This window comes from Streptomyces aculeolatus (assembly GCF_020400605.1).
Taxonomy (GTDB): domain Bacteria; phylum Actinomycetota; class Actinomycetes; order Streptomycetales; family Streptomycetaceae; genus Streptomyces; species Streptomyces aculeolatus.
This window is the reverse complement of the sequence record NZ_JAINRD010000016.1, coordinates 1-115,343: the sequence shown is the minus strand read 5'-3', so window position 1 is coordinate 115,343 and position 115,343 is coordinate 1. Positions and strand designations below refer to the sequence as shown.

The following is a 115,343-nucleotide window of genomic DNA, read 5'->3' as shown; positions in this document are numbered from 1 at the left end:
GAACTCGTACGCGCAGGCGCGCAGATGCGCCACCCGCAGGATCACCAGCTCGGTCTCCCGGCGCGGCAGCGTGCCGCGGGGCATCAGCCGGCCGGCGAACCGCAGCCAGCCGTGGAAGAGCCGGCGGTGCCGGCCGAGGACGAGGAAGAGCGCCGGCGGCCGGGTGCCGCCGACGCGGCCCGCCGCGCGGCTGAGCAGCCAGGTGGCCGGGCCCACGTCGCGGCGCCCGCCGGGGGCGATGCGCGGCGCGCTCACCGCACGTCCCCCTTCCCCTGCCGCGCCGGCTCGCCGCCCGGACCGCCCGGACCTGCCGGGCCGGCCGGCGCGGGCGGCTCGTTCCGCGCGCTCGGGGCCGGCGGGGTGAGGACCGCGCGGCGCAGCAGCCGGTGGGTGGCGGAGTTCATCGCCCGCATCGCCAGCGCGTACAGCGGCGGTGCGGCGCGCTGCAGCCCGTGCGCGGCCCGTACCCGCCCGGAGGTGTGCACCAGGTAGCGGTTGCGCTCCACGCCCTTGAGGATCATCTCGGCGACCTCCTCCGGCGACTCCGCCTGTCTGCGGAAGCCCGCCTGGAGCCGCTTGAACGCCTTGCTCTGCTTGTCGACGCCGACGATGTCCACGGTCTCGGTCAGCGGCGTGTCCACCGCGCCCGGGCAGACCAGGCTCACGCCGATGCCGTGCCGGCGCAGGTCGAAGCGGAGCACCTCGGAGACGCCGCGCAGCCCGAACTTGCCCGCGCTGTACGCCGCGTGCCACGGCAGCCCCAGTAGTCCGGCCGCCGAGGAGACGTTGACGAGGTGCCCGCCGCGGCCGGCCGCGATCATCGGCGGCACGAAGGTCTCGATGACGTGCACCGGCCCCATCAGGTTGACCTCGACCATGGCGCGCCAGTGCCGGTGCTCCAGGTGCTCCACCGTGCCCCACGCGGAGATCCCGGCGATGTTCATGACGATGTCCATCGGCCCGCCGGCCGCGGCGTGCGCGCCGTCGGCCACGGCCCGTACGGCATCCAGGTCGGCGATGTCGGCGGCGCCGGTGTAGCGCACGGTCCCGCCGCCGGCCCGGATCCGCGCGGCGGTGGTGCCGAGGCCGTCCTCGTCCAGATCGGTGAGGTACAGCTCCGCACCGCGGGCCGCGGCCAGCGCGGCGGTGGCGCGGCCGATGCCGCCCGCGGCACCGGTGACGAAGATCCGCCGTCCCGTCAGGTCCTTCAACGCCGGTCGCTTCATCTACCGAACGGTAACGTTCCGCGCCCGCCACCGGAACAGGGCGTGCGCACGAGAGTGCCCGCGGGCCGCGCGATGCGGCGGCCCGCGGGCTGACCCGTGCGGGTCCTGTGGGTCCTGCGGGCGGTGCGGTCGTCAGCCGGCCGCGTCCAGCCGCTGGATCGGGCCGCCGATGTCGAGCACGTACAGCTCGTTGTCGCCGCCCTGGACGAAGGAGATCACCTCGCCGCCGCTGACGCCGAGGTCGTTCTCACCGACGACCTCGCCGTTCTCGACCTCCAGCGCGCGCACCGTGCCGTCGCAGTAGTCGCTGAACAGGTACTGGCCGGCCAGGTCCGGGATCGCCTCGCCGCGGTAGACGAAGCCGCCGGTGACGGAGCAGCCGAGCCCGTCGCGCCCGTACTCGTGGACCGGCGGCACGTGGTTCGCCGGCTCCTCGCCGTCGAAGACCTGCGAGCCCTCCATCCGGCCCCAGCCGTAGTTCTCGCCGCCGGGGCTGCCAGCCGGGGCGTGGTCGATCTCCTCGACCTTGTTCTGCCCGACGTCGCCGATCCACAGGTCGCCGGTCTGGGCGTCGAAGGAGAAGCGCCACGGGTTGCGCAGCCCGTACGCCCAGATCTCGCCCTTCGCCTCCGCGTCGTCGACGAAGGGGTTGTCCTCGGGGATCGCGTACGGGTCGCCGCCGGCCGGGTCGATCCGCAGCATCTTGCCGAGCAGCGTGCCGAGGTTCTGGCCGTAGTCGTGCGGGTCGCCGCCGGCGCCGCCGTCGCCGAGGGCGATGTACAGCATCCCGTCGGGGCCGAAGGAGATCTGGCCGCCGTTGTGGTTGGAGTACGGCTGCTCCTGGGTGAGGACGGTGCGCCGGGAGTCCGGGTCGAGCGCGCCGTCGGCGACGGCGAACTCGTCGATGGTGCTGGTGCCCTCCCGGTCGGTGAAGGATATGTAGAAGTGCTCGAAGCCCGGGTCGAAGGCGACGCCGAGCAGCCCGCGCTCGCCGTCCGTCGTAGTCTCGTCCGAGATGTCGAGCACGGGCTCGCCGAGGCCGGAGTCGGTGAGGACCCGGACCGTGCCCGCGCGTTCGGCGATCCAGACGGAGTCGCCGGGGCCCGCGGTGCCCGCGCTCGGGTTCTGCGCCTCGGCCACGGTCGTCAGCTCGACCGCCGCCTGGGCGGAGTCGGCGGGCGGGTCCGCGCTGGCCGCGGACAGCGCGACGCCGGAGACGGCGAGGCAGAACCCGGCGGCGATCGCCGAGATGGTACGCACTCTCATGGTGACCCTCCTGGGGTGGGGTTGAGGGTGTGGGGGAACGGTGCGTGCGCTCGCACGGTCGGGGCGGAGCCCCTGGTGCGCAGGAGGATAACCCGCGCGGCCGTGCCCGCTGAATACCGCAACCCCGCCCCGGGGGAGGGGAGTTCCGTCCGCCGTCCGCCATGTCGGGCATGTGCCGGCTGGCCGGACGGCGGTGCCGTACGCCGGTGAAGCGCTGCGCGCCGCGGCGCACTCCGTGCCGCGGGAGGGGCAGGACGAGTCCCGCGGCGGGCCGCGGCGCGCAGCGCCGCTCTCAGAGGTTCCCGGCGCCGGCGCCCTGCGTCACGGTGCTCTTGACGCCCTGGGCGGGCTGTACGTCGTAGTCGTACGGGATGCCGTCGACGGAGCCGCCGGCCTCTCCGGTGCCGGAGTTCTCGAAGTGGTTGTCACGGGCCTCGATCGTGCCGGGTCCCGAGCTGGCCTCGCCGAGGTGGAAGGGGTCCTCGGTGTTCTCGAAGTAGTTGCCCTCGACCAGCACGCCGGCGTCCTCGGTGGAGGCGACGCCGTAGGAGCCGATGTCGTCGTAGTAGTTGTTGAGGACGTGCACCGGGTTGCCGAAGCGGACCCGGGGGTTGCGCTGGTTGGTGCCGTCGAACCAGTTGAACGCGTACGTGACGTGCAGGGCGTCGGCGTCCTCGCCCGCGTTGTCGTCGCTGTGGCCGAGCAGCGCGTTCTTGTCCTGGCCGTGGAAGTGGTTCCACGAGACCGTGATGTCGTCCGAGGCGCGCTTGATGTCCAGGTTGCCGTCGCTCGCGTCCGTCAGCGTGTTGTGGTCCAGCCAGATGTCCGTGGCGTACTGGACGTTGACGTTGTCGTCGTCGCTGCCGGAGATGGTCAGGTTCTGCACGATGACGTTGCTGACCTCGCTGATGTTCAGCCCGCCGCCGCCGCTGATGCGGCCGTTGCCGCCCACGCCGACGACGGTCTTGTCGGACGCGACCTTGGTCATGTCGTCGAGCTGGATGGTGCCGTCGACCTCGACGATCCGCGGGCCGTCGCTCTGCACCGCCTCGGTGAACGCGGCCGCGTCCGAGACCCTCTCCGTCGGGCCGCCGGCCCCGCCGGTGGTGCCGGCGCCGAACCCGATCGGCGCGGCCGCGGCCGCGGCCGGGGCGGCGTCGTCGGCCATCGCGCCCGGGACCAGCAGGGCGGCGGTGGCGGCGGCGGTGACCGTCGCGGTGGCGACGACGAGCGTGGTACGGGGCTTCCTCCTGTGCGTGCGCATGTGCTGCTCTCCGTCCGGTACGTGTGCGGGTGGGGGGATGCGCACCGCCCTGCGGCGGCACGCTCCGGCCCTGGGTTGCCGCCGGACGGCGGGAGGTTGCCGGTCGGAGTCGCGCGGCGGGTGTGCGGGGCCCCGGACGGCGTACGGCATGTCGGCGGACCCCCGCGGCGGAGCGCCGGACCCTACTCCCCGGCCGCGGGCTCCGCGGGCGCCGCCGTGCTCTGCCGGACCACCAGCCGGGTGGCCAGCTCCATGCGCAGCGCCCCCTTGCCGGGCTCCCGCGGGCGCAGCAGCATCTGCGCCGCCTCCTCCGCCATCTGCCGCAGCGGCTGGTGGACCGTGGTGAGCGCCGGGCTGGACCACTGGGCCAGCGGCACGTCGTCGTAGCCGACGACCGACAGCTCGTCCGGCACGCTCAGCCCCTTCAGCCGGGCCGCCTCCAGCACCCCGAGCGCCTGGAGGTCGCTGCCGGCGAACACGGCGGTCGGCCGGCCGGGGCCGTCGAGCAGCTGCATCGCGTGGTCGAAGCCGCCCTGGACGTGGAAGTCGCCGAAGCGGACGTGGGCCGGGTCGACGTCCAGGCCCGCCATGGCCATCGCCGAGCGGAAGCCGTCGAGCCGGGCGAGGGAGCACATCATGTCCTCGGGGCCGGTGATGATGGCGATCCGCCGGTGGCCGCGCTCGATGAGGTGGCGGGTGGCGGCCATGCCGCCGGACCAGTTGGCGGAGCCGACGGAGGGCACGTCGGGCTCGGGGTCGCCGGCCGGGTCGACGATGACGAAGGGGATGGCGCGCGAGCGCAGTTGCTTCTTCACCCGGTCGGGCAGGGTGGAGAAGACCAGCACCACGCCCAGCGGGCGGCGCCGCAGGACGCCCTCGATCCAGTCGGGGTCCGGCGCGTGCCGCGTACCGCTCTCGGTGAGCACGACGCTCGCGTGGTTCTGCTTGGCGACGTTCTCCACGCCGCGGATCAGCTCCATCGCCCAGATGCTCTCCAGCTCGTGGAAGACCAGCTCGATGAGCGGCGCCTGTGGGGCCGCCTGGGCCCGGCGGCGGTAGCCGTGGGTCTCCAGCAACTGCTCGACTTTCGTGCGCGTGGGCCGGGAGACGTCCGATCGCCCGTTGAGAACTTTCGAAACCGTCGAGAGGGACACCCCGGCCTGAGTCGCTACCTCGGCCAGGGTCACACGGCCGTCCACGTCGTCGTCTTCACGCATGGTTCGAAGGATAAGGCACGGTCAGCGGTAACGGTTTGGTCGCGTGCCCGCAGGCCCGTTGACCGTGTGCGACGCCTCGCCTACTGTCCAGCCCTACATGGACTTTCGATGTTCGGGACGAAATTTTCGAGAGGCGTACGTATGAAGACACGTAGGCGGATGCCCCGCATACTCGCCGGCGGTGTGGCGCTGGGGCTCACGCTGACCCTGGCGGCCTGCGGCGACGACGGCGATTCGGGGGCCGGCGAGAACGAGTTCACGGTTCTCGTCTACGGCGACGCCACCAACAAGGTGGAGAAGAAGCTCGTCGAGGAGTTCAACAAGACGTCCGAGGTCAAGGCCCGTCTGGACACCATCCCGGGCGCCGACTACCAGCAGAAGCTGCAGACGATCATCAGCACCCCGCAGGCCCCCGACGTCTTCTTCCACTGGGGCGGCGGCAGCATCAAGCCGTTCGTCGACGCCGACCTGCTCCTGCCGCTCGACGACTTCATCAAGAAGGACCCGGGCCTGAAGGACAACTTCCTGCCCTCGGTCTTCGACGCCTCGGTCGTGGACGGCAAGTCGTACGGCGTGCCCATGCGCGGCACGCAGCCCGTGATGCTCTTCCACAACAAGAAGGTGCTGGACGAGGCCGGCGTGCAGCCGCCCGAGACCTGGGACGACCTGCTGGACGCGGTGGAGGCGCTCAAGGACGCCGGCGTCACCCCGATCGCGCTCGGCGGCGGCGACATGTGGCCCACCCAGATGTGGTTCCAGTACCTCTACGACCGCATCGCCGGGCCCGAGCTGTTCCAGCAGGCGCTGGACGGCGACACGGAGGCGTGGGAGAGCGAGGACAGCCGCAAGGCGCTCGGCATGATCCGCGAACTCGTCGACGCGGGCGCGTTCGGGGACACGTACGACTCGGTGAAGTTCACCAACAACGGATCGGCCCAGCTCGTCGCGTCCGGCAAGGCCGGCTTCGAGCTGATGGGCTCCTGGTACTACTCCACCCAGCAGAGCCTGAACGAGGAGTTCGCCGCCGAGGACCTCGGCTACAGCGCCTTCCCCGCCGTCGACGGCGGCAAGGGCGACGCCGCGAACCTCGCCGGCAACACCAACAACTACTACGCGGTGATGAAGAAGGCCGAACACCCCGAGGCCATCGCGGAGTTCCTCAAGCTCATGTACTCCGACACGTTCGTGAAGGACCAGTTGTCCATCGGCAACCTGCCGACCACGACCAACACCCCGGACTTCCTCGACCAGGCGGCCAGCCCCGAGTACTCGAAGTACCAGTACGACCTGGTCGAGAAGGCACCGCACTTCCAGCTCTCCTGGGACCAGGCGTACCCGCAGTCCGCCGCCACCGACATGCACAAGGCCGTCCAGCAGTTCTTCAACGGAGGGCTCGACGAGGACGGCTTCATCTCGGCCATGCAGGCCCTGCCGACCTCCTGACGGACCATGACGACACAGATGACGCGCGTCCGCCCCGCCGCCCCGCCCGAGAGGCGGCGGCGCCGGGCCCGGACGCGGACCGCGAACGTGGCCGACGTGGGCCGCCCGGGATTCCTCTGGGCGGCCCCCGCCACGCTGTTCTTCGCCGCCTTCGCCCTCGTACCGCTGATCATGGTCGTGGTGCTGTCCTTCATGAGCTGGGACGGCATCGGCGACCCGGAGTTCGCCGGGCTCGACAACTGGCGGCGGGTCCTCGACGACCCCGTGATGATCAAGAGCATCTGGCTGAGCCTCCTGCTCACCGGACTCGGCGTGGCGATCCAGACCCCGCTGAGCATCCTGCTGGGCGTCTGGGCGGCCGGCAACCAGAAGAACCGCGCGGTGCTCTCGGCGATCTACTTCCTTCCGCTGCTGCTCTCCGCCACCGCCGTGGCCGTCGTCTGGGGCGCCCTGCTCGACCCGAACTTCGGGGTGCCGGCGGAGGCCGCCTGGCTCTTCGGCGACGGCAACCTCTACGGCGAGCAGGCGACGGCGATCGGCGTCCTCGCCTTCGTCAGCACCTGGCAGTTCACCCCGTTCCACACGCTGATCTACCAGGGCGCGGCGCGGGCGATCCCGCCCGTGCTGTACCAGGCGGCGGAGGTCGACGGCGCCGGGCGCTACCGGCAGTTCTTCCACATCACGCTGCCGCAGCTGCGCAACGCGATGATCACCTCGATGATCCTCATGGTCGTCGGCGGGCTCACCACCTTCGAAACCGTCCTGATCCTCACCCAGGGCGGCCCGGGGACCGACACCACCATCAGCGCCTACTACATGTACGAACGGGCCTTCCGGAGCTTCGACTACGGCGCCGGCGCGGCCATCGCGCTCGTGCTGGTGCTGGCGGCGACGCTCATCTCGCTGATCATGGTGCGGCTCTCCGGCTACGACAAGATGCGCAGCACCACGGAGGGCCTGTGATGAGACGGCGTCCCAACTACCTCGCCGGCGCCGGCTCGCTGGTCTGGCTCTTCCTCATCGGGCTGCCGCTGTACGTGATGCTCTCGGCGACCCTGAAGAGCCAGTCGGAGTTCGCCCAGGACGGCCCGCTGGCCCTCCCCGACGGCTTCACCCTCGACAACTTCACCGGCGCCTTCGACACCGGCTTCGGCCGGTACTTCCTCAACACGCTGCTCGTCACCGTCTGCGTCGTGGGCATCGTGCTGCTGCTGGTGCCGCCGCTGTCGTACGCCATCGTGCGCAGCCGCGGCCCGGTCACCACCGGCGTCTTCCGGCTCTTCCTGCTCGGCCTGGCCATCCCGCTCCAGGCCGTGATCGTCCCGATGTTCTACCTCATCAGCGAGGCCGGGCTCTACGACAACCTCGTCGGCGTCATCCTGCCCACGGCCGCCTTCTGCCTGCCGGTCTCCGCACTGATCCTCAGCGGCACCATGCGGGACATCTCCAGGGAGCTGTTCGAGGCCATGGCCATGGACGGCGCCAGCCCCCGGCGGGTGTTCTTCCAACTCGTCCTGCCGCTCTCCCGGGGAGGCCTGTCCACCATCGTGGTCTTCTCCGCCCTCCAGGCGTGGAACGGCTTCCTCTTCCCCCTGGTCCTGACCCAGTCCGACAGCACCAAGGTCGTCACGCTCGGCCTCTACAACTTCAAGACCGAGCGCGGGATCGACGCGCCCGGGCTGCTGGCCGCCGTGGTCCTGTCGATGATCCCCGTCCTGCTCGTCTACCTGTTCGCCCGGCGGGCCCTGGTCCAGGGCCTCATGGGCGTCGGAGGAAAGTGACCGCGAACGTGGCAGTAGAGACACCCCGGGCGGACGCCCCGGACACGGCCACCCCCGTGTGGAACGACCCCGCACACGACACCGGCACCCGCGTGTCGGCGCTGATCGCCGCCATGACCGTCGAGGAGAAGGTCGCCCAGCTCTTCGGGGTCTGGGTCGGCGCCTCCGCGGAGGGCGGCGAAGTGGCGCCGTACCAGCACGAGATGGAGGAGGCGGTCGACCTCGGCGAGCTGCTGCCCGCCGGGCTCGGGCAGCTCACCCGGCCCTTCGGCACCGCGCCCGTCGACCCCGCGCTCGGCGCGCTGTCGCTCATGCGCACCCAGGCCCGGGTGGTGGCCGCCGGCCGCTTCGGCATCCCGGCCCTCGCCCACGAGGAGTGCCTCGCCGGCTTCGCGACCTGGGGCGCGACCGCGTACCCGGTGCCGCTGTCGTGGGGCGCGACGTTCGACCCCGCGCTCGTGCGGCGGATGGCCGCGGCCATCGGCCGGGACATGCGCGCCGTGGGCGTGCACCAGGGGCTCGCGCCGGTGCTCGACGTCGTCCGCGACGTGCGCTGGGGCCGGGTGGAGGAGACCATCGGCGAGGACCCGTACCTCGTCGGCACGGTGGCCACCGCGTACGTCCAGGGCCTGCAGTCCGCCGGCGTCCTCGCCACCCTCAAGCACTTCGTCGGCTACTCCGCCTCCCGCGCCGGACGCAACCTCGCCCCGGTCGCCGTGGGCGAGCGCGAGCGCGCCGACGTGCTGCTGCCGCCCTTCGAGATGGCGCTGCGGGAGAGCGGCGTGGAGTCGGTGATGAGCTCGTACACCGACACCGACGGCGTGCCCGCGGCGGCCGACGAGGCGCTGCTGACCGGGCTGCTGCGGGACACCTGGGGCTTCGAGGGCACCGTCGTGGCCGACTACTTCGGCATCTCCTTCCTGCGCACGCTGCACGGCGTGGCCGGCGACTGGGCGGGGGCGGCCGGCGCCGCCCTGGCCGCCGGGGTGGACGTGGAGCTGCCGACCGTCAAGACCTTCGGGCCCCCGCTGCTCGCGGCGATCGCCGACGGGCGGGTCGACGAGAGCCTGGTCGACCGCGCCCTCGCCCGGGTGCTGGCCCAGAAGGCCCGGCTGGGCCTGCTGGACGCCGGCTGGTCGCCGGTGCCGCCGGCGCTGGCCGGGGCCGGCGGCGAGGCGGCCGACCCGGACGAGGTGCGCGGCACCGTCGACCTGGACTCCGCCGCCAACCGGGAGCTGGCCCGCGAGGTCGCCGAGCGGGCCGTGGTGCTGCTCGCCAACGACGGCACGCTGCCGCTGCACCGCACGCGCCGTATCGCCCTCGTCGGCCCCAACGCCGAGGACCCGCACGCCGTCCTCGGCTGCTACTCGTTCCCCGTCCACGTCGGCGTCAAGCACCCCGGCACCCCCGTCGGGATCGGGCTGCCCACGCTCCACGAGGCGCTGCGCGGGGAGTTCCCCGACGCCACCGTGACCGTCGCCGCCGGCTGCTCCGTCGACGGCCCCGGGACCGACGGCATCGCCGAGGCGGTACGGGCCGCCCGCGCGGCCGACGTCGTGATCGCGGCGCTCGGCGACCGCGCCGGGCTCTTCGGCCGCGGCACCAGCGGCGAGGGCTGCGACGCGGAGTCGCTCGCACTGCCGGGCGTCCAGCAGGAGCTGCTCGACGCGCTGCTGGACAGCGGCACGCCCGTGGTGCCCGTGCTGCTGGCCGGGCGGCCGTACGCCCTGGGGCGTGCGGCGGACGAGGCGGCGGCGATCGTGCAGTCGTTCTTCCCGGGCGTGGAGGGCACGACGGCGGTGGCCGGCGTGCTCGCCGGGCGCACCAACCCGTCGGGCCGGCTGCCCGTGAGCGTGCCGCGCGGCCCCGGGGCGCAGCCGACGACGTACCTCGCGCCGCGGCTGGGCCAGGCGAACGAGGTCTCCAACGTCGATCCGACCGCGGCGTTCGCGTTCGGCCACGGGCTGTCGTACACGGCGTTCGCCTGGTCCGGCCTGGAGGTGGAGGCCTACGAGTGCGCCACCGACGGCGAGTTCGCGCTGTCGTTCACCCTCCGCAACACCGGCGAGCGGGACGGCACGGAGGTCGTCCAGCTCTATCTGCACGACCCGGTCGCCTCCGTCGTGCAGCCGGTGCAGCGCCTCGTCGGCTACGCCAGGGTGGCGCTGCGCGCCGGGGAGGAGCGCCGGGTGCGGGCGGTCGTGCCGGCCGACGTGGCGTCGTTCACCGGCCGCGACGGGCGCCGGGTCGTCGAGCCGGGCGCGCTGGAGCTGCGGCTGTCGGCGTCGAGTGCGGCGCCGCGGCTGACCGCGGAGGTGGCGCTGACCGGACCGCCGCGGTACGTGGACCACACCCGCCGGCTGCACGCCGAGTTCGACCCCGGCCGCGACCCGGGCGCGCGCGCCGCGGCGCCGCGGGACGGGGCGGACGGCAGGTGACGGCCCGCTGACCGCCCCCTGACGGCCCGGCCGCCGGCCGGGCGGGCGCGCCGCACCGGACTCCTCCCGGTCCGGTGCGGTGCGCCGACCTCCCGTCCTACGCGAGCGCGCCGAGCGCCTCCGGCAGCGCACCGGCGTACACGACGCCGAGGCGCTGCGTCGCCCGGGTCAGGGCCACGTACAGGTCGCTGCCCCCGAAGAGCGCCGGCTCCGCCACGATCACCGTGTCGAACTCCAGCCCCTTCGCCTGCCGCGGCCCGAGGAGCACGACCGGCCGCGTCAGGTCCGGCGCCGTGCCCGAGGCCGCGTCGGGCAGCGCCGCCGCCAGCGCGGGCAGCAGTTCCCCCGGCGCGATCACCGCGAGCCGCCCCGCGCCGCCCGACTCCCGGGCCACGGCCGCCGCGACCGCCGCCGGCACGGCGCCGGCCGACTCCCCGGCGCGCTCCGCCCAGGGCCGTACGCCCGTGGCGCGCACCGAGCGCGGCGGCACGTACCCCGGGTACTCCGCCCGCGCCACGCCCGCCGCGACCTCCATGATCTCCGCCGGCGTACGGTAGTTGACGCCCAGCGTGATGTGCTCGAAGCGCTTGTCCACGTACGGCCCGAGGATCGCCTCCCACGTCCCGCACGCCCCCGGCTCCGCCGTCTGCGCCGGGTCGCCGACCAGCGTCATCGACCGGGTCGGGCAGCGCCGCATCAGCAGCCGCCACGCCATCGGCGACAACTCTTGCGCCTCGTCGACGATGATGTGCCCGAAGGCCCAGGTCCGGTCCGCCGCCGCCCGCTCCGCCGCCGTGCGGTGGTCCGCCTCCTCCTGGCGCTCCGCCAGCCGCTCGGCGTCGATGAGGTCGTGCGCCGCCAGCACCTCCGCCTCGTCGTCGTCGCGGTCCTCGAACTCCTGCGTGCGCGAGCCGTACGACATCTCCAGCACGCCCTGCGCGTACGCGATCCGCTCCTGCCGCTCCGCCTCCGCGCGCGCCCGCGCCGCCGCCTGCGCGGGACCGTCGTCCCCGAGCAGCTCCGCCGCCTCGTCGAGCAGCGGTACGTCGGCCGGCGTCCAGGGTCCGCCGGTGCGGCGGATCACGTCCCCGTCCGCCTCCGGCAGATGCACCGGCTCGGCGAGGAAGTCCGCGACCAGCTCCTGCGGCGTCAGCAGCGGCCACAGCTCCGCGATGGCCGCGTGCACGTCCTCGTTGGCGGCGACCGCCTTGCCGAGCTGTGCGATGTCGTCCGGGCCGAGGAGGTTCTCGTCGCCGAACGGGTCGTCGCCGATGCGGTCGGCGAGCTGCCGGGTCAGACCGTCGATGACGTTGAACGCGAAGTGGGGCTGGGCCGCGTTGTGCGGCAGCTCGGTGGCGCGGGCGCGCTTGCGGGCGGCGTTGGCCAGCCAGTAGTCGAGGTGCAGCTCGCCGTCCTCATGCGGGATGACGACGGCCGACTCCGGCAGCCGCTGCCGGTCCCGGAGGTACGCGGCGAGCGCGTCCGCCATCGCCGTGCCGCCCTTGACCGCCGCGGCGGCGGGGGTGTCGGTGCCGGTGGCGGTGACACCGGGGAACAGCTCGCCGGGGGTGGCCAGCAGCACGCCGGTCTCGCCGAGCGCGGGCAGCACCTCGGAGATGTAGCCGAGGAAGGCGGGGCCGGGGCCGACGATGAGCACGGCCCGGCGGGCGAGCTGCTCGCGGTGGGCGTAGAGGAGGTAGGCGGCGCGGTGCAGGGCCACCGCGGTCTTGCCGGTGCCGGGCCCGCCCTCGACGACGAGGACGCCCGAGCGCGGGGCGCGGATGATGCGGTCCTGGTCGGCCTGGATGGTCTGGACGATGTCGTGCATCCGGCCGGTGCGGGCGGCGTCGAGGGCGGCGAGGAGCACCGCGTCGGCGTCGGCGCCCTCCAGGCCGGTGCGTTCGGTGTCGGCGAGGTCGAGGATCTCGTCGTGCAGACCCGTGACCCGCGGGCCGCCGGCGCCGCCCCCGGTGGAGATGTGCCGGCGCCGGCGCAGGCCCATGGGGGTGTGGCCGGTGGCGAGATAGAAGGGGCGGGCCACGTCGGCGCGCCAGTCGACGACCAGCGGCGTGCGCTCCGCGTCGGCCGCGCGCATGCCGATGCGGCCGATGTGGTGGTCGCGGCCGTCGCGGAAGCTCAGCCGGCCGAAGCACAGGCCGTGCTCGCCGGCGTCGAACGCGGCCAGCAGCCCGGACTGTTCGGCCACGAGCACGTCGCGCTCCAGCCTGGCCTGCAGGGTGCTGCCCCCGTCCCGGGCGAGGGCCGTCCGCACCCCCGCCGCCGCGTCCTCGCGCAGCTCGGAGAGGCGCTCCCGGAGCAGGTCAAGGAATTCCTGCTCGCGTCGCATTTCCTCGTTCTGCACCTCGTTTGACAATTCAACTCCCGCACGGTTAGACTGCCCGCATCGCTCTTTACTCCAGCGCCAGTTCACGAATAATGAATGTGCGCAGAGAATTCCCCAGCATAGCATTCCGAGGCTCCGACCGAATTGTGGCGGAGCCTTTGTCGTGCGCCCCGCGGGTTACGCTCGGGGCATGAGCACTGCAGACACCCCCGAAGACGTGGCGCACCTTCTGGTGCGCTGCCTGGAGGCGGAGGGCGTGACGCACGTCTTCGGCGTGCCGGGCGAGGAGAACATCCGCTTCGTCGACGCCGTCAACGCCTCACCGTCCATCGACTACGTCCTGGTGCGCCACGAGCAGGGCGCGTCGTTCATGGCGGAGATGTACGGCCGTATCACCGGCCGCGCGGGGGTGTGCTCCGCGACCCTCGGCCCCGGGGCCATCAACCTGCTGCTCGGCGTCGCCGACGCGCACACCAACAGCACCCCGGTGGTCGCGCTCGCCGCCCAGGGCGGTCTCGACCGGGTGCACAAGGAGTCGCACCAGGTCATCGACCTGCCCGCGATGTTCGCCCCGGTCACCGACTGGTCCAAGCAGGTCCAGGACGCCGCCGCCGTACCGGAGATGGTGCGCCAGGCGTTCAAGACCGCGCAGAGCGAGCGGCCCGGCGCCGTCTTCCTCGCGCTGCCCGAGGACATAGAGAGCATCGTCCCCGACCCGCCGCTGAACCCGCTGCCGATCAACCGCCCGCGCCCCGAGGCCCCGTCCCCCGGGCAACTGGAGCGGGCCGCCGAGGTGCTGGCGGGCGCCGCGCGCCCCATCCTGCTGGCCGGCCACGGCGCCACCCGCGCCGGTGCCAAGGACGCCCTCGTCCGCTTCTCCGAGCGGCTCGACATCCCGGTCGCGACGACCTTCAACGGCAAGGGCGTCTTCCCCGACGACCACCCCAACGCCCTGGGCGCCGTCGGCTTCATGCGCCACGACTACACCAACTTCGGCTTCGACAACGCCGACGTCCTCATCTGCGTCGGGTACGAGCTGCAGGAGTTCGACCCGGTCAAGATCAACCCGCAGGGCGACAAGAAGATCCTGCACCTGCACCAGTTCCCGGCCGAGGTCGACTCCCACTACCCGGTCGCGGTCGGCGTGCTCGGCGACCCCTCCGCCTCGCTCGACGGGCTCGCGGAGGCCGTCGGCCGCACCTTCCACGGCGACGGCCGGCTCATCCGCGGCCTGCTCGCCGAGGAACTGGCCCACGGCAGGCGCAACGCGGCCTTCCCGCTCGCGCCGCAGCGCGTCGTCGCCGACGTCCGCGAGGCGCTGGGCCGCGAGGACGTGGTGCTGGTCGACACCGGCGCCGGCAAGATGTGGATGGCGCGGCTCTACCCCACGTACGAGCCCAACACCTGCCTGATCTCCAACGGCCTGTCGACCATGGGCTTCGCGGTGCCCGGCGCCATCGGCGCCAAGCTCGCCCGGCCCGACGCGCAGGTGCTGGCGATGACCGGCGACGGCGCGTTCCTGATGAACTCCCAGGAACTGGAGACCGCCGTCCGCGAGGGCATCCCGATGACCGTGCTCGTCCTCGTCGACGACGAGTACGGCCTGATCACCTGGAAGATGGAGCTGGAGATGGGGCGCCACTCCCACACCCGCTTCGCCAACCCGGACCTGGTGGCGTACGCGGAGAGCTTCGGCGCCCGCGGGCACGCGGTGAAGTCCGCCGACGAGCTGCTGCCCACGCTGCGCGACGCCCTCGCCCACGACGGCGTGGACGTCATCTCCTGCCCCGTCGACTACACCGAGAACCTGCGCCTGACCGACCGGCTCGGCGCCCTCCAGGGCCCGTTCTGATCCGTCCGCGGACCGAAGGCCGGCCGCCGGTGGCCCTCAGCCCGCCGGGCTGAGGATCACCGAGCGGGTCAGGTGGCGCGGCTCGTCCGGGTCCAGGCCGCGGGCGTCCGCCAGCGCGACCGCCAGCCGCTGCGCCCGGACCAGCTCGGCCAGCGGGTCGAGCCCGCCGGTGACCCACAGCGCACCGGTGGCGTGCACCTCGTCCTCCAGGCCCGCGGGCGCGTCGCCGATCATCCAGGTCGCGGTGCCCGCGGTGGTGATGCTGATGGGGCCGTGCCGGTACTCCATCGCCGGGTACGACTCCGTCCAGGCCAGCGCCGCCTCGCGCATCTTCAGCGCCGCTTCGTTGGCCAGGCCCACGGTCCAGCCGGCACCGAGGAAGGTGAACTGCCGGGCCGCCAGCAGCCCTTGCGGCAGCGGCTCGACGAGCGCCAGCTCCGCGTCCTCCACCGCCGTGGCCGGCTGCGCCCCGAGGTGCGCGCGGAGCAGGGTCAGCGCGGTGGTCGCGAAGCGCGTCTGCACCACGGAGCGCTCGTCGGCGAAGTCCAGCACCACGGTGTCGTCCGCGGCCTCGGCCACCGGCGTGCCGCCGTCGGCGACGATCGCGGTGGTACGCACCGAGCCGCCCAGCTCGCCGAGGAGCCGCAGCACCTCCGTGGTGGTGCCGGAGCGGGTCAGCGCCAGCACCCGGTCGTAGCGCCTCCCCACCGGGAAGCCCGAGGCGGGGAACGCGTCCGTCTCGCCCTGGCCGGCCTCCTCGCGCAGCGCGGCGTACGCCTGCGCCATGAAGTAGGAGGTGCCGCAGCCGACGGCGGCGACCCGCTCGCCGCGCTGCGGCAGCAGCGGCCCGTGCACCCCCGCCAGCTCCGTCGCCCGGCGCCAGCATGCGGGCTGGTCGGCCAGCTCAGCGGCTACGTAGGTCATGTCAATCGCCCGCCCTGTGTGAGAACCATTGTTCAATCGTGCATGCTAAGGCAGAATTCCAAGCATCTTCAAGCATTCTAGCTGGGAGGATACGGGTTGAACCAGCACGAACGGCACGGTGCGCTGCTGCGGCTGCTGGCCGAGCGCGGCCGGCTCGACGTGGAGGCCGTGGCGGTCGAGGTGGCCGTGTCCGCGGCGACCATCAGGCGCGATCTGGACCAGTTGGCCGAGCAGCAGCTGCTGGTCCGCACCCGTGGCGGCGCCGTGCCGAACGACGTGGCGTACGACCTGCCGCTGCGCCACCGCGCGGGGCGGGACGCCGCCGAGAAGGAGCGCATCGGCCGGGCCGCGGCGGCGATGGTCGGGCGCGGCATGGTCGTCGGCCTCAACGGCGGCACCACCACCGCCGCGGTGGCCCGCGCGCTCGCCGCCCGCGCCGACTGGGGCGACGGCGAGGGCGGGCCGCCGGATGCCGCCCGCGGCGACGGGCAGCCCGCCGTCACCGTCGTCACCAACGCGCTCAACATCGCCGCCGAGCTGGCCGTGCGGCGCAGCGTGAAGGTCGTCGTGTCCGGCGGCGTCGCCATGCCGTCCTCGTACGAGCTGGTCGGCCCGCTCGCCGGCCACATCCTGCGCGAGATCCGCCTCGACATCGCGTTCGTCGGCGCCGACGCCGTGGACGCCGAGCACGGCGCCAGCGCCCGCGACGAGCACGAGGCGAGCATCAACGCGCTGCTCGCCGCCCAGGCCGCCAAGCTCGTCGTGGTCGCCGACTCCACCAAGCTCGGCGTGCGCACCTTCGCCCGGATCTGCCCGCCGGCGGACATCGACGTGCTCGTCACGGACGACCGGGCGGCGGACAAGGCGCGCGCGTTCGAGGACAAGGGGATGTCCGTGGTGCGGGCATGAGCGGGCGCGGGAGCATCGTGACGGACCTGCGGCTGGGCATCGTCGGCCTCGGGCTGCGCGGCAACCTCGCCGACGCCGCCCACCGGCCGGGCGTGGGCTCCGTCGTGGCCGCCGTCGCCGACACCGACCCGGTGGTGCGCGCGGGCGTCGCCGAGCGCTTCCCCGGCGCCGTCGCGTACGCCGACCACCGCCGGCTCCTCGACGCCGCGGACGCCGACGGCGTGGACGCGGTCATCGTCGCCACCCCCGACGACACCCACGCGGCCGTCGCCCGCGCCGCGCTCGAAGCCGGCAAGCCGGTCTTCGTCGAGAAGCCCCTCGGCATCACCGTCGAGCAGTGCGACGCGATCCTGCGCACCGCGTACGAGACGGGCTCGCCGCTGTACGTGGGGGACACCATGCGGCACGCGGGCGTCGTCCGGCTGATGCGCGACATCATCGCGCGCGGCGACATCGGCGCGCCGCGCACCGTGTGGGTGCGGCACTTCGTCGCGTACGGCGGCGACTACTACTTCAAGGACTGGCACGCGGAACGCCGCCGCACCACCGGGCTGCTGGTGCAGAAGGCCGCCCACGACATCGATGTCGTGCACTGGCTCGCCGGCGGCTACACCAGCCGCGTGCACGCCCTCGGCGCCCTGATGCTCTACGGCGACCTGCCACGCCGCCCGCCCGGCACCCCGCGCCCCGCGGGCCGGCTCCGGGACGACACCTGGCCGCCCGCCGCGCGCCGCGACCTGAACCCGGTGGTCGACGTGGAGGACGTCTCCGTGATGAACATGCGCCTGGACAACGGCGTCATCGCGGCCTACCAGCAGTGCCACTTCAGCCCCGACTACTGGCGCAGCTACACCGTCATCGGCACCGAGGGCCGGCTGGAGAACTTCGGCGACCGCCCCGGCGACGAGGTCCGCGTCTGGCACACCGGGCCCTCCGGCTACCGCCCAGGCGCGGACGCCATCCACCGCGTGCCCGCCGCCGAGGGCGCGCACGGCCGGGCCGACGACCGCGTCATCGCCGAGTTCTGCCGCTTCGTCCGCCTCGGCGACGCCACGGACACCTCGCCGCTGGCCGCCCGGATGAGCGTCGCCGCGGGCGTGCTCGCGACCCGGTCGCTGCGCTCGGGCGGCACGGCGTACGACGTGCCGCCCCCCGACCCCGAACTCGCGGAGTACTTCGCGGCCGGCCAGCGCCGGCCCGCGCACCAGCACTGAGGCCCGATCACCGACCTCCCCGGAGGAAAACCGATGAGCGTGAACCGCAGGCACTTCCTGGCAGGGACGTCGATCGCCGGCGGCGCGGTGCTGCTGCCGGCCCTGGGCCTCGCCGCCCCGGCGGCAGCGCGCGGCGCGGACGGCGCGTACGCCGCGGCGGCCGGCGACGGCAGCGGCGGCGACGGCACCGCGGGCGCCCGCCGGGCCCTCGCCCGGCTGCTGCCCGGCCACCACCGGCAGTTCGAGCTGACCCTCCTCCCCGCCGGCGGCCCCGACCGCTACCGCGTCACCGGCACCCGCGGCCGCATCGCCGTGGCCGCCACCGGCACCGGCGCGCTGCTCACCGGTGCCGGCGCGTACCTCAAGCGCACCGCCCGCGCGCACATCTCCTGGAACGGCGACCAACTCGACCTGCCCGCACTGCTGCCCGCCCCCGCCGCCCCGCTGTCCGGCGAGGCGCACGTGCCGCACCGCTTCGCCTACAACGACACCAACGAGGGCTACACCGGCGCCTACCGCGACTTCGCCGCCTGGGAACGCGCCCTCGACGTGCTCGCGCTGCACGGTGTCAACGAGGTGCTGGTCTGCGTCGGCACCGACGCCGTCTACTACGAGACCTTCCGCGCCTTCGGCTACTCCGACGAGGAGATGCGCGCCTGGATCCCCGCCCCCGCGCACCAGCCCTGGTGGCTGCTGCAGAACATGGCCTACTTCGGCGGCCCCGTCTCCGCCCGGCTGCTGCGGCTGCGCGCCGAACTGGGCGCCCGCATCACCGCGCGCATCCGCGAGCTGGGCATGACCCCCGTGCTCCCCGGCTACTTCGGCACCGTCCCCGACGGCTTCGCCGAGAAGAACCCCGGCGCCCACGTCGTCCCGCAGGGCGGCTGGGTCGGCTTCGAGCGCCCCGGCTGGCTCGACCCCCGCGACCCGCGCTTCGCCGAGGTCGCCGCCGCGTTCTACGGCCACCAGCGCGACCTGCTCGGCCCCGCGGGCCTGTACAAGATGGACCTGCTGCACGAGGGCGGCGACCCCGGCGACGTGCCCGTGGGCGACGCCGCCCGCGCCGTCGAGGCCGCGCTGCGGCGCGCCCACCCCGACGCCCTCTGGGCGATACTCGGCTGGCAGACCAACCCGCGCCGGGAGATGCTCGACGCCATCGACCGCGACCGCATGCTCATCCTCGACGGCCTCTCCGACCGCTTCCCGACCGTCACCGACCGCGAGGCGGACTGGCTCGGCACCCCCTACGCCTTCGGCGCCATCTGGAACTTCGGCGGCCACACCCCCCTCGGCGCCAACGCCCCCGACTGGGCCGAGCTGTACCCCGCCTGGCGCGACAAGCCGGGCAGCGCGCTCGCCGGCATCGCCATGATGCCCGAGGGCGCCGACAACAACCCCGCCGCGATGTCGCTGCTCACCGAACTCGCCTGGACCCCGGGCCGGATCGACCTCGACGACTGGTTCCGCGAGTACGCCACCGCACGCTACGGCGCCGAGGACGAGCACGCGGCCGCCGCCTGGCAGGTGCTGCGCGAGACCGCGTACGGCACCACGCGCGCCGACTCCTGGAGCGAGGGCGCCGACAGCCTCTTCTGCGCCCGCCCCGGCCTCGACGTCCGCAGCGCCGCCGCCTGGAGCCCGCAGCAGGACCGCTACGACATCGCCGCCTTCGACGGCGCGCTCACCGGACTCCTCGCCGTCGCCCCCGGGCTGCGCGGCTCCGCCGCGTACCGCTACGACCTCATGGACGTCACCAGGCAGGCCCTCGCCAACCGCAGCCGCCCGCTGCTGGCGCGGATCAAGGAGGCGTACGAGGCCGGCGACCGCGGCGCGCTGCGCGAGCTGACCTCCGCCTGGCTGGAGCTGATCCGGCTGCTGGACCGCGTGGTGGGCACCGACCCGCAGCACCTGCTCGGCCGGTATCTCGCCGAGGCCCGCGCCTGGGGCGCCGACCGCGCCGAACGGGACCGGCTGGAGTACGACGCGCGCTCGCTGATCACCACCTGGGGCCCGCGCGCCGGCAGCGAGGCCGGGCTGCACGACTACGCGAACCGCGAATGGCAGGGCCTGCTCGGCGACTTCTACCACAGCCGCTGGAAGACCTACTTCGCCACGCTCGACACGGCGCTGGAGACCGGAGCGGAGCCGGAGGCCGTCGACTGGTTCGCCTACGAGGACGCCTGGGCGCGCCGCCGCGACAGCTACCCGGAGAAGCCGCGCGGCGACATCCGCCGGCTGGCCGGGGAAGCGGTGCGCGTCCTGTCCCGCGACCCGCTCGCCGCCCTCACACGCTGAGCGGCGCCCCCGCGGGGCACGAAGCCGCGGTACGGGTACGGGAGGCCACCACCCCGCACCCGTACCGCCACTCAGCGATCGTTCGGCACCCGGCGGCCCCGGCCCGGCACCTGCTTTGCCGCGTCACCGAGGGCGTGCGAAAGCAGCCTCGGGCCACCGGATCAGCCCGTGGGGCGTGGGCGGGGACGGAGCCTCCGCGCCCGGTCCCACGATCGTGGTGCCCAGGCAGAGGGTGGACGAGTACGTCTGGTTACCGTCACGCCCGGAGTTCCCGTGGCAGTGCCACCCAGCGGCGCGGAGTGCCGTGGTCGGCTGCCTGCCGACCGTCGCTGATCTTCAGACCGGCCGCGGCGCAGCCGTAGGCGAGCGTGTTGGCGCCGTACGGAAAGGTGCGCCCGCGCTGCCAGAAGCGGAAGTGCCAGTGGGAGGGCGGGTCCTGCTCGGCCGGCGGCAGCCCGATCTCCTCGCTGTCCGCGATCTCACCGTCGCGGGCCAGGGTGCCGAAAGTGCCGCCCTTCGGGTTGTAGTAGATGCCGTACGCGGAGGTCCCCCGGGATATCGCCCGCAGCACGGCGTTGTCGCTGGGCACGTACCCCTGCTGCGTGAGCACGCAGCCTCCCGGTCTGCCCGGCACGCTCGTGACGCCCACGAAGCGCAGGGACTCCTCGTGGTCCGTGGGGTCGAACGGGGCCTCCTCCGGGGCTGCCCGCGGGCACTGCGCGGGGTCGGCGCCCAACCGCCGGATCAGCTCGTCCTCGTTCAGGCCCCGTACGAAAGCGATACCGAGTCCTTCCACCCAGAGCTCTCGCTCGCCGAAGGCCGCGATGAGCACGTCCGCCGCCTGGAAGGCGCCGGCTTCCTCCACGGAGGGCAACACCGAGTCCGGCAGGTCCGCCACGAGCTGCGCGAGCGGAGTCGTGAGCAGCAGCCTGCCCGGCGACCAGGGCCCGAGCTGCGGCGTCCACACATCGGCACCTGCGTCGAGCAGCGCGCGGATGCTGCCTTCGTCCACACTGCACGCGGCGAACCACAACGGGGTGCGCCCGTCGTCGTCGCGTACGTCGACCTGCGTGACCTGGGGGAGGAGCGCGGCCACCGCTTCCCCCGACCCGTGCTCGGCCGCGAGGTGCAGCGGGGTGGCGCCGTGCCAGCCTACGGCGGTGTCGGCCGGGGCACCTCCGTCCAGCCTGGCTCGTATCACCGCGGCGTCCGACCAATCCTGCCAGCGCATCTCCTGCCAGTCGGCCCGCGGCACATAGCGGCGGCGCTCCTCTTCCTGGCGGCGGAGCGTCTGACGCTGGTGGCGGGTCAGGGGCGGGGCGAGGAACCGGGGCGGGCCGCTGAACTCCACGGACGCGAGTGCGCCCGGCGGCCCGGACAGGTCCACGGGCTCGAGCCCCGGCCAGACCTCCAGCGCCGTCCCTGCCGCAGCATGCAAGGCCGCCGCGTCGACGGCGATGCGGGTCTCGGCCACGGCCTCGTCCGGCCACTCGACCACCAACTGCGTCCCGCCCGGCGGCGGGAGTTCCGGTAGATAGAGGTCGACGTCCGTCTTGAACACAGACCGGCGGGTCTGCTGCAGCCCGGTGTCCAGCGGGATCAGACCGGTCGCCTGCTCCGTGGCCGCGTCGACCGGTAGGCCTTGAGGCGTCATGTACCGCACCCTCCGCTGCACCGTGCCGTCCAGCGAAGTGACACGGCGGCCATCGGAGAAGAGCATGCCCACACGCAGGCCGGACTGCCGCCCTGGATCCGCGTTCCGCCGGCACGCCCTGCGGAACACGGCCAGATGCAGCGTGGCTGCTCCAGGCCAGACGGACCACCCTGTCATCACCACCCTGGCCTGCGGGCCCGCCCCGACCGCGGCAAGCTGCGGCACCAGCGCCGGGGCGTACCAATCGACCGGCGGCGCATACCTCCCCGCCTCCTCATCCGGCGGGCCGAGCCGGACCAACACGGCCCGTTCCCCAGCCGGTTCCTCCGGGAAGACCAGATCGTCGAAGAACCCCATGCAGCGATACTGGCAGGGGAGTCTGACAACGGCAGTGCAGTCACAGGCCGGGTGGCATCCCACATTCAGGCGTTCAGCACGTGGTAACCGGTCGGCATCCCCGGTCTGAGTAGTGGCCAAGACCTACGGACCGAGATTATTCAGAGGGTCATTGTCATGAACGTACTGTTGGGGTCGGGTCGGTAGTCCGCGAACGGTCCGCACTCGATGAACCCGAACTTCCCGTAGAGCTTCCGGGCGGGCAGAAAGAACTCGGCCGCGCCGGTCTCCAGGCTCAGCCGGGTGAACCCCATGGCCCTGGTCTCGGTGATGATGTGCTCCAGCAGCCGGGACGCGATCCCGCTTCGCTTACGCATCGGCGTGGTGCGCATCGACTTCAGCTCCGCGTGCCCCGCGTCCAGCTTCTTGACCGCACCGCAGCCCACCAGGGTGTCACCGTCCACGACCGACCAGAACGTGACACCGGGTCTGCGGAGCTCATCGAGATCGAGCGCGTGCTTGCTCTCCAGAGGCGTGATGGACCGCATCTGCCGGACGTGTTCGTCGAGGAACCCGGCGATCTCCGGGCCGGACAGGTCGTCCACCACGATCTTCACTCTGCTCGCCCTTCTCCGGTCGGATGTCCGACGGGTCTGCCATCCCCCAGCGGTCTGCCCGCACTCAATAGTCGCAGGCCGGTCGGGCCTTCAGGCCGCGTGTGCTCCGGTCTTCCCCGCAGCCGGAAGGCGGCGACGTCGAACACGTCCTCACACCCTCCGCTGGACGTGCAGCAGGTACTCCTTGCGGTCCAGCGGGTTGTGGTCGGTGCGCGGCCGGACCGGGGCCGGTCCGCGCACGGCCCGGTAGCGGCCGAAGGAGGTCTCCAGCACGCCCTCGCCCCGGGTCAGCCCCGGCAGCCGCCGCTCCAGCCCGTGCACCCGCGCCGCCGGCACCTCGCCCTCCAGCACCGCGACCCCGCCGCGCACCTCCTGCCCGTCGACCACCGCCGCCAGCGCCGCGAACACCGGCCACAGCGCGGGCACCGCGTCCTCGGGCGCCTCCAGCCGGAACCGCTGCACCGGCTCGCACACCCGCGTGCCCGCCCGCTTCAGCGCGTCCGCCAGCACCAGCGGCGTGATGCCGCGGAAGTCGGCGCCGGTGCTCGACATGGCCTTGCTGAAGCCCTGGTGGGCGTGGCTCTGCCGGGGCCAGTAGCCGGAGTGGGTCATGGTCACCCGCACGTCCGGGATCTCCCAGCCGTACAGGCCCTGGTGCAGGGTCGCGCGGACCGTGTCGTCGACGGCCTTGAAGAACGCGTACGGCATCGAGCCCAGCTCCACCGCGAGGTCGAAGCGGACGCCCGTGCCCGGCGGCGCCGGCGTCACGCGCAGCCCGACCGTGGCCAGGAACGGGTTGGTGCCGGTGTCGCCCTTCTCGTACGCCGCGCCCGCGCCGGCCAGCCGCTCGACGTGGATGACGGACGACTCGCGGAAGGAGACCGGCAGCCCGTACTCGTCGGCGAGCGTGGCCCCGATGACCTCCTTCTGCACCTCGCCGTAGAGCGAGACGTACAACTCCTGCCGGACGTCGTCCTGGCGCAGCGCGATCAGCGGGTCCTGCTCGGCGAGCTGGAAGAGCGCCGCGTGCAGCGCGCCCCGGTCGGCGGTCCTGTCCGGTACCACCACCGTCTCCAGCGTCGGCGGCGCGAAGTGGTGCCGCCGCGCGTCCGCCGCCCGGCCCACGACTGAGCCGGCCGCTGCGCCTACCGCGTCGCCGATGCGCACCCCCTCCAGGCCCCGGACCAGGGCGATGCGGCCCGCGCCGGCCCCGGCCGCGGGGACCGCGGCGCCCTGCTCGAAGACCTTGACGCCGGTGACCTTCTCCGTCACGGGCGCGCGGTCGCCGTCGCCGTACGCCAGCTCCTGGCGGGTGCGTACCGTACCTGCGAGCATCCGCACGTACGCGACCTTCTCGCCGTTGGGCCCGCGCTCCACCTTGAAGACCGTGCCCGCGGCCGGCCCGTCGGGGTCCCCGGCGGGCGCGGGCAGCAGTTCCTCGATACCCGCGGTCAGTTCGGCGACGCCCGCGCCGGTGGCGGCGGAGCCGAAGTACACCGGGTGCACCAGCGCGCCGGCGGTCTGCTCGGCGAGGCTCTTGCGCAGCCGGCGGTACGTCACCGCCGCCTCGTCGGCGACGTAGTCCGCGAGCAGCGCGTCGTCGTGGCCGGCGAGGACGTCGGCCAGCCGGGCGGTGAACCCCGGGTCGTCCGGCCCGTACGGGGTGAACCCGGCGGCGCGGGTGCCGAGCCCGCCGACGGTGCCCATGGCGACGGCGCCGGGCGTGAGCTTCGCGGCGATGTCGCGCACCAGCGCGTCGTCGCGGGCGCCGCGCCGGTCGGTCTTGTTGACGAAGACGAGCGTGGGGATGCCCAGCCGCCGCAGCGTGCGCATCAGCACCCGCGTCTGCGCCTGCACGCCCTCCACGGCGGAGACCACGAGCACCGCGCCGTCGAGCACGTGCAGCACGCGCTCCACCTCGGCGATGAAGTCCGGGTGGCCGGGCGTGTCGATGAGGTTGACGGTGATGCCGTCGAGCGCGAAGGAGACGACGGCGGACTTGATGGTGATGCCGCGCCGGCGCTCCAGCGCGAGCGAGTCGGTGCGGGTGCTGCCGTCGTCGACGCTCCCGACCTCCTCGACGACTCCGGCGGCGTGCAGCAGCCGCTCGGTCAGGCTGGTCTTACCGGCGTCGACATGGGCCAGGATTCCCAGGTTCAGCGTGTGCACGAAGCGACATGTCCCTTGCGTAGGTGGCGATGGCCTGCTGGGTGGACATGAACGCTGCGCGCATGCGCGTTTCCTCTCGGTCCTGGGACATGGGTCTGCCGTGCCCGGCAAGTGGAGCAGCGGCCGGCCGGGCGCGGCAACCGAATTAACGCCCCCCAGCGGCGGCCCGGCCGCTCGATCGGCCCGGACCGGTACGCCGCGGTGCCCTCCCTCCCGAGCCGTGCGGGTCGCCGGACAGCCTGATCCCGCCGCGGCCCCCTTCCTGCGGGCGGTCCGACAGGGGGCCGGACCGCCCGCGGCGGTTCACCGGGCGCGTACGGCGTCCAGCTCCGCCACCGAGGCGAACGTGTCCGACGGGCCGTGCTCGCTGAGCACCTTCAGCGCGATGTGCCTCGCCTTCACCTCCGGGAAGGGCACCGTGAACTCCGTGCGGTCCTCGGGGAAGCTGCCCGCGGCGACCTTCCGCCACGTCTTCCCGTCGTCGGAGACCAGCACCTCGTAGTCCTCGACCCGGCCGTTGATGCCGCCGTCCTGCCGCGGCATGTAGCGCACCCCGGCCAGCGGCCGCCGGTCGCCCGTGTCGACGGACAGCTGCTGCGGCAGCGCGGCGCCGTAGTCGCTGTGCCAGTGGGTGTACGGGTCGTTGTCGACGGCACGCGCGGCGCCGCCCGGCTCGCCGGCGCTCTCCTCGCTGGTGGCCGCGGCCGTCCAGCCCTCCTGCCCGTACATGCCGGAGTTGGCGCCGATCTGGGACTCGGGGTCGGCCGGGTCGGACGTCCGCACCGGCAGTGCGTCGCCGACGCGGTCGTAGGCGTCGAGGAACGGCTGGACGGGGGAGCCGGCGGGCTTCGCCCAGGTGCGGTCGGCGACGACGGCGAGCGGCCGGCGGGCGAAGTAGTCGACCCAGCCGACGGAGTAGTCGTAGGTGCGGTCGGACCACCGGGCCATCCGGTAGCCGAGGATGTTGGGTGCGGACTCGAACGGGTAGTCGCGGTACACGTCGCGCACGTCGAAGAAGGCGTAGTCGCCGGGCGTGGCGCCGAAGCCGGCGCTCATGTAGAGCTTGCTCTCCTCCATGCCGACGGTCGGGTAGCCCTGGGCGGCCCGGCCGCCGGGGGGCGAGAGCCACTCGGTGACCCCGGTGCGCTTGTCCGGGTCGATGCTCGTGGGCTGCTGGAAGTCCCACCACTGCCAGACCTGCGCCGTCTTGCCCTCGGCGCGCACGGCACCGGACAGGTCGTCGATGAACTCCACCAGCACGTCGCCGGGGTACGGGTAGCCCTGTTTCTCCTGGTACGCGACGAGTTCGGGGCACGCCTCCTGCGCCGGGCGCAGCGGGATCTCGTCGGTGCCGATGTGCAGGTACGGGCTGTCGAAGATGTCGGCGACCTCGGCGACCAGTTCGCGGGCGAAGCGCCGCGTCTCCGGCTTGGTGTAGTCCAGCGTCCAGTGGCCGCGGTCCGAGCCCTCCCAGCCGTTGCTCGGCCGGGACATCGACTCGCACGCGAACGCCAGGTCGGGGCGGGCGTCGCCGATGGACACCGCGTGCCCGGGCAGGTCGATCTCGGGTACGAGCGTCACCCCGTAGCGCGCGGCGTAGTCCTCCAGGTCGCGCAACTGGCGCTTGGTGTAGTGCTGTTCCGCGACGATCTCCGGGAACTTGTCGCTCTCGATGCGGTAGCCGTTCCAGTCCGTCAGGTGCAGGTGGAAGGTGTTGAGCTTGTACCAGGCGAGCTGGCGGATCTGCTGCCTGAGGTAGTCCAGGGAGTAGTACCTGCGGCCCGCGTCGAGCATCACGCCGCGCTCGCCGTGGGTGGGGTGGTCGCGGGCGGTGCCGCGGGGGACGGTGTGCTCCCCGTCGCCGGTGCGCAGCGCCTGGAGCAGGGTGCGGGTGCCGTAGAGCACGCCGGTGCGGTCGGGTGCGGTGATCCGGGCGGAGTCGGCGAGGACCAGTTCGTAGCCCTCGGGGGAGGGGGCGCTGCCGCCGAGGGACAGGCCGATGTCGCCGGGGCCGGGGCGCCCGGTGTCGATCCGCGGGCGCAGCCCCTCCTGGAGGTCCAGCTCGCGGGCAAGTATCGCCGCGGTGGGCGCCAGCTTCCCGGCGTCGCCGCGGTCCAGCACGATCCGGCTCTGCCGGGTCAGCTCCCACGTGCCCTGGCCGCCTTCCCACGAGCGCACCGAAGGGATGGTGACGGGCGCGGGGTTGGGCTCGGCGGCCTGGCTCGCGGGCACGCCGGGGGCGAGGGAGAGCAGCATCCCGGCGGCCGCGGCGAGCCACAGGGCGCGGGTGCGGGGGCGCCGGGTGCGGCGGCGGTCGTACGCCCCCGGGTGCGGCGTCCCGGGTGCGGACGGTCTGTGCGATGTTGGCGCTGGGGTCTCCTGCTGCATGGCGGCTCCCTCGGACGACGGCAACTTCCCAGGCGTACCAGCCCGTCGGCGGCCGCGGCCATGGACGGACGCGCCGCGCGGCGTGGACTTACGCGCTCGCGCCTGATGTCCGGTCGGCCCATTGCCATATCGTGTGAGAATCGGTCAAGCTGTTTGTGAATTAATCGCCCGGTCGAGGGAATCTTGACCGGCTCGTTTGCGCCAACCTTGCCCCTGTCCCGACATGCCGCACTACGGTTGGCCATCCACCCAGGACCCCGGTGACTATGACCTCGGCTGCCTGCCCCCGGCTGGGCAGAACGGGCCCCGTGGGGGGAGCACGTGGTGTACACAGACGACGTGACCGGAGCTTCGTGGCGTACCGGCGGCGACGACCATGCCGACCGGGTGGAGTCGCGCTTCGCGCGGAGCTACCGGCTGCACGGATTCACGGTGCTCGAGCTGCACGGCGAGATCGACCTCGCCGCCCAGCTCGATGTCGAGCCGTACCTGGACGTGATCACCGGCGTGCCCGCGCCGCGCGTGGTCATCGACCTGTGCGGGACGGAGTTCCTCGACTGCTCGGGGCTGCGGCTGCTGGTACGCGCCCGCAGGCGCACCGCCGACCGCGGCGGCGAACTGCGGCTGGTCTGCCCCGAGAGCGTCGCCGCGCACCGGGTCATGCGGTGCGGCGGTCTCCTCGACGCGCTCGGCCCGGTGGCGACGCTGGCCGATGCCCTGCCCGGGGAGAACCCGGGAGCGTTTCGCTAGTCAAATTTGATTAGAATCTCGCTCATGTGTTCAGCGCAAGCAGCAGAGAACCATCCCCCGGGTCCCGCCGCCGGTGCGTCGAGCCCCGCCGACACCCACGACGTGATCAAGGTGCGCGGCGCCCGGGCGAACAACCTGGCCGGCATCTCGCTCGACATACCCAAGCGGCGGCTCTCGGTCTTCACCGGCGTCTCCGGGTCCGGCAAGTCCTCGCTCGTCTTCGGCACCATCGCCGCGGAGTCGCAGCGGCTGATCAACGAGACGTACAGCGCCTTCGTCCAGTCCTTCATGCCGAACCTGCCCCGGCCCGACGCCGACGGGCTGCACAACCTCTCCGCCGCCATCGTCATCGACCAGGAGCGGATGGGCGCCAACTCCCGCTCCACGGTGGGCACGGCCACCGACGCGTACGCGATGCTGCGCATCCTGTTCAGCCGGCTCGGCGAGCCGCACGTGGGCACCTCCGGCGCGTTCAGCTTCAACCTCCCCGAGGGCATGTGCCCGCGCTGCGAGGGCCTGGGGGAGGTCTCGGAGATCGACGTCGACCAGCTCGTCGACCGCCGGCTCTCGCTCAACGAGGGCGCGGTGACCATCCCGAACTTCGCCGTCGGCAACTGGTACTGGGAGGTGCTGGCCTCCTCCGGCTTCTACGACCCGGACAAGAAGCTCGCGGACTTCACCGACCAGGAGTGGCACGACCTCCTCCGCAAGGAGACGGTGAAGGTCAGGGTCGGCAACCACAACATCACGTACGAGGGGATCGTCCCCAAGATCACGCGGATGTGGCTGGTGAAGGAGCGCGAGGCGCTGCAGGGCCCCATCCGCACGTTCGTGGACCGGGCCGTCGTCTTCGCCGACTGCCCGGACTGCGGCGGCACCCGGCTCTCCGCCGCCGCGCTCTCCTCGAAGATCGACGGCCGGAACATCGCCGAGTGCGCCGCCCTGCAGATCACCGACCTGGCCAAGTTCGTCCGGGCGATCGCGGACGACTCGGTCGGCCCGCTGCTGGACAACCTGCGCGGGGTGCTGGACTCCCTGGTCGAGATCGGCCTCGGCTACCTCAGCCTGGACCGCCCCTCGGCCACCCTCTCCGGCGGCGAGGCGCAGCGCGTGAAGATGGTCCGCCACCTCGGCTCCAGCCTCACCGACGTCACGTACATCTTCGACGAGCCCACCATCGGGCTGCACCCGCACGACATCCGGCGGATGAACGACCTCCTGCTGCGGCTGCGCGACAAGGGCAACACCGTGCTCGTCGTCGAGCACAAGCCGGAGGTCGTCGCGATCGCCGACCACGTCGTGGACCTCGGCCCGGGCGCCGGCAGCGACGGCGGGCACGTCACCTTCAGCGGCGACGTCCCGGGGCTGCGCGCCTCCGGCACGCTGACGGGCCGGTATCTGGAGCACCGGGTACGGCTGCGCGAGCGGCCGCGGCAGCCGCGCGGGCACATCGCCGTCGAGGGCGCCGGCCTGCACAACCTCCGCGACGTGAGCGTCGAGGTGCCGCTCGGGGTGCTCACGGTGGTCACCGGGGTCGCCGGCTCCGGCAAGTCCTCCCTCGTGCACGGCTACCTCGCCGGCCGGGAGGGCGTCGTGGTCGCCGACCAGTCGCCGATCCGCGGCTCGCGGCGGTCCAACCCCGCGACGTACACCGGGCTGCTCGGCCCGATGCGCACCGCCTTCGCCAAGGCCAACGGCGTCAAGGCCGCGCTGTTCTCCGCCAACTCCGCGGGCGCCTGTCCCAAGTGCAAGGGCATCGGGCTGATCTACACCGACCTGGCGATGATGGCCGGCGTCGCGTCCGTGTGCGAGGAGTGCGAGGGCAAGCGCTACACGCCCGAGGTGCTCACGTACACGCTGCGCGGCAAGAACATCAGCGAGGTGCTGGGGATGTCCGTCGCCGAGGCGCACGGCTTCTTCACCGGCGGCCAGGCGCACGCCATCCTCGGCCGGCTCGCCGATGTCGGCCTGGGCTACCTGCGCCTCGGCCAGCCGCTCAACACCCTCTCAGGCGGCGAGCGGCAGCGGCTGAAGCTGGCCATCCACATGGCCGAGAAGGCGGCCACGTACATCCTCGACGAGCCGACCACCGGGCTGCACATGGCCGACGTCGACAAACTCCTCGCACTGCTCGACCGGCTCGTCGACGACGGCAACTCGGTGGTGGTCATCGAGCACCACCAGGCGGTCATGGCGCACGCCGACTGGCTGATCGACCTCGGCCCCGGCGGCGGCCACGACGGCGGCCGGGTGGTGTTCACCGGCACCCCGGCCGCCCTGGTCGCGGAGGCGGACACGCTCACGGCACAGCACCTGCGCGAATACGTCGACCGGGACTGACCGCCCGTCCCGGGGAGCGCCGGGGCCCGTGCCCTACGCCGCCGCCACCCGCGGCATCCACATCGGCTCCTTGCCGAGCTCCGCCCAGATGTACCTGAGCAGCAGCTCGGACCTGAGCCCGGCGCTCCCCGGGTCGTCCCACAGGTTGCGCGTCTCGCCCGGGTCGGCGCGCAGGTCGAACAGCTCGCCGTACGTCCGCCCCTGATAGACCGTCAGCTTGTAGCGGTCGTCGACGTACGTGCGCAGGCTGACCGCCGTCGGCTCGTGCCGGAACTCGCAGATGACGTGGTCCCGCGCGCTCGGCGCGGCGCCGGTGAGGACCTCCGCCTGGCTGACGCCGGTCATCTCCCGCGGCACCGGCAGCCCGGCCAGCTCCAGGAACGTCGGCGCCAGGTCGACGGTCGAGAGCAGCGCGGAGGAGGCGCGCCCCGCGGGCACCCGGCCGGGCAGGCGGGCGAGGAACGGCACCCGCAGCAGGTCCTCGTAGTGGAACGCGCCCTTGGCCTGGAGCCCGTGCTGGCCGAAGAAGTGGCCGTGGTCGGTGGTGAACACGACGATCGTGTCGTCGGCCAGCCCCAGGGCGTCCAGCCGGTCCAGGATCCGGCCGACGTACGCGTCGAGCATGGAGACCATCCCGTAGTACGTCGCCACCAGCTGCCGCCGCTCGGCGGCCGGCAGCCGGTGGGAGTGGAACCCGTGGACGTACTGCCCGGACTCCCGCCACGGCGAGAAGTCCGGCCGGTCCTGCTGGGTGAGGCCGAAGTGCGGGGGGTTGCCGTCGTGTTCGCCCGCGGCGGCCTCCGGCACGGTCAGCGCGTCCGGGTCGTACATCCGGTCCCAGGGCTCGGGCACCAGGTACGGCGGGTGCGGGTCGAAGAAGCTGGCCCAGCAGAAGAACGGCTCGCCCCGCTCGGCGTACCCCTCCAGCAGCGCGCCGGTGCGCTCGGCTATCCAGGCGTTGTAGTGCAGCTCCTCGGGGATCGGCCAGGTGTGCCGCACGCCGGGGTCCAGGGTGCCGGTCGGCGGCCGGAAGTACCGCCGCCAGTCCGCGCACCCCTGCTGCTCCAGCCAGAGCGCGTAGTGCTGCCCGGCGTGCGCCTCCGCGGTGTGGTTGCGGGCCAGCTCCACGTGGTCGAAGCCGTAGTACGGGCCGTGGAAGTCCCGCCAGAACTCCAGGTCCTGCAGCAGCGGGTACGACTCGATCGAGGGGTGCTCCGGCGTGCTCGCCAGCGGCTGGAAGTGCGCCTTGCCGACCAGCGACGTGGCGTAGCCCGCTGCGCCCAGATGCTGCCCGAGGGTCGGCTGGTCCTCGGGCAGCTTGGTGCCGAGCGTCCACGCGCCGTGCTGGCTGGGGTACTTGCCGGTGATCATCGAGGCGCGGGTCGGGGTGCACGTCGGGTTGGGGCAGTACGCGCGCTCGAAGGCGGTGCCCTGGGCGGCGAGCCGGTCGAGATGCGGGGTGCGGATCTCGGGGTTGCCGCGGCCGAGGGTGTTCCAGTGCTGCTGGTCGCTGGTGACGAGCAGGATGTTGGGGCGGCGGGCGGGCTGCGTCATACGGTGCGCTTCCTGACGGGGGCGGGCGGGTCCCCCGGTCGGGGGCTCGGTCGTCCGGGGAGGGTCGCCCGGAACGGGCCCGGAGTTCAAGACCCCCGCACGGGGCCGGGCGCGGCTGCGGCGCGGAGCGCGAAGATCAGCGGAACCGCGGGCCGGGTCGCCGGGAGCCGCCACCAGCCGCTCGCCGGGTCCCGCTCCATCGCCGCGAACCGCGGCCACGGCAGCAGGTCCGTCTCGCGCAGCAGGTCGACGGCGAGACCGGCGCCGGCCAGCGCCGTGACCACGTCGCCGAGGCCGTGGCGCCACTCGTACCCGGTGGTGGCGCCGGCGAGGGGCGGGCCGTCGGTGTACGTGTGCGGGGAGTCCTTGCGTACGGGGCCGCGGCCGGCGAGGTAGTCGTGGCGCAGCAGCAGCTCCGGCACCCCGTCGGGGCTGCCCGCGGGGCCCAGCGAGTCGAGCAGGGGGTGGAACTCGACCAGGTACAGCACGCCGCCGGGCCGCAGCAGGGTCCGTACCACCTCGGCCCACGCCGCGAGATCCGGCAGGTAGCACAGCGCGCCCTTGCCGGTGTAGACGACGTCGAAGCGCCTCCCGTCCAGCGCTTCGGGCGCCCGGTGCACGTCGGCCCGTACGAACTCCACCTCCCGGCCCGCCTCCGCCGCGATCCGCCGCGCCCCGGCGAGGGACGCGGCGGAGAAGTCGAGGCCGACGGTGCGGGCCGCGCCCCGCTCGGCGAAGGCGAGCGTCTCGGTGCCCAGATGGCACATCAGGTGGAGCACGTCCCGGCCGTGCAGGTCGCCGAGGTCCTCCCATTCGAACGGCGCGAACCAGTCGCCCGGCGCCCGGGAGCCGTCGAGGCCGTAGAAGTCGCTGCGCACGTGTACCGGGGCGCGGGCGTCCCAGTTGGCCTCGTTGGCACGGAGCATCTCGGCGACGGTGGGCGCCGGTCGGTCGTCAGCGGTCATGGCACCTTTCTACCCGCGCCGCCGGCTGCCGCAGAGCCGTTTCCGGGTACGGCCCGACCGCGTCCGGGGCCGGGCGCCCGCGCGTGACGATGCGGCCGCCGGCCGCGCCGACAGTGCGCATCTGCAGCGAGCCGCACTGGCACCGGGTCCAGATCGTCATCCCGTCACCCGTGCGGTGACGCGAGACCGTGTGGAACGGCGTGCTGTCCGCCCAACCGCAGTGGGGGCAGTGACCCTCGAACAACGTGGATGTCCTCTCCCCGCCGTACGCTCCGGCGGTTCTCGTCCGGCGGCGGCCCGTCGGCCCGGGTCCGCCCTGCCTTCCTCGTCCAGCATGGAAGTTTCCTTCGTGCAGGTCTAGGTTGGATTTATGGACAGCACCGTGAAGGAGTACCTACATGATTGACCTGCGCCGGCTGCGGGTGCTCCGCGCGGTCGCGTACTACGGCACCGTGACCGCCGCGGCCGAGTCGCTCCACCTGACCCCCTCCGCCGCCTCCCAGCAGATCCGGCAGCTGGCCCGGGAGCTGGACGTCCGGCTGCTGGAGCCGCAGGGGCGCCGGGTGCGGCTCACGTCCGCGGCGCGCGGACTGCTCGCGCACGCCGACATCATCGAGGCGCAGTGGGAGCTGGCGGCGGCCGACCTGCACGCGCTCGACGAGGAGCCGGTGGGGGAGCTGCGCATGTCCGGGTTCCCGAGCGCGATGTGCCGGCTGCTGGCACCGGTGGCCGGCACGCTGCGCACCGCGCACCCCAGGCTGGACGTACGGCTGCGGGAGGCGGAGCCGGCGGACTGCTACGACCTGCTGTTCGACTGCGAGACGGACCTCGCCGTCGTGGAGGCGTCCGCCGAGGCCCCCGCCCGCGGCGACCGGCGCTTCGAACAGCACACGCTCATCGAGGACCCCTTCGACCTGGTCGTACCCGACGGCCACCCGCTGGCCGAGCGCACCGGCATCGAACTCGCCGAGGCCGCGGAGGAGCGGTGGATCATAGGTCCGCCGGGCGTCTGGTCGCGGCAGCACGTGCTCGCGGCCTGCAGCGCGGCGGGGTTCGGGCCCAACGTGACCCACGAGGCGTGCGACTGGACCGTGACGGCGGTGATGGTCTCGAACGGCCTCGGCGTCGCGCTCGTCCCCCGGCTCGCGCAGCTCTCCGGCGTGCCCTCGATCCGCCGGGTGCGGATAACCGGGTCGCCGATCCCGTCCCGCACGTTCCTCACGGTCACCCGGCGCGGCGCGACGGGCAGCCCCGCGGTGCGTGCCGCGCTCGACGCGCTGGACGTACGGGCGAAGGAGACGGTCGGCTAGGGCCTGGCGTCCGGCGCCCCGTCGTTCGGGGCTTCGCCGGGCTCGCGACGCTCCCTGATCCGGCAGGACCCCGACGACGGGCCCCGGTCGGAGATGCCCGCGGGCCCGCGGGTTTCACGGACCCCGCGGGCCCGCGGGAGGGGGGGGTGGGGGCGGGGCGGAGGAGGGTGCCCCGCCCCCGGGGAGGGGGGTGGGTGACGACCGGACGGCAGGCGCTCGGGCACCGCCGGCCGGTCGCCGCTCGGATGCCGGCGGCGAACCGGCGGGACCGGGCGGGCCGTCGGTACGACGGCCCGCGCCGGCCTGGCGGCGGCGCCTAGTGGGCGCCGGCGCCGGTGAGGGAGCGGACCTCCAGCTCGGCGTACTTCTTGCCGGTGGCGTCCTCGTCCTTCGACAGCATCGAGCCCAGCCAGCCGAGGAGGAAGCCGGCCGGGATGGAGATCAGGCCCGGGTTCTCCAGCGGGAACCACTGGAAGTCCACGCCCGGCCACATGCTGGTCTCCTTGCCGGAGACCACCGGGGAGAACAGCACCAGGAACACCGAGGTGAACAGGCCGCCGTAGATCGACCACAGCGCGCCCTGGGTGGTGAACCGCTTCCAGAACAGGCTGTAGAGGATCGTCGGCAGGTTCGCCGACGCCGCCACCGCGAAGGCCAGCGCCACCAGCCCCGCGACGTTGAGGCTGCCCGCGAAGACACCCAGCACGATGGCGACCGCGCCGATCGCGACCGCGGCGATCCGCGCCGCCGCAATCTCCTCCTTCTCGGTGGCCTTGCCCTTGCGGATGACGTTGGCGTACAGGTCGTGCGCGAACGACGACGAGGACGCCAGGGTGAGTCCGGCGACGACCGCGAGGATCGTGGCGAACGCGACTGCCGAGATCATCGCCAGCAGGATCGCGCCACCGGTGGATCCTGCTCCGCCGCCGATCTCCTCCGCGAGTAGTGGTGCCGCGGTATTGCCCGCCGGATTGGACTCGATGATCGTCTCTTGTTTGATCAGCGCGGCGGCGCCGAAGCCCAGCGCGATGGTCATCAGGTAGAAGCCGCCGATGATGCCGATCGCCCAGAGCACCGACTTACGCGCGGTCTGCGCGGTCGGCACCGTGTAGAAGCGGATCAGGATGTGCGGCAGACCCGCGGTGCCCAGCACCAGCGCGATGCCCAGCGAGATGAAGTCGATCGTCGACGTGCTGGTCACCCCGTACTTCAGCCCCGGCTCCAGGAACGCCGAGCCCTTGCCGGAGTTGTCCGCGGCGGCGCCCAGCAGCTGGGAGATGTTGAAGTCGAACTTCGCCAGCACGAGGATCGTGATCAGCAGGGTGCCCAGGATCAGCAGCACGGCCTTGATGATCTGCACCCACGTGGTGCCCTTCATGCCGCCGATGGTGACGTAGAGGATCATCACCAGGCCGACGAGGACCACGATGAGGTTCTTGCCGGCCTCACCGGTGATCCCCAGCAGCAGCGCGACCAGCGCGCCCGCGCCGACCATCTGCGCCAGCAGGTAGAAGATCGACACCACGATGGTCGACACCCCGGCCGCGGTGCGCACGGGACGCTGGCGCATCCGGTACGCGAGCACGTCGCCCATGGTGAACCGGCCCGAGTTGCGCAGCGGTTCGGCGACCAGCAGCAGCGCGACCAGCCAGGCGACCAGGAAGCCGATGGAGTACAGGAACCCGTCGTAGCCCGCCAGCGCGATGGCCCCGGCGATGCCGAGGAAGGAGGCCGCGGACATGTAGTCCCCGGAGATCGCCAGCCCGTTCTGGAAGCCCGTGAAGGAACGGCCGCCTGCGTAGTAGTCGGTGGCGTCCTTCGTCTTGCGTCCCGCCCACACCGTCACCGCGAGCGTGAACGCCACGAACACGGAGAAAAGCGTGACGATCAGCGTGCGGTGCTCACCCGGTTCCGACTGGGCGAACATCTGCAGCGCGTTCGTCGTGGTGGCGCCCGTCATTTCCCGACCTCCGTGCCGTTGCCGGCCACCCGGCTCTCGACCGCGGCCTTGAGCTGCTCGGACCTGGGATCGAGCTTCGCGGCGGCGTGCCGCGCGTACCACCAGGCGATGGCGAACGTGGTGACGAACTGCAGGATGCCCAGCACGAACGCCATGTTGATGTTGCCGACGACCTCGGTGCCCATGAAGCCGTCCGCGTAGCTCGACAGCAGCACGTACAGCAGGTACCAGGTGATGAATCCGACAGTCAGCGGAAACGCGAACGAACGGTGCGCGCGTCGCAGCTCCCCGAACTCCTCGCTCTGCTGTACTTCCTCGTACACGTCCGGCGGTCTGCCGGTCGGGGGTGTGCTGCTCATCGCGGCCTCCATGGGCGCCTTCGGGGACGGGGGTGTCCGGACGGGCCGGGCGCGGCCACCGTAGAAGCGCGTGGGCCGCCGCGCGAGCCGCCGCGCGCCGGTGGTGCCGTGAACGGCGGCGCGGATGCGCCGAGCGGTAGCGACGGCACGACGAGCGGTCGGCCGGCCCGCCGGAGGCCCTCGGTCCGGATGGTGCACGTGGCCGGCCGCGGTGCCGTACGGGTTGCCCTGCCGCCTGCCGTACGGGAGGGTCAGCCGGCCGAACGCCCCGGGCGGCGCGGCAGGTTCAGCGACTCTGGCGCGTGCAGCCGCAGCAGCGCGTGCGCCGTACCGCTGGGCACGCTGCGCCTCGTCGCCCACGAGACGCCCACCATCACCGCGAACGCCAAGGGCACCGTCCACGCCGCCGGCCGTGCCAGCAGCGCCCCCGGCCAACCGCCGAGCTGCACGCCGAACATCGTCGCCGCCACCGTCGCCAGCGCCGCCCCGCCGCCGGTCAGCAGCCCGGCGGCGGCACCCTGCGGCGTCAGGCCGCGCCACCAGATGCCGAGCAGCAGCAGCGGGCAGAACGACGACGCCGCCACCGCGAACGCCAGCCCCACCACGTCCGCCACGGGCCGCTCGACGACCACCAGCGACGCCACGCACGGCACCGCCGCGGCCGCCACCCCGGCGAGCCGCAGCCGCAGCACGGTCGCCCGCACCTCGGCGCGGGCGTCGGCCGCCTTGCCCGGCGGTGCCGTCACCCGCCGGGCCCGTCTGCGCTCCAACTCCTGCCCCAGCACGCCCGCCACGGACATCGTCAGGCCCGAGGCGGTGGACAGGAACGCCGCGAACGCGCCCGCGGTGAGCAGCGTGCCCAGCACCGCCGCGCCCGGGCCGCCGCCGAGCAGCCGGTCGGGCAGGAGCAGGAGCGTGGCGTCCGTGCGGCCGGTCATGAGGAGTTCGGGGGTGTAGAGGCGGCCGAGGGCACCGTAGAGCGGCGGCAGCAGGTAGAAGGCGGCCAGCAGCCACAGCACGGTCCACGTGGTGCGGCGGGCGGCCGGGCCGTCGGGGTTGGTGTAGAAGCGCACGATGACGTGCGGCAGCCCCATGGTGCCCAGCAGGGTGGCGATGAGCAGTGAGTACGTGCCGTAGCCGGGGTGCTCCGTACCGGACAGCGGGCGCGTCCAGTTGAGGCCGTCGACCGGCTCCTCGTCCACCGGGTGCGGCACGTCGGCGCCGGCGGGGAACCGCACCCGGGTCTCCGCGCCGATCGCGTGCACGCCGGGGCCGATGCGCACCCGCTCGCCGTCCAGCCGCTCGCCGTCGAGCCGGCCGTGCACCGTGACCCGTACCGGATCCTCGACGCGCACGTCGACCGCCTGGTGCACGGTCACCGTCGTCGTGTCGCGGAACCTCGGCGGCGCGTCGGCGTCCGGCCACGGCGCGCCGTCCGCGCGCCAGGCCAGCAGCAGGAAGATCACCGGCACCGCGAGCGCCGTCAGCTTCAGCCAGTACTGGAACGCCTGCACCGCCGTGACGCTGCGCATGCCGCCGGAGGCGACGGTCGTCATCACCACCGCCGCGACCGCCACCGGGCCGACCCACAGCGGCGCACCGGTGACGGTGCGCAGCGTCAGCCCCGCGCCCTGGAGCTGCGGCAGCAGGTACAGCCAGCCGATGAGGACGACGAGCACCGAGGCGAGCTGCCGCACGCGCCTCGACTGCAGCCGGGCCTCGGCGAAGTCGGGAACGGTGTACGCGCCGGAGCGGCGCATCGGCGCGGCCACGAAGGCGAGGAGGACCAGATAGCCGGCGGTGTAGCCGACGCCGTACCAGAGCATGTCGGCGCCGTACGCGAGCACGAGGCCGGCGATGCCGAGGAAGGACGCGGCCGACAGGTACTCGCCGCCGATGGCGGAGGCGTTCTGCAGCGGCGTCACCGCGCGGGAGGCGACGTAGAAGTCGGAGGTCGCGCGGCCGGGGCGCAGCCCGTACACCCCGAACAGGGCCGTGGCGACGCAGACAACGGCCACGGCGACGGCGGGTTGGACGGTGTTCACGTACTGTGCCCTGTCACGACCGCGGTCACGACCGCTCGACGAGGTCGGCGAACTCGGCCTCGTTCTTGCGCGCCTGGCGCTGGTACACCCACGCCAGCGCGAGTATCACGGGGTGCACCGCGACGCCGATCACCAGCCAGGGCACGGGCACGCCGGCCAGCGTGGAGTCGCGCACGCTCGGCACCGTCGCCAGCAGCACCGGCAGGACGCCGAGGACCGCGCCCAGGGCGCCGACGACGAGGGCGGCCAGCCGGAGTTGGGTGCGCATCAGGGAGCGGAGGTAGACGTCGCCCAGCGGGGTCTGCCGGCCCAGGTCGTCGGCGACGAGGGCGCGGCTGCCGGGCAGGGGCTGGGAGCTGCGGGCAGCGAGGGTCCGGGGGTGCGCGACGGTCACGCGGGGCGGCGGCTCCGGGGGCTCGGGCGGGGCGGTGGTCTGCGGGGCGCGGCCGTGCGGCACGCGGGAACCGGACTGCGCGGTGCGCTGCGAGCCGTCCCGGCCGCCGTTCCGGGCGCTTTCCCGGCTGTCGTTCCGGCCGTCTTCCTGGGCGCCGTCCCCGGGCGTGCCGCCTTTGCGGGCGCCGTTCTTGCGGCTGCCCGCCCTCGCTGCGCGGCCGCTTGCCGCGCCGCCCTTCCGCGTGCCGCTCCGCGGCGCGGAGATCCCCCGATCGCCCGCCACGTCACACCGCCGCCGTCGGCGGATGTCGGACCAGCATCTCGCGGACCTGGCGGGTGTGCCGCCGGCTGACCGCCAGCACGTGCCCGCCGAGCACGACGTACGTACGGCCCGCCTCCATGCGCAGCTCGTGCACGTGGTGCAGGGCGACGAGGTGGCTGCGGTGGATGCGTACGAACCCGGCCGCCCCCCACCGCTCCTCCAGCGTCGCGAGGGGGATGCGCACCAGGTGGCTGCCGCCGCCGGTGTGCAGCCGCGCGTAGTCGCCCTGGGCCTCGGCGTAGAGCACCTCGCTGCGCTGCACGAACCGCGTGACACCGGCGAGTTCGACGCTGATGACCTCGTCCGGCGCCGCAGCCCGCTCCGGCGCCGCACCGCCCTGCTCCGGCTGCTCCTCGGGCACCGGCTCCGCGGCCGACTCGGCGCAGCGGCGCACCGCCTCGGCGAGCCGCTCGGGCGCCACGGGCTTGAGCACGTAGTCGGCGGCGTGCAGCGCGAACGCCTCCACCGCGTGGTCCTCGTGCGCGGTGACGAACACGACGCGCGGAGGCTGGGCGAACCGGGATATCAGCCGGGCCAGCGCCAGCCCGTCCAGGCCCGGCATGCCGATGTCCAGGAACACCGCGTCCACCGAGCGGCCCGAGGCCAGCGCCCGGTCGAGGGCCAGCAGCGCCTGCTGCCCGTCGCCGGCCGTCTGCACCTCGGCCACCCGCGGGTCGCGGCGCAGCAGATATGCCAGCTCCGCCAGGGCGGGCTCCTCGTCGTCGACGGCGAGAGTGTGCAGCATGCGGGAACCCTATGCGGGGCGCGGCGGCAGCGAAACCCGTCTATCGCTCACATCCCGGCCGGCCCGCTCTGCACCGCGTCCGGATGGAACTTCGGCACCCGGACGTGCACCTTCGTCCCGGCCCCCGGAGCGGTCTCGATGACGAGCCCGTAGGCGTCCCCGTAGACCTGCCGCAGCCGCTCGTCGACGTTGCGCAGCCCTATGCCCGGCGCCCGCGGCGCGTCCCCCGCCAGCTCGGCCAGCTCCGCCAGATCCCCGGCGAGGGTGCGGGCCAGGGTCTCCGCCGCCATACCGGCGCCGTCGTCCTCGACGCTGATCAGCGCCTCGCTGCCGCCGTCCGCCGCGGTGATCGTGAGCCGGCCGGGACCCGGCTTCTTCTCCAGCCCGTGCCGCACGGCGTTCTCCACCAGCGGCTGCAGGCACAGGAACGGCACCACGACGCTCAGCACCTCCGGCGCCACCCGCAGCGAGACCTCCAGCCGGCCGCCGAAGCGGGCGCGCTCCAGCAGCAGGTAGCGGTCGATGCAGCGCAGCTCCTCGGAGAGGGACGTGAAGTCGCCGTGGCGGCGGAAGGAGTAGCGGGTGAACTCGGCGAATTCCACGATCAGCTCGCGGGCGCGCTCCGGGTCGGTGCGCACGAAGGAGGCGACGGTGGACAGCGAGTTGTAGATGAAGTGCGGCGAGATCTGCGCCCGCAGCGCGCGCAGCTCCGCCTCGCTGGCGGCCGCCCGGGAGCTGTCCAGCTCGGCCAGCTCCAGCTGCGCGGAGACCCAGCGGGCCACCTCGGAGACGGCGCGCACCAGGCCCGCGGACGTCTGGGAGGTGAAGACGGCGAGCACGCCGTCGACGCGGCCCGCGACCGCCAGCGGCACCGCCACGGCGTGCCGCAGCGGGCAGTCCGGCCAGGCGCAGGCCACCTCGCGGGGGCCGATGACCTGCGTACGGCCGCTCTCCGTCACCTGCGCCGCGGCGCCCGGGACGGCTTCGGAGTGGTCGTGGCCCGGCTTGCCCTCGGGGCCGTCCCAGGCCAGCAGCTCGCCCGTGCCGTCGGCGAGCGCGAGCGCGGGGGCGCCGAGCAGGTCGCGCAGGTGGGGGGCGGCGCGGCTGGCGCTGTCGGCGGTGAGGCCGGCGCGCAGCGGCGGCGCGGCGAGGGACGCCGTGTGCAGCGTCTCGTACGCGGCGCGCTCCTGCGGCGTGCCGTACTGCCGGTTCCGTGCGACGTAGACGCCGATGAGCGCCGCGGCGGCGCAGAGCACCACGACGGCGCCGAGCAGCAGCGCGGCGGTGGCGGCCGACATCCCGGGCATGGACGGACGCTACCGCGCCGGGGCCGGCGGCGGGAGCGGGCGTCGTCGACCCGCGCTCCCGGCGGGCAGCGGCGTCAGCCCGCGGTGCCCGCCACGGAGCCCGGCAGCACCTTGTCGACGTAGTCGGCGACCGCGGCGTCGAGCCCCACGTCCTGCTGCGCCTGCTCGGCCAGCAGCCAGCGGTGCTCCAGCACCTCGTGGTAGACCTGCGCCGGGTCGAGCTGGCGCCGCAGATCCAGCGGCACCGCGCCCACGGTCGGCCGGAACACCTCCCGCACCCAGCGGTGCGCCAGCACCTCCGGCCGGGCACCGAGCGGGTCCCCGGGCGCGTAGTCGTCCTGGGTCGCCATCCAGCTCTCCAGGTCGTTCAGCAGCCGGCGGGCCTGGTTCTCCTCGGTGTCCATGCCGGTCAGCCGCAGCAGCTGGCGCTGGTGGTGGCCGGCGTCGACGACCTTCGGCACGAACGAGACGGTGTCGCCGCCCGGCGAGTGCGTGATCTGCATCTCGGCGACGTCGAAGCCGAGGTCGTGCAGACGGCGTATGCGGCGCTCGATGTAGTGCCGCTTGTCGGCCGGGTAGACCGACTGCCGGGTCAGCTCGTGCCACAGGTCGCCGTACCGCTCGGCGATGGCCGCGCCGAAAGGGATCGGGTCGATCGACGGGTGCAGCGCCCCGGAGGCCTCCAGGTCCATCAGCTCGCCCGAGATGTTCATACGGGCCAGCTCGATGTCGTACTCCCGCTGGCCGTGGCTCAGCCGCGGCTGGATCTGCCCGGTCTCGGCGTCCACCAGGTAGGCGGCGTACGCGCCGGCGTCGCGCCGGAAGAGGGTGTTGGACAGCGAGCAGTCCCCCCAGGCGAAGCCCGACAGATGCAGCCGGACGAGCAGCACGGCCAGCGCGTCCATCAGCCGGTTCACGGTGCTCGGGCGCAGCGTGGTCTCGAACATCGCCCGGTACGGGCGCGAGCCCACCAGGTGCCGGGTGACGAGCGCCGGCTCCAGCGGCTCGCCGTCCGCGCCGGTGCGGCCGGTGACGACCGCGAGCGCGTCCACGGCGGGGATGCCGAGCCGGTCGAGGTCGCGCAGCAGCTCGTACTCCCGGCGGGCGGCGCGCTCCGGCACCTCCTTGATCGCCACGACCTCCTCGCCGGCCTCGGCGAAGCGCACCACGTGCCGGGAGATGCCACGCGGCAGGTCGACCAGGCAGCTCTCCGGCCAGGTGTCGAGCGGCAGCTCCCAGGGCAGGTCGAGCAGCGCGGCGGGATGCTCCGGGTTGGTGGCGCTGATCTGCAGCTCCGGGCGCACGGCGGTCCTCCTCGGTCGTTCGCCTTCCATCATGCGGTGCCGGCCGCGGCGGCGAGGAACTGGGTGGTCGCCAGCTCCGCGTAGAGCCGGTCGCCGGCCACCAGCTCGGCGTGCGTGCCCACCGCCCGCACCCGGCCCGCGTCCATCACCACGATCCGGTCGGCGCTCGTGACCGTCGACAGCCGGTGGGCGACGACGAGCACGGTGGTGCGGCGCGACACCTCCGCGACGGTGTCGCGCAGGGCCGCCTCGTTGACCGCGTCCAGTTGCGACGTGGCCTCGTCGAGCAGCAGCAGCCGGGGCCGGCGCAGCAGCGCCCGGGCGATGGCGACGCGCTGCCGCTCGCCGCCCGACAGCTTGGTGCCGCGGTGGCCCACGAGGGTGTCCAGACCCTGCGGCAGCCGCGCCACCAGGCCGTCGAGCCGGGTGGTCCGCAGCACCGCCCGCACGTCGTCCTCACCGGCCGCCGCGTTGCCGAGCAGCAGGTTGTCGCCGAGCGAGCCCGAGAGCACCGGGGCGTCCTGCTCCACGTACCCGATGGCGGCCTGCAGGGCGGGTATCTCCCAGTCGGTGACGTCGCGGCCGTCGAGGAGTATGCGCCCGTCGGTCGGCTCGTAGAACCGCTCGATCAGGGAGAAGACGGTCGTCTTGCCCGCCCCCGACGGACCGACGAACGCCGTCATGCCGCGCGGCGGTATCCCGAAGCTGACGCCGTGGTGCACGTACGGCAGGTCGTCCGCATACCGGAAGCGGACGTCCTCGAACGCCAGCGCCGCCGGCTCCGCTCCCGGCTCCGGCAGCGGCGCGGGCGCCGCGACGGGCTCGGCGGGCAGCTGCTGGGCCTCGCGGATGCGCTCCAGCGCGGCGGCCCCCGTCTGGTACTGCGCGACCGCGGCCACCACCTGCTGGATCGGCGACATCAGATAGAAGACGTAGAGCAGGAAGGCGACCAGCGTGCCCACGTCGATCGACCCGGTCGCCACCCGCGCGCCGCCCACCGCCAGCACGGTGATGAACGCGACCTGCATGGACAGCCCCGCCGTGTTCCCGGCCAGCGCCGACCACTTGGCGGCCCGCACGCTCTGCCGCCACGACTCCTGCGCCGCGGCGTGCACCGCCTGCTCCTCACGGTGCTCCGCGCCGGACGCCTTGACCGTGCGCAGCGCGCCGAGCACCCGCTCCAGCGCGGCCCCCATCAGGCCCACGGACTCGGCCGCCCGCTTCGCCGCCCGGTTGATGCGCGGCACGATGAAGCCGATGACCGTGCCGGCCGCGACGATCACCCCGGCGGTCACCCCGAGCAGCACCGGGTCGACGACGCCCATCAGCACCAGCGTCGCCACGGCGGTCAGACCGCCGGTGCCGAGGCCGACGAGGGTGTCGGTGGTGACCTCGCGCAGCAGCGTGGAGTCCGACGTCACCCGGGCCATCAGGTCCCCGGGCTCCGTGCGGTCCAGGGCCGAGATGCGCAGCCGCAGCAGGTACGAGCTGACCCGGCGCCGCGCCGTCAGCACCACCGACTCGGCGGTGCGCCGCAGCACGTACGAACCCAGCGCCCCGACCCCGGCGTTGGCGACGACCAGCACCGACATCAGCACCAGCGCCCCCGCGATGGACCGGTCCTCGGACAGGTCGTCGATCAGCGACCGCGCCACCAGCGGCAGCGCCAGCCCGGTGGCCCCCGTCGCCAGCGACAGCAGCGCGCCGGCGAGCAGCGCCCAGCGGTGCGGGCGCGCGTAGGCGAGCAGCATCCGCCACGGCGGCGTGCCTGCTTCGGGGGTCTCGTCCACGGCCACTCCCCACCTCCGGCGATCTCACCGAGATCCTACGGCGGCGGGACGACAGGGCCGGAAGTTGTCCACAGGCCGCGCGACCCCCCGGCCGGCCCCGGTCCGTGCGCCCGACGCCGGGCCCGGGCCCGGCCGTTGGCGCCTCAGCCCGCGGCGTAGATGTCCCGGTAGTGGCGCAGCGCCCGGCGGCGCAGCTCCCCGGCGGGCTCGCCCGCGAAGCGGTCCGGCGCCAGCGCCGCGAACCCGGCACCCGCGTCGCCGCCGTCCATCGCCTCCGCGAGCGCGGCCGCCGCGCCCGCGGCGTGCGTGACCCAGACCGCCGTCGCCGACCACAGCCCGGGCAGCCCGTCGAACGGGCCGAGCAGCGGCAGGTTGTCCGGGGTCACCGAGAACACCCCGTTGAGGCGGACGGCGGGGGTGAAGCGGTGTCCGGGTGGCAGCAGCGCGAGCGCGGCCGCCACCGCCCCGTCGAACGGCTCGCCCGGCCAGGGCTCCTCGGCCTGCACCCCCAGCTCCGCGGCCGCCACCGGCAGCGGGACGTGGTCGTACGTGCCGATCCCGTCCCGGTCGCCGTGGTCGCGGGCGTAGGCGTGGTGCTCGGGCCAGCGCACGAACGGCCCGCGCGGGTGCCGCGCCTGGTGCGGCCCGCCGTAGACGTACGGGTGCGACACCGGCGTCAGCGGCAGTTCCACGCCCGCCCGGGCGGCGAGCAGCGGGCCCCAGATCCCGGAGGCGAGCACCGTGTCGTCGGCCGGCAGGAGCGTGCCGTCGGCGAGCCACACGCCGTGCACCCGCCCGGCGCGTATCTCCAGGCCCGCCGCCTCCGCCCCGTCGGCGAACCGCGCGCCCCGGGCCTCGGCCCGGCGCCGCTGCGCCGCGGTCAGCAGCCCGGCGCGGGCGGTGCCGTCGCCGGGGAAGTACAGCCCGGCCACCGCCGTCTCCGGGTCGACCAGCCGCGGCGCCAGCGCCGCGGCCTCCGCGGGCCCCACCAGCCGTGCGGCCAGACCCTCCTCCTCGGCCGCGGCGGCGCGCCTGGCCAGCGTCTCGTACGCCGCGGGCGTGGTGGCGACCTCCAGGCAGCCGGTCTCCTCGAAGCCCGCACCGCCCGTCAGGTCGTGTTCGTCGGTGATCTCCCGGTAGCTGCGCACCGTGGCGCGGGCCAGCCCGGTGAGGACCGGGGCCTCGCCGAGCACGCCGACGTAGCCGGGCGCGTGGCCCGTGGACCCGTACAGCCGCCCGGCGGGGGAGCGGTCGAGGACGGTGACCTGGCAGCCGTCCCGCCCGGCCAGCTCCCGGGCCAGCGACGAGCCGACGATGCCGGCCCCGACGATCACGATGCGGCGAGTCATGCGGCGATCGGAACACGGCCCCCGCGCACCCGGCAACAACGTCTCACGACCCGAACACCGCGGACCGGTGCTGTCACATCGGCCGCCGCTCGCTGGTCACGGTGATGACACGGTGGAACGAAGGAAGGACCCGATGGACGAGCACGAGTTCCTGGCCCTGCGCTTCGACGAGCACCGCCGACAGCTGCGCGCGGTCGCCCACAGGGTCCTGGGCTCGGCCGAGCTGGCCGAGGAAGCCGTGCGGGAGGCGTGGTTGCAGGTGAGCCGCACGGGACCGGACGGGGTGGAGAGCCTCGGCGGCTGGCTGCGTACGGCCGTGGCCGAGGCGTCCTTGGACATCCTGCGGGCCCGGACGGTGCCGGGTGAGGGCTCGCGGTGCCCGTATCAGGAAGTGGATCGACTATCGAACGTGACGAGTGGGGCGATTGACGATCGCGAGGCGGAGGGGGCGGACGGGGCCGGTCCGCGCCGGACGGGCTTCCGCGGCGACTCCGTCGGGATCGCCCTGCTCGCCGTGCTCGACTCGATGGCGCCCGCGGAGCGGCTCGCGTTCGTGATGCACGACATGTTCGCGATTCCGTACGACGAGATCGCGCCGATCGTACGGCGCTCGCCGGCCGCCACCCGGCAACTGGCACTCAGGGCCCGGCGGCGCGTGCAGGGCTCCGCGGCGGGCCGCGCGGACGACGACCGCGGCGCCGAGGACGCGCTGGGCGTACCCTCCGCCGACCCGTACGCCTCAGCCGCCGCCACGGCCACGGATGCCCCGGCGGACTGGGGGGTCACCGCGCGCTGGAGTGCGCTCGCCGGCGCGTTCCTCACCGCTTCGCGCGGGAAGGACTTCCACGCGCTCCTCGCGCTCTTCGACCCCGACGTGGTGTTCCGCGCCGATGCCGCCGCGGTGGCCGCGGGCGCGGCGGAGGAGGTCCGTGGCGCGGTGGCGGTCGCCGACGTCTTCACCGGGCGGCTCAGGTGCGCCCGCCTCGCGCTCGTGGACGGTGCGCCGGGTCTGGTGTGGATGCACCAGGGGCGGCCGAGGATCGCGTTCGCCCTCGCCGTCACCGGCGACACCATCGTCGGCATCGAGGCGATCGCAGACCCGGAGCACCTCGGCAGGCTGGGGCTGCGGCCGCTCGACGGCTGAGCCCGGCTTGCCGCCGGGACCGGTCCGCTGCTCAGCCGCGGTCCGCCGCGAACACCCTCGTACGCGGCTCCTCCACGGCCTGCCCGGGCCCGTCCCCGACCGGGACCACCACGTTCACCACCGTGAGCTGCTGGCCGCAGTTGGGGCACGCGTGCGCGGTGCCGAGGCCCGGCGGCTCCCCGCCCCGCGGGGCGGGCTCCGCCGCGTCAGGCGCGGCGCCGCCCACCCCGGAGACGGCCGGCCGGTGCTGGCCGCGCCACCACCGTGCCTTGCACCGCGGTCCGCAGAACCTCCGGTTGGGGCTGCTGCTCGTCCAGGTGAACTCGGCACCGCACTCGGCGCAGTACCGGGTCTGGCTGACCATGGGTCCTCCTCGTCCGGCGCGGCGGGGCCGGCGCCGTCGGCTCGGGGTTTGGTGACAAGTAGATCGGGGGGAGGGTTACTGCGCCGGAACACCTGCTGTAACCGCGGTGCAACCCACGGTCCGCCCGCTGCGGTGGTTGAGGTGAGAGCAGGTGCAGGAGGGGAGCGCTGTCACCGCGCTGCAACCTGCCGCCACGGATGATGGGATCAGCACGGTTGATCGCGTGCGGCCCCGGTCGGCGGACCGCGGCCCTGCGGAGCAGGCCGGCGGTTGTCCGGTCGGGTTGACGAGGAAGCGCGTCGCAGATCGGCAGGTGAGGTGCGCAGCATGTCCATGGGAGAGACGCGCGGAACCGGCCCCGTGACGAACCCGGCGGTCCGGGCTTCGGGCCAGGCGCCCGCAAGTCAGTCTCCGGTGCCGACGTCCCCGGCACCGTCCCGTCCCCCCAACCGCCTGTCGGTGAACGGCCGTTCCACCACGCGCCGTACGGCGCTGTCCCTTCCGCCCGGCCTGCCGCTGGCCGAATGGAGCCATCTGGGGCGGCAGATCTTCGTCATCGCGGATTCGTCGGCCTGGTGGCTCGGTGACTGGCTCATCTACGGCAGGAGCCACTACCCGGACCGCTACAAACGCGCGCTGGCCGAGACCTCATTCGATTATCAGACTCTTCGCAACTACGCCTGGGTGGCCGGGAAATTCCATCCTTCGAGACGCCGGGACAAGCTCAGCTTCCAGCATCACGGGGAAGTCGCAGGCATGTCCGTGAGCGAGCAGGACGCGTGGCTGACCCGGGCGGAACGGGGCCGGTGGACCCGCAGTGAACTCCGCAAGCAGATCCGGGCGAGCCGCCGGGTGGCCGCGGAGGCGGCGGGCCCCTCGCTCGTCCAGATGAGCGTCGTGCCGGAGCGCCGGGTGCGATGGCAGAAGGCGGCCGAGGCGGTTGGCCTGGAACTGATGGAATGGATGGTCCTGATGCTGGACGAGGCGGCAGAGGAGCCCTTTGCCGATGCCTCCGGGTAAACGGCGATCGGGATGAACTCCGGGCGGCGTGGGCGGTGTTGATGACGCCGGTCCGTCTTTTTGCGCACGCTCGGCGGAATGTTCCCTTCCGGTACGCTCTCTCCGGTTCCCGGACCTTGTCCCGCCGGCGGGACAAGGTGGCCGGATTCCCGCGGTTTTCCACGCCGAAATCTCTCGGTGAATTTGTGACTGGCGGGATCTTTGAGGCGATAACTATCCGGATTCCAGCCTTCCGCCCCGGGCGAGCTGTGATTTTGAAGACGGGTCATGCGCGGCACATGTCAAATGCCTTGTGGGGTGGCGTGTGTTCGCTGAGGCGTGGGGTGTCTGATCGGGGGCGGCGCTGTTAGAGTCGATGTCCGAACGGGGGAACATTCGCTCGCTTCGCCCGGGAACGAAGCCGAGCAGCGGGGGAGAGTTCGAGTGGCGTCGACTGCGGGGACGGGTCTCCGCGTCGATCCGACGCCATTTCGATCACCCTCACTTCCCCTGTGCCGAGAGGTCTGACCTCTCGGCCGCCGATTCAGTGGCGACCACATCAGTACGGCTGCGTCAAGGGATTGTTCGAGTTCCGGTAATCGCACAAATGGGCTCGGGTCACGGCCCGGCTCACCGGAAGTTGGATCGGGGAGGAATTGAAGTTGACGTCCGTGCAGGGGCATCTCGATCAGATGCCGGTCGAGGTAGAAGTCCGCAGTTTACGGAGAGCGGGCTCGCCTCGGACTTCGGGAGAAGACCGAGAGCATGTAAGAGTACTGGCGCAGGCACAAGCCGAACTGCCGCCCATCGTCGTACACCGCGCGACCATGCGGGTCATCGATGGGCTTCATCGACTGCGGGCCGCAGAACTCCGCGGTCAGGACACGATCGCCGTCCGCTTCTTCGACGGGACCGAGGCGGACGCCTTCGTCCTCGCCGTGGAGTCGAACATCGCCCACGGGCTCCCGCTGACCATGGCGGACCGGAAGCGGGCGACGAGCAGGATCATACTGTCGCATCCGCAGTGGTCGGACCGGATGATCGCGTCGGTGACGGGCATCGCCCCGGCGACCGTCGCAGCCATCCGCCGGCGTGAGTCGGCGGACACCGCCGCCACCGGCCACCGGGTCGGCCAGGACGGCCGCGTACGCCCCCTCAACGGCAGCGAGGGGCGCAGGATCGCGAGCCGGATGATCACGGAGAATCCGAGCCTGTCGCTGCGGCAGGTCGCCCGGGCCGCGGGGATCTCCCCGGAAACGGTCAGGGATGTCAGAAACCGCATGCGCAGGGGAGAGGGTCCGCTGCCGGTGCCGCGGCAGCGCAGTACGGCACGTATCGAGAGCAGGCCGAAGGTGGTGGCGGTATCCGCCGGCGTCGCGACGAAGGCGGCGGCGGTCCGGATAACGGTCGACGACCGGGGCGCGGCGGTGAACCGGCTGAAGGCCGACCCGGCGCTGCGGCTGAGCGAGACCGGCCGGACGCTCCTGCGGCTTCTCAACATTCACACACTCAGCGGTGACGAATGGGAGGAGATCATCGGCAACGTACCCGCGCACTGCCGCGGCGTCGTCGCCCAGCTGGCGCGCGAATGCGCCGGCGTCTGGAAGGACATCGCGATGCGGATGGAACGCGAGAGCGCCCGCCCGCTGTGACCGCGGAGCCTTCCGCACACCGCGCGTCACCGTAGGGAAGTACGACAGGCGGCCGAGGCAGGAAAGCAGGGTGGACCCGCAGTACATACGGCGGCCGTCCCTGCGTGGCGTGCGTGTCTTCGTCATGGTGCTGGGATGAGGACGCGCACGTCCTGCCGCACTGTCGGCGCCATCCCACCGGTGTCCAACCATCCGAAACGAGCTGTTGGACGGCCCGGGTCCACCGCCCTGTCGGCGGACCCGGGCCGCACTCTCGTCCGGTGGAGCGCCGTACGCCTAGGGCACCGCCCCCGGGGCGCCAACCGTCGCACCGCGTACGGTGCGCAGTTCGCGGGCGTCCGCGACGTCCGTGCAGCCGGAGAGCCCGAGCGAGTCCCGCAGTTCCTCGCCCAGCAGCTCCAGCACACGCCGCGCACCCGCCTCGCCGGCAGCGGCGGCCCCCCAGAGCACCGGCCGCCCCACCAGTACGCCGTGCGCGCCGAGCGCGAGGGCCCGCAGCACATCCGTCCCACTGCGGACACCGCTGTCCATCAGTACCTCGCAGCCGCCGCCCGCCGCCGCGACGGCATCGGGAAGCGCGTCGATGCTCGCCACCGCACCGTCCAACTGCCGTCCGCCGTGGTTGGAGACGACGATCGCGTCCACGCCCGACTCCGCCGCGCGCCGCGCGTCCCGCGCGTCGAGCACGCCCTTGAGCACCAGCGGCAGTCGCGTGTGCGCCCGCAGCACCGCCACCGACTCCCACGTGACCGCCGGTGAGAACGCCTCCGCCGTGTGCGCAGCGACGGCGGAGGCGCCGCCGCGACGGCGGTGGGCCGTGGACTCCGCGGCGGCCAGGTGCGCCGCGCGCACGTCCTGCGGGAGTGCGAACCCGTTGCGTACGTCCCGCAGCCGGCGGCCCATCCAGGGCACGTCGACGGTGAGCATGACCGCCGCACAGCCGGCATCCTCGGCCCTGCGCACCAGATCGAGGGTCCGCCCGGTGTCCCGCAGCCAGTAGAGCTGGAACCACACCGTGCCGCCGACGCCCGTGATCTCCTCGATCGGCACGCTGCTCAGCGTGCTCGCCGTGAACGGCACGCCCGCCGCCCCGGCCGCCCGCGCCGCCGCCGGCTCGCCCTCGGCGCACACCAGCCGGTGGTACGCCACGGGCGCCACCGCCACCGGCATGGCCACCGGACGGCCCAGCAGCGTCGACTCCGTCGTGCAGCCCGACACGTCCCGCAGCGCGCGCGGCACGACGCACACCCGGTCCAGCGCCGCCCTGTTGGCCCGCAGCGTCGTCTCCGCACCGCTGCCTCCCGCCACGAAGTCCCGCACCCCGGGCGGCAGGACAGCGGCTGCGGCGAGCTCGACGTCCGCGAGCGCGTGGACCGTACCGCCGGGGGCGTCAGCGCCGGGACGGCCCACGCTGGCCGGTCCTCTCCAGCTCCACGGCCTCGTACAGCGCCTTGATGTTCGCGCTGCCGAAGGTCTGCGCGCCCTGCCGCTCGATCACCTCGAAGAACAGGGTGTGCCGCGGGTGCGTGGAGGCGGTGAAGATCTGGAACATCTGCCCGTCGTGGTCCTCGTCGGCCAGCACGTTCGTCGCCCGCAGGTCCGCGAGCCGGGACCGGCTCAGCGACGGGATGCGCGTGCCGAGCATGTCGTAGTACGAGCCCGGGGTGGCCAGGAACGCCACCCCGCGCCGCGCCAGCGTCCGCACCGAACCCACCGCGTCCGCCGAGGAGAAGGCCAGGTGCTGGACTCCGGAGCCCTGGTGGCCCTTGAGGAACTCGTCGATCTGGCCCGGGTCCGCGGTCGGGTCGGGCTGGATGAGCGTGAGCGTCACCGCGCCCGACCGGCTCTGCACCACCTTCGACTCCATCGCCTGCGAGCCGACGACGATGCGCTCCTCGAAGACGAAGTCGAAACCCAGCGCCTGCCGGTAGAAGCTGACCGTGGGGTCGAGGCTGCCCGTGTCCAGGCAGACCGCGACGTGGTCGATCTCGTGGAGGCCCACGGCGGCCGCGCGGCCGTCGTCCTCCCGCAGCGCCGGCGTGAACCCGACCGGCAGGCCCGGGGCCGCCCGGGGGGCGCGCTGCACGAGCGTGTGCACCACGTCCCCGAACCCGCCTATCACGGCCGTCACGGCGGGTCCCTCGCCGTCGTGCGCCGTGGGCTCGCGCAGCACTCTGGCGCCGCCGGCCGCCGCCGCGTCGAACGCGGCCCGCACGTCGGTCGTGCGCAGCGCGATGTCGGCCACGCCGTCGCCGTGGTCCTGGACGTAGCCCGACGCGGGGTGCTGGTCGGAGGTGGCCTGGGTGAGCACGAGGGTGATCCGGCCGTGGCGCAGCGCGATGCTGCGGTGCTCCGGCGAGCCGCCGGTGCCGACGACCGAGAACGCGTACTTGTCGACCCAGTCGAAAGCGGCCGCCTCCAGGCTTCCGACGTACATCTCGACGTAGTCGATGGCCGCGTCGCCGAACGGAACTCCGGCCTCGCTGAAATCATGCATGACTGTCCCCTGGTCACGAAGTTGCATGCGTTTCCCGGACTGTAGGCGACCGGCCGTGAATCTGGCTACGTGCGTCTTTTCTGGACTCCCGCGCTGTTGGTCGGCGGGTCTTCGTGCATAAGCTGTTGCGCCGTTTCTGTTAATCGGTCCATGGCTTTCGAGCGGGATCTTCCGAGCGCAATCCTTCGATCGGGTTCTGTGGAACAGGGGATGTCTGGTGATTCGCTCCATAGCCGTCGTGGGCACCGGCCTGATCGGCACCTCCGTGGCCCTGGCCGCCTGCCGCCGCGGGGTGGCCGTGTACCTGTCCGACCGCGACCCCGAAGCCGCCCGCACCGCCGCGGCCCTCGGCGCCGGGAGCGCCGGGGAGCCGCCCGGGCCGGTCGACCTGGCCGTGATCGCGGTCCCGCCGAGCAAGGTCGGCATGGTGCTGATCGACGTGCAGCGGCGCGGTCTCGCGGACGCGTACACCGACGTGGGCAGCGTGAAGACGGTGCCGGAACGGTGCGCGCTGGACGCCGCGCCCCACCCCGCGCGCTACGTGGGCGGCCACCCGCTGGCCGGCCGCGAGCGCTCCGGGCCGCTCGCGGCCCGCGGCACCCTCTTCGAGGGCCGCCCCTGGGTGCTCACCCCGTCGCGGCTCACCTCGCCGGCCACCTTGGAGCGGGGCCGCCTGCTGGCCGAACTGTGCGGCGCCGCCCCGCTGGTGATGGCCAGCCGCGCCCACGACGACGCCGTCGCGCTGACCTCCCACGTTCCCCACCTGCTGGCCAGCCTGATGGCCGCGAGGCTGCGGGACGACCCCGCGGGGGTGTCCCGGCTGGCCGGCCAGGGCCTGCGCGACGTCACGCGGATCGCCGGCGGCGACTCCCGGCTGTGGGCGGACATCATCGAGACCAACGCCCCGGCTCTCGCCGGCGTCGTGAGAGCGGTGCACGCCGACCTCACCCGGCTGGTGCCGGCGCTCGACGCCCTCGCCGGGCACGGTGGCGGCGACCGCGCGGAAGGCCTGCGGACCGTCGTCGACCTGCTCGACCGGGGCATCGACGGCCTCGGCACCATCCCGGGAGCCCGCCCAGGACCCCCGGAGGACACCCCTGCCCTGCGCGTGTCCGTCCCCGGACGGCCGGGGGAACTGGGGCGTCTCCTCGGGGCGGTCGCGGGACTCGGCGCGGACGCCGAGAGCGCGTCGGTGGACGCCGCGGAGGGCGGCGGATTCACGGTACGGTGCCGAGTGAGTCCGGCCGACGCCGATCGAATCGCGGCGAAACTCAGGGCCGACGGATGGGACGCGGAGGAAGACGGCGGCGATGCCCGAATCGCGCCCGCCCAGCGGTGAACTCCCATGCCTTTCGCATCCGTGAGTACGGCCGTCCAACCGCGGGAATTGTCCAAGCGCGCAACCCCGCGTCCAAGTGTGCAGATTGCTCTCTTGGACGGCGTTGTCGAAATAGACGCGACGTGCTTTTCTGAGCGCCGGAAGACGACTTCGTCAATTGCCTTCGCGTGGGGGAATTCCATGGCTGCTCCGGGATCCGAAGCACTCGTCGCCGGCGCCGGACCGGACGCCCCGGCGGAGGGTGCCGCCGCGCCGTCGCCCCCCGCTCCGTCCGCGCGCCCGCTGCGCAAGGCCGAGCTGCACGGCAGCGTCTCCGACCCTCTGCTGGACACGATGAACTTCCTCAACGAGATCACGCTGCGCTACCCGGAGGCGATCTCCTTCGCCCCCGGCCGGCCGTACGACGGATTCTTCGACACCGAGCAGGTCTTCACCCACATGCGGACCTACCTCGACCACCTCGCCGCCCACGGCGGCACGCCGCAGGACATCCGCACCGCCCTCTACCAGTACGGCCCCACCGCCGGCCAGATCCGCGAGATCATCGCCGAGTCGCTGCGCGCCGACGAGGGCATCGACGTTCCGGCCGAGTCCGTCGTGGTGACCGTCGGCGCCCAGGAGGCCATGCTGCTGGTGCTGCGCGCGCTCTTCGGCGGGCCCGACGACGTGCTGATGGTGGCCAGCCCCTGCTACGTCGGCATCACGGGCGCCGCCCGGCTGCTCGACATCGCCGTGCACCCGGTCGAGGAGCGCGAGGACGGCTTCCGCGCCGCCGACCTCGAAGCCGCGGTGCTGGCGGAGCAGGCCCGCGGCCGCCGGCCCCGCGCCTTCTACCTCGTCCCCGACCACTCCAACCCCTCCGGCGCCACGCTCACACCCCGGGCCCGGACGGACCTGCTGGACCTCGCGGCCCGCCACGACCTGCTCATCCTGGAGGACAGCCCGTACCGGCTGGTCAGCCCGGGCCCGCCGCCCCCGACTCTGAAGTCGCTCGACCGCGCCCGCCGCGTGGTCCACCTCGGCTCGTACTCCAAGACCGTCTTCCCCGGTGCCCGCGTCGGCTTCGCCGTCGCCGACCAGACCGTCGTCGACGACGCCGGGACCACCAGCCTGCTCGCCGACGAACTCGCCAAGATCAAGAGCATGGTGACGGTCAACACCCCGTCGCTGAGCCAGGCGGCCGTCGCCGGGGCGCTGCTGGCCACGCAGGGACTCGTCTCCGAGCTGAACTCCCGCGCGGCCGCGTACTACGGAGACGCGATGCGGGCCATGCTCCAGGCCCTGGACGCCAGCCTGCCCGCCGACCGCAGAAGCACGCTGGGCGTGCGGTGGAACCGGCCCGAGGGCGGGTTCTTCCTCACCGTGCAGGTGCCCTTCCCCGCCGACAACGCGGCGCTCACCCGCTCCGCCCAGGACTTCGGCGTCATCTGGACGCCCATGAGCCACTTCTACCCGGGCGACAGCGGCGGCCACCGCGCCATCCGGCTCTCCACCAGCTACCTGACCACGCGGGAGATCGACGAGGGCACCGCGCGCCTCGCCCGCTTCATCGAGGCGGAGGCCCGGGCCGGGTGACACCGGCGGCCGGCCTCCCCATTCTTCCTTCCGTCCGACTCCAGTGAGAGAGGACCGCACGTGAACGGCATCACCGGCGCACAACGACCGCGTAGCAAGAAGCGCATGTGGGGGTGGACCTTCCGATGACCACCGGCGTGGAGCGTGCGGAGCTCCTGGACCCCCGGTCCGCGACAGCACAGGTGCCCGGCCCGTACCGGCCGCGCATCCTCGGGGTGGGCACGGCGGCCACCCCCACGTCGTACAGCCAGCAGGAGGTGCTCGACGCCTTCGGCATCACCGACCCCAAGATCAGCTCCGTCTTCCTCAACAGCGCGATAGAACGGCGCCACCTGACGCTGCCCGCCCCCGACGTACACGGAGTCCGGCACTCCGAGCCGCAGGGCGACCTGCTCGACAAGCACAAGGCCGCGGCGATCGAGATGGGGGCGGAAGCCCTCCGCGCCTGCCTGAAGAACGCCGGCCACGAGCTGTCGGACCTGCGCCACCTGTGCTGCGTGACGTCCACCGGCTTCCTCACCCCCGGGCTCAGCGCCCTGCTGATCCGCGAGTTGGGCATCGACCGGCACTGCAGCCGCTCCGACATCGTCGGCATGGGCTGCAACGCCGGGCTGAACGCGCTCAACGTCGTCGCCGGCTGGTCCGCCGCACACCCGGGCGAACTCGCCGTCGTGCTCTGCGCCGAAGCGTGCTCCGCGGCGTACGCGTTCGACGAGACCATGCGCACCGCCGTCGTCAACAGCCTCTTCGGCGACGGCGCCGCCGCCGTCGCGCTCATGTCCGGCGCGCCCGCCACCGCCCCCGACGGTGCCCGCGGCCCGGACGTGCTGAAGTTCGCCAGCTGCCTCATCCCCGAGGCCCTGGAGGCGATGCGCTACGACTGGGACCGCGACCAGGACCGGTTCAGCTTCTTCCTCGACCCGCTGATCCCGTACGTCGTCGGCGCCCACGCCGAACTCGTCGTCGACCGGCTGCTCGCGGACACCGGCCTGCGCCGCAGCGACATCCGGCACTGGCTCGTGCACTCCGGCGGCAAGAAGGTCATCGACGCCGTCGTCGTCAACCTCGGGCTCACCCGCCACGACGTCCGCCACACGGTCGGCGTGCTGCGCGACTACGGCAACGTCTCGAGCGGCTCGTTCCTGTTCTCGTACGAGCGGCTGCTCGACGAGGACGTCACCCACCCCGGAGACCACGGCGTGCTCATGACCATGGGCCCGGGCTCCACGATCGAAACGGCACTGGTCCGATGGTGAGAGCGGAGGGTGCGATGAGCGACACGCTCACGCTGGTGATCGACGGGGCCGGGCCGCCGACGGCCGCTTCCGTCAGGGCACTCGGCACGATCTGCGACGAAGCGGAGGACGGCGGGGGCACCGGCCTGGTCACGGTGCACGTCACCGGCGCCCCGGAGCCCGGCTGGACCGCGGGACTCGACGTCCAGCTGGTCAGCAAGTGGGAGCGGGGGCTGCGCCGGCTGGAGCGGCTGCCGGCCGCCACCGTCGCGGTCGCCCGCGGCGACTGCGGCGGCACGGCGCTCGACGCCTTCCTCGCCGCCGACATCCGCGTCGCCACCCCAGGGGCCCGGCTGCTCGTCGCCCGGGACGGGGAGGCCACCTGGCCCGGCATGGCGAGCTACCGGCTCGTCCAACTGGCCGGCGCCGCCGCCATCCGCCGGGCCGTCCTCTTCGGCCTGCCCATCGACGCCCCGGAGGCGCGGGCGCTCGGCCTCGTCGACGACCTCGCCGCGGACCCCGCGAGCGGCGTCGCCGCGGCCGCGGGACTGGTCGCCGGGCTGTCCGGGAAGGAAGTCGCCATCCGCAGGCAGTTGCTCTTCGACGCCACGACGACCAGCTTCGAGGACGCGCTCGGCCGGCACCTCGCCGCCTGCGACCGCTCACTGCGGGCGGACGCCGCCCGGGTGGCATCGTGACCGCGGACCCGCGGCCGCCCTCGGCCCCGGACGGCTGGGCCGCGACCGGCGCCGCGCTCGCCCGGGCCGAGGAGAAGATCGCCGCGCTCCCGCCGCCCGAGGCCCGCTCGCCCGCCCAGCGGACCCGCGCGGCCGGCGCCCGAGACGAGGCCCGCGCGCTGCGCACCGCCTTCCTCGACAACCACGTCGACGCCGTCTACGACCGGCTCACCGACGGCCGCACCACACCGCTGCGGCTCGCCGACCTGGTGCATGCCGCGGCTGTCGCCTACCCCGGGCTCGTACCCACCGCCGGGCAACTGGCCGCCGAGCACGACCGGCTCCAGGCCGACAAGGAAGGCCACGAGATCGACCAGGGCATCTTCCTGCGGGCGGTCCTCGCCTCACCCGTCGCCGGCCCCCACCTGCTCGACACGATGCTGCGCCCCACCCCTCGCGCGCTGGAGCTGCTGCCGGGGTTCACCGAGACAGGGCTGGTCGACACCCGCTCCGTCCGGCTCGAACGGCGCGACGGCGCGGCGTATCTGACGATGCACCGCGACGACTGCCTCAACGCCGAGGACGAGCAGCAGGTCGACGACATGGAGACCGCCGTCGACCTCGCGCTGCTCGACCCGGGCGTCCGGGTCGCCGTGCTGCGCGGCGGCGAGATGACGCATCCGCGCTACCGCGGCAGGCGCGTCTTCAGCGCCGGCATCAACCTCAAGAGCCTGCACGCGGGCGGCATCTCGCTGGTGGGGTTCCTGCTCCGCCGCGAGCTGGGCTACATCCACAAGATCGTCCGCGGGGTACGCGGCGCGGACGGCGCGCCCTGGCACGCCCGCACCGTGGAGAAGCCCTGGATCGCGGCGGTAGACACCTTCGCCATCGGCGGCGGCATGCAGCTGCTGCTCGTCTGCGACCACGTGCTCGCCGCCTCGGACGCCTACGTGTCCCTGCCCGCCGCCCGGGAGGGCATCGTGCCGGGCGCCGGGAACTTCCGGCTCGGCCGGCACACCGGCCCGCGGATCTCCCGGCAGGTCATCCTCCAGGACCGCAAACTGCCGGCGACCGACCCGGACGCGCGGCTGGTGCTCGACGAGGTGGTCGAACCGGCGGGGATGGACGACGCGATCACCGCCGCCGTCGAACGGCTCGGCGGCCCCGCCGTCGTGCCCAACCGGCACATGCTGAACCTCGCGGAAGAGCCCGCGGACGAGTTCCGGCGCTACATGGCCGAGTTCGCGCTCCAGCAGGCCCGGCGGATCCACGGTGCGGACGTCGTCGGCAAGGCCGGCCGGTTCACACGGCGTTCGGCGTGAGCGCCGCCCGCGGCAGCCGGACGCCCCGGCTGCCGCGGGCGCGGCGGCCGGGCGGAGGACCCGTACCGCCGGCTCCGCCACCGAGAGCGACAGGCCGGCGAAGGAACCGCCGGCCGACGAAGGAAGGGAGCCGGCCCGATGCCGACAGCCAGCATCAACGGGATCACCCTCGGTTTCGACGACTACGGCACCGGCCCGCCGGTCGTCATGGTCACCGGCACCGGTGCCCCCGGACGGATCTGGCGCACCCACCAGGTGCCGGCCCTCACCGCCGCCGGCCACCGGGTGGTCACCGTCGACAACCGCGGCATGCCGCCCAGCGACCCGTGCCCCGAGGGCTTCACCCTCGCCGACATGGCCGCCGACACCACCGGGCTCATCGAAGACCTGGGCCTCGCGCCGTGCCGCGTCGTCGGCTTCTCCCTCGGCGCGAGCATCGTGCAGGAACTGCTCCTCGCCCGCCCCGGCCTGGTGCGGCAGGCCGTCCTCATGGCTCCCACCGGGCACGCCGACGGCCTGATCTCGGCCATGACCGCCGCCGAACTCGACCTCTGCGACAGCGGCGTGAAGCTCCCGCCGCGCTACGCCGCGTACGTCAACGCCCTCCAGAACCTCTCCCCGCGGACGCTGAACGACGAGGCGACGCTGCGGGACTGGCTCGACGTCTTCGAGATGACAGCAGTCGACATGTCGGCATTCCGCGGTCAGCTGGAACTGCAGACAATGGACAACCGGCTCGGCGCGTACGCACGCATCTCCTGCCCGTGCCTGGTCATCGGCTTCGGCGACGACCTCGTCGTTCGCCCGCACCTGTCGCGCGAGGTCGCCGCCGCCATCCCGCACGGCGCGTACGTCGAGATTCCCGGCTGCGGCCACTACGGCTACCTCGAAAGGCCGGACACCGTCAACGCGGCCGTCCTCGACTTCTTCGCCGCCACTCCGGCCTGAGCCCGGCCGGCCGGGCAGCCACCGGCGCCCGGGCCCCGGCCGGAACCTGTCCGCTGAAACCCCGGCCTTATGCCCGGCCGCGCTAATCTGAAGGCGGTTCGAACCGAAAAGCACGGGGACGCGACGAAGTGAAGCGCTGTGACCGCAGTGTGACGCAAGGTGGGGGATCGTCTGTCGTGATGGCCGTTCTCGAATGCCCATCCGCCGCATCCTCACCATGCGCCCGCGAGACCGCCGGCAGGTGCCGCTGATGAGGGTTCTGGTAGTCGAAGACCACGCTGAGCTGGCCGACTCGGTGGCACGGGTGCTGCGCCGGGAGGGTATGGCCGTCGATGTCGTGTACGACGGATCCGACGCGCTGGAGCGCACGATGACCGTCGACTACGACGTCGTCGTCCTCGACCGCGACCTCCCGGGCGTCCACGGCGACGACGTGTGCAAGGAACTGGTCTCCCAGCCCCACCACGCGCGGGTGCTGATGCTCACGGCATCCGGGACGATCATCGACCGCGTCGAAGGACTGAACCTCGGCGCCGACGACTACCTGCCCAAACCCTTCGCCTACGCCGAGCTGGTCGCCCGGCTGCGGGCCCTCGCCCGCCGCGCCCAGCCCGCCGTCCCGCCCGTACTGGAGCACGGCGACCTCCGGCTCGACCCCGCCCAGCGCTTCGCCACCCGCGGCGGCGAACGCCTGACCCTCACCCCCAAGGAACTCGCCGTCCTGGAGTGCCTGCTCTCCGCCCAGGGACGGGTGGTGTCGGCGGAAGAACTCCTCGAACGCGTGTGGGACGAGGCGGCCGACCCGTTCACCACGACGGTGAAGACCACGATCAACCGCCTGCGCTCCAAGCTCGGTCTGCCCCCGGTGATCGAGACGGTGCCGCGGAGCGGCTACCGGATTTGAGGTGCGCACATGGGGCCGTCGAGACTGCACCTGGCCGTCCTGAAACGTGTCGGCGCGATGTCCGCGCAGCTCACGCCCCGCCGGGTCCGGGTACGCCTCACGCTCCTGTACGGATCGCTCTTCGTCCTCTCCGGCGCCGTACTGCTGGCCATCACGTACCTTCTCGTCGCGCGCCCCTCCGGCGGCCTGGTGACGTTCAAGGACGTGCAGTACGGCTCGTCCGGGTCCTCCGCCCAGGCGGACACCCGCACCTACCGGCTGGACGAGGATCTCGGCAGCCAGGAGGGCGGCATCGTCGAGGAGATGCGCCAGCAGGCGTGGCACCAGCGGGAGGCGATGCTCGACCGGCTGCTCATGCAGTCCGGGCTCGCCCTCGCCATCATGTCCGTCATCGCCATCGGGCTCGGCTGGGTGGTCGCCGGCCGCGTCCTGCGCCCGCTGCGCACCATGACGAGCACCATCCGCCACATCTCCGCACGCAACCTGCACGAGCGCCTGGCGACCGGCGGCCCGCCCGACGAGCTGAAAGACCTCGCCGACACCGTCAACGGCCTGCTCGGCAGGCTGGAGACGGCGCTCGAATCCCAGAAGAGATTCGTCGCCAACGCCGCCCACGAACTGCGCACACCCCTCACCCTCGAACACGCGCTGCTGGAGGAGACCCTCATCGACCGCGGCGCCACCCTCGAATCCTTCCGCGCCAACTTCGAGCGGCTGCTGACGATCAGCAAGCAGCAGGCCACCCTCCTGGAGTCGCTCCTCACCCTCTCCAGCAGCGACCGGGGCCTGGACAACCCGGAACCGCTCGACCTCGCCGCGCTCACCCACGAGGTCCTGCCCGCCTTCCGGCCCGAGATCGGCCGGCGTGACCTGGCCGTCGAGTCGGCCATAGAACCGGCCTGCATCTCCGGCGACTCCGCCCTCATCCACCGCCTGGTGGCCAACCTCCTCGACAACGCCATCGACTACAACGTCCCGGGCGGCAGCGTCGAGATCGCCACCGGGGTACGGGACGGGGGCGCGTTCCTCTCCGTCCGCAACACCGGCAGTGCGGTCCCGCCGGACCAGGTCGAGCGCCTCTTCAACCCCTTCCAGCGGCTCCGCCGCACCGCCGGCGACGGGCACCACGGTCTGGGGCTGTCGATCGTCCGCTCCATCGCCACCGCCCACGACGCCACGCTCACCGCCGAGGCGAGAGCCGGCGGCGGGCTCGCCGTGACCGTCGCCTTCCCGCTGCGCGACGACGCGCCGGCGGAGGACTCCCGGGTGGTGGGGCTCGCGGCGCCCGGCGCCGCACCGGCCAATTTCTGAGCCGCTCCTTTCCGTTTCCCCCGAATAACGCCCGTCCAACTGCTGACAATTCACAGTTGGACACCTTCAGGTTGTCCAACCTTGTCGCCTTCTTCCCGCCTGGTTAGTGTGTATTCCGACTTGAGGGAAACCCCACCGACGGGAGCGGTCATGGCGAATCCGTTCGACAACGAGAGCGGCACTTTCCTGGTCCTGGTCAACGACGAGAACCAGCACTCACTCTGGCCCGCCTTCGCCGAAGTCCCTGCAGGCTGGAAGTCCGTCTTCGGCGAGGAAAGCCGCAAGGCATGCATGGACTACATCGAGGAGAACTGGACCGACATGCGGCCGAAGAGCCTCATCGAAGAGATGGACCGGCACGAGCAATCGGCCGCCCGCTAGGACACCACGGCCCGACGACGAGCACTGGAGGTAACTCGTGGCCATGATTGGCGGCTCCGGGCCGGTCATCATGCGCGCCGGAGGGCCGGATTCGGTCACCAGGCAGAAGGTGAAGAAGGGTACGGCGAAGCGCATCCTTCCCTATACCCGGCCCCACCGACTAAGAATTTCCGTACTGTTCGGCGTCACCGCGCTCAACGCGGGAATCGTGGTCGCCGTCCCCATTCTCTTCAAATACCTCATCGACAACGGCATCATGCCGGGGGACACCTCCGTCGTCGTCTGGATCGCCGTAGCGGTCGCGGCCCTCTCGCTCCTGCAGACCGTCGTCGGCTTCGCCGAGGCATGGCTCTCCGGCAAGGTCAGCGAAGGGCTCATCTACGACCTGCGCACGGAGGTCTTCGACCACGTCCAGCGCCAGCCGCTCGGCTTCTTCACCCGCGCGCAGACCGGATCCCTGGTCAGCCGGCTCAACACCGACGTCGTCGGTGCCCAGCAGGCCCTGACCTCCCTGCTGTCCACCGTCGTCTCCGCCGGCCTGACGGCGCTCCTCGTGCTGGGCGCGATGTTCTACCTCTCCTGGGCGATCACGCTGATCAGCCTCGTGATGCTCCCCCTGTTCATCCTCCCCGGCAAGGTCGTCGGCCACCGGCTCCAGCGCGTCATGCGCGAACACATGCAGGTCAACGGTGAGATCGGCGCGTTCATGAGCGAGCGGTTCAACGTCACCGGCGCGCTGCTCGCCAAGCTCTACGGACGGCCCGAGACCGAGAACGGGATGTTCGCGGACCTCGCGGGCAAGGGCCGCGACCTCGGCGTCCGCGCGTCCGTCTACTCCAAGCTCCTCTTCCTGTCGATGATGCTCGTCGGCTCCCTCTCCACCGCGCTGGTCTACGGCCTCGGCGGCGGCCTGGTCATCGAGGGCGTCTTCCAGATCGGCACCCTGGTGGCCCTCGCCACCCTGCTCACCAGGCTGCTCGCGCCCATCAACCAGCTCTCCGGCGCCCAGAGGGACATCCTGATGGCGCTGGTCAGCTTCGACCGGCTCTTCGAGATCCTCGACCTCCAGCCGCTCATCCAGGAGAAGCCGAACGCCCGCGCCCTGCCCCGGGCCGCCGCGACCGGAGCCGGCGCCCCCGGTGCCGACCCCGTCAGGTCCGAGGCGAACGGGGCAGCGGCCAGTGCCCCGGAGATCGAGTTCTCGGGTGTCTCCTTCCGCTATCCCTCCGCGGCGGACGTCTCCCTCGCCTCCCTGGAGTCCCTCGCGGGCCCCGCACTCCGGCGCGGGGACAACTCGTGGACTCTGCGCGGCCTGAACTTCACGGCCCCCGCGGGGAAGCTCACCGCCCTCGTCGGCCCCTCGGGCGCCGGCAAGACCACCATCACGCACTTGGTGCCGAGGCTCTACGACCCGGGCGAGGGAGTCGTGCGGATCGGCGGCCACGACCTCCGCGACCTGACGCTGGTTTCGCTCCGCGACACCGTCGGAATGGTCACCCAGGACGCCCACCTCTTCCACACCACCATTCGGCAGAACCTCCAGTACGCCCGCCCGGACGCCGCCGAGAAGGACATGATCGAAGCCTGCCGGGCCGCCCAGATCTGGAGCCTGATCGAGGCGCTGCCCGACGGCCTCGACACCCTCGTCGGAGACCGGGGCTACCGGATGTCCGGCGGCGAGAAGCAGCGCATCGCCATGGCCCGGCTCCTGCTCAAGGCACCGCCGATCGTGGTCCTCGACGAAGCGACCGCCCACCTGGACTCCGAGTCGGAGGCGGCGCTGCAGCGGGCCCTCAAGACGGCGCTCACGGGCCGGACCTCGCTGGTGATCGCCCACCGCCTCTCCACTATCCGTGACGCGGACCAGATCCTCGTCATCGACCAGGGCCAGGTCCAGGAGCACGGCACCCACGACGATCTTCTCGAACTCGACGGTCTCTACGCCGAGCTGTACCGCACCCAGTTCTCCCGCCGGCCGAAGAACGGCGACGCCCCGGTATCGGAGATGGCACCGATGCCGCCGAACGGCCCCATGATGGACGGCCCCCCGCAGGGAATACTCATCGGTCCCGGCCCGGGAATGGGCCCGGGACCCGGAATGGGCGGGCCGGGCCCCGTCCTGCACGGCCCGGGACCGCGCTAGAGCCACGGATTCCGCCAATCGCAGGCAGAGGACGCGCAGTGTCGCGCCGTCCGCAATCGCCATGACCGACGTCGCCTGATGGAGCCAGTGGAGACTCAGGAATGTCTGATTCGCGCAGCCCTGTCCTGCCAGTGGTACACGTGACACCGTGCCCCGCCGACAGCACTTGGGATATCCGTTTCACGGACGGCCTCGATCTCGCGGTTCACATCGACGTGTCTGCGGCCGAGGCGGCTGCCGTTGCGGCGGGATTCCTCCACCGAATGACGGGTGACCGGGAAATCGCGGTCGTCGTCGAGGGGGAGATGTCCGGGGCTCTGCGCATCGAGGTCGCTCCGGGGAACACGCTGGACGCCATCCAGCGGCGGGCCGAGGAAACGCTCGTCGCCGTCTCGAATGCCGTGCGGGCAGACGGCGGAGCGATACCCGAGCACGAGGCGGAGTGCGTGATATCCGCGTCCGCGGTTCCGGATCCGATATCCGGGGCGGCGACAGCGGCGCTGAGACAGATGTTTGTGAGATTCGCGGAGCGCATGAGCGCCGGCCCGGAGGCCCGGGTGGGCGACGTGGGTCTGCTGGGCACGGGGGAGCGGGCGTTGGTGGTGTCGGGGTGGAACGAGACGGGCCGCACGGTGCCGTCCGGGACGGTCCTGGACCGGTTCGAGGCGTGGGCGCGGCGCACGCCGGGCGCGTGCGCCGTGCGATGCGGCGTGGACACGGTGTCGTACGCGGAGCTGGATCAGCAGGCGAACCGGTTGGCACGGTACCTGCGGCGGCTGGGTGTGTGCCGGGAGTCACGGGTGGGGCTGTGTCTGCCGCGTGGCGTGGAGATGATCGCGGGGATACTCGCGGTCTGGAAGGCCGGGGGCGCGTACGTGCCGCTGGATCCGGCATATCCGGCGGAGCGGTTGGCGTTCATGGCAGCCGACAGCGGAGCCGCGGTCGTGCTGACGGCCGGTGCCACGGCGGGGGTGGTACCGGAGTCGGTGACGCGCACCGTGTCGCTGGACGATGCGGCGGAAGCCGTCGCGGCGGAGTCCGCGGAGCCGCTGGACACGGCGCTGTTGTCGGGGCAGTTGGCGTACGTGATCTACACCTCCGGCTCGACGGGGCGGCCGAAGGGCGTCGCCATCCACCACGGTGGCGCGGCGAATCTGGCGGAGGCGATGCGCCCGGTGCTGGGGGTGGCCGAGGGTGTGACGGCGTTGCAGTTCGCGTCGTTCGGCTTCGACGCCGCCGTCCTGGACGTCGCGGTCACCTTGGCCGCGGGCGGGACGCTGGCGATCGCCTCGGACGAGGAGCGGGTCGAACCGGCGGCGCTGGCGGAGATGATCCGCAGCTCCGCCGTGTCGGTGGCCAGCGTGGTGCCGTCCCTGCTGAGCGTCCTCGACCCCGCCGCGGTCGGGGGCGTACGGAACTGGGTACTGGGCGCGGAGCTGCTGACCGCCGACCTGGCCTCGCGTTGGTCGCGGCGGGCCCAGGTGTGGAACACGTACGGCCCGACCGAGGCCACCGTCATCACCACCGCCACCCCGCTCGGCCGGCGCATCACCCCGGCCGACCCGCCGCCCCCGATCGGCCGCCCCCTCGGCAACACCCGCGTGTACGTGCTGGATGCCCTGCTGCAACCCGTACCACCGGGCGTGACGGGGGAGTTGTACATCGCCGGTGCCCGACTGGCCCGCGGCTACATCGGCCGCGGTGGCCTGACCGCGGAGCGGTTCGTCGCCTGCCCCTTCGAGCGGGGCGCGCGGATGTACCGCTCGGGGGACCTGGCCCGCTGGACGGCGGACGGCGAACTGGCGTTCGCGGGCCGCGCCGACGAGCAGGTGAAGATCCGCGGCTTCCGTATCGAGCCCGGCGAAGTGCAGTCGGTGCTCGCCGCGCATCCGCGGGTGTCCCAGGCGGCGGTCGTCGTGCGGGAGGACCGGCCGGGTGACAAGCGGCTCGTCGGCTACGTCGTACCGGCCCGGGAAGACGTGGACGCGGATGACGTGCGCGAGTTCGCCGCGGGTCGCCTGCCCGAGCACATGGTCCCCGCCGCCCTCGTGGTCCTGGACGCGCTGCCGCTGACCCTCAACGGCAAGGTCGACCGCGCCGCCCTGCCGCCGCCCGCACACAGCGGTTCCGCGCGGGGGCGCACCGCGGTGACGCCGCTGGAGCAGCGCATGTGCGATCTGTTCGCGGAGGTGCTCCAGACGGGGCACATCGGCGCCGACGACAACTTCTTCGCCCTCGGAGGCGACTCGATCCGGTCGATGCTGCTGGTGTCCGCCGCCCGTGAGGCCGGCCTGGCACTGACCACACGGCAGGTGTTCGAGGGCCGGACACCGGCCGCCCTGGCGGCAGCAGTCGCGTCGGCCCACGGCGCCAACCACGTGCCAGCGGAAACGGAGCCTCCGCTGCTGCACCTCGACCCGGAGCAGCGGGCGGCAGTGACGGCTGCGGTACCGGGCCCGGTGGACGTGCTGCCGCTCTCGCCGCTGCAGGAGGGCCTGCTCTTCCACGCGCTGTACGACGACCAGGCGCCGGACGTCTACGTCGGCCAGTTGGCCCTGGACGTCGCCGGACCGCTGGACCCGGCCCTGGTGCGGCTGTCGTGGCAGGCGCTGCTGGACCGCCACGCCGCCCTGCGGGCCGGATTCCGGCAGCTCGCGGGGATGCCGCGACCGGTGCAGGTGATCGTCGAGGACGTCGAACTGCCGTGGCGCGAGGAGGACCTGTCGGGTCCGGGCGCGCCGGAGGCACGGGCGGCGGCCGAGCGGATCGAGGACGCGGAGCGCGCCCGGCGGTTCGACCTGGCGCACCCGCCGCTGCTGCGCGTGGCGCTGTTGCGGCTCGGCGCGGAGCGGTACCGGATGGTGATCACCCTCCACCACATCGCTCTGGACGGCTGGTCGTTGCCGATCGTCCTGCGCGAACTGTGGGCGCTCTACGCGGCCGGTGGCGACCACGCCGCCCTTCCGCCCGCGACACCGCACCGCGGGCACCTGGCGTGGCTGGCCCGGCAGGACAGGGGGACCGCGGCGGAGACGTGGCGGCAGGCCCTCGCCGACGTGGACGGTCCGACGCTCGTGGCGCGGGCCGACCCGGACCGCGGACCGGCCCCCACAGGCAAGGTCGTCGCGGAACCGGGCCCCGAACTGACCGCGGCGCTGACAGACCTGGGCCGCCGGCGCGGCCTGACGCTGAACACCTTGCTGGAGACCGCCTGGGCGATGGTCGTAGGGCAGCTCGCGGGCCGCAGCGACGTCGTCTTCGGCAGCGCGGTCGCCGGCCGCCCGGCGGAACTGCCGGGCACGGCCGACATGGTCGGGCTGTTCCTCAACACCGTTCCCGTGCGGGTACGGCTGTATCCAGGGCAGACGATCGCCGACCTGCTGGACGTGGTCCGGGCACAGCAGACAGCGCTCCTCGACCACCAGCACCTCGGCCTCGCCGACATCCAGCGCCTCGCCGGGCCCGGCGCGACGTTCGACACCCTGATGACGTTCCGGGGCTACGGCGCCGGCGCGAGCACGCCGCCGGCACCGTTGCGGCTCACCGAGTCCAGGCTGCGCGAGTCGACCACGTACGCCCTCGCCCTGGGCGTGGAGCCGGACGACGGCATGAAGTTCTGGCTCGACTACCGGCGCGACGCGTTCGACGAGCGGTCCGCGCAGGCCGTGGCCGACCGGTTCGTGCGCGTACTGGCGCAGATGGCCGCCGATCCGCTCGCCCGGGTCGCCGACATCGACGCACTGGGCGAGGCCGAGCGGGCGTCGGTCGTATCGGACTGGAACGCCACCGCATGGGAAGTGCCGGCGGGTTCGGTGCTGGACCGGTTCGAGGCGCGTGCCTGGCGGGCGCCAGAAGCGGTTGCCGTGCGGTGCGGTGCGGTGCTGCTGTCGTATGGGGAGTTGGATGCGCGGGCGAATCGGCTGGCGCGGTACCTGGTCCGGCTCGGTGTGGGGCGGGAGTCGCGGGTGGGTCTGTGTCTGCCGCGCGGTGTGGAGATGGTGGCGGCGATGCTTGCGGTGTGGAAGGCCGGGGCCGCGTATGTGCCACTCGACCCTGCCTATCCGGCGGAGCGGTTGGCGTTCATGGTCGCGGACAGCGGTGCGCAGGTGGTGCTGAGCACCGGGGGACTGGCGCCTGAGGGTGCGGTGCGGTTGGACGAGGTGGCGGGGGAGATCGTGGCGGAGTCGGTGGAGCCGTTGGACACGGTGCTTCAGCCGGATCAACTCGCGTATGTGATCTATACGTCGGGTTCGACGGGTCGTCCGAAGGGTGTGGCGGTTCCGCATCGTGGTCCGGCGAATCTGGCTGAGGCGATGCGGCCGGTGCTGGGTGTGGCGGAGGGTGTGACGGCGTTGCAGTTCGCGTCGTTCAGCTTCGATGCCGCGGTGCTGGATGTCGCGGTCACGCTGGCTGCGGGCGGGACGCTGGTGGTTGCGTCCGACGAAGAACGTGCGGAGCCCGCGGCGCTGGCGGAGATGGTCCGTGGCTCCGGTGTGTCCGTGGCCAGCGTGGTGCCGTCACTCATGAGCGTTCTGGACCCGGCTTCGGTGACGGGCGTACGGAACTGGGTGCTGGGCGCGGAGTTACTGACCGCTGACCTGGCGTCCCGTTGGACGCGGCAGGCTCAGGTGTGGAACACCTACGGCCCGACCGAGGCCACTGTCATCACCACAGCCGTCCCTCTTGATGCAGGCATCGAGCCGAACGACGCACCCCCGCCTATCGGCCGCCCGATCGGCAACATGCACACCTACGTTCTGGACGACTTCCTGCGGCCCGTGCCTCCTGGTGTCACCGGTGAGGTGTACATCGCCGGCCCGGGCCTCGCCCGCGGTTACATCGGCCGCGGTGGGTTGACCGCCGAGCGGTTCGTCGCGTGCCCCTTCGAGCCGGGCGCGCGTATGTACCGCTCCGGGGACCTGGCTCGGTGGTCCGATGGCGGGTTGTTGCACTTCGCCGGGCGTGCAGACGAGCAGGTCAAGATCCGTGGCTTCCGGATCGAGCCCGGCGAGGTCGAAGCCGTCCTCGCCGCCCACCCCGACGTATCCCAGGCGGCTGTCGTCGTACGCGAGGACCGCCCCGGCGACAAGCGGCTCGTCGCCTACGTCGTACCGACCGGTGCCGGCGTGGACGCCGATACCGTGCGGGAGTTCGCCGCCACCCGGCTGCCCGAACACATGGTGCCCGCCGCCGTCGTCCTCCTCGACGCCTTGCCGCTCACACCGAACGGCAAGCTTGACCGTAAGGCTCTGCCCGCCCCGGAGTCGTCGGGCGGTTCTGTCTCCCGCGCGCCCGCGACGCCGCGGGAGGCGCGGCTCTGCGGGCTGTTCGCCGGCGTTCTCGGCGTGGAGGGCGTCGGCGCCGACGACTCGTTCTTCGCCCTCGGCGGTGACTCCATCCGCTCGATGCTGCTGGTGTCGGCGGCCCACCGCGTCGGCCTGCGGTTCACCTCGCGCCAGGTGTTCCAGCTCCGTACGCCCGCCCGGCTCGCCGCCGTCGCGGAATCCGTGGGCGAGGCCGTGGGGCCACCCGACTTGCCGCTCGTCGACCTGGCACCGGAGGTGTTGGAGGAGCTGTCGGCGGCCGTTCCAGGGCTCGTGGAGGTGCTGCCCGTATCACCGCTGCAGGAAGGGCTGTTGTTCCACGCGGTGTACGACGAGCAGGCCGCCGATGTCTATATCGGGCAGCTGGTGCTCGGTGTGGACGGTCCGCTGGACGCCGCCGTGCTGCGGGCGTCGTGGCAGGCGCTGCTCGCCCGCCACGCCAGCCTGCGCGCCGGGTTCCGGCAGCCGGGCGGTGCGACCCGGCCCGTTCAGGTCGTGGTCGAGGGCGTCGAGCTGCCGTGGCGCGAGGAGGACCTGTCGGGCCTGGGGAGTGCCCGGGCGTGGGCGGAGTCGGAGCGGATCGCCGCCGCGGAGCGCGCGCGGCGGTTCGACCTGGCGCGCCCGCCGCTGCTGCGGGTGGCATTGCTGCGGCTCGGTGCGGAGCGTTACCGGATGGTGGTCACCCTCCACCACATCGCGCTGGACGGCTGGTCGGTGCCGGTCCTGCGGTGCGAGCTGTGGGCCTGCTACGCGGCCGGGGGCAGCGCCGCCGGGCTGCCGCCCGTGACGCCGTACCGCGACTACCTCGCCTCTCTGGCCCGCCAGGACCGGCCTGCCGCCGAGGAGGCCTGGCGGCGGGCCCTGGCCGGCGTGGACGAGCCGACGCTCGTCGCGCCCGGCGACCGCGACGGCGCCGACGCGCCGTCCCGGGACCTCGTGCGCAGCGCCGGCGCCGCACTGGACGACGCGCTGGCCGGGCTGGCCCGTACCCACGGCGTGACGCTGAACACCGTGATCGTGACCGCCTGGGCGATGGTCGTAGGCCAGCTCGCGGGCCGCAGCGACGTGGTCCTGGGTGCCGCGGTCGCCGGCCGCCCGGCGGAGCTGCCGGGGATGGAGAACATGCTGGGCCTGTTCATCAACACGGTCCCGGTGCGGGTGCCGCTGGACCCGGCGCAGTCCGTCGCGGATCTCCTGAGCGACGTGCAGGCGCAGCAGTCGGCGCTGATGGACCACCAGCACCTCGGCCTCGCCGACATCCAGCGGCTCGCCGGGCCCGGCGCGACCTTCGACACGGTGATGGCGTTCGAGAACTTCCCCTCCGGGGCGGACGCTTCCGCGGGCCCGCATGCCGACCACGGCCCGGCACCCGAGGGGCTGTGCTTCACGGAGGCCACGATGTGGGGCGAGACGAACTACCCCCTCACGCTGGTCGCCGACCCCGCCGGAGGGCTGCGGCTGAAGCTGAGCCACCGGCTCGACTCGTTCGACGCCTCCGCCGCCGGCGGCGTCCTCGACCGGCTGCTGCACGTCCTGGAACGGATGGCGGCCGACCCCGCGGTGCCCGTCGGCCGGCTCGACGTCCTCGACGGCTCCGAGCGGGCGCGCGTGCTGCGGGACTTCAACGACACCGCGCGACCCCTCACCTCGGGTGCGCTGCCGGAGCTGTTCCGCGAGCGGGCCGCGCGCTGCCCGGATGCCGTCGCGCTCGTCGACGGCGACCGGGAGTGGACGTACGTGGAGCTGGACCAGGCCGCGGACCGGGTGGCGGGCGGGCTCGCCCGGCGCGGCGTGCGGCGCGGCGACCTCGTCGGGGTGGTGATGGAGCGGTCCGCGGAGCTGGTGATCGTGCTCCTCGGCATCGTCAAGGCCGGTGCCGGGTACGTCCCGGTGGCCGCGGACTGGCCGGCGGCGCGGGCCGGCGTGGCGCTCGCGCGGACCGTGCTGATCGTGGCGGACCGGCAGTTGGACACCGCTGCGGCGCCGGTCGCCGCGGTCGGCGAGCTGCTCGCCGCCACCGCCGCCGGTCCCGTGCCCCTCGGTCCGGACGACGTGGCGTACGTGATGTACACCTCCGGTTCCACCGGGGTGCCCAAGGGTGTGGAGGTCACCCACGGCGACGTGGCGGCACTCGCGCGCGACCGGCGCTTCGGCCGCGGCCACGAGCGGGTCCTCTTCCACTCCCCGCAGACGTTCGACGCGGCCACGTACGAGCTGTGGGCGCCGCTGCTGACCGGCGGGCGGGTCGTCGTCGCCCCGCCCGGCGCGGTGACGCCCGCGCGGCTCCGGCGCCTGATCCGGGGGCACGGGATCTCCGCGATGTGGCTGACGGCCGCGCTGTTCCACCTGTTCGCGCAGGACGACCCGGAGTGCCTTGACGGGCTGCGCGAGGTGTGGACCGGCGGCGACGCCGTGCAGGCGGAGGCGGTGCGCCGGGTGCGGGCGGCGTGCCCGGAGCTGGTGGTCGTGGACGGGTACGGGCCGACGGAGACCACCACGTTCGCGACCTCGTACCGCATCGAGCCCGGCGCACCCGTCCCGCCGTCCGTGCCGATCGGCGGCCCCCTCGACAACATGCGGCTGTACGTGCTGGACGGCTTCCTGCGGCCGGTCCCCGCCGGGGTGGTCGGCGAGCTGTACATCGCCGGTGCGGGGCTGGCCCGCGGCTACGCGGACCGGCCGGCGCTGACGGCGGAGCGGTTCGTGGCCTGCCCGTTCGCACCGGGGGAGCGGATGTACCGCTCGGGGGACCTGGTGCGCTGGACCTGCGCGGGTGTGCTGGAGTTCGCCGGCCGGGCGGACGCGCAGGTGAAGGTACGCGGGTTCCGCGTGGAGCCGGGCGAGATCGAGGCGGTGCTCGCCGGGCACGAGGCGGTCGGGCAGGCCGTGGTCGTCGCCCGCGAGGACCTGCCGGGCGACAAGCGGCTCGTGGGCTACGCCGTCGCGGACGGCGGGCGGCGCGTCACCGGTGAGGCGTTGCGCGCGTACGCGGCGGAGCTGCTGCCGGAGTACATGGTGCCCGCCGCGGTGCTGGTGCTGGACGCGCTGCCGGTGACGGCGAACGGGAAGGTGGACCGCAAGGCGCTGCCCGCCCCGGACTTCGCCGGCCTGGCGACCGGCAGGGCACCGCGTGGCGCGGCCGAGACCGCGCTGTGCGCACTGTTCGCCGACGTCCTCGGTCTGGCGCGGGTCGGCGCTGACGACAGCTTCCTCGAGCTGGGCGGCGACTCGATCACGTCCATGCAGCTGGCGTCCCGGGCCCGCAAGGCGGGACTCGTACTGACGCCGCGCCAGGTCTTCGAGGAGCGGACCCCCGAGCGGCTGGCCGTGGCCCTGGAGCCCGCGCGGGCCGGGACGGACGCGACTTCCGGCGGCGCCTACGAGGAGGAGGAAGGGGACTCCGGTGCGGGCGAGGTGCCGTGGACGCCGGTGATGCGGTGGATCGGCGCGGGTGTCGCCGGCGCCGGGTTCACTCAGTGGACGGTCGTCGGTGCCCCGGCAGGGCTGGCCCACGGGGACCTCGCGGGCGGCGTGGCCGCCGTCCTGGACGCGCACGACATGCTGCGCGCCCGCACCGTCCCCTGCGACGCGGCGTACCCGCGCCTCGTCGTCCCCGAGCGGGGATCGCTCGACGCGGCCGCCCTCATCGCCCGCGTCGATGCCGCGGACGTGCCGGACGGGGCGCTCGACGAGGCCGCCGGGCGGGCGGCAGCCGAGGCGGCCGCCGGGCTGGACCCGGCGGCGGGCGCCGGGATGCTGCGGGCGGTGTGGCTGGACGCGGGCCCGTACCGCACCGGCCGCATCGCGCTCGTCGTCCACCACCTCGCGGTCGACGGGGTGTCCTGGCGCATCCTGCTGCCCGACCTGCGGAACGCCTGCGAGGCGGTGGCCGCGGGCCGCCCGCCGCGCCTGCACCCCGTGCCGACGTCCTTCCGCCGCTGGGCGCGCGCCCTCGTCGCCCAGGCCGCGGGCGAGACACGCCAGGCGGAGCTGGAGCAGTGGACGAAGCTGCTGGTCGAGCCCGAACCGCTGATCGGCCGGCGGGCGCTCGACCCGGCGGCGGACACCGCGCGCACCCAGCGCCGCGCGTCGTGGACCGTGCCTGCGGAGCAGGTCGCCACCCTCCTCACCCGTACGCCCACGGCGTACCACTGCGGCGTGCACGAGATCCTTCTCGCCACCTTCGCCGCGGCCGTCGCGCACCGGCGCCCCGGCGGGCACACCGGGCTGCTGGTCGACATGGAGGGCCACGGCCGGGAGGAGGCCGGCGGCCTCGACCCGTCGCAGACCGTGGGCTGGTTCACCGCCGTCCACCCGCTGCGGCTCGATCTCGGCGGCATCGACCTGGACGGGGCCGCCCGCGGCGGCCCGGCCGCCGGCGCACTGCTGAAGGCGGTCAAGGAGCAGGCGCAGGCCGTGCCCGGCGACGGCCTCGGCCACGGCCTGCTGCGGCACCTCAACGCGGAGACGGCCGAGGTGCTGGCCGCGCTGCCCGCGCCCCAGGTCGGCTTCAACTACCTGGGCCGTTTCACCGCCGGTGCCCGCACCGGACGTGTCGAGGCGTGGCAGCAGGCGGGGGAGAGCGCCGTCGGCGGCTCCGCCGCACCCGGTATGTCGGTCACCCACGTGCTGGAGGCCAACCCGGTGATCCGCGACACCCCGGCGGGCCCCGAGGTCACCCTCGCGCTCGCCTGGGCCGGCGGGGTCCTGGACGAAGCGGAGGCCGAACGCCTCGGCCGCACCTGGCTGGACATGCTCGCCGGCCTCGCCGCGCACACCGACGACCCGGCGGCCGGCGGGCACACCCCTTCCGACTTCCCCCTCCTCGACCTCGGCCAGGACGAGATCGACCAGTTCGAAGCGATCGCGGCGAAGCTCCAAGGAGGACTGACCCGGTGAACTCCCCAGCCGTTGCCAAGGGCTCCGCCCTGGCAGAGATGTGGCCGCTGTCGCCGCTGCAGGAAGGGCTGCTCTTCCACGCCGGCTTCGACACCGGCAGCGCCGGCGTCTACACCGTGCAGTTCATGCTCGACGTCGATGGACCGCTGGACCACGGGCGCTTCCGTGCCGCCTGGGCCGGGCTGCTCGCCCGCCACCCGGCGCTGCGCGCCAGCTTCCACCGGCGTCCGTCCGGCGAGGCCGTCCAGCTCGTCACCCACGAGGTGGCGCTGCCGTGGCAGGACGCCGACCTGTCCTCGCTCTCCGGGCCCGACGCGCTCGCCGAGACCCAGGCACTGGCCGACGCGGAACGCGCCCGGCGCATCGACCTGGAGGCGCCCCCGCTGCTGCGGCTGCTGCTCGTCCGCCTCGGCGAGGAGCGGCACCGGCTGGTGGTGACGACCCATCACATCCTCCTCGACGGCTGGTCGATGCCGATCCTGCTGCGTGAGCTGGCAGCGGTGTACGAGGCGGGCGGCGACCTGTCCATGCTCAAACCCGCCCCCTCCTACGGCCAGTACCTGGCGTGGCTGCGCCGCCAGGACAAGGGCCGGGCACAGGCCGCCTGGCGCGCTGAACTGGCCGGAGCCGACGAGCCGACGCTCGTCGTACCGCCTGACGCGCTCGACGGCCCGGTGGTGCCCGGGCGGGTGCGCTTCACTCTCGGCGCCGAGCTGTCCGCGGGCGTCGGGGAGCTGGCGCGGGCCCGCGGCCTGACGGTCAACACGGTGGTGCAGGGCGCCTGGGCGCTGGTCCTGGCCCGGCTCACCGGCCGCGACGACGTCGTCTTCGGGGCCACCGCCGCCGGCCGCCCGCCCGAACTGCCCGGCGTCGAGGCCATGGTCGGTCTCTTCATCAACACGCTGCCCGTCCGCGTCCGGCTCGACCCCGCCCGCCCCGCGGCGGAACTCCTCGCCGACCTCCAGCGGCGCCAGGTGGAGCTGATGGCCCACCAGCACATCGGCCTGCCCGACGTGCAGAAGCTCGCCGGACCCGGCGCCACGTTCGACACCCTCGTCGTCTACGAGAACTATCCCCTCACCTCCGCCGAGTCCGACGACCCCGAGGCACTGTCCCTCCGCTTCGCGGGCGAACCCCAGGACGCCGGCCACTACCCGCTGACGCTCATCGCCTGGCCCGGCGAGCAGCTGCGGGCCGAACTCTTCTACCGGCGCGACGTGTTCGAGCCCGGCCGGGCGGAGACGGTCACCGCGTCGTTCTTACGGGTACTGGAGCAGCTCGTCGCCGATCCGGCCGCGCCCGTGGGCCGCCTCGACGCCGTCGACGCGCGGCGCCGGGCGCTGGTGACCACCGGCTGGAACGACACCGAGGCGCCCGTGCCCGAGTTGCCGGCCCCCGAGCTGTTCGGCGCGCAGGTCGAGCGGTCGCCGGAGGCGGTGGCGTTGGTGGCCGGCGGGGAGTCGTTGTCGTACGGGGAGTTGGCGGACCGTGCGGGACGGCTCGCACGGTATCTGGTAGCGGCGGGGGTGGGCCCGGAGACACGCGTGGCGGTGGTGGCGGAGCGGTCGGCGACGCTGGTGGAGGCCCTGCTGGCGGTGTCGCTGGCCGGGGGCGTGTTCGTGCCCGTGGACCCCGGCTACCCGGCGGAGCGGTTGGCGTTCGTGCTGGAGGACGCCGCTCCGGCCGCGGTGTTGTGCACGTCGGCGGCCTACGACGTGGTCCCGGGCGGATACCGGTCCGTGGTGCTGGACGATCCGTCGGTCGCCGCGGAGATCGCGGCGTTCCCCGGCGGGGTGCTGCGGGCGGCGGAGCGGCGCGGGCCGCTGGCGGCCGACCATGCGGCGTACGTCATCTACACCTCCGGCTCCACCGGCACCCCCAAGGGCGTCGTCGCCACCCACCGCGGCCTGGGCAACCTCGTCGCCGACCGCGTGGCGCAGTACGGCCTCGGCCCGGACAGCCGCGTCCTGCAACTGGTGTCGCCGAGCTTCGACGTCTCGATGAGCGACATCTGGCCGGTGCTCTGCGCCGGCGGCCGGCTCGTGCTCGGCCCCGTCCGGCTCGACCTCTCCGGCGACGAGCTGGCCCGCCTGATGCGCGACGAACGCGTCACGTACGTCGCCACCACCCCCACGCTGCTCGCCGAGGTGCCGCCCGCAGGCCTGCCGGACCTGCGCAGCGTCGTCCTCGGCGGCGAACCGGGGTCGCCCGAGCTGCGCGGCCGCTGGCTGGCGGGCCGCGACCTGTTCAACGAGTACGGCGTCACCGAAGCGACCGTCGCCTCCACCCTCGGCCGGATCAGCGACCCCCGCGGCACCCCGCCCATCGGCGGCCCCGTCGCCAACTCCCGGGCGTACGCGCTGGATGCGTTCCTCCAGCCCGTACCGCCCGGGGTGGCGGGCGAGCTGTACCTCGCCGGGGCCGGTGTCGCCCGGGGCTACCTGGGCAGGCTGGCGCTGACCGCGGAGCGGTTCGTGGCCTGCCCCTTCGCGTCCGGCGAGCGGATGTACCGCACCGGCGACCTCGTGCGCTGGACCGGCGACGGCGAGCTGGTCTTCGTCGGCCGCGCCGACGAGCAGGTCAAGGTCCGCGGCCACCGCATCGAGCTGGGCGAGATCGAAGCCGCGCTGCGGCAGGCCGCGGGAGTCGCCGAGGCAGTGGTCGTCGCACGGGACGACGGCCCCGGCGAGAGGCGGCTCGTCGGCTACGTCGTCCCGGAAGGGCCGGACGTCGACCCCGGCCGGGTGCGGGCACAGGCGGCGACGGCGCTGCCCGACTACATGGTTCCGGCCGCGGTGCTCGTGCTGGCCGGGCTGCCGCGGACGACAAGCGGCAAGATCGACAGGGCGGCGCTGCCCGCACCGGACTTCGCCGGGCACGCCACCGGCCGCCCGCCAGAGGGAGGGACGGAGACCGCGCTGTGCGCGCTCTTCGCGGAAGTGCTGGGCCTGGAACGGGTCGGCGCGGACGACGACTTCTTCGCCCTCGGCGGCGACTCCATCACCTCGATGCAGCTCGCCTCGCGTGCCCGCCGCGCCGGCCTCGTGGTCACCCCCCGGCAGGTCTTCGACGAGCGGACGCCCGAGCGGCTGGCCGTGCTCGCCGACCGGGCCGCGGCGCCCACGGCGGACACCGGCGCGGACGACGGCGTAGGCGGCGTGCCGTGGACGCCGGTGATGCGCAGGCTCGGGGAACGGACCGCGGGCCGGGAGTTCGCGCAGTGGATGGTCGTCGGCGCCCCCGCGGACCTCGGGCGGGAGACGCTCGCAGCAGGTATCGGCGCACTGCTGGACACCCACGACGTGCTACGGGCCAGAACGGACCTGTCCGACGAGGAGGCCCCCCGGCTCGTCGTCGGGCAGCGGGGTTCGGCGGACCCGGCGGGCCGCGTGACCCGTATCGACGCCGCGGACGCCGACGACCTGGACCGGCTCGCCGAGGAGGCCGCGAGAGCAGCGGTCCCCCGGCTGGATCCGGCAAACGGCGTCATGGTCCACGCGGTATGGCTGGACGCGGGCCCGTCCCGCACCGGACGCCTCGCGCTCCTCGTCCACCATCTGGTGGTCGACGGGGTGTCGTGGCGGATCCTCCTGCCGGATCTGCGGGCGGCGTGCGAGGCGGTGGGTGAGGGGCGTAAGCCGGAGCTGGAGCCGGTGGCGACATCGTTCCGCCGCTGGTCGCGGGAGCTGGCCACCCAGGCCGCCGGCCCGGAACGGGTTGCCGAACTGGAGCAGTGGACCGGGCAACTCGGCGCCCGCACGCCCGCGCTGGCCCGCCGCGCCCCCGACCCGGCCACCGACACCGTGGCATCCCTGCAGATCCGCACGTGGACGGTCCCGGCGGACCAGGCCGCGACGCTGACCGGCCGCACCCCCGCCGTCTTCCACTGCGGCGTGCACGAGGTGCTGCTCGCGACCCTCGCGGCCGCGGTCGCCCACTGGCGGCCGGCAGCACGCGACGGGGTGCTCGTGGACGTCGAAGGCCACGGCCGCGAACCGGCCGGAGACCTCGACCTGTCCCGCACGGTGGGCTGGTTCACCAGCGTCCACCCGCTGCGGCTCGACGTGCACGGCATCGACCCGGACGACGTACGCGCCGGCGGACCGGCCGCCGGACGGCTGCTCAAGGCCGTCAAGGAACAGGCCCAGGCCGTGCCCGGCGACGGCCTCGGCCACGGACTGCTGCTCCACCTCAACCCCGCAACGGCGGAGGCGATGGCGGCGCTGCCGCAACCGGAGATCGGCTTCAACTACCTGGGCCGGTTCCCCGCCGCCGCCACCTCGGGCCCGGTCCAGGCATGGCAGCCCACGGGCGAGACCGCCGTCGGCGGCACCGCCCCCGCCGACATGCCGATACTGCACGCACTCGGCACCAACGCCGTCATCCGCGACACCCCCGCGGGCCCCGAGCTGTCGTTCACCCTCGGCTGGCCCCCCGATCTCCTCGACCGGACCGACGCCGAACGCCTCGGCGAGGCCTGGCTGGAGATGCTCGCCGGCCTCGCCGCGCACACCGAGGACCCGGCGGCCGGCGGACACACCCCCTCCGACTTCCCCCTCCTCGACCTCGGCCAGGACGACGTCGAACAGCTCGAAGAGATCGCCGGCAAGATCGAAGGAGGACTGCCCCGGTGAAGACCCACACCGCCGCCACCCGCCCGGCCCTGGAAGTGTGGCCGCTGTCGCCGCTGCAGGAGGGCCTCCTGTTCCACGCCGGGTACGACGACACCGGCCCCGACCTCTACACCGTGCAGTTCGTCCTCGGCCTCGACGGCCCCCTGGACCCCGCACGGCTGCGCGCCTCCTGGGAGGCGCTCCTCGCCCGCCACGGTGCACTGCGCGCCAGCTTCCACCGACGCGCGTCCGGCGAAGCCGTGCAACTCATCGCCCGCGAGGTCCGGTTGCCCTGGCGCGAGGCCGACCTCACCGACACCGCCGGCCCGGACGCGGCCGCCCGGCTGGAGAAGCTCGCGGCCGAGGAACGCGCGGAGCGGCTGAACCCCGCGGCACCGCCGCTGCTGCGGCTGCTCCTCGTCCGGCTCGGCGAACGGCACCACCGACTGGTGATGACGACCCATCACATACTGATGGACGGCTGGTCCATGCCGGTACTGCTGGGCGAGCTGTCCGCGCTGTACGAGGCGGGCGGCAACGCCACCGCACTCAAGCGCCCCGCCCCCTACCGGGATTACCTCGCCTGGCTGGACCGGCAGGACAAGGCGGAGGCACGGGACGCCTGGCGGGCGGAGCTGGCGGGAGTTGACGAGCCGACGCTCGTCGCCCCCGCGGACACCGCCAGGGCCGCCGTACTCCCGGAGCAGACCGAGACACGACTCGCGGCGGAATCCACCGCCGCGTTGGGTGTGTGGGCGCGTGGGCGGGGGCTGACGGTCAATTCGGTGGTGCAGGGTGCGTGGGCGTTGGTGTTGGCGCGGTTGGCGGGTCGTTCGGATGTGGTGTTCGGGGCGACGGTGGCGGGGCGTCCGGCGGAGTTGCCGGGTGTGGAGTCGATGGTGGGTTTGTTCATCAACACGTTGCCGGTGCGGGTGAGGTTGGACGGTGGGCAGCGTGTGGTCGACATGCTCGCGGAGCTGCAGAGACGGCAGTCGGCGCTGATGGGGCACCAGCACCTCGGCCTCCAGGAGATCCAGAAGCTCGGCGGAGCGGGCGCGACCTTCGACTCCCTTGTCGTCTACGAGAACTACCCGCGCCCACCCGAAGAGGCCACCGCACCCGACGCGCTGTCCATCGACGTCCTGAACTCCCGCGAAGCGACCAACTACCCGTTGACGCTGGGCGTCGACGTCGCCGAGCACCTCGAAGTCCGGTTGACGTATCGGCCGGACCTGTTCGAGGCGCGTGAGGCGGAGGGGCTGGCGCGGCGGGTGGTGCGGGTGCTGGAGCAGGTGGTGGCCGACCCGTCGGTGCGGGTCGGCGACGTGGAGGTGCTGGACGCTCGCGAGCGAGCGGCGGTGGTGTCGGAGTGGAACGCGACGGACTTGTCGGTGCCGGCGGGTTCGGTGCTGGACCGGTTCGAGGAGCGGGCGCGGAGAGTACCTGATGCCGTCGCGGTGCGGTGCGGTGCCGTGCTGCTGTCGTACGGGGAATTGGATGAACGGGCGAACCGGCTGGCGCGGTATCTCCGGAGGCTCGGTGTGGGCCGGGAGTCGCGGGTGGGTCTGTGCTTGCCGCGCGGTGTGGAGATGGTTGTGGCGATGCTCGCGGTGTGGAAGGCCGAGGGCGCGTATGTGCCACTCGACCCTGCCTATCCGGCGGAGCGGTTGGCGTTCATGGTCGCGGACAGCGGTGTGCAGGTGGTGCTGAGCACGGGAGAGCTGGCGCCTGCCGAGGCGGTGCGGCTGGACGAGGCGGCGGGGGAGATCGCGGCGGAGTCGGCGGAGCCGCTGGACACGGCGCTCCAGCCGGATCAACTCGCCTATGTGATCTACACGTCCGGTTCCACCGGCCGCCCGAAGGGCGTGGCCGTGCCCCATCGTGGTCCGGCGAATCTGGCGGAGGCGATGCGGTCTGTCCTCGGCGTAGCCGAGGGTGTGACGGCGTTGCAGTTCGCGTCGTTCAGCTTCGACGCCGCCGTCCTCGACGTGGCGGTCACCTTGGCTGCGGGCGGGACCCTGGCGGTTGCGTCCGACGAAGAGCGCGAGGAGCCAGCGGCGCTGGCGGAGATGATCCTTAACTGCGCCGTGTCGGTGGCCAGCGTGGTGCCGTCGCTCATGAGTGTTCTGGACCCGGGGTCGGTGACGGGAGTACGGAACTGGGTGCTGGGCGCGGAGTTGCTGACCGCTGACCTGGCGTCCCGCTGGACCGGTCAGGCCCAGGTCTGGAACACCTACGGCCCGACCGAGGCCACCGTCATCACGACAGCCGTTCCCCTGGACGCGGCGATCGAGCCGAACGACGCACCCCCGGCGATCGGCCGCCCGATCGGCAACGCCCACACCTACGTTCTGGACGACTTCCTGCGGCCCGTGCCTCCTGGTGTCACCGGCGAGGTGTACATCGCGGGTCCCGGCCTCGCTCGCGGCTACATCGGCCGCGGTGGGCTGACCGCCGAGCGGTTCGTCGCCTGCCCCTTCGAGCCGGGCGCGCGCATGTACCGCTCCGGCGACCTGGCCCGCTGGTCGGGCGATGGGCTGTTGCACTTCGCCGGGCGTGCCGACGAGCAGGTCAAGATCCGTGGCTTCCGGATCGAGCCCGGTGAGGTCGAAGCGGTCCTCGCCGCCCATCGCGAGGTATCGCAGACCGCTGTCGTCGTACGCGAGGACCGACCCGGCGACAAGCGGCTCGTCGCCTACGTCGTACCGACCGGTGCCGGCGTCGACGCCGATGCCGTACGGGACTTCGCCGCCACCCGGCTGCCCGAGCACATGGTGCCCGCCGTCGTCGTCGTTCTCGACGTGCTGCCGCTCACCCCCAACGGCAAGACCGACCGCGCCGCCCTCCCCGCACCCGACCTCGCTGGCCGCGTTTCCGGCCGCGCTCCTGCCAACCCCGTCGAGGCCGCCCTGTGCGCCCTCTTCGCCGAGGTGCTGGGGCTGGAATCTGTGGGCGCGGACGACGACTTCTTTGTTCTCGGCGGGGACTCCATCACCTCCATGCAACTCGCCTCCCGCGCCCGCCGCCAAGGGCTCGTCCTCACCCCCCGGCAGGTCTTCGAGGCCAAAACCCCCGAGCGGCTCGCCGTCGTCGCCGAACGCGAGTCGGCACCGGCGCTCGCGGACACGGGCGTCGGTGACGTGCCGTGGACGCCGGTGATGAGGGCGCACGGCGTACGGGCGGCGGACCCCGGGTTTGCCCAGTGGACGGTCGTCGGTGCGCCTCCCGCTCTGGGACTCGACGTGCTCACCGGCGGTGTCGCCGCCCTGCTTGACGTGCACGACGTGCTGCGGGCCCGCGCCGATCTCTCGGACCCCGCGAGCCCTCGCCTCGTCGTCGCCGAACGCGGCTCCGTCGACGCGGCCGGTCTTGTCACCCGGGTGGATGCCACCGCCACCACCGACCTCGACGCGCTCGCCGCGCGTGAAGCCCGCGCCGCCGCTGCGACGTTGCGCCCCGCGGAGGGTTCCATGTCCCGCGTCGTCTGGCTGGACGCCGGGCCGTCCCAGGTCGGCCGCCTCGTCCTTGTCGTCCATCACCTGATGGTCGACGGCATGTCCTGGCGCATCCTCCTCCCCGACCTCCAATCTGCCTGCACGTCCCTCGCCGACGGCCGGCAACCCGCCCTCGAACCCGTACCCACCTCCTACCGCCGCTGGGCGCGCGAACTCGTCACCCAGGCAACGGCCGACGGCCGCGCCGCCGAACTAGAGACGTGGACCGACCTCCTCGGCGCCCCCGAACCACCCCTCGGCCACCGCCCCCTCGACCCCGCCACCGACACCGCGGCGACCATGCGCTCGCACACCTGGACCGTGCCCGCCGAGCAGGCGGCGACGCTGACGGGCCGCACCCCAGCCGTCTTCCACACCGGCGTGCACGAGGTGCTCCTCGCCACCCTCGCCGGGGCCGTCGCCCTCTGGAGACCGGACACCGCGGATGGCGGCGTGCTCGTCGGCATCGAGGGCCACGGCCGCGAGCCCGTCGGGGGCTTGGACGTGTCGCGTACGGTCGGCTGGTTCACCGCGGTACACCCGCTGCGTCTCGACGCCTCCGGCGTCGACCTCCGCGACGCGCGTGCGGGTGGGCCGGAGGCCGGTGCGCTGCTGAAAGCAGTCAAGGAGCAGGCGCAGGCCGTGCCCGGTGACGGACTCGGCCACGGGCTGCTGCGCCACCTCAACCCGCGGACCGCTGACGCGTTGGCCGTGCTGCCGCAGCCGCAGATCGGCTTCAACTACCTCGGCCGCTTCCCCGCCGCATCGCCGGCCGGTGACCCGGAGCCGTGGCAGCAGGCCGGGGAGGGCGCCCTCGGGGGCTCCGCCGCACCGGACCTGCCGGCGACGCATGCGCTGGAAGCGAACGCGGTGGTCCGCGACACCCCCGGCGGCCCCGAGCTGACGCTGACCCTGAGCCGGGCCGCCGGTCTCCTCGGCGCCGAAGAGACGACACGACTCGGCGCCGTCTGGCTGGACCTGCTCGCCGGGCTCGCCGCACACACCGAGGACCCGGCGGCCGGCGGACACACCCCGTCCGACTTCGCGCTGCTCGACCTCGGCCAGGACGAGGTCGACGAGTTCGAAGCCGACCTCGCCGACGACGACCTTCCGTGACGCCTGCCCCGTGGATCAGAACGCCCTGACCCCGTAAGCCCCGAGCCGCCACCAGAGATCCGCCGTGAGGAGAGACAGAGCGATGACCCGATCCGCCGTCGAGGACGTGTGGCCGCTGTCGCCGCTGCAGGAGGGCCTGCTGTTCCACGCCGCGTTCGATGAGGACGGCCCCGACGTCTACCAGGGCCAGCGGCTGCTGGAGCTGGTCGGCCCCGTGGACCCGGACCGGCTGCGGGCGTCGTGGGAGGCGCTGCTGGAGCGGCACGCCGCGCTGCGCGCGAGCTTCCGGCGGCGCAAGTCGGGGGAGGCGGTGCAGGTCATCGCGCGCGACGTGACGCTGCCGTGGGAGGTGGCGTACCTCGGCGACCTCCCGGAGGCCGACGCGCTCGTCGAGGCCGACCGCCTCGCGGCCCGGGCGCGTGCGGAGCGCTTCGACCCGGCCGCCGCGCCGCTGCTGCGGCTGCTCCTCGTCCGCCTCGGCGCCGAGCGCCACCGGCTGGTCGTCACCAGCCACCACCTCCTCATGGACGGCTGGTCGATGCCGGTGCTGCTCGGCGAGCTGTCGGCGGTGTACGCGGCGGGCGGCGACGTGCGCGGGCTGCCGCCCGTCACGTCGTACCGGGAGTATCTGGCGTGGCTGCGCCGGCAGGACAAGGACGCCGCGCGGGCCGCCTGGCGGGCGGAGCTGGCCGGGGCCGACGAGCCGACGCTCGTGGCGCCCGCCGACCCGGGCCGGCTGCCGGTCGCGCCGGAGAGCCTGATCGCCGAGATCCCGCAGGAGCTGTACGGGGGCCTGGTCGCGCTCACGCGCGCCCGCGGCCTGACGCTCAACACGGTCGTGCAGGGCGCGTGGGCGATGGTGCTGGCGCGGCTCGCGGGGCGTACCGACGTCGTGTTCGGCGCGACCGCTTCCGGGCGGCCCCCGGAGCTGCCGGGCGTCGAGTCGATGGTCGGCCTTTTCATCAACACGCTGCCCGTGCGCGTCCGGCTCGACGGCGCGCAGCCGGTGGCGGAGATGCTCGCCGCCCTCCAGGACCGGCAGTCCGCGCTCGGCGCGCACCAGCATCTGGGCCTGCCCGAGGTGCAGCGGCTCGCCGGTGCCGGCGGCGTCTTCGACACGATCGTCGTCTACGAGAACTACCCGCTGCCGCCCGAGGGCGCCTCCGCCCCCGACACGTTCGCGGTCCGCATGGCGGGCGGCCAGGAGGCGGCGCACTACCCGCTGACGCTCGTCGCCGCCCCCGGCGAGCAGATGAGCTTCAAACTCGACTACCGCCCCGACCTGTTCGACCGAGCCGCGGCGCAGACGGTCTTCGAGCGGCTCGTGCGGGTCCTGGAGCAGATCGCCGCGGACCCCGCCGCGCCCGTGGGCAGGATCGACATGATCGCCGCCGCTGACCGGGCGCGCGTGGTGGGGAAGTGGAACGCCACCGCTGCCCCGCTGCCGGGGCCTTCGGTGCCGGAGCTGTTCGCCGCGCACGCCCTGCGGTCACCGGAGGCGCCCGCCGTGACCGACGGGCCGCGGACGCTGTCGTACGGGGAACTCGATGCCGCCTCCGGGAGGTTCGCGGCGCATCTGGCCGAAGCCGGGGTCCGCCGCGGCGACCGGGTCGCCGTCGTCATGGAGCGGTCGGCCGACCTGCTCGTGGCGCTGCTCGGCGCGTGGAAGGCGGGCGCGGCCTACGTGCCGGTGGACCCCGACTACCCGGCGGAGCGGGTGGCGTTCCTGCTGTCCGACTCCGCCCCCGCGGCCGTCGTGTGCACCGGACGGACGCGGCCGGTGGTGCCCTGCGGCACCGCGGCGGCGCTCGTCGTCCTCGACGACCCGGCGACCGCGGCCGCCGTCGCCGGTTCCGCCGTGGTGCCCCCGGTGCCGGTGGACGCCGCGGACGTGGCGTACGTGATGTACACCTCCGGCTCGACGGGGACGCCCAAGGGAGTGGCGGTGCCCCACGGTGCCGTCGCGGTGCTCGCCGGCGAGCGCGGCTGGGTCGCGGGGCCGGGCGAGGCGGTGCTGATGCACGCGCCGCACGCGTTCGACATCTCGCTGTACGAGGTGTGGGTGCCGCTCGCCGCCGGCGGCCGGGTCGTCATCGCCGAGCCCGGCGTGGTCGACGCTCAGCGGGTGCGCCTGGCGGTGTCCGATGCGGGCGTGAGCAGGCTGCATGTCACCGCCGGGCTGTTCCGGGTGCTCGCCGAGGAGTCCCCGGAGTGCTTCGCGGGCCTCCGCGAAGTGCTCACGGGCGGCGACGTGGTGTCGGCCGCGGCGGTCGCGCGGGTCCGCGAGGCGTGCCCCGGCCTGTCCGTACGGCACCTGTACGGGCCCACGGAGATCACGCTCTGCGCGACGTGGCATGTGCTGCACCCCGGCGACACGGCGGGCGCCGTGCTGCCCATCGGCCGGCCGATGGCCAACCGCCGGGTCCACGTGCTGGATCCGTTCCTCCAGCCGGTGCCCCCGGGCATCACCGGCGAGCTGTACGTCGCCGGGCCCGGCCTGGCCCGCGGCTACCTGGGGCGCGCGGGGCTGACCGGCGAGCGGTTCGTGGCCTGTCCGTTCGACACCGGCGGGCGCATGTACCGCACCGGCGACCTGGCGCGCTGGACGGACGACGGGCTGCTGCACTTCGCGGGCCGTGCGGACGAGCAGGTGAAGATCCGCGGCTACCGCGTGGAACTGGGCGAGGTGGAGTCCGTCCTCGCCGCGCACGAGGACGTCGCAGAGGCGGTGGCCGTGGCACGTGAGGACCGCCCGGGCGAGAAGCGGCTCATCGGCTACGTCGTGCCCGGCGGGCGGGCCGTCGAGGAGGAGGCGCTGCGCGAGCACGTCGCCGCCGTGCTGCCGGAGTACATGGTTCCGGCCGCGGTGGTGGTGCTGGACGAACTGCCGCTGACGGTCAACGGCAAGGTCGACTGGGCGGCGCTGCCCGCCCCCGGCTTCGCCGGGCGCGCGACCGGGCGGGCCCCCGCGGGCCCGGCGGAGGAGGCGCTGTGCGCGCTGTTCGCCGAGGTGCTGGGGCTGGAGCGGGCGGGCGCGGACGACGACTTCTTCGCGCTGGGCGGCGACTCCATCACGTCGATGCAGCTCGCGTCGCGGGCGCGGCGCGCCGGGTACGTGCTGACGCCGCGGCAGGTCTTCGAGGAGAAGACCCCGGAGCGGCTCGCGCTGGTCGCCGGGCCGGCGCGGCGCCGTCCGGCGGTACGGGACGAGGGCGTGGGCGAGGTGCCGTGGACGCCGGTCATGCGGCGACTGGGCGTACGGGCCGCCGCACCCGGCTTCGCGCAGTGGACGATCGCGGGCGCCCCGGCGGGCCTGGGGCTCGAGGCGCTGACGGAGGGGCTCGGCGCCGTGCTCGACACGCACGACATGCTGCGGGCCCGTGCCGACGTGGCGGACGCGGCGAACCCGCGTCTGACGGTCGGCAGGCGGGGCTCCGTCGACCCGGCCGGCCTCGTCACCCGTATCGACGCGGCGGAGGCGGACGGCCGCGACGGCGGCGGCGGTCTCGAAGGAGGCGACAGCGACAGCGGCGGTGGCGGCGGGCTGGACGCGCTCGCTGAGCGTGAGGCCCGGGCGGCGGCCGGGCGGCTGGACCCGGCGGCCGGGGTCATGGTGCAGGCCGTGTGGCTTGATGCGGGTCCGTTCCGCATCGGGCGCCTCGTGCTCGTGGTCCATCATCTGGTGGTCGACGGGGTGTCGTGGCGGATCCTGTTGCCGGATCTGCGGGCGGCGTGCGAGGCGGTGGGTGAGGGGCGGAAGCCGGAGTTGGAGCCGGTGGCGACGTCGTTCCGGCGCTGGTCGCGGGAGCTGGCCGCCCAGGCCGCACGGCCGGAGCGGACGGCGGAGGCCGCCGCGTGGGCCGACCTGCTCGGCGCGCCGGAGCCGCCGCTCGGCACACGCGCGCTCGACCCGGCACGCGACACCGCGGCGACCCTCCGCGCGCGTACGTGGACCGTGCCCGCCGAGGAGGCGCTGACGCTGACGGGCCGCACACCTGCCGCGTTCCACACCGGCGTCCAGGAGGTGCTGCTCGCCACGCTCGCCGGAGCCGTCGCCGGGCAGCGGCCGGGGGCGTACGACGGCGTGCTCGTCGACATCGAGGGGCACGGGCGCGGGGACCTCGGGGACGCGGACGTGGCGCGCACGGTGGGCTGGTTCACCAGCGGCCGGCCCATGCGGGCCTCGCTGTCCGGGATCGACCTCGACGGCGTACGCGCAGGCGGCACGGCGGCGGGTGCGCTGCTGAAGGCCGTGAAGGAGCAGGCCCGCGCCGTCCCCGCGGACGGACTGGGCTACGAGCTGCTGCGCCACCTCAACCCCGGGACGTCGGAGGCGATGGCGGCGCTGCCGCAGCCGCAGATCGGCTTCAACTACCTCGGCCGGTTCCCCGCAGGCAGCCCCACGGGGCCGGTCGGCGCCTGGCAACTCGCCGGCGGCACCGCGGTCGGCGGCTCCGTGGACCCCGGCATGCCGCTGGCCCACGCGCTGGAGGCGAGCGCCGCCGTCCGTGACACCGCGACCGGCCCCGAGCTGACGGTGACCCTGTCGTGGGCCGGCGGCCTGCTGGACGACACGGACGCCGAACGCCTCGGCGCGGCCTGGCTGGAGATGCTCGCCGGCCTCGCCGCGCACACCGAGGACCCGGCCGCCGGCGGGCACACCCCCTCCGACTTCCCGCTCCTCGACCTCACTCAGGACGCCGTCGAGGAACTGGAAGCGGCTGTGCCCGCACCCGCGGACATCTGGCCGCTGTCACCCCTACAGGAAGGCATGCTCTTCCACGCCACATACGACGACGACAGCCCCGACGTCTACAAGAGCCAGCGCGTCCTCGCGCTCGACGGCCCCCTCGACAGGCGGCGGCTGCGCGCCGCGTGGGAAACCGTCGTCGCCCGCCACCCCGCGCTGCGCGCGAGCTTCCATCGGCTGGCGTCGGGAGAAGCGGTGCAGGTCGTCGGGCGTGACGTACCCCTGCCCTGGCGGGAAGCGAACCTGTCTTCCACCGGCGCCGGAGAGCCGGACACGGTGGACCGGCTGGCGGCACAGGAACTCGACCGGACGATGGACCTGGGGCGGGCGCCGCTGCTGCGGATCCTGCTGATCCGCCTCGGCGACCGCGCGCACCGGATGGTCATCACCAGCCACCACATCCTGGCCGACGGCTGGTCGATGCCTCTCGTCTTCGACGAGGTGGCCCAGGTGTACGCGGCCGGAGGCACCGACTCCGGCCGCGGCCCTGCGGCTTCGTACGGCGACTACCTGGCCTGGCTGGGCCGCCAGGACAAGGCGGCGGCACGCGAGGCGTGGCGGGCGGAGCTGGCCGGTGCGGACGAGCCGACGCTCGTCGTACCCGCCGACCCGGGCCGCCGGCCCGTCGTACCGGAGGAGTGCCTCGTCGGGCTCACAGAGGGGACGACGGCCGCGTTGGGTGTGTGGGCGCGTGGGCGGGGGCTGACGGTCAATTCGGTGGTGCAGGGTGCGTGGGCGTTGGTGTTGGCGCGGTTGGCGGGTCGTTCGGATGTGGTGTTCGGGGCGACGGTGGCGGGGCGTCCGGCGGAGTTGCCGGGTGTGGAGTCGATGGTGGGTTTGTTCATCAACACGTTGCCGGTGCGGGTGAGGTTGGACGGTGGGCAGCGTGTGGTCGACATGCTCGCGGAGCTGCAGAGACGGCAGTCGGCGCTGATGGGGCACCAGCACCTCGGCCTCCAGGAGATCCAGGAACTCGCCGGAGTGGGCGCGACCTTCGACACGATGCTGATGTTCGAGAACTACCCGCGGAACGACCTGGGCCTCCCCGCCACCGGACCCGCGGACGACGCCATCGGCATCACCCAGGAAAGCAGCATGGCCGGCACGCACTACCCGCTGGCCATCGGAGTGGTCCCGGCGGACAGGCTGCACGTGCGGGTGACGTATCGGCCGGACCTGTTCGAGGCGCGTGAGGCGGAGGGGCTGGCGCGGCGGGTGGTGCGGGTGCTGGAGCAGGTGGTGGCGGACCCGGAGGTGCGGGTCGGCGACGTGGAGGTGCTGGACGCTCGCGAGCGAACGGCGGTGGTGTCGGAGTGGAACGCGACGGACTTGTCGGTGCCGGCGGGTTCGGTGCTGGACCGGTTCGAGGCGCGTGCTTGGCGGGCGCCAGAAGCGGTTGCCGTGCGATGCGGGGCGGACGCGCTGTCGTATGGGGAGCTGGATGCGCGGGCGAATCGGCTGGCGCGGTACCTGGTCCGGCTCGGTGTGGGGCGGGAGTCGCGGGTGGGTCTGTGTCTGCCGCGCGGTGTGGAGATGGTGGCGGCGATGCTTGCGGTGTGGAAGGCCGGGGCCGCGTATGTACCGCTGGATCCTGCCTATCCGGCGGAGCGGTTGGCGTTCATGGTCGCCGACAGCGGTGCGCAGGTGGTGCTGAGCACCGGGGAACTGGCGCCTGAGGGTGCGGTGCGGCTGGATGAGGTGGCGGGGGAGATCGTGGCGGAGTCGGTGGAGCCGTTGGACACGGTGCTTCAGCCGGATCAACTCGCGTATGTGATCTATACGTCGGGTTCGACGGGTCGTCCGAAGGGTGTGGCGGTTCCGCATCGTGGTCCGGCGAATCTGGCGGAGGCGATGCGGCCGGTGCTGGGTGTGGCGGAGGGTGTGACGGCGTTGCAGTTCGCGTCGTTCGGCTTCGACGCCGCCGTCCTCGACGTTGCGGTCACGCTCGCCGCCGGCGGCACCCTGGCCGTCGCCTCCGAGGAGGAGCGGGTGGAGCCTTCGGCGTTGGCGGAGATGGTCCGTAGCTCCGGCGTGTCCGTGGCCAGCGTGGTGCCGTCGCTGCTGAGCGTCTTGGACCCGGGGTCGGTGACGGGGGTACGGAATTGGGTGCTGGGCGCGGAGTTGTTGACCGCTGACCTGGCGTCCCGTTGGACGCGGCAGGCTCAGGTGTGGAACACCTACGGTCCCACCGAGGCCACCGTCATCACGACAGCCATCCCTCTCGATGCAGGCATCGAGCCGCACGACGCACCCCCGCCTATCGGCCGCCCGATCGGCAATGCACACACCTACGTTCTGGATGACTTCCTTCGGCCCGTGCCCCCGGGCGTCACCGGCGAGGTGTACATCGCCGGCCCGGGCCTTGCCCGCGGTTACGTCGGCCGCGGCGGGCTGACCGCGGAGCGGTTCGTCGCCTGCCCCTTTGAGCGGGGCGCGCGTATGTATCGCTCCGGCGACCTGGCCCGCTGGTCGGGCGATGGGCTGTTGCACTTCGCCGGGCGTGCCGACGAGCAGGTCAAGATCCGTGGCTTCCGGATCGAACCCGGTGAGGTCGAAGCGGTCCTCGCCGCCCACCCCGACGTATCCCAGGCGGCTGTCGTCGTACGCGAGGACCGCCCCGGCGACAAGCGGCTCGTCGCCTACGTGACCGGAGGCGTCGACGCCGATGCCGTACGGGACTTCGCGGCCGCGCGGCTGCCCGAGCACATGGTGCCCGCCGTCGTCGTCGTTCTCGACGTGCTGCCGCTCACCCCCAACGGCAAGACCGACCGCGCCGCCCTCCCCGCACCCGACCTCGCCGAGCGGGCGACCGGCCGCGCGCCCGAGGGCGAGAACGAGGAGATGCTGTGCGCCCTCTTCGCCGACGTTCTGGGCCTGCAGCGCGTCGGTGCCGACGACGACTTCTTTGTTCTCGGCGGGGACTCCATCACCTCCATGCAACTCGCCTCCCGCGCCCGCCGCGAAGGGCTCGTCCTCACCCCCCGGCAGGTCTTCGAGCAGCGGACCCCGGAGAAGCTGGCCGCCGTCGCCGGCGCCGCCCCGGCCGCGATCACAGCGGTCCGTGCCCAGGACACCGGCGATGTGCCGTGGACGCCGGCGATGCGGGCGCAGGGCGTACGGTCGGCAGACGCCGACTTCGCGCAGTGGACGGTCGTCGGCGCGCCCGCGGCGCTCACCCGCTCCGTACTGGCCGGTGGCGTCGGCGCCCTGCTCGACGTGCACGCCATGCTCCGGGCCCGCACCGATCTTTCGGACCCGGCGGACCCCCGTCTCGTCGTCCCCGAACGCGGCACCGTCGACGCCGCCCGGCTCGTCACTCGCGTGGATGCCGCCGGCGCCACCGACCTCGACGTGCTAGCCGCCCGCGAAGCCCGCGCCGCCGTCGCGAACCTCGACCCCGCAGACGGGGCGATGCTGCACGTCGTCTGGCTGGACGCCGGCCGGTTCCGGGTCGGCCGGCTCATCGTCGTCGTCCACCACCTGGTGGTCGACGGCATGTCCTGGCGCATCCTCCTCCCCGACCTCCAATCTGCCTGCACGTCCCTCGCCGACGGCCGGCAACCCGCCCTCGAACCCGTACTCACCCCCTTCCGGCAATGGGCGCGCGAACTCGTCACCCAGGCAACGGCCGACGACCGCACCGCCGAACTCCAGGGATGGACCGACCTCCTCGGCGCCCCCGAACCACCCCTCGGCCACCGCCCCCTCGACCCCGCCACCGACACCGCCCGCACCCAGCAGCGGCGGGAGTGGGCCGTGCCCGCCGCCCTGGCCGCTGCCGTCACCGGGCGGGCACCGGCCGTCTTCCACACCGGCGTGCACGAGGTGCTCCTGGCCACCCTTGCCGGAGCCGTCGCCCAGTGGCGGCCGTGGACGACGGACCGCGGCGTGCTCGTCGACATCGAGGGGCACGGCCGCGAGCCGGTCGGGGACGCGGATCTGTCGCGCACGGTGGGCTGGTTCACCAGCTCGCACCCGGTGCGCGTCGACGTCACCGGCGTACAACTCGACGACGCCCTGTCCGGGGGCGCCGCCGCCGGCAGGCTGCTGAAGACGGTGAAGGAGCAGACGCGCGTCATCCCCGGCGACGGACTCGGCCACGACCTGCTGCGCCACCTCAACCCCGGGACGGCCGAGGCGATGGCGGCGCTGCCGCAGCCGCAGATCGGCTTCAACTACCTCGGCCGCTTCCCCGCCGCCGGGTCCGCCGCACCCGCCGCACCCGCCGCGTCCGTACGCGCCTGGCAGCCCGCCGGCGACACCGCCCTCGGCGGGTCCGTCGCCCCCGACATGCCCGTGGCGCACGCGCTGGAGGCGGGCGCCGTCGTCCAGGACGGGCCCGACGGCCCGGAGCTGACGCTGACCCTCTCCTGGGCCGGTGCACTGGTGGACGACGCGGACGCCGACTGCCTGGGCGCCACCTGGCTGCGGATGCTCGGCGGCCTCGCGGCCCACGCCGGGACCCCGGCGGCCGGCGGGCACACGCCCTCCGACTTCCCGCTCCTCGCCCTCACCCAGGACGCCGTGGAGGAGCTGGAGGCCGCCGTGCCCGCGCTGGCCGACGTGTGGCCGCTGTCTCCGCTGCAGCAAGGACTGCTGTTCCACGCCGACTTCGACGACGCCGGCCCCGACGTGTACGAGGGCCGCCGCGCCCTCGCGCTCGACGGGCCGCTGGACGCGGAACGGCTGCGCGCCGCGTGGGCGACGGTCCTCGACCGGCACCCCATCCTCCGCGCGAGCTTCCACCGGCTCGCGTCGGGCGAAGCGGTGCAGGTCATCGCCCGCGACGTACCCCTGCCGTGGCGCGAGGCCGACCTCTCCGGGCTCTCCGGCGCCGACGCGGAGCGCGAGCTGCGGCGGCTGGCGGAGGAGGACCGGGCCGAACGCTTCGACCTCACCGCCGCGCCGCCGCTGCGGTTCCTGCTGGTCCGCCTCGGCGAGCACCGGCACCATCTCCTGGTCAGCAACCACCACATCGTCATGGACGGCTGGTCGCTGCCGCTGCTGATCGGTGAGGTCTCCGCCGCCTACGCCGCGGCCGGCGACCGCAGCCGGCTCCCGGCCGTCTCCTCGTACGCCGACTACCTCGGCTGGCTCGGCCGCCAGGACCCGGACGCGGCGCGGGAGGCGTGGCGGGCGGAGCTGGCCGGGGCCGACGGGCCGACGCTCGTCGTCCCCGCGGAGTCGGTGCGCGCGCCGGTGCTGCCGGAGCGGGTGCGCTACGAGTTCGGTGCGGAGCTGTCCGCGGGAGCGGCGCAGCTGGCGCGGGCGCACGGGGTGACCGTGAACACCGTGGTGCAGGGCGCCTGGGCGCTGGTGCTCGCGCGGCTCGCGGGCCGTGACGACGTGGTGTTCGGTGCCACCGTCGCCGGCCGGCCGCCGGAACTGGCGGGCGTGGAGTCGATCATCGGGCTGTTCATCAACACGCTGCCGGTGCGGGTCCGGCTCGACGGCGCGCAGCCGGTGGCCGACATGCTGGCCGAGCTTCAGCGGCGGCAGGTGGCGCTGATGGCGCACCAGCACGTCGGCCTCCAGGACGTGCAGAAGGCAGCGGGCGCGGGCGCGACGTTCGACACCCTGGTGGTCTTCGAGAACTACCCGGCGCCGCCCGCCGCTTCGCCGGATCCGCAGGCGCTCACGATCCGGCCCGCGGGCGTCACCGAGGACAGCGGCCACTACCCGTTGACGCTGATCGCCGTCCCGGGTGAGCGCATCCAGGGCGACTTCATCTACCGCCCCGACGTGTTCGACCGCGACCGCGCCGAGGACATCCTCGCCTCCTTCGAGCACGTCCTTGAGCAACTGGTCGCCCACCCCGCCGCGCCCGTCGGCAGGGTGGCCGCCGTGACCGAGGCGAGCCGGGCGCTGGTGACCGAGGAGTGGAACCGGACGCGGGCCCCGCTGCCGGCCGCACCGCTGCCCGAGCTGTTCGGCGCGCAGGTCGAGCGGTCGCCGGAGGCGGTGGCGTTGGTGGCCGACGGGGAGTCGTTGTCGTACGGGGAGTTGGCGGACCGTGCCGGCCGGCTCGCTCGCTACCTGGTGGCGGCGGGGGTGGGCCCGGAGACGCGGGTGGCCCTGCTGCTGGAGCGGTCGGCGGCGCAGGTGGAGGCACTGCTTGCCGTGTCGCTGGCCGGGGGCGTGTTCGTACCCGTGGACCCGGGCTATCCGGCGGAGCGGCTGGCGTTCGTGCTGGAGGACGCCGATCCGGCGGTGGTTCTTTGTACGTCGGCGACGCACGGCGTGCTCCGCAGCGGCTTCCGCGCCGTGGTGCTCGACGATCCATCGGTGGCCGCGGAGGTCGCCGGGTTCCCGGGCGGGGCGCTCGGGCCGGGGGAGCGGCGCGGCCCGCTGACGGCCGATCATGCGGCGTACGTCATCTACACCTCCGGCTCCACCGGCACCCCCAAGGGTGTCGTCGTCTCGCACCGCGGCCTGGGAAACCTCGCGGATGCCCAGATCGACCGCTTCGCGGTCGGGCCCCGGTCGCGGGTCCTGCAGTTCGCCTCGGTGAGTTTCGACGCCGCGGTCTCCGAGCTGTGCATGGCGCTGCTCTCCGGTGCGGCGCTCGTCGTCCCCGCCGCCGGAGAACTGCCGCCCCACGTCCCCCTGGCCGACGCCCTCCGCGCGGCCGGCGCCACCCACGTGACGGTGCCGCCGAGCGTGGCGGCCGTCGCCGAGGGACTGCCGGACGCGCTGGAGACCCTCGTCGTCGCCGGTGAAGCGTGCCCGCCCGCGCTGGTGGACCGCTGGTCGCCCGGGCGGCGGATGATCAACGCGTACGGGCCCACCGAGGCCACCGTCTGCGCCGCGATGAGCGGCCCGCTGACGCCCGGCGCCGACCCGGTGCCCATCGGCGCCCCGATGGCGAACGTCCGCGCGTACGTCCTCGACGCCTTCCTGCAGCCCGCCGCGCCGGACGTCACCGGCGAGCTGTACGTCGCCGGGCCCGGCCTGGCCCGCGGCTACCGCCGCCGGCCGGGGCAGACCGCGGAGCGGTTCGTGGCCTGCCCGTTCGCGCCCGGCGAGCGGATGTACCGCACCGGCGACCTGGCGCGCTGGACCGGCGACGGCGAACTGGTCTTCGCCGGCCGCGCCGACGAGCAGGTCAAGGTCCGCGGCCACCGCATCGAGCCCGGCGAGATCGAGGCCGCGCTCGGCACCCACCCGGACGTCGCCCAGGCCGCGGTCGTCGCCCGGCAGGACCGGCCCGGCGAGACCCGGCTCGTCGCGTACGTCGTCCCCTCCGGGGCGTACGACAGCGGCGAACTGCCGTCCGCGCTGCGCGAGCACGTACGCGGACGGCTCCCCGAGTACATGGTGCCGGCGGCCGTCGTGCCGCTGGAGGGGATGCCGCTCACCCCGCACGGGAAGGTGGACCGCGCGGCGCTGCCCGCCCCCGACTTCGCCGGGCTCGTCTCCGCCCGCGAGCCGCGCACCGCGGCGGAGGCCGCGCTGTGCGCGCTGTTCGCGGACGTACTGGGCCTGGAGCGGGTCGGGCCCGACGACAGCTTCTTCGCTCTCGGCGGTGACTCCATCACCTCCATGCAACTGGCCTCCCGCGCCCGGCGCGCCGGGCTGGTGCTGACGCCGCGGCAGGTGTTCGAGGAGAAGACCCCGGAGCGGCTGGCGCTGGTCGTGCAGGCGGCGGACGGCGCGGCGGTGGCGGACGTGGGCGTCGGCGAGGTGCCGTGGACGCCCGTCATGCGGCGGCTCGGAGAAGGCGTGGCGGGCGGCCGGTTCGCGCAGTGGACGGTCGTGGGCGCCCCGTCGGACCTCACGGCGGACGTGCTCGCCGCGGGGCTCGGCGCGCTGCTCGACACGCACGAGATGCTGCGGGCCCGCACCGACCTGTCCGACCCGGCGGATCCCCGGCTCGTCGTCGCCGAGCGCGGTGCGCCCGCCGCCGCCGGCCTGGTGACCCGCCTCGACGCGTCGAGGGTGGCCGACGACGGCCTGGACGAGGCCGCGGGCGGCGCCGCCCGCGAAGCGGTCGCGCGGCTGGATCCGGCGGCGGGCGTGATGGTGCAGGCGGTCTGGCTGGACGCCGGGCCCGGGCGGGTCGGGCGCGTGGTGCTCGCCGTGCACCACCTCGTGGTCGACGGGGTGTCCTGGCGGATCCTGCTGCCCGACCTCCAGGCCGCGTGCGAGGCCGCCGCCGCGGGGGAGGAGCCGGCGCTCGACCCGGTCGCGGTGTCGTTCCGCCGCTGGGCCCGCACGCTCGTGGCCGAGGCGGCGAGCGAGCGGCGGCGGGCCGAGCTGGAGCAGTGGACGGCGCTGCTCGGCGAGCCCGAACCGCCGCTCGGCCGCCGCCCCCTCGACCCCGCCGCCGACACCGCCCCCACGCTGCGCAACCGGTCCTGGACGGTGCCCGCCGGCCAGGCGGCCACGCTCGTCGGCCGCACACCCGGGGTGTTCCACTGCGGCGTGCACGAGGTGCTGCTCGCCACCCTCGCCGGCGCGGTCGCCGGGTGGCGGCCGGACGCGTACGACAGCGTGCTCGTGGACATCGAGGGGCACGGCCGCGAACCCGTCGGCGACCTCGACCTGACGCGGACCGTGGGCTGGTTCACCGGCGTCCACCCGCTGCGGCTGCGGACCGGGGGCATCGACCTCGACGGCGTACGGGCCGGCGGCACCGCCGCGGGCGAGCTGCTGAAATCCGTCAAGGAACAGGCGCAGCAGATCCCCGGCGACGGCCTCGGCCACGAACTGCTGCGCCACCTCAACCCCGGGACGGCCGAGGCGATGGCGGCGCTGCCGCAGCCGCAGATCGGCTTCAACTACCTCGGCCGCTTCCCCGCCGCCACCGGCCGACCGGGTCCCGCACGGGCCTGGCAGCCGGCCGGCGAGACCGCAGTCGGCGGCTCGGCCGACGCCGGCCTGCCCGTGGCGCACGCGCTGGAGGCGGGCGCCGTCGTCCAGGACGGGCCGGCGGGCCCGGCGCTGACGGTGACCCTGTCGTGGGCCGGCGGCCTGCTGGACGACACGGACGCCGAACGCCTCGGCGCGGCCTGGCTGGAGATGCTCGCCGGCCTCGCCGCGCACACCGAGGACCCGGCCGCCGGCGGGCACACCCCCTCCGACTTCCCCCTGCTCGACCTCGCTCAGAACCAGATCGAAGAGCTCGAAGCGGCGTTCGCCGACGAGCAGTCCCAGCCGGGCCGACCGGCGCGAAGCCGTTGATGAGGAGAGTGCGATGAGTCGATCCCAGGTCGAGGACGTGTGGCCGCTGTCACCGCTGCAGGAGGGCATGCTCTTCCACGCGGCGCTCGCCGGCACCGGCCCCGACGTGTACACCGTGCAGTCCGCCCTGGACATCGAAGGACCACTGGACCCGGCGCGGCTGCGCGCGTCGTGGCAGGCGCTCCTCGGCCGGCACGCCGCCCTGCGCGCCTGCTTCCGGCAGGTCAGCGGAGCGAAGATGGTGCAGGTCATCGCGCGCGACGTGGAGCTGCCGTGGCGGGAGGCGGACCTGTCCGAGCTGGGCGAGGACGACGCCCGGGCCGAGCTGGACCGGCTCACCGCGCGTCGGCTCGCCGAGCGGATCGACCTCGCGGCCGCGCCGCTGATGCGCTTCCTCCTCGTACGCGTCGGGGAGAACCGGCACCGGCTCGTGATGACTTTCCACCACATCCTCATGGACGGCTGGTCGATGCCGGTCCTCCTCACCGAGCTGTCCGCCGTCTACGCCGCCGGGGGCGACGCCTCGCGACTGAGGAGAGTGCCGTCGTACGGCCAGTACCTGGCATGGCTGGGCCGCCAGGACAAGGAAGCGGCACGCGCCGCCTGGCGGGCAGAACTGGCGGGTGCGGACGAGCCGACGCTCGTCGTCCCCGCCGACCCGACGCGGGCGGCCGTCTTCCCCCGGCACGTCTTCGGCGACGTCCCCGAGCCGGTCACCAAGGGCCTGCGGGACCTGGCGCGCGCAGAGGGCCTGACCCTCAACACCGTGGTGCAGGGCGCCTGGTCGCTCGTCCTGGCCCGGCTGGCGCGCCGCACGGACGTCGTCTTCGGCGCCACCGCCGCCGGGCGGCCCGCGGAGCTGCCGGGCGTCGAAGCGATGGTGGGCCTGCTGCTCAACACCCTGCCGGTGCGCGTACGGCTCGACGGCGGGCAGCCGGTGCTGGAGCTGCTGGCCGACCTCCAGCGGCGCCAGTCGGAACTGATGGCGCACCAGCACCTCGGGCTCCCGGAGGTGCAGCGCCTCGCCGGCCCCGGCGCGGTCTTCGACACGCTGGTGCTCTACGAGAGCTTCCCCCCGCCGCCCGCTGGGGCGGCGGACGCGCCCGAGGCACTGACCATCCGGCCGGCGGGTATGTCGCGGGACGCGGCGCACTACCCGCTGACGCTGGTCGTGACCCCCGCCGGGGAACGGCTGCGCTGCAAACTCGACTACCGGCCGGACCTCTTCGACCGCGACGCGGCCACCGCGGTCTTCGAGCGGGTGGTGCGGGTGCTGGAGCAGGTGGTGGCCGACCCGTCGGTGCGGGTGGGGGACGTGGAGGTGCTGGACGCAGGGGAGCGGGCGTCCGTGGTGTCGGGGTGGAACGCGACGGAGCTGCCGGTACCGGAAGGGTCGGTGCTGGACCGGTTCGAGCAGCGGGCGAAGCAGGCTCCGGAGGCGGTCGCCGTACGGTGCGGGGCGCAGGAGCTGTCGTACGGGGAGCTGGACGCACGGGCGAACCGGCTGGCGCGGTACCTGGTCCGGCTCGGTGTGGGCCGGGAGTCGCGGGTGGGTCTGTGCCTGCCGCGCGGGGGCGAGATGGTGGCGGCGATGCTCGCGGCGTGGAAGGCCGGGGCCGCGTATGTGCCGTTGGACCCTGCCTATCCGGCCGACCGGCTGGCGTTCATGGTCGCCGACAGCGGCGCGCAGGTGGTGCTGAGCACCGGGGACCTCGCGCCGGAGGGCGCGGTGCGGCTTGACGAGGCGGCGGGGGAGATCGCGGCGGAGTCTGCACAGCCGCTGGGCACGGTGCTGGAACCGGGGCAACTGGCGTACGTGATCTATACGTCCGGTTCCACCGGCCGCCCTAAGGGCGTGGCCGTGCCCCATCGTGGTCCGGCGAATCTGGCGGAGGCGATGCGCCCAGTGCTGGGTGTGGCCGAGGGCGTGACCGCTTTGCAGTTCGCGTCGTTCAGCTTCGACGCCGCGGTGCTGGATGTCGCGGTCACGCTCGCCGCCGGCGGCACCCTGGCCGTCGCCTCCGAGGAGGAGCGGGTGGAGCCGTCGGCGCTGGCGGAGATGGTCCGTAGCTCCGGTGTGTCCGTGGCCAGCGTGGTGCCGTCACTCATGACCGTTCTCGAACCGGCGTCGGTGACAGGGGTACGGAACTGGGTGCTGGGCGCGGAGTTGCTGACCGCCGACCTGGCGTCCCGCTGGACGCGGCAGGCTCAGGTGTGGAACACCTACGGCCCGACCGAGGCCACGGTCATCACCACCGCCACCCCCCTCGACGACGGCATCGCCCCCTCCGACCCGCCGCCCCCCATCGGCCGCCCGATCGGCAACACCCGCGTCTACGTGCTGGACGACTTCATGAGGCCCGTACCCCCGGGCGTCACCGGCGAGGTGTACATCGCCGGCCCGGGGCTCGCCCGCGGCTACATCGGACGGGGCGGGCTGACCGCCGAGCGGTTCGTCGCCTGCCCCTTCGAGCCCGGAGCGCGCATGTACCGCTCCGGCGACCTCGCCGCATGGGCCGCCGACGGGCAACTGGCCTTCCTCGGCCGCGCCGACGAACAGGTCAAGATCCGCGGCTTCCGCGTCGAGCCCGGCGAGGTCGAAGCCGTCCTCGCCGCCCACCCCGACATCTCCCGCGCCGCCGTCGTCGTACGCGAGGACCGCCCCGGCGACCGCCGCCTCATCGCCTACGTCGTCCCCGGCGGCCCGGAGGCGGACATCGACGCGGTGCGCGAGCACGCCGCCACCCGCCTGCCCGCCCACATGGTGCCCACCGCCGTGCTCGCGCTGGAGAGCCTGCCGCTCACGCCCAGCGGCAAGCTCGACCGCGCCGCCCTGCCCGCCCCGGACTTCGCCGGGCGCGCCACCGGCCGCGCGCCCGAGGGCGAGACGGAAGAGGCGCTGTGCGCGCTCTTCGCCGAGGTCCTGGGCGTCGAACGGGTCGGCGCCGACGACAGCTTCTTCGACCTCGGCGGCGACTCCGGCCTCGCGATGCGCCTCGCCGGGCGGGTCCGCGAGGACTTCGCCGCCGAGCTGAACATGCGGCAGTTCTTCGGCGCCCCCACCCCGGTGGGCGTGGCGCGGATGCTGGCGTCCAAGACCCGTCCCGCGCTGCGCGCCGTCGAGCACCCCGACGAGGTGCCGGCGTCCGCCGGCCAGGTGCGTACGTGGCTGATGTCCCGGCTCGCCGAGGACTCCGCCGCGTACCGCACCTCCGTCGCGCTGCGCCTCACCGGCGAGCTGGACCGCGACGCACTCGGCGCGGCGTTGGGCGACGTCGCCGTCCGCCACGACACGCTGCGGACGACGTTCGCCGACGGGGGCGGCGCCGACCTCGGGCAGCGCGTCCTCGGCGGTGCCGCCGCCCGGCCCGTACCCGAGGTGGTCCCGGCAACCGAGGAGGAGCTGCCCGAGCTGCTGGCGGCCCGCGCCGCGCACGCCTTCGACCTCACGCGCGAGCTGCCCTGGACGCAGACCCTGTTCGCGCTGTCGGAGACGGAGCACGTGCTGCTCCTCGTCGTGCACCGCGTCGCGGCCGACGACGAGTCGCTGGACGTGCTGCTGCGCGACCTGTCGGCGGCGTACGGGGCGCGCCGCGAGGGGCGTACGCCCGAACGCGCGCCGCTGCCGCTGCAGTTCGCCGACTACGCGCTCTGGGAGCGCGAGCTCCTCGCCGGCGAGGACGACCCGGAGAGCCTGATCAGCGACCAGCTGACGTACTGGAAGGACACCCTCGCCGGGCTCGCGCCGGAGCTGCGGCTGCCTGCCGACCGGCCGCGCCCGCAGCTCGCGACGCACCGCACCGGGCAGGTGCCGCTGCGAGTCGACGGCGACGTGCACGACCGGCTGGCGGAGCTGGACGACGCCGGGGACGGCGCGTTCGCCGTCGTGCAGGCGGCGCTGGCGCTGCTGCTCACCCGGCTGGGCGCGGGCACCGACATCACCGTGGGCGCGCTGCTGCCGCGGCGGGACGAGGAAGGCGCGCTGGAGGGCGTGGTGGGCCCCTTCGCCGGCCCGGGCGTGCTGCGCACCGACACCTCCGGCGACCCGACGTTCCGCGAACTCCTCGGCCGCGTACGGGAGGCGAACCTCGAAGCGAGCCGCCACCAGGACCTGCCGTTCGAGCGCCTCGTCGACGTGCTGGAGCTGCCGCCGTCCGCGGCCCGGCACCCCGTCGTGCAGGTCATGCTCGACGTGCACGACGGCACCACCGACGAGGAGGACACCTCCGAGCTGCCCGGGCTCAGCACCAGCCGCCTCGACCTCGGCCCTGCCGCGTCCGAACTGGACCTGTCGGTCAGCCTGAGCGAGTGGTACCGCGCCGACGGCTCCGCGGACGGCCTCGACGGCCACCTGCGCTACGCCGTCGAGCTGTTCGACGCCGGCACCGCCGCCGCGCTCGCCCGCCGCCTGGTGCGCGTGCTGCGGCAGGTCGCGGACGACCCGGACGTGCGCCTCGGCGACGTCGACGTGCTGCTGGACGCGGCCGAGCACCACCGCCTCGTACGGGAGTGGAACGGCACCGCGGCGCCGCTGCCGGACATCACCGTCGTCGGCCTCCTCGCCGACCGGGCGGCGCGCACCCCGGACGCCGTCGCCGTCACCGACCAGGACGGCGCGCTGACGTACGGGGCGCTGGACTCCGCCGCCGGGATGCTCGCCCGCCGGCTGGCCGCCCGCGGCGTCGGCGCGGAGGACGTCGTCGCCGTGGCGCTGCCGCTGGGTGCGCGGCTCGCCGTCGCGCTGCTCGGCGTGCTCAAGGCCGGCGCCGCCTGCCTGTTCACCGCACCGGACCGGCCGATGCAGGCGCTCGCGCCGCTGCGCGGCAGCCGGCCCGGCGCGCTGATCTGCACCGCGACCACCGCAGGGCTGCTGCCCACCGACCACGCCATGACAGTCGTCCCCCTCGGCAACCCCGTCCTGGCAGCGGCCCGAGGCACGTACGCGGGACCGGGCCCCGCCGACGAGACGGGCGCCGCCCTGCCGCTGCCGGGGCACGCGGCGCTGCTGCTGGACTCCACGACGCCGCAGGGCGTGCCCGCGGGCGTCGTGGTCGAGCACCGCGCGCTGGCAGGCCACCTCGCGCACGGGCCCGCGGACCCGGCGTCCGACGAGGCGGCGGGGCAGGTGACCCTCGACGAACGCGCCCCCGTCGAGGCCGTGGCGACCCCGCTCCTCGCCGCGCTCTGCGCGGGTGAGCGCGTCCTGCTCGGCAGGCCCGACCCGAACGCCGCGCGCCGCGCGCTCACCACCCGCGACCTGCTCTGGACACTGGCCGAACTGCCCGCCGACGACCCGTCGTTCGCGGAGGTCACCGTCATCGAGGACGGCGCCGCCGCCTCCGAGGTCGACGCCCGCGAGTGGCGCGCCCGCCACCCGGACGCCGCCCTGGTCACCGGCTACGGCCCGCCCGGCACCGCCGGCCCCTGGCTGCGCCACCGCACCGCCCCCGGCGCGCCGCTGCCCGCCGAGGTGCCCACCGGCAGCCTGGGAAGCCACACCCGCGCCTACGTCCTCGACGACCGGCTCCGCCCGGTCCCGCCCGGCGCGGCCGGCGACCTGTACGTCGCCGGCGCCACCCTCGCCCGCGGCTACCACGGCAGCACACGGCTCACCGGCGAGCACTTCGTGGCCTGCCCGTACGGCCCGGCGGGGGAGCGGATGCTGCGCACCGGAGAGCGCGCCCGCTGGAGCACCGCGGGCCTGCTGACCGTGGGCGATCGGCGGGCCGCCGAGCACGACGAGGCGCTCGCGCGCGCCCGGCGCACCGAGGGGGGCGGCGACCTCGGCGTACTGCTCCCGCTGCGCAAGGAGGGCAGCGGCCCGCCGCTGTTCTGCGTGCACTCCGCCACCGGTCTCGCCTGGAGCTACGCGGTCCTCGTGCCGCACCTCCCGCAGGACCGGCCGGTGTACGGCATCCAGGCGCGCGGGCTCGCCGGCCCCGAGCCGATGCCCCAGAGCGTCGCCGAGATGGCCGCCGACTACGCCGACGAGATGCGGACCGTGCAGCCCGAGGGCCCGTACCACCTGCTCGGCTGGTCCTTCGGCGGCATGCTCGCGCAGGCCGTCGCCGCCCGGCTGGAGGAGCAGGGCGAGCGCGTGGAACTGCTCGCGCTGCTGGACGCGTACCCCGACGGCGGCGCCGGCACCTCGCTGTTCTCCAACGAGGACGCCGCAGGCCGCGCCGCCGCCTCCGCCCCGCAGGGCCGGCTCGTCGGCCCCGGGGGAGACGAAGCCGCGGTGCCCGGGGTCAGCGGCAGGCTGCGCTCGCGGATGGAGCAGGTCATGCGGCACTCGGCCGGGTTCGCCCCCGAGCACACCCCGCGCCGCACGACCGGCGACCTGCTGCTGTTCGTCGCCACCGAGGGCCGCCCGGAGCGGCTCCCCGCCGCCGACGCCGCCGAGAGCTGGAAGCCGTACGTCGCCGGAAGCGTCGAACCGCACCGGATCGAGGCCGACCACTTCGGAATGCTGAAATCCGCCCCGGCGGCGCAGATCGGCCGCATTCTCACCGAGCGGCTGGGAAATCCGGACGAGGCCCCGGAGAAATGAGCCGCCGCATGCCGGTGTACGGAATTCGGCAACCCGCATTCCGTACACCGGCATGCGGACCGGAAATGGGCGCCCGCACACCCGGCGCACCCCGAAATGACGCACGAATTCAGCGAGAAGGAGCGCGCGAGTGGCCAAGGCACCGGAGATTCCCGTACACAACCGCAGGGACGGCCTCGAACCCCTCCCCGAGCTGCGCCGGATGAGCCAGGAGACGCCGCTGCTCGAAACGCCGCGCGACTGGGTCGCCACCGGGCAGGCGGAGGTGCGCCAGATCCTCGGCGACGCGGACCGCTTCAGCACCATGCCGCCCGCCGACACCGAGGAGGACCGGCGGCGCCAGATCCAGGAGGGCAACCTCCTGCAGTACGACCCGCCGGACCACACCCGGCTGCGCCGGATGCTCACCCCCGAGTTCACCAACCGCCGGATGCGCAGGCTGGAGCCCTTCATCGAGGAGATCGTCGCCGAACGCCTCGACGCCCTCGAACGCGCCGGCCGGCCCGCCGACTTCATGCGCCACTTCGCCTGGCCCATCCCCGGGCTCGTCAGCTGCGCCCTGCTCGGCGTGCCCCGCGACGACCAGGCGGAACTGGCCCGCAATCTCGACATCAGCCGGGCCGGCAACCGCAGCCGCAAACAGCAGATGACCGCCGGCAAGGCGTACGTCGGCTACATGAGCCAACTCGTCGCGCGCAAGCGCCGCGACCCCGGCGACGACCTGCTCGGCATGCTGATCCGCGAGCACGGCGACGACGTCAGCGACAGTGAGCTGACCGGCATCGGCACCTCGCTGATGGCCGCCGGCTACGAGAACGTCGCCGGCACCCTCGGCCTCGGCACGATGCTGCTGCTCGGCCACCCCGACCAGCTCGCGCTGCTGCTGGAGAAGCCGGAGCTGACCGACCGCGCGGTGGAGGAACTGCTGCGCTACGTGTCCGTGATCGCTACCTCCTCGCCGCGCACCGCACTCGCGGACGTGCCCGTCGGCGACGCGGTGATCAAGAAGGGCGACGTCGTGGTCTGCTCCCTGCTCGCCGTCAACCGGGCGGCCGGGGACGGCACCGGCCACGACGGCTTCGACATCACCCGCGACGTCACCCCCCACCTGGCCTTCGGCCACGGCATCCACTACTGCCTCGGCGCCCCGCTGACCCGCGTGCAGCTCAGGATCGCCCTCCCGCGGCTGCTGCACCGCTTCCCCGGGCTGCGCCTGGCCGTACCGCCCGAGGAACTGCGCTACCGGACACATGCGCCCAACTACGGCGTCGAAGCGCTGCCCGTCACCTGGTAGGGGGACCCATGCCACGCCGCCCCGGACCCGCGCCCGTCCACACCCGCAGATCGCGCTTCGACCCCGCGGCCGAGCTGCGCCGCCTCGCCGCCGAACGGCCCGTCACCAGGATCGGCGTCGGCCCCGGCGACAGCGAGGAGTACGTCTGGCTGGTCACCGGATACGACGCGGTGCGCCAGGTCCTCGGCGACCACGTCCGCTTCTCCACCCGCCGCCGCTTCGGCCGCGCGGCGGGCACGGCCGGGACGTACCCCGACGACTACCGCCCGGACGACATGATCGGGCAGCTCATGGACTACGACCCGCCCGAGCACACCCGGCTCAGGAAGATCCTCACGCCGGAGTTCACCGTCCGCCGGATCCGCCGCCTCCGCCCGCGGATCGAGGAGATCGTCGCCGACCGCCTCGACGCCGTGGAACGGGCCGGCCCGCCCGCCGACCTCGTCGAGCAGTTCGCCGCCCCCGTCTCCGGCGCCGTGCTCTGCGAGCTGATCGGCGTCCCCCGCGACGACCGCGACGCGTTCCTGCGCCGCGCCCGCCACCACCTCGACCAGGGCCGCGGCCGGCAGGCGCGGGCCGCCGCCGGCGCCGCCTTCTCGCGCTACCTGGCCGCCCTGATCGCCGGGCAGCGCCGGGAGCCCGACGACGGCTTCCTCGGCATGCTCGTACGCGACCACGGGGCCGACGTCACCGACAAGGAACTCCGCGGCGTCTGCGTCCTGCTGATGCTCGCCGGCCTCGACAACATCTCCGGGATGCTGGGCCTCGGCACCCTCGTCCTGCTCGAACACCCGGACCGGCTCGCGGAGCTCCGCGCCGACCCCGGGGCGGTGGGCCGCACCGTCGAGGAGCTGCTGCGCTACCTGACCGTGCCGCACGCGCCCACGCCCCGCACCGCCCTGGAGGACGTCACCGTCGGCGGTCAGCTCGTCAGAGCGGGCGAACACCTCGTGGTGTCGCTGCCGATGGCCAACCGCGACCCGGTGCTGACCGCGGCCCCCGACCGCTTCGACCCCGCGCGCGAGCCCTCCGCCCACCTCGCGTTCGGCCACGGCGTCCACCACTGCCTGGGCGCCGCGCTCGCCCGCATGGAACTCGTCATCGGCTACACGGCTTTGCTGCGCCGCTTCCCGGGTCTGCGCCTCGCGGTGCCGGCCGCGGAGGTGCCGTTCCGGCTGCACACGACCGCCTACGGCCTGGAGCGCCTGCCGGTCGCCTGGTGACCGGCAGGCGACGGGAGGGGAGACGACGATGGAGGTACGGGTCGACCGCGACAGGTGCGTGGGGTCCGGGCTGTGCATGATGCACGTGCCCGCCGTCTTCGACCAGTCCGAGGACGACGGCAAGGTGCTGCTCGCCACCGCGCACCCCGACCCGGGGCTCGCGAGGTCCGTACGCGGCGCCGCCGGACGGTGCCCCGGGCGGGCCATCTCGCTGCACGACGGCGGCACCGACGCGGCCGGCAGGGCGGAGAGCGCCCGGCAATGACGGGGTTCCCTGAAGTTCTTCTGAGGATAAAGCGGGCCGCCGGGGTGCGCTGAGCACCGCCGACAGAACCCCATTCATCGAATTCTCATGAAAACCGCCGCCGGCGACCTTCGCCGGCGGCGTTCTGTATCCGCCCTGTGACCGGCGCTCACGTAGAACTTGGGGCCATGTTCACCACACGCAAACGCGCATTCGCGCAGACCCTGCTCGCCTCGTCCGCACTCGTCGTCAGTGTCGTGCTGGCGGGGTGCTCCGACGATTCCGAGGCCGCCTCCTCCGACGGCGGCACGTCCGCCTCTCCGGGCAGCCCGTTCGACCAGGCGGTCGAGTACGCGCAGTGCATGCGTGACAACGGGGTACCGGAGTTCGAGGACCCGGTGCAGGACACCGGCGGCGTCATGTTCAACCAGGGCGGATTCGACCCGGAGTCCGCCGAGTTCAAGGCCGCGGAGGAAGCCTGCCGCGACAAGCAGCCGCAGCGCCAGGGCGGCCCGGGCGGCGGTGAGCCGCTGGACTCCGAGAAGGTCGCGGAGTGGGCCGAGTGCATCCGCCAGAACGGCGTGCCCGACTTCCCCGACCCGGAGATCGAGGGCAACAGCATGGTCGTGGACATCGGTGCCGCCGACCCGACGGAGTTCGAGCCGGCCCGGCAGGCATGCCAGGACAAGTACCCCGGTGGCGGCATGCGGATCGGCGGGGGCATGCGGTGACGAGCCGTGAGGAGACGGAAGAGCTGAACCTGCGGGAGCGGCCGCCGGGCACGCTGGAGGTCCGCCCGCCCGGCCCGCTCACCGCGGGCGGCGACCCCGAACCGGGCGGGCCCGGCGGCGAACTCGCCACCGCCGCCCCGCCGGCCGGCGGCGACGGCGCACCGAGCGGCCCCGAGCCGGTGCGCAAGAGCCGCAGGCTGCGGATGGCGCTGATCGTGGTCATCGCGATCGGCGTCGCCGCGGCGGCGGGGCTCGCCGCCACCGGCGCGCTCGGCGGCGAGGACTCCGAGGAGCCCGCCGCCGGCCCCTCGGGACCGGCCGCGACGGCCCAGGTGGAACGTACGACGCTCACCAGCAGCGAGACCGTGGACGGCACCCTGGGCTATGGCGACGTGACCACCGTGCAGGCCATCGGCGCCGCGGCCGGCGGCGCGGACCCGGACGCCGGCACCGACGCCGGGCGGCCCGCCCAGGGCGCCGGATCCGCGGCGGACTCCGGCGGCGAAGCCGCGGACGCGGGCGCCGGCATCGTCACCTGGACGCCCAACGAGGGCTCGACGGTCAAGCGCGGCGACACCGTGTACAGCGTGGACGGCGAGAAGGTCCCGCTGCTCTACGGTGACACCCCGCTGTACCGCACGCTGTCGGACGGCAGCGAGGGCGGCGATGTCGAGCTGCTCGAACGCAACCTCGCCAAGCTCGGCTACACCGGGTTCACCGTCGACGAGACGTACAGCCCGGACACCGCGGACGCGGTGTCCGCCTGGCAGGAGGACCTCGGCCGGGAGCAGACCGGCGTCGTCGAGGCAGGCGACGCCGTGACCGCGCAGGGCGCGCGGCGCGTCGCGGAGCTGCAGACCTGGCCGGGCGCCAAGGCCGAGGGAGCGGTCCTCGACTGGACCGGCACCGAGCGGGTCGTCTCGGTCGAGCTGGACGCGCAGTTCGAGGACCTCGTACGGGTCGGCACCAAAGCCGAGATCGAGCTGCCCAACGGCACCACCGTGGACGGCGAGGTGACCGACATCGGCACCCCGCCCGCCGCCACGGGCTCGGGCTCCGGCGGCGCCGGCGGCGAGAGCGAGGAGGACCAGGAGTCCACGCTGCCCCTGCAACTGGAGGTCGGCCAACAGGACGAGCTGGGCCGCTACCAGGCAGCGCCCGTCGACGTGGTGCTCAAGGCGGACACCCGCGAGGACGTGCTCGCGGTGCCCGTGAACGCGCTCGTCGCCCGGCAGGGCGGCGGCTACGCGGTGCAGAAGGTGACCGCGGGCGGCAGCACGGAGTCCGTGCCCGTCGAGCTGGGCATGTTCGCCAACGGGCTGGTCGAGGTCACCGGCGACGGCATCGAGGAAGGCATGTCCGTGGGGGTTCCGAAGTGACCGTCCCGTCCCATCCGGTGGTCGAGCTGACCGGGGTCACCAAGACCTACGGGGACGTCGCCGCGCTCCGCTCCGCAGACGTCGTCATCCGGCGCGGCGAACTGCTGGCCGTCGTCGGCCCGTCCGGGTCGGGCAAGTCCACCATGCTCAACATCATGGGGACGCTCGACCGCCCCTCCGCGGGCACCGTCCGCATCGACGGCCACGACATCGACAGGCTCAGCGACCGCGAGCTGTCGGCGCTGCGGGCGGGCACCATCGGCTTCGTCTTCCAGCAGTTCCACCTCGCCCCCGGCGTCCCCGCGCTGGACAACGTCGCCGACGGGCTGCTCTACAGCGGCCGGACCCGCGCAGACCGGCGCCGCCTCGCCGAGCGGGCCATGCGCCGCGTCGGCCTCGGCCACCGCCTCTACCACGAACCGCACCAGCTCTCCGGCGGCGAGAAGCAGCGCGTCGCCATCGCCCGCGCGGTCCTCGGCGACCCGCCCCTGCTGCTCGCCGACGAGCCCACCGGCGCGCTCGACTCCCGCTCAGGGGCGGTCGTGATGGAACTGCTCCACCAGCTCCACGAGGCCGGCACCACCGTCGTCGTCATCACCCACGACCGCGACATCGCCGCCTCCCTGCCCCGCGAAGTGCGCCTCAAGGACGGCGCCATCGAGCACGACTCCGCCCCCGGCGCCGCCCTGCCCGCGGCCCGGCTCCCCCGGGAGGCCGTCCGATGACCGCGCCGCACGCGACGGCGGAGATCGACCGCGTACAGCCGCACCTGCCGCCGCCCACCCCGCCGAAGCCCGCCCGGATGACCGCGGCGGACGTGCTGCGGGTCGGAGGGTCCGGGCTGAGGTCCCGGCCCATGCGGGTGTTCCTCTCCGCGCTCGGCATCGCCATCGGCATCGCCGCGATGATCGGCGTCGTCGGCATCTCCACCTCCTCCACCGAGGACCTGGACCGCCGGCTCAACGCGCTGGGCACCAACCTCCTCACGGTCACCCCCGGGCAGTCGTTCACCGGCTCCCAGGCCAGCCTGCCGGAGGAGTCCGTGGCCATGATCGGGGCCATCCCGGAGGTCGAGAACGTCTCGGCCGTCGGCCGCATCGACGCGAACGTCTTCCGCAACGACCGGATCCCGGAAGAGCAGACCGGCGGCCTGAGCGTCAGCGCGGCCCGTCTCGACCTGCCGGAGTCCGTGGGACTGCAGATCACCGAGGGACGCTGGCTGAACGGCGCGACCAGCCGCTACCCCGCGGTGGTCCTCGGCCCCAAGGCCGCCGAGCAGCTCGGGATCTACGAGGCGGGGCCCGACTCGCAGGTGTGGCTGGGCGGCAGGTGGTTCACGGTCGTGGGCCTCACGGCGTACAACGAACTCGTACCCGAGCTGGACTCGTCCGCGCTGGTCGGCTGGGACGTCGCCGAGGACGAGCTGGGCTTCGCCGGCACCCCGACGACGATCTACACCCGCAGCGAGGACTCCGCCGTCGCCGACGTGCAGTCCGTCCTCGGCGCCACCGCCAACCCGGAGAACCCCAACGAGGCCACCGTCTCCCGGCCCTCCGACGCCCTGGCGGCCAAGGAGGCCACCGACGAGACCCTCAGCGGGCTGCTGCTGGGGCTGGGCGGAGTGGCGCTGATCGTCGGCGGCGTGGGCGTGGCCAACACCATGGTCATCTCCGTCCTCGAACGCCGGTCCGAGATCGGCCTGCGCCGCTCGCTGGGCGCCACCCGCGGCCAGATCCGCAGCCAGTTCCTCTGCGAGGCGCTGCTGCTGTCCGCGCTCGGCGGCCTCGGCGGCGTCGTGCTGGGCATCGGCGTGACCGTCGGCTACGCCACGTCGCAGGACTGGGCGACGGTGGTGCCGGTGTGGGCGATGGCCGGCGGCATCGCGGCGACGCTCCTCATCGGCGGGCTGGCCGGCTTCTACCCGGCGGTGCGCGCCGCCCGGCTGCCGCCCACCGAGGCGCTGGCCACCACCTGACGTACGGCGAGCCGAGACGGGGGAGCCGGCACGGTGAACCGATACGCGGCCACCGCCACGGCCACGGCCACAAGGACCGCGGTGCCCCTGCTGTCCCCCCGAGCAGCGGGGGCTCCGCCCTCGGCGACCGACCACCCTCCCGGGCCGCGCCCCGGCCCGGGAGGGTATCTGGCCTCGGCTGTTACCGAGGGCTTACGTGGTCTCCGGCACGCTGGCGGCATGCATGTGCTGATCGTGGAGGACCACCGGGAGCTGGCCGAGACCGTCGCCACCGGCCTGCGCGAGGACGGCATGGACACGGACGTCGCGTACGACGGCCAGGAGGCCATGGACCGAGCCACGAGCCGCGAGTACGACGTGATCGTGCTCGACCGCGACCTGCCCCGGCTGCACGGCGACGAGGTGTGCCGCGCGCTGACCCGGCACGGCAGCCGCACCCGGGTGCTGATGCTCACCGCCTCCACCACCGTCGCCGACCGGGTCGACGGCCTCGGCCTCGGCGCCGACGACTACCTGACCAAGCCCTTCGCGTTCGCCGAGCTGATCGCCCGCATCCGGGCGCTCGGCCGCCGCCCGTCCAACGCCGTGCCGCCGGTCCTCACCCGCGCCGATCTGACCCTCGTGCCCGCGCAGCACCTCGCCAGCCGCGGCGGGCGCCGACTCGACCTGTCGCGCAAGGAACTCGCGGTGCTGGAGCTGCTGCTGTCCGCGCAGGGCGCCGTGGTCTCCGCCGAGGAGCTGCTCGAACGGGCCTGGGACGGCGCCGCCGACCCGTTCACGAACGCCGTGAAGGTCACCGTCAGCAGGCTGCGCCGCAAGCTCGGCGACCCGCCGGTGATCGAGACCGTCCCCCATGCCGGATACCGCATCTGAGCCCGCCCGCCGCACCGGCCGCCGGCTCCGCTGGACCGTCCGGCTCCGGCTGACGCTGCTGTACGGCGCGCTCTTCCTGGTCTCCGGCGTCGCGCTGCTCGCCATCACGTACGCGCTCGTCGCCCGCGGCAACGCGGCCAAGGGCATCCTCGTCAGGTTCGACTCCCCCCAGCCCGGCGGCCACGGCGACCCGGACATCCGGCACGTGGCCACCGAGCGCCACGAGGCGGCGCTGCAGGCGCTGCTCGCGCAGTCCGGCATCGCGCTCGCCCTGATGACCGCCGTGTCCGTCGCCCTGGGCTGGGTGATGGCCGGCCGGGTGCTGCGGCCCGTGCGGATCATGGCGGGCCGCGCCCGGCGGATCTCCGAGCACAACCTGCACGCGCGCCTCGCCATAGCGGGACCCGACGACGAGCTGATGGACCTCGGCGACACCTTCGACGGGCTGCTGTCCCGGCTCGACGCCGCGTTCGAGGCCCAGCGCCGGTTCGTCGCCAACGCCTCCCACGAGCTGCGCACACCGCTGACGCTGCAGCGCGCCATGGTCGAGGTGGCGCTCTCCCGCCCGGGTGCGGACGCGGCGTCGCTGCGCGCCGTGTGCGAGCGGGTCGTCGCCTCCGGGGAGGAACAGGAGCGGCTGATCGAGGCGCTGCTGACGCTGGCAGGCAGCCAGAGCGGGCTGGTGGCCGCCGAGCCGGTCGACCTCGCCCGGGTCGTACGCGAGGTGCTGCACGACCGCACCCGCGCCGCCCCCGGCACGCTGGACCTGCACTCCTCGCTGCGCCCCGCGCCCGCCTCGGGCGACGAGCGGCTCATCGCCCGGCTCGCGGGCAACCTCGTGGAGAACGCGCTGCGTTACACCCCGGCCGACGGCTGGGTGCGGGTGGCGACGGGCGTCAGGGAGACGGGCTATCCGATGCTGCGGGTGGTCAACAGCGGTCCGCGGATCCCCGCGGAGCGCATCCCCGACCTGTACGAGCCGTTCCAGCGGCTGCAGCCGCGGGCGGCCGGCGGCGGCTACGGACTGGGGCTGTCCATCGTCGGCGCCGTCGCCGCCGCGCACCGCGCGGAGGTGACCACGGTGCCGGGGCCGGAGGGCGGGCTTGCCGTCACGGTGGAGTTCCCGCCGCCGGACCCGGCGGACTGGTGAGCCGGGCGGTCAGCTCGCGCCGATCATCTCCACCTCGCCGCCGAGCTGCTTGACCTTGCCCTCGTCGGGCACGTGCGCCGCGTTCTGCACTGCGTAGTACTCCCGCACGCCCGGCGGCTCCTTCTCCTTGACGTACAGGCCGGTGGCGTCGCCCGGGATGATGTGGAAGCCCGGCCGGGTCGCGAAGTCCACCCGCGCGTCGTAGGAGTTGAAGACGGCCAGCGCGCCGCCGTCGGCGGTGCGCAGTGCGTAGACGTCAGGGAAGGCGGGCTTGTACGCGTCGTCCCACTTGCGGTTCTCGGACTCGAACTCGGTCTCGAAGTAGCCGTCGTGCTCGGGCCTGATCCAGTCCCGGCGGGTGGTGTGGTCCTTGACCATGTTCTTGCGCACCTCGCTGTCCGCGAGGACCCTGCCGTCCTTCTTGCCGCCCGACAGGTAGAGGTCGTTGACGGCGTCGTCGAGGCCGTCGAGCGCCGTGGTGCCCACCTCGGCGTCGGCGGGCAGCGCGGTCGGCAGGCCGCCGTCGCCGCGGGCGACCTCGGGAACGCGGCCCTGGATGCCGACGGACGCGACGTTCTTCCAGACGCCGCCGCCGGCGCGCTCGAAGACCAGCAGGCTGCGGTCGCCCTCGTCGTAACCGGGGCCCTCCACGGGGGCGTCGACCATGTACCAGTCGCCGCGGGCGGGGATGTAGTACTCGGCCTCGTCGGCGCGGTAGTGGAACGGCTTCTTGTAGAGCTTCTGGTACTTCTTCTCGTACGTCGGGAACTGCCGGTACTGCGCCTGGCTCTGCTGGTACAACGCCCCGCCCTCGACCTCGCCGAGCGCCTTGCGGTCCAGGTCGGCGTTGGCCTCGTTGTTGGTCTCGACGTAGCGCTCCAGCACCTTGCGGGCCTGGCTCTCGCTGATCAACGGCCGCGGCTGCGCCTTCTCGTCGCCGGATCCGCCCGCGTCGTCGTCCGACCCGCCGCTGCACGCCGTGGCCAGCAGGAGCGCGGCCAGACCTGCGGCGGCGGTGGATATGACGGTCTTGTTCGTGCCCATGGGCGGTAACCCCCCGATGCGGTCAAGATCAGTGGTCGGGGCGAGTCTAGGCACAGGCCGCGCGCCGCCCGCGCCCTACCCCCGGACGCTGCGGGCGGACATACGCCATGGCGGACACCGGCCCCGCGTGGCTAGGGTGAGGCCCATGCGAACCGGATTCGTTTGACGCTGACGGGCCCGTGGCCCTCCTCCCGTCCGATGCGCGAGACGACCTGCCATCGAGACGAGAGGAGACGACGTCGTGACGTCGTTGTTCAGCCACCAACAGATCGAGCACTTCCGCGCCTTCGGGTACGTGGTGCTGCGCGGCCTGCTCACGCACGAGGAGACCGGCCGGCTCACCGCCGAGGTGACCGCCGGCCTCACCGACGCCTACGGCGGCCTCGGCACCGACACCGACCCGTACGACGAAGGCGGCATCCGCGGCGACTACCTGCCGCTGGCCGCCGACCGGACGCCCTTCAGTCAGTCCCTGATCGCCGACGACCCGCGGCTGTTCCAGGGCTCCGCGGAGCTGTGCGGGCGGATGACCGTGCCCGCGGTGCCCAGCGCAGTGTGCTTCACCACCAACTCCGGCTGGCACACGGACGTCGGCCCGGACGTGCCGGGTGTGACGTTCCTGGCCCACCTGGAGCCGCGTACGGCGCGGACCGGCGCGCTGCGGGTGCTGCCCGGGTCGCACGACCCGGCGTACGCGCGCAGGCTCGCCGCGTACCGGGGGCTCGACCCCGCCAACCAGGGGTTCCCCGGTTGGCCGATGCCCGAGACCGTGCTGCCGACGGAGCCAGGCGACGTGCTGGCCTTCGACGCGCATCTGCTGCACCGCTCCGTGGGCGGCACGAGCCGGCTGGCGTGGCGCACCGAGTACCTGGGGTGGCCCGGGCTCGGTGACGCCGACGGCATGCGCGTGGTGGGGGAGTTGCTCGCCGAGGACGAGTACGAGGACGCGACGTTCGACCGCGTCCGCTGGCCGGAGTGGGACGAGTGGGCGGCCGGTGCCGCGGGGATCGCCTCGCGGCAGACGGCGCTCGACCGGCTGCGCCTGCTGGGTGCCGTCCCCGGGGTCCGTGCCGCGGCGGAGGGCGCGGGCGGGTCCTGACGCGTCACCGGAAGACGCAGCCGTGGGCCCCCCCCCGCGGGGGGGGGGCCCCGCCCCGGGGGGGGGGGGGGCGGGGGGGGG

General features: G+C 73.8%; 66 protein-coding genes (1 of these 66 running past the window's edge). 39 read left to right on the top strand and 27 right to left on the bottom strand.

The genetic code is table 11. The annotated features are described in order from the left end of the window. The 5 genes from LG396_RS24555 to LG396_RS24535 form a co-directional block, all read right to left on the bottom strand. On the bottom strand, positions 1–255 hold the start of the coding sequence (locus LG396_RS24555; protein WP_018838246.1) for a carboxymuconolactone decarboxylase family protein. It extends 285 nt beyond the left edge of the window; only the first 255 of its 540 coding nucleotides appear in the window; its start codon is at positions 253–255; its stop codon lies off the left edge, out of view. After that, positions 252–1,226, bottom strand: coding sequence for an SDR family oxidoreductase (locus LG396_RS24550; RefSeq protein WP_225796418.1), 975 nt, complete (start codon positions 1,224–1,226; stop codon positions 252–254). Before LG396_RS24550 ends, LG396_RS24555 begins: the two co-directional genes overlap by 4 nt. A 132-nt stretch (positions 1,227–1,358) precedes the next feature. Beyond that, entirely contained in the window at positions 1,359–2,492 is a 1,134-nt protein-coding gene (locus LG396_RS24545; RefSeq protein ID WP_225796417.1) for a PQQ-dependent sugar dehydrogenase, read from the bottom strand. A gap of 292 nt (positions 2,493–2,784) precedes the next feature. Continuing rightward, positions 2,785–3,756, bottom strand: coding sequence for a pectate lyase family protein (locus tag LG396_RS24540; protein WP_018838243.1), 972 nt, complete (start codon positions 3,754–3,756; stop codon positions 2,785–2,787). A 182-nt stretch (positions 3,757–3,938) separates the two neighbouring features. Beyond that, the gene (locus LG396_RS24535) at positions 3,939–4,973 is read right to left on the bottom strand and encodes a LacI family DNA-binding transcriptional regulator (protein WP_018844181.1); all 1,035 of its coding nucleotides are present in this window, start codon (positions 4,971–4,973) and stop codon (positions 3,939–3,941) included. A 141-nt stretch (positions 4,974–5,114) separates the two neighbouring features. Here LG396_RS24535 and LG396_RS24530 point away from each other — a divergent pair, with 141 nt between their 5' ends. From LG396_RS24530 to LG396_RS24515, 4 genes are read left to right on the top strand one after another with little or no spacing between them, the layout of a single operon-like run. Continuing rightward, entirely contained in the window at positions 5,115–6,416 is a 1,302-nt protein-coding gene (locus LG396_RS24530; RefSeq protein WP_225796416.1) for an ABC transporter substrate-binding protein, read from the top strand. A 6-nt stretch (positions 6,417–6,422) separates the two neighbouring features. Next, on the top strand, positions 6,423–7,379 hold the full coding sequence (locus LG396_RS24525) for a carbohydrate ABC transporter permease (protein ID WP_225796415.1): 957 nt from the start codon (positions 6,423–6,425) through the stop codon (positions 7,377–7,379). Then, the gene (locus LG396_RS24520) at positions 7,379–8,197 is read left to right on the top strand and encodes a carbohydrate ABC transporter permease (RefSeq protein WP_225796414.1); all 819 of its coding nucleotides are present in this window, start codon (positions 7,379–7,381) and stop codon (positions 8,195–8,197) included. The genes LG396_RS24525 and LG396_RS24520 overlap by 1 nt, the downstream gene beginning before the upstream one ends. Next, positions 8,194–10,635 (top strand): beta-xylosidase/alpha-l-arabinosidase, encoded by a 2,442-nt coding sequence (locus LG396_RS24515; protein WP_225796413.1) that lies wholly within the window; start codon positions 8,194–8,196, stop codon positions 10,633–10,635. Before LG396_RS24520 ends, LG396_RS24515 begins: the two co-directional genes overlap by 4 nt. A gap of 97 nt (positions 10,636–10,732) precedes the next feature. Here the strand turns inward: LG396_RS24515 and LG396_RS24510 are convergent, their stop codons facing one another. Further along, complete coding sequence (locus LG396_RS24510) at positions 10,733–12,982, bottom strand: HelD family protein (RefSeq protein WP_225796412.1); 2,250 nt, start codon at positions 12,980–12,982, stop codon at positions 10,733–10,735. 187 nt (positions 12,983–13,169) lie between these two features. Between LG396_RS24510 and LG396_RS24505 the strand changes: the two genes are divergently transcribed. After that, entirely contained in the window at positions 13,170–14,831 is a 1,662-nt protein-coding gene (locus tag LG396_RS24505; RefSeq protein ID WP_199788451.1) for an acetolactate synthase large subunit, read from the top strand. Positions 14,832–14,867: 36 nt separating this feature from the next. Here LG396_RS24505 and LG396_RS24500 read toward each other — a convergent pair whose 3' ends face one another. After that, complete coding sequence (locus LG396_RS24500; RefSeq protein ID WP_037754416.1) at positions 14,868–15,755, bottom strand: SIS domain-containing protein; 888 nt, start codon at positions 15,753–15,755, stop codon at positions 14,868–14,870. A gap of 96 nt (positions 15,756–15,851) precedes the next feature. On the opposite strand from LG396_RS24500, the gene LG396_RS24495 reads away from it, so the two are divergent. From LG396_RS24495 to LG396_RS24485, 3 genes are read left to right on the top strand one after another with little or no spacing between them, the layout of a single operon-like run. Next, a complete protein-coding gene (locus LG396_RS24495) occupies positions 15,852–16,664 on the top strand; it encodes a DeoR/GlpR family DNA-binding transcription regulator (RefSeq protein WP_018838234.1) in 813 nt (270 codons plus the stop codon). Next, positions 16,661–17,878, top strand: coding sequence for a Gfo/Idh/MocA family protein (locus LG396_RS24490; protein ID WP_225796411.1), 1,218 nt, complete (start codon positions 16,661–16,663; stop codon positions 17,876–17,878). The genes LG396_RS24495 and LG396_RS24490 overlap by 4 nt, the downstream gene beginning before the upstream one ends. Before the next feature lie 33 nt (positions 17,879–17,911). Continuing rightward, on the top strand, positions 17,912–20,173 hold the full coding sequence (locus tag LG396_RS24485) for an alpha-N-acetylglucosaminidase (RefSeq protein ID WP_225796410.1): 2,262 nt from the start codon (positions 17,912–17,914) through the stop codon (positions 20,171–20,173). 256 nt (positions 20,174–20,429) lie between these two features. On the opposite strand, the gene LG396_RS24480 is transcribed toward LG396_RS24485, so the two are convergent. From LG396_RS24480 to LG396_RS24465, 4 genes are all read right to left on the bottom strand, one after another. Next, positions 20,430–21,827, bottom strand: a complete 1,398-nt coding sequence (locus tag LG396_RS24480; protein ID WP_225796409.1) for an ankyrin repeat domain-containing protein — start codon at positions 21,825–21,827, stop codon at positions 20,430–20,432. A 497-nt stretch (positions 21,828–22,324) separates the two neighbouring features. Then, on the bottom strand, positions 22,325–22,780 hold the full coding sequence (locus tag LG396_RS24475; protein WP_225796408.1) for a GNAT family N-acetyltransferase: 456 nt from the start codon (positions 22,778–22,780) through the stop codon (positions 22,325–22,327). A gap of 150 nt (positions 22,781–22,930) precedes the next feature. Beyond that, a complete protein-coding gene (locus LG396_RS24470; RefSeq protein WP_225796407.1) occupies positions 22,931–24,949 on the bottom strand; it encodes an elongation factor G in 2,019 nt (672 codons plus the stop codon). Between the two features lie 303 nt (positions 24,950–25,252). Then, positions 25,253–27,337 carry a family 20 glycosylhydrolase gene (locus tag LG396_RS24465; protein ID WP_225796406.1) on the bottom strand — a complete coding sequence of 695 codons (2,085 nt, stop codon included), beginning with the start codon at positions 27,335–27,337 and terminating at the stop codon, positions 25,253–25,255. Positions 27,338–27,661: 324 nt separating this feature from the next. Between LG396_RS24465 and LG396_RS24460 the strand changes: the two genes are divergently transcribed. Continuing rightward, positions 27,662–28,087, top strand: coding sequence for an anti-sigma factor antagonist (locus LG396_RS24460; protein WP_225796405.1), 426 nt, complete (start codon positions 27,662–27,664; stop codon positions 28,085–28,087). A 24-nt stretch (positions 28,088–28,111) separates the two neighbouring features. Continuing rightward, a complete protein-coding gene (locus LG396_RS24455) occupies positions 28,112–30,427 on the top strand; it encodes an ATP-binding cassette domain-containing protein (protein ID WP_263979554.1) in 2,316 nt (771 codons plus the stop codon). Between the two features lie 33 nt (positions 30,428–30,460). Here LG396_RS24455 and LG396_RS24450 read toward each other — a convergent pair whose 3' ends face one another. Then, the gene (locus LG396_RS24450; protein ID WP_037754399.1) at positions 30,461–31,981 is read right to left on the bottom strand and encodes a sulfatase family protein; all 1,521 of its coding nucleotides are present in this window, start codon (positions 31,979–31,981) and stop codon (positions 30,461–30,463) included. 86 nt (positions 31,982–32,067) lie between these two features. Then, the gene (locus LG396_RS24445) at positions 32,068–32,946 is read right to left on the bottom strand and encodes a class I SAM-dependent methyltransferase (protein WP_225796404.1); all 879 of its coding nucleotides are present in this window, start codon (positions 32,944–32,946) and stop codon (positions 32,068–32,070) included. Between the two features lie 398 nt (positions 32,947–33,344). Between LG396_RS24445 and LG396_RS24435 the strand changes: the two genes are divergently transcribed. Next, on the top strand, positions 33,345–34,256 hold the full coding sequence (locus tag LG396_RS24435) for a LysR family transcriptional regulator (RefSeq protein WP_145898939.1): 912 nt from the start codon (positions 33,345–33,347) through the stop codon (positions 34,254–34,256). Positions 34,257–34,572: 316 nt separating this feature from the next. Here LG396_RS24435 and LG396_RS24430 read toward each other — a convergent pair whose 3' ends face one another. The 9 genes from LG396_RS24430 to LG396_RS24390 form a co-directional block, all read right to left on the bottom strand. Then, a complete protein-coding gene (locus LG396_RS24430) occupies positions 34,573–36,216 on the bottom strand; it encodes a monocarboxylic acid transporter (protein WP_018838223.1) in 1,644 nt (547 codons plus the stop codon). Beyond that, positions 36,213–36,587: a DUF485 domain-containing protein gene (locus LG396_RS24425; RefSeq protein WP_051642892.1), complete on the bottom strand. Its 375-nt coding sequence runs from the start codon at positions 36,585–36,587 to the stop codon at positions 36,213–36,215. Before LG396_RS24425 ends, LG396_RS24430 begins: the two co-directional genes overlap by 4 nt. Before the next feature lie 239 nt (positions 36,588–36,826). After that, on the bottom strand, positions 36,827–38,620 hold the full coding sequence (locus tag LG396_RS24420) for a sodium/solute symporter (RefSeq protein ID WP_225796403.1): 1,794 nt from the start codon (positions 38,618–38,620) through the stop codon (positions 36,827–36,829). A gap of 25 nt (positions 38,621–38,645) precedes the next feature. After that, on the bottom strand, positions 38,646–39,296 hold the full coding sequence (locus tag LG396_RS24415) for a TMEM43 family protein (protein ID WP_225796402.1): 651 nt from the start codon (positions 39,294–39,296) through the stop codon (positions 38,646–38,648). A gap of 1 nt (position 39,297) precedes the next feature. Then, positions 39,298–40,080 (bottom strand): LytR/AlgR family response regulator transcription factor, encoded by a 783-nt coding sequence (locus tag LG396_RS24410; RefSeq protein ID WP_225796401.1) that lies wholly within the window; start codon positions 40,078–40,080, stop codon positions 39,298–39,300. Positions 40,081–40,127: 47 nt separating this feature from the next. Continuing rightward, entirely contained in the window at positions 40,128–41,378 is a 1,251-nt protein-coding gene (locus LG396_RS24405) for a histidine kinase (protein ID WP_037754388.1), read from the bottom strand. An 83-nt stretch (positions 41,379–41,461) separates the two neighbouring features. Further along, the gene (locus tag LG396_RS24400; RefSeq protein ID WP_225796400.1) at positions 41,462–42,691 is read right to left on the bottom strand and encodes a DUF4032 domain-containing protein; all 1,230 of its coding nucleotides are present in this window, start codon (positions 42,689–42,691) and stop codon (positions 41,462–41,464) included. 29 nt (positions 42,692–42,720) lie between these two features. Beyond that, a complete protein-coding gene (locus LG396_RS24395; protein ID WP_263979563.1) occupies positions 42,721–44,442 on the bottom strand; it encodes an ABC transporter ATP-binding protein in 1,722 nt (573 codons plus the stop codon). Between the two features lie 182 nt (positions 44,443–44,624). After that, positions 44,625–45,830 carry an NAD(P)/FAD-dependent oxidoreductase gene (locus LG396_RS24390; RefSeq protein WP_225796398.1) on the bottom strand — a complete coding sequence of 402 codons (1,206 nt, stop codon included), beginning with the start codon at positions 45,828–45,830 and terminating at the stop codon, positions 44,625–44,627. 133 nt (positions 45,831–45,963) lie between these two features. On the opposite strand from LG396_RS24390, the gene LG396_RS24385 reads away from it, so the two are divergent. After that, complete coding sequence (locus LG396_RS24385) at positions 45,964–46,974, top strand: sigma factor (RefSeq protein WP_225796397.1); 1,011 nt, start codon at positions 45,964–45,966, stop codon at positions 46,972–46,974. A gap of 31 nt (positions 46,975–47,005) precedes the next feature. On the opposite strand, the gene LG396_RS24380 is transcribed toward LG396_RS24385, so the two are convergent. Continuing rightward, entirely contained in the window at positions 47,006–47,338 is a 333-nt protein-coding gene (locus tag LG396_RS24380; RefSeq protein ID WP_225796396.1) for a DNA gyrase inhibitor YacG, read from the bottom strand. 327 nt (positions 47,339–47,665) lie between these two features. Here LG396_RS24380 and LG396_RS24375 point away from each other — a divergent pair, with 327 nt between their 5' ends. Both LG396_RS24375 and LG396_RS24370 read left to right on the top strand, forming a co-directional pair. Continuing rightward, positions 47,666–48,358: an LmbU family transcriptional regulator gene (locus LG396_RS24375; protein ID WP_199790421.1), complete on the top strand. Its 693-nt coding sequence runs from the start codon at positions 47,666–47,668 to the stop codon at positions 48,356–48,358. 650 nt (positions 48,359–49,008) lie between these two features. Beyond that, positions 49,009–49,989 (top strand): ParB/RepB/Spo0J family partition protein, encoded by a 981-nt coding sequence (locus tag LG396_RS24370; RefSeq protein WP_026277088.1) that lies wholly within the window; start codon positions 49,009–49,011, stop codon positions 49,987–49,989. Positions 49,990–50,265: 276 nt separating this feature from the next. Here LG396_RS24370 and LG396_RS24365 read toward each other — a convergent pair whose 3' ends face one another. Next, positions 50,266–51,399, bottom strand: a complete 1,134-nt coding sequence (locus LG396_RS24365) for an alpha-hydroxy acid oxidase (protein ID WP_225796395.1) — start codon at positions 51,397–51,399, stop codon at positions 50,266–50,268. Next, on the bottom strand, positions 51,380–52,486 hold the full coding sequence (hppD, locus tag LG396_RS24360) for a 4-hydroxyphenylpyruvate dioxygenase (protein ID WP_225796394.1): 1,107 nt from the start codon (positions 52,484–52,486) through the stop codon (positions 51,380–51,382). The genes LG396_RS24365 and hppD overlap by 20 nt, the downstream gene beginning before the upstream one ends. 217 nt (positions 52,487–52,703) lie before the next feature. Here hppD and LG396_RS24355 point away from each other — a divergent pair, with 217 nt between their 5' ends. The 10 genes from LG396_RS24355 (at position 52,704) to LG396_RS24310 (ending at position 64,321) form a co-directional block, all read left to right on the top strand. Further along, positions 52,704–53,825 (top strand): prephenate dehydrogenase, encoded by a 1,122-nt coding sequence (locus LG396_RS24355; RefSeq protein WP_225796393.1) that lies wholly within the window; start codon positions 52,704–52,706, stop codon positions 53,823–53,825. Positions 53,826–54,005: 180 nt separating this feature from the next. Beyond that, on the top strand, positions 54,006–55,400 hold the full coding sequence (locus LG396_RS24350) for an aminotransferase-like domain-containing protein (protein WP_225796392.1): 1,395 nt from the start codon (positions 54,006–54,008) through the stop codon (positions 55,398–55,400). 125 nt (positions 55,401–55,525) lie between these two features. Then, positions 55,526–56,656 carry a 3,5-dihydroxyphenylacetyl-CoA synthase DpgA gene (gene dpgA, locus LG396_RS24345; RefSeq protein WP_225796466.1) on the top strand — a complete coding sequence of 377 codons (1,131 nt, stop codon included), beginning with the start codon at positions 55,526–55,528 and terminating at the stop codon, positions 56,654–56,656. A 14-nt stretch (positions 56,657–56,670) separates the two neighbouring features. Beyond that, positions 56,671–57,333 carry an enoyl-CoA-hydratase DpgB gene (gene dpgB, locus LG396_RS24340; RefSeq protein ID WP_225796391.1) on the top strand — a complete coding sequence of 221 codons (663 nt, stop codon included), beginning with the start codon at positions 56,671–56,673 and terminating at the stop codon, positions 57,331–57,333. After that, entirely contained in the window at positions 57,330–58,634 is a 1,305-nt protein-coding gene (gene dpgC / locus LG396_RS24335) for a (3,5-dihydroxyphenyl)acetyl-CoA 1,2-dioxygenase DpgC (RefSeq protein ID WP_225796390.1), read from the top strand. The genes dpgB and dpgC overlap by 4 nt, the downstream gene beginning before the upstream one ends. 138 nt (positions 58,635–58,772) lie before the next feature. Beyond that, positions 58,773–59,582 carry an alpha/beta fold hydrolase gene (locus LG396_RS24330; protein WP_225796389.1) on the top strand — a complete coding sequence of 270 codons (810 nt, stop codon included), beginning with the start codon at positions 58,773–58,775 and terminating at the stop codon, positions 59,580–59,582. A 250-nt stretch (positions 59,583–59,832) separates the two neighbouring features. Next, a complete protein-coding gene (locus LG396_RS24325; protein WP_026276449.1) occupies positions 59,833–60,486 on the top strand; it encodes a response regulator transcription factor in 654 nt (217 codons plus the stop codon). A gap of 9 nt (positions 60,487–60,495) precedes the next feature. Then, positions 60,496–61,797, top strand: a complete 1,302-nt coding sequence (locus tag LG396_RS24320) for a sensor histidine kinase (RefSeq protein WP_225796388.1) — start codon at positions 60,496–60,498, stop codon at positions 61,795–61,797. Positions 61,798–61,947: 150 nt separating this feature from the next. Further along, positions 61,948–62,178, top strand: coding sequence for an MbtH family protein (locus LG396_RS24315; RefSeq protein ID WP_018838199.1), 231 nt, complete (start codon positions 61,948–61,950; stop codon positions 62,176–62,178). Between the two features lie 43 nt (positions 62,179–62,221). Continuing rightward, a complete protein-coding gene (locus LG396_RS24310) occupies positions 62,222–64,321 on the top strand; it encodes an ABC transporter ATP-binding protein (RefSeq protein ID WP_225796465.1) in 2,100 nt (699 codons plus the stop codon). A gap of 95 nt (positions 64,322–64,416) precedes the next feature. On the opposite strand, the gene LG396_RS24305 is transcribed toward LG396_RS24310, so the two are convergent. Further along, positions 64,417–64,755, bottom strand: coding sequence for a hypothetical protein (locus LG396_RS24305; protein ID WP_225796387.1), 339 nt, complete (start codon positions 64,753–64,755; stop codon positions 64,417–64,419). Positions 64,756–64,854: 99 nt separating this feature from the next. Here LG396_RS24305 and LG396_RS24300 point away from each other — a divergent pair, with 99 nt between their 5' ends. The 14 genes from LG396_RS24300 to LG396_RS24235 all read left to right on the top strand — a co-directional run bounded on the left by LG396_RS24300 (position 64,855) and on the right by LG396_RS24235 (position 113,119). After that, on the top strand, positions 64,855–74,544 hold the full coding sequence (locus tag LG396_RS24300) for a non-ribosomal peptide synthetase (RefSeq protein ID WP_225796386.1): 9,690 nt from the start codon (positions 64,855–64,857) through the stop codon (positions 74,542–74,544). Continuing rightward, a complete protein-coding gene (locus LG396_RS24295) occupies positions 74,541–79,178 on the top strand; it encodes a non-ribosomal peptide synthetase (protein ID WP_225796385.1) in 4,638 nt (1,545 codons plus the stop codon). The genes LG396_RS24300 and LG396_RS24295 overlap by 4 nt, the downstream gene beginning before the upstream one ends. Next, positions 79,175–83,767, top strand: a complete 4,593-nt coding sequence (locus LG396_RS24290) for a non-ribosomal peptide synthetase (RefSeq protein WP_225796384.1) — start codon at positions 79,175–79,177, stop codon at positions 83,765–83,767. Before LG396_RS24295 ends, LG396_RS24290 begins: the two co-directional genes overlap by 4 nt. A gap of 82 nt (positions 83,768–83,849) precedes the next feature. Beyond that, complete coding sequence (locus tag LG396_RS24285) at positions 83,850–97,700, top strand: non-ribosomal peptide synthetase (protein WP_225796383.1); 13,851 nt, start codon at positions 83,850–83,852, stop codon at positions 97,698–97,700. A gap of 13 nt (positions 97,701–97,713) precedes the next feature. Continuing rightward, a complete protein-coding gene (locus tag LG396_RS24280; RefSeq protein ID WP_225796382.1) occupies positions 97,714–104,250 on the top strand; it encodes a non-ribosomal peptide synthetase in 6,537 nt (2,178 codons plus the stop codon). 130 nt (positions 104,251–104,380) lie between these two features. Then, the gene (locus LG396_RS39800; protein WP_225796381.1) at positions 104,381–105,544 is read left to right on the top strand and encodes a cytochrome P450; all 1,164 of its coding nucleotides are present in this window, start codon (positions 104,381–104,383) and stop codon (positions 105,542–105,544) included. 8 nt (positions 105,545–105,552) lie between these two features. Beyond that, complete coding sequence (locus LG396_RS24270; protein WP_225796380.1) at positions 105,553–106,767, top strand: cytochrome P450; 1,215 nt, start codon at positions 105,553–105,555, stop codon at positions 106,765–106,767. Positions 106,768–106,795: 28 nt separating this feature from the next. Then, positions 106,796–107,032, top strand: a complete 237-nt coding sequence (locus LG396_RS24265; RefSeq protein ID WP_225796379.1) for a ferredoxin — start codon at positions 106,796–106,798, stop codon at positions 107,030–107,032. A gap of 167 nt (positions 107,033–107,199) precedes the next feature. Then, positions 107,200–107,742, top strand: coding sequence for a hypothetical protein (locus LG396_RS24260; RefSeq protein ID WP_018840822.1), 543 nt, complete (start codon positions 107,200–107,202; stop codon positions 107,740–107,742). Further along, complete coding sequence (locus tag LG396_RS24255) at positions 107,739–109,121, top strand: peptidoglycan-binding domain-containing protein (protein ID WP_225796378.1); 1,383 nt, start codon at positions 107,739–107,741, stop codon at positions 109,119–109,121. Before LG396_RS24260 ends, LG396_RS24255 begins: the two co-directional genes overlap by 4 nt. Next, positions 109,118–109,846, top strand: coding sequence for an ABC transporter ATP-binding protein (locus LG396_RS24250; RefSeq protein ID WP_018840824.1), 729 nt, complete (start codon positions 109,118–109,120; stop codon positions 109,844–109,846). The genes LG396_RS24255 and LG396_RS24250 overlap by 4 nt, the downstream gene beginning before the upstream one ends. Beyond that, positions 109,843–111,096, top strand: a complete 1,254-nt coding sequence (locus LG396_RS24245; RefSeq protein ID WP_037738548.1) for an ABC transporter permease — start codon at positions 109,843–109,845, stop codon at positions 111,094–111,096. Before LG396_RS24250 ends, LG396_RS24245 begins: the two co-directional genes overlap by 4 nt. Before the next feature lie 219 nt (positions 111,097–111,315). Beyond that, positions 111,316–111,969 carry a response regulator transcription factor gene (locus LG396_RS24240; RefSeq protein WP_027746016.1) on the top strand — a complete coding sequence of 218 codons (654 nt, stop codon included), beginning with the start codon at positions 111,316–111,318 and terminating at the stop codon, positions 111,967–111,969. Further along, positions 111,950–113,119: a sensor histidine kinase gene (locus LG396_RS24235; RefSeq protein ID WP_225796377.1), complete on the top strand. Its 1,170-nt coding sequence runs from the start codon at positions 111,950–111,952 to the stop codon at positions 113,117–113,119. The genes LG396_RS24240 and LG396_RS24235 overlap by 20 nt, the downstream gene beginning before the upstream one ends. Before the next feature lie 9 nt (positions 113,120–113,128). Here the strand turns inward: LG396_RS24235 and LG396_RS24230 are convergent, their stop codons facing one another. Beyond that, positions 113,129–114,163, bottom strand: coding sequence for a DUF8094 domain-containing protein (locus LG396_RS24230; protein ID WP_225796376.1), 1,035 nt, complete (start codon positions 114,161–114,163; stop codon positions 113,129–113,131). Between the two features lie 241 nt (positions 114,164–114,404). Between LG396_RS24230 and LG396_RS24225 the strand changes: the two genes are divergently transcribed. Then, positions 114,405–115,262, top strand: coding sequence for a phytanoyl-CoA dioxygenase family protein (locus tag LG396_RS24225; protein ID WP_225796375.1), 858 nt, complete (start codon positions 114,405–114,407; stop codon positions 115,260–115,262). Positions 115,263–115,343: the final 81 nt, after the last annotated feature.

Coding starts and splice junctions, on each gene's coding strand:
- LG396_RS24445 (WP_225796404.1), bottom strand. CDS start 32,946: ATGACCGCTGACGACCGACCGGCGCCCACCGTCGCCGAGATGCTCCGT.
- LG396_RS24455 (WP_263979554.1), top strand. CDS start 28,112: ATGTGTTCAGCGCAAGCAGCAGAGAACCATCCCCCGGGTCCCGCCGCC.
- LG396_RS24330 (WP_225796389.1), top strand. CDS start 58,773: ATGCCGACAGCCAGCATCAACGGGATCACCCTCGGTTTCGACGACTAC.
- LG396_RS24525 (WP_225796415.1), top strand. CDS start 6,423: ATGACGACACAGATGACGCGCGTCCGCCCCGCCGCCCCGCCCGAGAGG.
- LG396_RS24490 (WP_225796411.1), top strand. CDS start 16,661: ATGAGCGGGCGCGGGAGCATCGTGACGGACCTGCGGCTGGGCATCGTC.
- LG396_RS24300 (WP_225796386.1), top strand. CDS start 64,855: ATGAGCGCCGGCCCGGAGGCCCGGGTGGGCGACGTGGGTCTGCTGGGC.
- LG396_RS24545 (WP_225796417.1), bottom strand. CDS start 2,492: ATGAGAGTGCGTACCATCTCGGCGATCGCCGCCGGGTTCTGCCTCGCC.
- LG396_RS24530 (WP_225796416.1), top strand. CDS start 5,115: ATGAAGACACGTAGGCGGATGCCCCGCATACTCGCCGGCGGTGTGGCG.
- LG396_RS24450 (WP_037754399.1), bottom strand. CDS start 31,981: ATGACGCAGCCCGCCCGCCGCCCCAACATCCTGCTCGTCACCAGCGAC.
- LG396_RS24375 (WP_199790421.1), top strand. CDS start 47,666: ATGTCCATGGGAGAGACGCGCGGAACCGGCCCCGTGACGAACCCGGCG.
- LG396_RS24395 (WP_263979563.1), bottom strand. CDS start 44,442: ATGCTGCTCGCCTACGCGCGCCCGCACCGCTGGGCGCTGCTCGCCGGC.
- hppD (WP_225796394.1), bottom strand. CDS start 52,486: ATGCATGATTTCAGCGAGGCCGGAGTTCCGTTCGGCGACGCGGCCATC.
- LG396_RS24425 (WP_051642892.1), bottom strand. CDS start 36,587: ATGGAGGCCGCGATGAGCAGCACACCCCCGACCGGCAGACCGCCGGAC.
- LG396_RS24550 (WP_225796418.1), bottom strand. CDS start 1,226: ATGAAGCGACCGGCGTTGAAGGACCTGACGGGACGGCGGATCTTCGTC.
- LG396_RS24260 (WP_018840822.1), top strand. CDS start 107,200: ATGTTCACCACACGCAAACGCGCATTCGCGCAGACCCTGCTCGCCTCG.
- LG396_RS24405 (WP_037754388.1), bottom strand. CDS start 41,378: ATGTCGGCCGCCACCGCCGCGCTGCTGCTCGGCGCCGTCGTGGTGCTC.
- LG396_RS24410 (WP_225796401.1), bottom strand. CDS start 40,080: ATGCTGCACACTCTCGCCGTCGACGACGAGGAGCCCGCCCTGGCGGAG.
- LG396_RS24325 (WP_026276449.1), top strand. CDS start 59,833: ATGAGGGTTCTGGTAGTCGAAGACCACGCTGAGCTGGCCGACTCGGTG.
- LG396_RS24480 (WP_225796409.1), bottom strand. CDS start 21,827: ATGACGCCTCAAGGCCTACCGGTCGACGCGGCCACGGAGCAGGCGACC.
- LG396_RS24285 (WP_225796383.1), top strand. CDS start 83,850: ATGACCCGATCCGCCGTCGAGGACGTGTGGCCGCTGTCGCCGCTGCAG.
- LG396_RS24390 (WP_225796398.1), bottom strand. CDS start 45,830: ATGACTCGCCGCATCGTGATCGTCGGGGCCGGCATCGTCGGCTCGTCG.
- LG396_RS24500 (WP_037754416.1), bottom strand. CDS start 15,755: ATGACCTACGTAGCCGCTGAGCTGGCCGACCAGCCCGCATGCTGGCGC.
- LG396_RS24380 (WP_225796396.1), bottom strand. CDS start 47,338: ATGGTCAGCCAGACCCGGTACTGCGCCGAGTGCGGTGCCGAGTTCACC.
- dpgB (WP_225796391.1), top strand. CDS start 56,671: ATGAGCGACACGCTCACGCTGGTGATCGACGGGGCCGGGCCGCCGACG.
- LG396_RS24540 (WP_018838243.1), bottom strand. CDS start 3,756: ATGCGCACGCACAGGAGGAAGCCCCGTACCACGCTCGTCGTCGCCACC.
- LG396_RS24535 (WP_018844181.1), bottom strand. CDS start 4,973: ATGCGTGAAGACGACGACGTGGACGGCCGTGTGACCCTGGCCGAGGTA.
- LG396_RS24505 (WP_199788451.1), top strand. CDS start 13,170: ATGAGCACTGCAGACACCCCCGAAGACGTGGCGCACCTTCTGGTGCGC.
- LG396_RS24280 (WP_225796382.1), top strand. CDS start 97,714: ATGAGTCGATCCCAGGTCGAGGACGTGTGGCCGCTGTCACCGCTGCAG.
- LG396_RS24235 (WP_225796377.1), top strand. CDS start 111,950: ATGCCGGATACCGCATCTGAGCCCGCCCGCCGCACCGGCCGCCGGCTC.
- LG396_RS24510 (WP_225796412.1), bottom strand. CDS start 12,982: ATGCGACGCGAGCAGGAATTCCTTGACCTGCTCCGGGAGCGCCTCTCC.
- LG396_RS24520 (WP_225796414.1), top strand. CDS start 7,379: ATGAGACGGCGTCCCAACTACCTCGCCGGCGCCGGCTCGCTGGTCTGG.
- LG396_RS24265 (WP_225796379.1), top strand. CDS start 106,796: ATGGAGGTACGGGTCGACCGCGACAGGTGCGTGGGGTCCGGGCTGTGC.
- LG396_RS24430 (WP_018838223.1), bottom strand. CDS start 36,216: ATGACGGGCGCCACCACGACGAACGCGCTGCAGATGTTCGCCCAGTCG.
- dpgA (WP_225796466.1), top strand. CDS start 55,526: ATGACCACCGGCGTGGAGCGTGCGGAGCTCCTGGACCCCCGGTCCGCG.
- LG396_RS24240 (WP_027746016.1), top strand. CDS start 111,316: ATGCATGTGCTGATCGTGGAGGACCACCGGGAGCTGGCCGAGACCGTC.
- LG396_RS24465 (WP_225796406.1), bottom strand. CDS start 27,337: ATGCAGCAGGAGACCCCAGCGCCAACATCGCACAGACCGTCCGCACCC.
- LG396_RS24385 (WP_225796397.1), top strand. CDS start 45,964: ATGGACGAGCACGAGTTCCTGGCCCTGCGCTTCGACGAGCACCGCCGA.
- LG396_RS24315 (WP_018838199.1), top strand. CDS start 61,948: ATGGCGAATCCGTTCGACAACGAGAGCGGCACTTTCCTGGTCCTGGTC.
- LG396_RS24245 (WP_037738548.1), top strand. CDS start 109,843: ATGACCGCGCCGCACGCGACGGCGGAGATCGACCGCGTACAGCCGCAC.
- LG396_RS24350 (WP_225796392.1), top strand. CDS start 54,006: ATGGCTGCTCCGGGATCCGAAGCACTCGTCGCCGGCGCCGGACCGGAC.
- LG396_RS24230 (WP_225796376.1), bottom strand. CDS start 114,163: ATGGGCACGAACAAGACCGTCATATCCACCGCCGCCGCAGGTCTGGCC.
- LG396_RS24485 (WP_225796410.1), top strand. CDS start 17,912: ATGAGCGTGAACCGCAGGCACTTCCTGGCAGGGACGTCGATCGCCGGC.
- LG396_RS24310 (WP_225796465.1), top strand. CDS start 62,222: ATGATTGGCGGCTCCGGGCCGGTCATCATGCGCGCCGGAGGGCCGGAT.
- LG396_RS24435 (WP_145898939.1), top strand. CDS start 33,345: ATGATTGACCTGCGCCGGCTGCGGGTGCTCCGCGCGGTCGCGTACTAC.
- LG396_RS24320 (WP_225796388.1), top strand. CDS start 60,496: ATGGGGCCGTCGAGACTGCACCTGGCCGTCCTGAAACGTGTCGGCGCG.
- LG396_RS24270 (WP_225796380.1), top strand. CDS start 105,553: ATGCCACGCCGCCCCGGACCCGCGCCCGTCCACACCCGCAGATCGCGC.